General features: G+C 68.2%; 105 protein-coding genes, 2 pseudogenes and 1 riboswitch (1 of these 108 cut by a window edge). Of the genes and pseudogenes, 62 read left to right on the top strand and 45 right to left on the bottom strand.

Going from position 1 to position 100,591, the window contains the following annotated elements:
- Positions 1 to 224, bottom strand: a pseudogene (locus tag B5D37_RS14675) (IS110 family transposase); the annotation flags it as partial.
- A 163-nt stretch (positions 225 to 387) separates the two neighbouring features.
- Between B5D37_RS14675 and B5D37_RS08885 the strand changes: the two are divergent.
- The 9 genes from B5D37_RS08885 to B5D37_RS08845 all read left to right on the top strand — a co-directional run bounded on the left by B5D37_RS08885 (position 388) and on the right by B5D37_RS08845 (position 5,801).
- On the top strand, positions 388 to 744 hold the full coding sequence (locus B5D37_RS08885) for a transposase (RefSeq protein WP_143814227.1): 357 nt from the start codon (positions 388 to 390) through the stop codon (positions 742 to 744).
- A gap of 70 nt (positions 745 to 814) precedes the next feature.
- Complete coding sequence (locus B5D37_RS08880; RefSeq protein WP_143814226.1) at positions 815 to 1,546, top strand: IS3 family transposase; 732 nt, start codon at positions 815 to 817, stop codon at positions 1,544 to 1,546.
- A gap of 91 nt (positions 1,547 to 1,637) precedes the next feature.
- Positions 1,638 to 2,216, top strand: coding sequence for a hypothetical protein (locus tag B5D37_RS08875; RefSeq protein ID WP_078758356.1), 579 nt, complete (start codon positions 1,638 to 1,640; stop codon positions 2,214 to 2,216).
- Between the two features lie 598 nt (positions 2,217 to 2,814).
- The gene (locus B5D37_RS08870; protein ID WP_143814225.1) at positions 2,815 to 3,234 is read left to right on the top strand and encodes a hypothetical protein; all 420 of its coding nucleotides are present in this window, start codon (positions 2,815 to 2,817) and stop codon (positions 3,232 to 3,234) included.
- A gap of 123 nt (positions 3,235 to 3,357) precedes the next feature.
- The gene (locus tag B5D37_RS08865; RefSeq protein ID WP_078758354.1) at positions 3,358 to 3,747 is read left to right on the top strand and encodes a VOC family protein; all 390 of its coding nucleotides are present in this window, start codon (positions 3,358 to 3,360) and stop codon (positions 3,745 to 3,747) included.
- Between the two features lie 56 nt (positions 3,748 to 3,803).
- Positions 3,804 to 4,457, top strand: a complete 654-nt coding sequence (locus B5D37_RS08860; protein ID WP_159447372.1) for an alpha/beta fold hydrolase — start codon at positions 3,804 to 3,806, stop codon at positions 4,455 to 4,457.
- A gap of 128 nt (positions 4,458 to 4,585) precedes the next feature.
- Positions 4,586 to 4,993, top strand: a complete 408-nt coding sequence (locus tag B5D37_RS08855) for a GFA family protein (protein WP_078758352.1) — start codon at positions 4,586 to 4,588, stop codon at positions 4,991 to 4,993.
- Between the two features lie 40 nt (positions 4,994 to 5,033).
- A complete protein-coding gene (locus B5D37_RS08850) occupies positions 5,034 to 5,267 on the top strand; it encodes a hypothetical protein (RefSeq protein WP_078758351.1) in 234 nt (77 codons plus the stop codon).
- Positions 5,268 to 5,285: 18 nt separating this feature from the next.
- Positions 5,286 to 5,801, top strand: a complete 516-nt coding sequence (locus B5D37_RS08845; RefSeq protein WP_078758350.1) for a GNAT family N-acetyltransferase — start codon at positions 5,286 to 5,288, stop codon at positions 5,799 to 5,801.
- Between the two features lie 34 nt (positions 5,802 to 5,835).
- Here the strand turns inward: B5D37_RS08845 and B5D37_RS08840 are convergent, their stop codons facing one another.
- Positions 5,836 to 6,258 carry a PepSY domain-containing protein gene (locus B5D37_RS08840; protein WP_078758349.1) on the bottom strand — a complete coding sequence of 141 codons (423 nt, stop codon included), beginning with the start codon at positions 6,256 to 6,258 and terminating at the stop codon, positions 5,836 to 5,838.
- Positions 6,259 to 6,390: 132 nt separating this feature from the next.
- On the opposite strand from B5D37_RS08840, the gene B5D37_RS08835 reads away from it, so the two are divergent.
- The 5 genes from B5D37_RS08835 (at position 6,391) to B5D37_RS08815 (ending at position 8,860) form a co-directional block, all read left to right on the top strand.
- Positions 6,391 to 6,912 carry a GNAT family N-acetyltransferase gene (locus B5D37_RS08835; protein WP_078758348.1) on the top strand — a complete coding sequence of 174 codons (522 nt, stop codon included), beginning with the start codon at positions 6,391 to 6,393 and terminating at the stop codon, positions 6,910 to 6,912.
- Positions 6,913 to 6,935: 23 nt separating this feature from the next.
- Positions 6,936 to 7,298, top strand: a complete 363-nt coding sequence (locus B5D37_RS08830) for a DUF1801 domain-containing protein (protein ID WP_078758347.1) — start codon at positions 6,936 to 6,938, stop codon at positions 7,296 to 7,298.
- 24 nt (positions 7,299 to 7,322) lie between these two features.
- Positions 7,323 to 7,625, top strand: a complete 303-nt coding sequence (locus tag B5D37_RS08825; protein ID WP_143814223.1) for a hypothetical protein — start codon at positions 7,323 to 7,325, stop codon at positions 7,623 to 7,625.
- 45 nt (positions 7,626 to 7,670) lie between these two features.
- The gene (locus B5D37_RS08820; protein WP_234987767.1) at positions 7,671 to 8,291 is read left to right on the top strand and encodes a DUF1294 domain-containing protein; all 621 of its coding nucleotides are present in this window, start codon (positions 7,671 to 7,673) and stop codon (positions 8,289 to 8,291) included.
- An 80-nt stretch (positions 8,292 to 8,371) separates the two neighbouring features.
- Positions 8,372 to 8,860 carry a hypothetical protein gene (locus B5D37_RS08815; protein ID WP_143814222.1) on the top strand — a complete coding sequence of 163 codons (489 nt, stop codon included), beginning with the start codon at positions 8,372 to 8,374 and terminating at the stop codon, positions 8,858 to 8,860.
- Positions 8,861 to 8,894: 34 nt separating this feature from the next.
- Here B5D37_RS08815 and B5D37_RS08810 read toward each other — a convergent pair whose 3' ends face one another.
- On the bottom strand, positions 8,895 to 9,773 hold the full coding sequence (locus B5D37_RS08810; protein WP_078758344.1) for an ATP-grasp domain-containing protein: 879 nt from the start codon (positions 9,771 to 9,773) through the stop codon (positions 8,895 to 8,897).
- 115 nt (positions 9,774 to 9,888) lie between these two features.
- Between B5D37_RS08810 and B5D37_RS08805 the strand changes: the two genes are divergently transcribed.
- Positions 9,889 to 11,376: a hypothetical protein gene (locus B5D37_RS08805; protein WP_143814221.1), complete on the top strand. Its 1,488-nt coding sequence runs from the start codon at positions 9,889 to 9,891 to the stop codon at positions 11,374 to 11,376.
- Between the two features lie 17 nt (positions 11,377 to 11,393).
- Here B5D37_RS08805 and B5D37_RS08800 read toward each other — a convergent pair whose 3' ends face one another.
- Complete coding sequence (locus B5D37_RS08800) at positions 11,394 to 12,200, bottom strand: alpha/beta hydrolase (RefSeq protein ID WP_234987765.1); 807 nt, start codon at positions 12,198 to 12,200, stop codon at positions 11,394 to 11,396.
- A gap of 143 nt (positions 12,201 to 12,343) precedes the next feature.
- On the opposite strand from B5D37_RS08800, the gene B5D37_RS08795 reads away from it, so the two are divergent.
- Together B5D37_RS08795 and B5D37_RS08790 are read left to right on the top strand one after the other, a co-directional pair.
- The gene (locus tag B5D37_RS08795) at positions 12,344 to 12,988 is read left to right on the top strand and encodes a DUF5671 domain-containing protein (protein ID WP_200809212.1); all 645 of its coding nucleotides are present in this window, start codon (positions 12,344 to 12,346) and stop codon (positions 12,986 to 12,988) included.
- Positions 12,985 to 13,500 carry a hypothetical protein gene (locus B5D37_RS08790; protein ID WP_078758340.1) on the top strand — a complete coding sequence of 172 codons (516 nt, stop codon included), beginning with the start codon at positions 12,985 to 12,987 and terminating at the stop codon, positions 13,498 to 13,500. The genes B5D37_RS08795 and B5D37_RS08790 overlap by 4 nt, the downstream gene beginning before the upstream one ends.
- Here the strand turns inward: B5D37_RS08790 and B5D37_RS08785 are convergent.
- On the bottom strand, positions 13,460 to 14,725 hold the full coding sequence (locus B5D37_RS08785; protein WP_078758339.1) for a DUF2254 domain-containing protein: 1,266 nt from the start codon (positions 14,723 to 14,725) through the stop codon (positions 13,460 to 13,462). The two genes, B5D37_RS08790 and B5D37_RS08785, sit on opposite strands and share 41 nt — an antisense overlap.
- A gap of 231 nt (positions 14,726 to 14,956) precedes the next feature.
- Here B5D37_RS08785 and B5D37_RS08780 point away from each other — a divergent pair, with 231 nt between their 5' ends.
- Positions 14,957 to 15,268 carry an energy transducer TonB gene (locus B5D37_RS08780; protein ID WP_159447370.1) on the top strand — a complete coding sequence of 104 codons (312 nt, stop codon included), beginning with the start codon at positions 14,957 to 14,959 and terminating at the stop codon, positions 15,266 to 15,268.
- A 63-nt stretch (positions 15,269 to 15,331) separates the two neighbouring features.
- Here the strand turns inward: B5D37_RS08780 and B5D37_RS08775 are convergent, their stop codons facing one another.
- Both B5D37_RS08775 and B5D37_RS08770 read right to left on the bottom strand, forming a co-directional pair.
- Positions 15,332 to 18,676, bottom strand: coding sequence for a sensor domain-containing protein (locus B5D37_RS08775; protein WP_078758337.1), 3,345 nt, complete (start codon positions 18,674 to 18,676; stop codon positions 15,332 to 15,334).
- Between the two features lie 116 nt (positions 18,677 to 18,792).
- Positions 18,793 to 19,956: a PAS domain-containing sensor histidine kinase gene (locus B5D37_RS08770; protein WP_078758336.1), complete on the bottom strand. Its 1,164-nt coding sequence runs from the start codon at positions 19,954 to 19,956 to the stop codon at positions 18,793 to 18,795.
- Positions 19,957 to 20,138: 182 nt separating this feature from the next.
- Here B5D37_RS08770 and B5D37_RS08765 point away from each other — a divergent pair, with 182 nt between their 5' ends.
- From B5D37_RS08765 to B5D37_RS08745, 6 genes are all read left to right on the top strand, one after another.
- On the top strand, positions 20,139 to 20,678 hold the full coding sequence (locus tag B5D37_RS08765; RefSeq protein ID WP_078758335.1) for a hypothetical protein: 540 nt from the start codon (positions 20,139 to 20,141) through the stop codon (positions 20,676 to 20,678).
- Positions 20,679 to 20,742: 64 nt separating this feature from the next.
- Positions 20,743 to 21,414, top strand: a complete 672-nt coding sequence (locus tag B5D37_RS08760) for an SDR family oxidoreductase (RefSeq protein WP_078758334.1) — start codon at positions 20,743 to 20,745, stop codon at positions 21,412 to 21,414.
- Positions 21,415 to 21,480: 66 nt separating this feature from the next.
- Complete coding sequence (locus B5D37_RS08755; RefSeq protein ID WP_078758333.1) at positions 21,481 to 22,053, top strand: DUF6630 family protein; 573 nt, start codon at positions 21,481 to 21,483, stop codon at positions 22,051 to 22,053.
- Positions 22,054 to 22,171: 118 nt separating this feature from the next.
- Positions 22,172 to 22,441 carry a hypothetical protein gene (locus B5D37_RS14820; protein ID WP_159447369.1) on the top strand — a complete coding sequence of 90 codons (270 nt, stop codon included), beginning with the start codon at positions 22,172 to 22,174 and terminating at the stop codon, positions 22,439 to 22,441.
- Entirely contained in the window at positions 22,323 to 23,315 is a 993-nt protein-coding gene (locus B5D37_RS08750) for an efflux RND transporter periplasmic adaptor subunit (RefSeq protein ID WP_159447368.1), read from the top strand. Before B5D37_RS14820 ends, B5D37_RS08750 begins: the two co-directional genes overlap by 119 nt.
- On the top strand, positions 23,315 to 26,455 hold the full coding sequence (locus B5D37_RS08745; protein WP_078758331.1) for an efflux RND transporter permease subunit: 3,141 nt from the start codon (positions 23,315 to 23,317) through the stop codon (positions 26,453 to 26,455). The genes B5D37_RS08750 and B5D37_RS08745 overlap by 1 nt, the downstream gene beginning before the upstream one ends.
- 23 nt (positions 26,456 to 26,478) lie before the next feature.
- On the opposite strand, the gene B5D37_RS08740 is transcribed toward B5D37_RS08745, so the two are convergent.
- Entirely contained in the window at positions 26,479 to 27,183 is a 705-nt protein-coding gene (locus B5D37_RS08740; protein WP_078758330.1) for a glycosyltransferase, read from the bottom strand.
- Entirely contained in the window at positions 27,180 to 27,626 is a 447-nt protein-coding gene (soxR, locus tag B5D37_RS08735; RefSeq protein ID WP_078758382.1) for a redox-sensitive transcriptional activator SoxR, read from the bottom strand. The genes B5D37_RS08740 and soxR overlap by 4 nt, the downstream gene beginning before the upstream one ends.
- Before the next feature lie 84 nt (positions 27,627 to 27,710).
- On the opposite strand from soxR, the gene B5D37_RS08730 reads away from it, so the two are divergent.
- On the top strand, positions 27,711 to 29,084 hold the full coding sequence (locus B5D37_RS08730) for an MFS transporter (RefSeq protein ID WP_143814220.1): 1,374 nt from the start codon (positions 27,711 to 27,713) through the stop codon (positions 29,082 to 29,084).
- Between the two features lies 1 nt (position 29,085).
- Here the strand turns inward: B5D37_RS08730 and B5D37_RS08725 are convergent, their stop codons facing one another.
- The gene (locus B5D37_RS08725) at positions 29,086 to 29,460 is read right to left on the bottom strand and encodes a YciI family protein (protein ID WP_078758329.1); all 375 of its coding nucleotides are present in this window, start codon (positions 29,458 to 29,460) and stop codon (positions 29,086 to 29,088) included.
- 140 nt (positions 29,461 to 29,600) lie between these two features.
- On the opposite strand from B5D37_RS08725, the gene B5D37_RS08720 reads away from it, so the two are divergent.
- Genes B5D37_RS08720 through B5D37_RS08710 form a run of 3 tightly spaced genes read left to right on the top strand, consistent with a single transcriptional unit; the run spans position 29,601 to position 31,704 of the window.
- The gene (locus B5D37_RS08720) at positions 29,601 to 30,038 is read left to right on the top strand and encodes a YciI family protein (RefSeq protein WP_078758328.1); all 438 of its coding nucleotides are present in this window, start codon (positions 29,601 to 29,603) and stop codon (positions 30,036 to 30,038) included.
- Positions 30,039 to 30,094: 56 nt separating this feature from the next.
- On the top strand, positions 30,095 to 31,372 hold the full coding sequence (locus tag B5D37_RS08715) for an RNA polymerase sigma factor (protein WP_078758327.1): 1,278 nt from the start codon (positions 30,095 to 30,097) through the stop codon (positions 31,370 to 31,372).
- A 47-nt stretch (positions 31,373 to 31,419) separates the two neighbouring features.
- Positions 31,420 to 31,704: a hypothetical protein gene (locus tag B5D37_RS08710; RefSeq protein WP_078758326.1), complete on the top strand. Its 285-nt coding sequence runs from the start codon at positions 31,420 to 31,422 to the stop codon at positions 31,702 to 31,704.
- Positions 31,705 to 31,732: 28 nt separating this feature from the next.
- Here the strand turns inward: B5D37_RS08710 and B5D37_RS08705 are convergent, their stop codons facing one another.
- Complete coding sequence (locus B5D37_RS08705; protein ID WP_078758325.1) at positions 31,733 to 32,926, bottom strand: mechanosensitive ion channel family protein; 1,194 nt, start codon at positions 32,924 to 32,926, stop codon at positions 31,733 to 31,735.
- A 154-nt stretch (positions 32,927 to 33,080) separates the two neighbouring features.
- Here B5D37_RS08705 and B5D37_RS08700 point away from each other — a divergent pair, with 154 nt between their 5' ends.
- Positions 33,081 to 34,403 carry an HD-GYP domain-containing protein gene (locus B5D37_RS08700; RefSeq protein ID WP_159447367.1) on the top strand — a complete coding sequence of 441 codons (1,323 nt, stop codon included), beginning with the start codon at positions 33,081 to 33,083 and terminating at the stop codon, positions 34,401 to 34,403.
- 18 nt (positions 34,404 to 34,421) lie between these two features.
- On the opposite strand, the gene B5D37_RS08695 is transcribed toward B5D37_RS08700, so the two are convergent.
- Positions 34,422 to 34,655, bottom strand: coding sequence for a hypothetical protein (locus tag B5D37_RS08695; protein WP_078758323.1), 234 nt, complete (start codon positions 34,653 to 34,655; stop codon positions 34,422 to 34,424).
- 207 nt (positions 34,656 to 34,862) lie between these two features.
- On the opposite strand from B5D37_RS08695, the gene B5D37_RS08690 reads away from it, so the two are divergent.
- The 3 genes from B5D37_RS08690 (at position 34,863) to B5D37_RS08680 (ending at position 37,493) form a co-directional block, all read left to right on the top strand.
- Positions 34,863 to 35,837 carry an ABC transporter ATP-binding protein gene (locus tag B5D37_RS08690; protein WP_078758322.1) on the top strand — a complete coding sequence of 325 codons (975 nt, stop codon included), beginning with the start codon at positions 34,863 to 34,865 and terminating at the stop codon, positions 35,835 to 35,837.
- Entirely contained in the window at positions 35,834 to 36,595 is a 762-nt protein-coding gene (locus B5D37_RS08685) for an ABC transporter permease (protein ID WP_078758321.1), read from the top strand. Before B5D37_RS08690 ends, B5D37_RS08685 begins: the two co-directional genes overlap by 4 nt.
- 94 nt (positions 36,596 to 36,689) lie before the next feature.
- Entirely contained in the window at positions 36,690 to 37,493 is an 804-nt protein-coding gene (locus B5D37_RS08680; RefSeq protein WP_078758320.1) for a ZIP family metal transporter, read from the top strand.
- Between the two features lie 30 nt (positions 37,494 to 37,523).
- On the opposite strand, the gene B5D37_RS08675 is transcribed toward B5D37_RS08680, so the two are convergent.
- The 3 genes from B5D37_RS08675 to B5D37_RS08665 form a co-directional block, all read right to left on the bottom strand.
- Positions 37,524 to 38,423 carry a manganese catalase family protein gene (locus tag B5D37_RS08675; RefSeq protein WP_078758319.1) on the bottom strand — a complete coding sequence of 300 codons (900 nt, stop codon included), beginning with the start codon at positions 38,421 to 38,423 and terminating at the stop codon, positions 37,524 to 37,526.
- A 139-nt stretch (positions 38,424 to 38,562) separates the two neighbouring features.
- Entirely contained in the window at positions 38,563 to 40,167 is a 1,605-nt protein-coding gene (locus B5D37_RS08670; RefSeq protein WP_078758318.1) for an SDR family NAD(P)-dependent oxidoreductase, read from the bottom strand.
- A 67-nt stretch (positions 40,168 to 40,234) separates the two neighbouring features.
- Positions 40,235 to 40,486, bottom strand: coding sequence for a DUF3297 family protein (locus B5D37_RS08665; protein WP_078758317.1), 252 nt, complete (start codon positions 40,484 to 40,486; stop codon positions 40,235 to 40,237).
- A 270-nt stretch (positions 40,487 to 40,756) separates the two neighbouring features.
- Here B5D37_RS08665 and B5D37_RS08660 point away from each other — a divergent pair, with 270 nt between their 5' ends.
- Positions 40,757 to 40,966, top strand: a complete 210-nt coding sequence (locus B5D37_RS08660; RefSeq protein ID WP_036194962.1) for a cold-shock protein — start codon at positions 40,757 to 40,759, stop codon at positions 40,964 to 40,966.
- A gap of 107 nt (positions 40,967 to 41,073) precedes the next feature.
- Here B5D37_RS08660 and B5D37_RS14815 read toward each other — a convergent pair whose 3' ends face one another.
- On the bottom strand, positions 41,074 to 41,427 hold the full coding sequence (locus B5D37_RS14815) for a DUF3247 family protein (RefSeq protein WP_078758316.1): 354 nt from the start codon (positions 41,425 to 41,427) through the stop codon (positions 41,074 to 41,076).
- A 139-nt stretch (positions 41,428 to 41,566) separates the two neighbouring features.
- Here B5D37_RS14815 and ku point away from each other — a divergent pair, with 139 nt between their 5' ends.
- The 6 genes and pseudogenes from ku (at position 41,567) to B5D37_RS08625 (ending at position 46,806) form a co-directional block, all read left to right on the top strand.
- Positions 41,567 to 42,547, top strand: a complete 981-nt coding sequence (gene ku, locus B5D37_RS08650) for a non-homologous end joining protein Ku (RefSeq protein ID WP_078758315.1) — start codon at positions 41,567 to 41,569, stop codon at positions 42,545 to 42,547.
- A gap of 9 nt (positions 42,548 to 42,556) precedes the next feature.
- Positions 42,557 to 43,414: pseudogene (gene ligD / locus B5D37_RS08645) on the top strand (non-homologous end-joining DNA ligase); the annotation flags it as partial.
- A gap of 133 nt (positions 43,415 to 43,547) precedes the next feature.
- The gene (locus B5D37_RS08640; protein ID WP_143814218.1) at positions 43,548 to 44,561 is read left to right on the top strand and encodes a L,D-transpeptidase family protein; all 1,014 of its coding nucleotides are present in this window, start codon (positions 43,548 to 43,550) and stop codon (positions 44,559 to 44,561) included.
- 55 nt (positions 44,562 to 44,616) lie between these two features.
- A complete protein-coding gene (locus tag B5D37_RS08635) occupies positions 44,617 to 45,339 on the top strand; it encodes a M23 family metallopeptidase (protein ID WP_078758380.1) in 723 nt (240 codons plus the stop codon).
- Between the two features lie 226 nt (positions 45,340 to 45,565).
- Complete coding sequence (locus B5D37_RS08630; RefSeq protein ID WP_078758312.1) at positions 45,566 to 46,120, top strand: RNA polymerase sigma factor; 555 nt, start codon at positions 45,566 to 45,568, stop codon at positions 46,118 to 46,120.
- Positions 46,117 to 46,806, top strand: a complete 690-nt coding sequence (locus B5D37_RS08625) for a hypothetical protein (RefSeq protein WP_078758311.1) — start codon at positions 46,117 to 46,119, stop codon at positions 46,804 to 46,806. Before B5D37_RS08630 ends, B5D37_RS08625 begins: the two co-directional genes overlap by 4 nt.
- A 216-nt stretch (positions 46,807 to 47,022) precedes the next feature.
- On the opposite strand, the gene B5D37_RS08620 is transcribed toward B5D37_RS08625, so the two are convergent.
- A complete protein-coding gene (locus B5D37_RS08620) occupies positions 47,023 to 47,658 on the bottom strand; it encodes an arylesterase (protein ID WP_078758379.1) in 636 nt (211 codons plus the stop codon).
- A 126-nt stretch (positions 47,659 to 47,784) separates the two neighbouring features.
- Here B5D37_RS08620 and B5D37_RS08615 point away from each other — a divergent pair, with 126 nt between their 5' ends.
- Together B5D37_RS08615 and B5D37_RS08610 are read left to right on the top strand one after the other, a co-directional pair.
- Positions 47,785 to 48,519 (top strand): ABC transporter ATP-binding protein, encoded by a 735-nt coding sequence (locus tag B5D37_RS08615; RefSeq protein ID WP_078758378.1) that lies wholly within the window; start codon positions 47,785 to 47,787, stop codon positions 48,517 to 48,519.
- Positions 48,516 to 51,086: an ABC transporter permease gene (locus B5D37_RS08610; protein ID WP_078758310.1), complete on the top strand. Its 2,571-nt coding sequence runs from the start codon at positions 48,516 to 48,518 to the stop codon at positions 51,084 to 51,086. Before B5D37_RS08615 ends, B5D37_RS08610 begins: the two co-directional genes overlap by 4 nt.
- Before the next feature lie 44 nt (positions 51,087 to 51,130).
- On the opposite strand, the gene B5D37_RS08605 is transcribed toward B5D37_RS08610, so the two are convergent.
- Together B5D37_RS08605 and B5D37_RS08600 are read right to left on the bottom strand one after the other, a co-directional pair.
- On the bottom strand, positions 51,131 to 51,391 hold the full coding sequence (locus tag B5D37_RS08605; RefSeq protein WP_078758309.1) for a hypothetical protein: 261 nt from the start codon (positions 51,389 to 51,391) through the stop codon (positions 51,131 to 51,133).
- Positions 51,392 to 51,501: 110 nt separating this feature from the next.
- Positions 51,502 to 52,239 (bottom strand): DNA-formamidopyrimidine glycosylase family protein, encoded by a 738-nt coding sequence (locus B5D37_RS08600; RefSeq protein ID WP_078758308.1) that lies wholly within the window; start codon positions 52,237 to 52,239, stop codon positions 51,502 to 51,504.
- Between the two features lie 145 nt (positions 52,240 to 52,384).
- Between B5D37_RS08600 and B5D37_RS08595 the strand changes: the two genes are divergently transcribed.
- Positions 52,385 to 53,443: a class I SAM-dependent methyltransferase gene (locus B5D37_RS08595; protein WP_234987773.1), complete on the top strand. Its 1,059-nt coding sequence runs from the start codon at positions 52,385 to 52,387 to the stop codon at positions 53,441 to 53,443.
- The gene (locus tag B5D37_RS08590) at positions 53,440 to 54,165 is read left to right on the top strand and encodes a pseudouridine synthase (RefSeq protein ID WP_078758306.1); all 726 of its coding nucleotides are present in this window, start codon (positions 53,440 to 53,442) and stop codon (positions 54,163 to 54,165) included. Before B5D37_RS08595 ends, B5D37_RS08590 begins: the two co-directional genes overlap by 4 nt.
- A 184-nt stretch (positions 54,166 to 54,349) precedes the next feature.
- Here the strand turns inward: B5D37_RS08590 and B5D37_RS08585 are convergent, their stop codons facing one another.
- Together B5D37_RS08585 and B5D37_RS08580 are read right to left on the bottom strand one after the other, a co-directional pair.
- A complete protein-coding gene (locus B5D37_RS08585; protein ID WP_078758305.1) occupies positions 54,350 to 54,886 on the bottom strand; it encodes a DUF1415 domain-containing protein in 537 nt (178 codons plus the stop codon).
- 53 nt (positions 54,887 to 54,939) lie between these two features.
- Positions 54,940 to 55,422, bottom strand: a complete 483-nt coding sequence (locus B5D37_RS08580; protein ID WP_078758304.1) for a YajQ family cyclic di-GMP-binding protein — start codon at positions 55,420 to 55,422, stop codon at positions 54,940 to 54,942.
- 174 nt (positions 55,423 to 55,596) lie between these two features.
- Between B5D37_RS08580 and B5D37_RS08575 the strand changes: the two genes are divergently transcribed.
- Positions 55,597 to 56,439, top strand: a complete 843-nt coding sequence (locus tag B5D37_RS08575) for a DMT family transporter (RefSeq protein WP_078758377.1) — start codon at positions 55,597 to 55,599, stop codon at positions 56,437 to 56,439.
- Positions 56,440 to 56,448: 9 nt separating this feature from the next.
- Here B5D37_RS08575 and B5D37_RS08570 read toward each other — a convergent pair whose 3' ends face one another.
- Together B5D37_RS08570 and B5D37_RS08565 are read right to left on the bottom strand one after the other, a co-directional pair.
- Complete coding sequence (locus tag B5D37_RS08570) at positions 56,449 to 56,643, bottom strand: hypothetical protein (RefSeq protein ID WP_078758303.1); 195 nt, start codon at positions 56,641 to 56,643, stop codon at positions 56,449 to 56,451.
- A 103-nt stretch (positions 56,644 to 56,746) separates the two neighbouring features.
- Positions 56,747 to 57,385 (bottom strand): OmpW/AlkL family protein, encoded by a 639-nt coding sequence (locus B5D37_RS08565; RefSeq protein WP_078758302.1) that lies wholly within the window; start codon positions 57,383 to 57,385, stop codon positions 56,747 to 56,749.
- A 280-nt stretch (positions 57,386 to 57,665) separates the two neighbouring features.
- On the opposite strand from B5D37_RS08565, the gene B5D37_RS08560 reads away from it, so the two are divergent.
- From B5D37_RS08560 to B5D37_RS08505, 12 genes are all read left to right on the top strand, one after another.
- Complete coding sequence (locus B5D37_RS08560) at positions 57,666 to 59,141, top strand: dihydrolipoyllysine-residue acetyltransferase (protein ID WP_078758376.1); 1,476 nt, start codon at positions 57,666 to 57,668, stop codon at positions 59,139 to 59,141.
- Positions 59,142 to 59,185: 44 nt separating this feature from the next.
- Entirely contained in the window at positions 59,186 to 60,361 is a 1,176-nt protein-coding gene (locus B5D37_RS08555) for a mechanosensitive ion channel family protein (RefSeq protein ID WP_078758301.1), read from the top strand.
- Between the two features lie 29 nt (positions 60,362 to 60,390).
- Positions 60,391 to 62,262: a dihydrolipoyl dehydrogenase gene (gene lpdA / locus B5D37_RS08550; RefSeq protein ID WP_078758300.1), complete on the top strand. Its 1,872-nt coding sequence runs from the start codon at positions 60,391 to 60,393 to the stop codon at positions 62,260 to 62,262.
- A gap of 224 nt (positions 62,263 to 62,486) precedes the next feature.
- Entirely contained in the window at positions 62,487 to 62,885 is a 399-nt protein-coding gene (locus tag B5D37_RS08545; protein WP_234987763.1) for an ATP synthase subunit I, read from the top strand.
- Between the two features lie 27 nt (positions 62,886 to 62,912).
- Positions 62,913 to 63,710, top strand: a complete 798-nt coding sequence (gene atpB / locus B5D37_RS08540) for a F0F1 ATP synthase subunit A (RefSeq protein WP_078758299.1) — start codon at positions 62,913 to 62,915, stop codon at positions 63,708 to 63,710.
- A 72-nt stretch (positions 63,711 to 63,782) separates the two neighbouring features.
- On the top strand, positions 63,783 to 64,082 hold the full coding sequence (gene atpE, locus B5D37_RS08535; RefSeq protein WP_078758298.1) for a F0F1 ATP synthase subunit C: 300 nt from the start codon (positions 63,783 to 63,785) through the stop codon (positions 64,080 to 64,082).
- A gap of 92 nt (positions 64,083 to 64,174) precedes the next feature.
- Positions 64,175 to 64,645 carry a F0F1 ATP synthase subunit B gene (locus B5D37_RS08530; RefSeq protein WP_078758297.1) on the top strand — a complete coding sequence of 157 codons (471 nt, stop codon included), beginning with the start codon at positions 64,175 to 64,177 and terminating at the stop codon, positions 64,643 to 64,645.
- Position 64,646: 1 nt separating this feature from the next.
- Complete coding sequence (locus tag B5D37_RS08525; protein WP_078758296.1) at positions 64,647 to 65,174, top strand: F0F1 ATP synthase subunit delta; 528 nt, start codon at positions 64,647 to 64,649, stop codon at positions 65,172 to 65,174.
- 76 nt (positions 65,175 to 65,250) lie between these two features.
- On the top strand, positions 65,251 to 66,816 hold the full coding sequence (gene atpA / locus B5D37_RS08520; protein ID WP_078758295.1) for a F0F1 ATP synthase subunit alpha: 1,566 nt from the start codon (positions 65,251 to 65,253) through the stop codon (positions 66,814 to 66,816).
- A 13-nt stretch (positions 66,817 to 66,829) separates the two neighbouring features.
- Positions 66,830 to 67,693, top strand: coding sequence for a F0F1 ATP synthase subunit gamma (gene atpG / locus B5D37_RS08515; protein ID WP_078758294.1), 864 nt, complete (start codon positions 66,830 to 66,832; stop codon positions 67,691 to 67,693).
- A gap of 98 nt (positions 67,694 to 67,791) precedes the next feature.
- Positions 67,792 to 69,204 carry a F0F1 ATP synthase subunit beta gene (atpD, locus tag B5D37_RS08510; protein ID WP_078758293.1) on the top strand — a complete coding sequence of 471 codons (1,413 nt, stop codon included), beginning with the start codon at positions 67,792 to 67,794 and terminating at the stop codon, positions 69,202 to 69,204.
- A gap of 38 nt (positions 69,205 to 69,242) precedes the next feature.
- The gene (locus B5D37_RS08505; protein ID WP_078758292.1) at positions 69,243 to 69,668 is read left to right on the top strand and encodes a F0F1 ATP synthase subunit epsilon; all 426 of its coding nucleotides are present in this window, start codon (positions 69,243 to 69,245) and stop codon (positions 69,666 to 69,668) included.
- 74 nt (positions 69,669 to 69,742) lie between these two features.
- Here the strand turns inward: B5D37_RS08505 and B5D37_RS08500 are convergent, their stop codons facing one another.
- Positions 69,743 to 70,126 (bottom strand): GtrA family protein, encoded by a 384-nt coding sequence (locus B5D37_RS08500; protein ID WP_078758291.1) that lies wholly within the window; start codon positions 70,124 to 70,126, stop codon positions 69,743 to 69,745.
- Between the two features lie 101 nt (positions 70,127 to 70,227).
- On the opposite strand from B5D37_RS08500, the gene glmU reads away from it, so the two are divergent.
- A complete protein-coding gene (glmU, locus tag B5D37_RS08495; protein ID WP_078758290.1) occupies positions 70,228 to 71,592 on the top strand; it encodes a bifunctional UDP-N-acetylglucosamine diphosphorylase/glucosamine-1-phosphate N-acetyltransferase GlmU in 1,365 nt (454 codons plus the stop codon).
- Positions 71,593 to 71,799: 207 nt separating this feature from the next.
- Here the strand turns inward: glmU and B5D37_RS08490 are convergent, their stop codons facing one another.
- From B5D37_RS08490 to B5D37_RS08465, 6 genes are all read right to left on the bottom strand, one after another.
- Positions 71,800 to 73,107, bottom strand: coding sequence for a sensor histidine kinase (locus B5D37_RS08490; RefSeq protein WP_425478044.1), 1,308 nt, complete (start codon positions 73,105 to 73,107; stop codon positions 71,800 to 71,802).
- Between the two features lie 7 nt (positions 73,108 to 73,114).
- Complete coding sequence (locus B5D37_RS08485; protein WP_078758288.1) at positions 73,115 to 74,455, bottom strand: sigma-54-dependent transcriptional regulator; 1,341 nt, start codon at positions 74,453 to 74,455, stop codon at positions 73,115 to 73,117.
- A 10-nt stretch (positions 74,456 to 74,465) separates the two neighbouring features.
- Positions 74,466 to 75,683 carry an ABC transporter permease gene (locus tag B5D37_RS08480; RefSeq protein ID WP_078758287.1) on the bottom strand — a complete coding sequence of 406 codons (1,218 nt, stop codon included), beginning with the start codon at positions 75,681 to 75,683 and terminating at the stop codon, positions 74,466 to 74,468.
- Positions 75,684 to 75,703: 20 nt separating this feature from the next.
- Positions 75,704 to 77,023 carry an ABC transporter permease gene (locus tag B5D37_RS08475; RefSeq protein ID WP_078758286.1) on the bottom strand — a complete coding sequence of 440 codons (1,320 nt, stop codon included), beginning with the start codon at positions 77,021 to 77,023 and terminating at the stop codon, positions 75,704 to 75,706.
- A 101-nt stretch (positions 77,024 to 77,124) separates the two neighbouring features.
- Entirely contained in the window at positions 77,125 to 77,832 is a 708-nt protein-coding gene (locus B5D37_RS08470; protein WP_078758285.1) for an ABC transporter ATP-binding protein, read from the bottom strand.
- 30 nt (positions 77,833 to 77,862) lie between these two features.
- Positions 77,863 to 79,143: an efflux RND transporter periplasmic adaptor subunit gene (locus tag B5D37_RS08465; RefSeq protein WP_078758284.1), complete on the bottom strand. Its 1,281-nt coding sequence runs from the start codon at positions 79,141 to 79,143 to the stop codon at positions 77,863 to 77,865.
- A gap of 205 nt (positions 79,144 to 79,348) precedes the next feature.
- Between B5D37_RS08465 and glmS the strand changes: the two genes are divergently transcribed.
- Positions 79,349 to 81,181, top strand: coding sequence for a glutamine--fructose-6-phosphate transaminase (isomerizing) (gene glmS, locus B5D37_RS08460; RefSeq protein WP_078758283.1), 1,833 nt, complete (start codon positions 79,349 to 79,351; stop codon positions 81,179 to 81,181).
- Positions 81,182 to 81,468: 287 nt separating this feature from the next.
- Here the strand turns inward: glmS and btuB are convergent, their stop codons facing one another.
- The 3 genes from btuB to B5D37_RS08445 form a co-directional block, all read right to left on the bottom strand.
- Entirely contained in the window at positions 81,469 to 83,343 is a 1,875-nt protein-coding gene (btuB, locus tag B5D37_RS08455) for a TonB-dependent vitamin B12 receptor (protein WP_078758282.1), read from the bottom strand.
- 144 nt (positions 83,344 to 83,487) lie between these two features.
- A riboswitch (cobalamin riboswitch) is annotated at positions 83,488 to 83,713 on the bottom strand.
- 157 nt (positions 83,714 to 83,870) lie between these two features.
- Positions 83,871 to 84,227 carry a TfoX/Sxy family protein gene (locus B5D37_RS08450; RefSeq protein ID WP_078758281.1) on the bottom strand — a complete coding sequence of 119 codons (357 nt, stop codon included), beginning with the start codon at positions 84,225 to 84,227 and terminating at the stop codon, positions 83,871 to 83,873.
- Positions 84,224 to 84,706, bottom strand: a complete 483-nt coding sequence (locus B5D37_RS08445) for a GAF domain-containing protein (protein WP_078758280.1) — start codon at positions 84,704 to 84,706, stop codon at positions 84,224 to 84,226. Before B5D37_RS08445 ends, B5D37_RS08450 begins: the two co-directional genes overlap by 4 nt.
- 50 nt (positions 84,707 to 84,756) lie before the next feature.
- Between B5D37_RS08445 and bioD the strand changes: the two genes are divergently transcribed.
- From bioD to B5D37_RS08430, 3 genes are all read left to right on the top strand, one after another.
- On the top strand, positions 84,757 to 85,431 hold the full coding sequence (gene bioD / locus B5D37_RS08440; protein WP_078758279.1) for a dethiobiotin synthase: 675 nt from the start codon (positions 84,757 to 84,759) through the stop codon (positions 85,429 to 85,431).
- 158 nt (positions 85,432 to 85,589) lie between these two features.
- The gene (locus B5D37_RS08435; protein WP_078758278.1) at positions 85,590 to 86,783 is read left to right on the top strand and encodes an efflux RND transporter periplasmic adaptor subunit; all 1,194 of its coding nucleotides are present in this window, start codon (positions 85,590 to 85,592) and stop codon (positions 86,781 to 86,783) included.
- Positions 86,780 to 89,878, top strand: a complete 3,099-nt coding sequence (locus B5D37_RS08430; protein ID WP_078758277.1) for an efflux RND transporter permease subunit — start codon at positions 86,780 to 86,782, stop codon at positions 89,876 to 89,878. Before B5D37_RS08435 ends, B5D37_RS08430 begins: the two co-directional genes overlap by 4 nt.
- 78 nt (positions 89,879 to 89,956) lie before the next feature.
- On the opposite strand, the gene B5D37_RS08425 is transcribed toward B5D37_RS08430, so the two are convergent.
- Positions 89,957 to 90,403 (bottom strand): phasin family protein, encoded by a 447-nt coding sequence (locus B5D37_RS08425; protein ID WP_078758276.1) that lies wholly within the window; start codon positions 90,401 to 90,403, stop codon positions 89,957 to 89,959.
- Between the two features lie 116 nt (positions 90,404 to 90,519).
- Positions 90,520 to 90,873 carry a 6-carboxytetrahydropterin synthase QueD gene (gene queD, locus B5D37_RS08420; protein ID WP_078758275.1) on the bottom strand — a complete coding sequence of 118 codons (354 nt, stop codon included), beginning with the start codon at positions 90,871 to 90,873 and terminating at the stop codon, positions 90,520 to 90,522.
- Positions 90,874 to 90,956: 83 nt separating this feature from the next.
- Here queD and B5D37_RS08415 point away from each other — a divergent pair, with 83 nt between their 5' ends.
- On the top strand, positions 90,957 to 91,718 hold the full coding sequence (locus B5D37_RS08415) for a cyclic nucleotide-binding domain-containing protein (RefSeq protein WP_078758274.1): 762 nt from the start codon (positions 90,957 to 90,959) through the stop codon (positions 91,716 to 91,718).
- A 23-nt stretch (positions 91,719 to 91,741) separates the two neighbouring features.
- Here the strand turns inward: B5D37_RS08415 and B5D37_RS08410 are convergent, their stop codons facing one another.
- The 10 genes in view from B5D37_RS08410 to ccoN are tightly spaced (at most 25 nt apart) and all read right to left on the bottom strand, a layout consistent with a single transcriptional unit that may run on beyond the window.
- Positions 91,742 to 92,467: a sulfite exporter TauE/SafE family protein gene (locus B5D37_RS08410; protein WP_078758273.1), complete on the bottom strand. Its 726-nt coding sequence runs from the start codon at positions 92,465 to 92,467 to the stop codon at positions 91,742 to 91,744.
- A 1-nt stretch (position 92,468) separates the two neighbouring features.
- Entirely contained in the window at positions 92,469 to 92,738 is a 270-nt protein-coding gene (gene ccoS, locus B5D37_RS15195; protein WP_078758272.1) for a cbb3-type cytochrome oxidase assembly protein CcoS, read from the bottom strand.
- On the bottom strand, positions 92,735 to 95,152 hold the full coding sequence (locus B5D37_RS08400; RefSeq protein WP_078758271.1) for a heavy metal translocating P-type ATPase: 2,418 nt from the start codon (positions 95,150 to 95,152) through the stop codon (positions 92,735 to 92,737). Before B5D37_RS08400 ends, ccoS begins: the two co-directional genes overlap by 4 nt.
- Before the next feature lie 9 nt (positions 95,153 to 95,161).
- Positions 95,162 to 95,698 (bottom strand): FixH family protein, encoded by a 537-nt coding sequence (locus B5D37_RS08395; RefSeq protein ID WP_078758270.1) that lies wholly within the window; start codon positions 95,696 to 95,698, stop codon positions 95,162 to 95,164.
- Positions 95,698 to 97,245, bottom strand: coding sequence for a 4Fe-4S dicluster domain-containing protein (locus B5D37_RS08390; RefSeq protein ID WP_078758269.1), 1,548 nt, complete (start codon positions 97,243 to 97,245; stop codon positions 95,698 to 95,700). The genes B5D37_RS08395 and B5D37_RS08390 overlap by 1 nt, the downstream gene beginning before the upstream one ends.
- 25 nt (positions 97,246 to 97,270) lie before the next feature.
- Positions 97,271 to 97,555 (bottom strand): hypothetical protein, encoded by a 285-nt coding sequence (locus B5D37_RS08385; RefSeq protein WP_200809211.1) that lies wholly within the window; start codon positions 97,553 to 97,555, stop codon positions 97,271 to 97,273.
- A gap of 2 nt (positions 97,556 to 97,557) precedes the next feature.
- Positions 97,558 to 98,505 carry a cytochrome-c oxidase, cbb3-type subunit III gene (ccoP, locus tag B5D37_RS08380; protein ID WP_078758267.1) on the bottom strand — a complete coding sequence of 316 codons (948 nt, stop codon included), beginning with the start codon at positions 98,503 to 98,505 and terminating at the stop codon, positions 97,558 to 97,560.
- Positions 98,502 to 98,693, bottom strand: coding sequence for a cbb3-type cytochrome oxidase subunit 3 (locus tag B5D37_RS08375; RefSeq protein ID WP_078758266.1), 192 nt, complete (start codon positions 98,691 to 98,693; stop codon positions 98,502 to 98,504). The genes ccoP and B5D37_RS08375 overlap by 4 nt, the downstream gene beginning before the upstream one ends.
- A gap of 2 nt (positions 98,694 to 98,695) precedes the next feature.
- Positions 98,696 to 99,310: a cytochrome-c oxidase, cbb3-type subunit II gene (ccoO, locus tag B5D37_RS08370; RefSeq protein ID WP_078758265.1), complete on the bottom strand. Its 615-nt coding sequence runs from the start codon at positions 99,308 to 99,310 to the stop codon at positions 98,696 to 98,698.
- Positions 99,311 to 99,320: 10 nt separating this feature from the next.
- On the bottom strand, positions 99,321 to 100,591 hold the 3' portion of the coding sequence (gene ccoN / locus B5D37_RS08365; protein WP_078758264.1) for a cytochrome-c oxidase, cbb3-type subunit I. Its footprint extends 241 nt past the window's final position; only the last 1,271 of its 1,512 coding nucleotides appear in the window; its start codon lies off the right edge, out of view; the stop codon is at positions 99,321 to 99,323.

The raw sequence follows: 100,591 nt of genomic DNA, 5'->3' as shown, positions 1-100,591 counted from the left end.
ATCAGCCTGGGGTTGAGGCCATGTTCGCTGCAGCGCCGCGCCCAATGATGGGCACCGCTACAGGCTTCCATCGCCACGATCGCCCCCGCTGGACATTGCGCAAGCCAGGCGGCGAACGCATCGCGGCGCATCTCGCGACGCTGCATGACACGGCCGGAGCCGTCGAGCATGCAGGTGGAAAACACCTGCTTCGACAGATCGATACCAAGGGTTATAGTCGCCATGGAGACTTCTCCTCTGCGTTGATTGAGTCGCAACCCAATCATGGCCCTCGAGGCCGAACGGCGATGCCGTCGGAGGGGAAGTCTCCTTTTTACTCGTCCAAGCCGACGCGGTAGTTCCTTCGGTTCAGTGGACACCCTGATCTAACCATCAGGAGTGTCTTTCATGGCAAAGCCCGGCCCCAGAACCACCTACCGCTACAGCGATGCCTTCAAGGCCACCGCCGTCCGGCTGAGTCAGCTGCCGGGTGTGTCGGTGGGCGACGTCGCCACGTCGCTTTACATCCATCCTTTCATGCTGTCCCGTTGGCGCAGGCTTGCACGCGAGGGACTGATCGTGACCAAGGGCATCGAAGTGGACAAGGCCGTAGCGGCGGAGCTCAAGGCGCTGCGCGAAGTGCAGCGCAAGTACGAGCAACTGAAGCTGGAGCATGACCTTTTAAAAAAAGCCATCGCGTTCACTTCCACTCGAAAAGCGAAGTCTTTGCCTTCATCGAGCACCACCAGGAAACGTACCCGGTGAGGACGATGTGCCGCCTCCATGAGGTCAGCGCTTCGGGCTATTACGCCTGGGTGCGGCGCCCAGCCAGCGCATGCGTGATGACGGGCAACTGTTGCAGAAGATCCGCGCCGTCCATGGCGACAGCCACCAGACCTATGGCAGCCCCCGCATCCACGCGGCCTTGCGCCACCAGGGCGAGGTGGTGGGCCGTCGTCGGATCGAGCGGCTGATGCGGGAGCACAATGTCCGCGCGTGTTCGGCGCGGTTATACCGGCAGCGGCCCGGGTTGAAGCGCTTCCTGTCCAGCGTCGAGAGTCGCGCGCACGCGATCGAGCCCACGTGTCCGGACCAGCTGTGGGTCGCGGACGTGACGTACTTGAAGGTGCGTGGCCATTGGCGTTACCTGGCCACGGTAATGGATCGGCATTCGCGCCGGCTGCTGAGTTGGTCACTGGGAGCGGACCGGACGACGGCGTTGACCCGGCGCGCATTGGCTGCAGCCCTGCGTCTTCGCAAGCCCGGGCCGGGGACGGTGTTCCATACCGATCGCGGCATCGAGTTCCTGGCGGGCGACTTCAAGCGCAAGCTGCAACGAAACGGCCTGGTCCAGTCAGCCAACCGACCCCGTCGGATGACCGACAACGCGCACATGGAGTCATGGAACAAATCGATGAAGTCCGACATGTACCACCGGCACAGCTTCGACAGCGATCAGGCCCTGTGCCAGGCCATCCACCGCTACGTCGACTTCTATAACGACCGGCGTCTACACTCGGCGCTGGGGTATCAATCACCTGCGGACTTCGAGCGCAAATGCGCCTAACCGATGGGTGTCCACTTTTTCGAAGGAAGTCCCCGCCGCTTCGCGGCGCGGCTTAATTCAGGCGTTAGCCACCGCGGAAAGGTCGCCTTGTATGCCGAAATGGATTTTCGCTCTTATCCAGTTCCTGCCCTTGTCACTTTTCGCGACCTACGCGTTCTGGCAAGGCGCACCGGATGAGCTGCGGTGGCAGGATGCTTTTCAACTGGCCTCCGTCGCCGCAGTCATTCAGCTCGCCATCGTCCTGCCCCAGCCGCGTCCGGCCAGTCGGCTCGTGCTGTCGGCCAATCTGTATCTCCTCCTGGGTGGGCTCGCCTTCTTCTCGCACCAGTGGTGGTTCTTGCAGCTCTATGACGCGCTGCGAGAATCAGCCATCTTCATCATCATGCTCACGGTCGGGGTCATCACGACCCTGGGCTCGCGCGCGGGTTTCGTCGCGGCCTGGTCCGCTCCACGGGCTCCAGTATTCCGGGCCTCGCTCTGGCTCTTGGCGGCCACCGCTTTGGCTTTGGTCGTGTCCATCAGTTACCGTGGCGACCGGTACCTTGCGGCCGTGTATCCCATCATCGCGTTGGCTGTTCTCCACCGCGTATTGCTGTATCGGCTCGCACGGCAACACGGGGTGGCGGATAACAATTCGCCCAAGCCGACGCCACTTCGTGGCGCGGCCTAACTCCGGTGACAAGCCCTTCGGGAAGGAGGTCGATGCCCATGGCTCTTTTCAGGTTTTGGTTACGGCGTTTCACCGTGGTATTCGCGGTCGCGTGCGCAACATTGGTGCTTCTGGAGTGGCTTCGGCACGGAGACGATGCGTCGTATCTCGGTGCAGTTGCGTGGTCTGTTGCAGCCGGGCTATTGGCAGCTTCCATTGCCACCTACTGGGCCTACAAGCTCGGCTGTGCCATTCAGCGGATCTAGTGTCAGGCCACTGATCTCGAGCTCGGAACAGACATGGAACTCACCGTAAAGATTTCTAAGCGCACCCTCTGGCTGCTTACAGTCGCAGCGGTATTTCTGGCTCTCTGGTACGGGCGCGGGACCATCTATGGAGTCGGGCAGGAAGCAGCGGCAACAGACGCCGCACTAGATGCTGAGCATGTGGACTAAATGGTACGCTCTTGTCGTATGTTTCAAAGCGCTTGTGCACTCGGCAGCGCGCCAACAAAGACATGGATAGCAGCTAGACCGTCGGCGCTCGCAATTCATGTAAGCCGCAGCCGCCCCGCGGTTCGGCTTGACCTGGACCTCAAGTTGCTGGGGCAACTCGTATGATGAAAAAGCGAATCCTGCTCGGGCTGGCAGTCATGATCTTGATCCAGTTCTCTGCCGAAAAGCTGATGCTCACCTTCGGTGCCGGGCAATCGATATACGGGAATCCACCTTCCATCATTGCGGCGCTAGCTGCCGCCTTTGCCGGTGGGTGGGTAGCGCAGCGCGGGTTCGTGGTACCAGCGCTTCTGCTTTGGGCGGTGCTTTGGTGTACGGTCGTTTATCTTCTCTATCGCATTGCAGCGCCCGTTGATCCCGCCGCGCTGGCTTCGATCTTCCGACACAACGTTTTGGCAATCGCCTGCTCGGGCGCGGCAATTACTTTTGGTGCAGCTCTGGGACAGGTTCTGAGCCAGCGCCGCGCACGTCGAAATCTGGCGGCTTTGCAGGCGTACACCGGCTTTGTCGACCCATATCTTTGACGGGACAGTGCCCGGCTCCATCAGCGGGCTGGACGAAGCAGCCAGCTCCTAGCGTCTCTTGCAGTTGCCCCAGGTCGCAAAAAAGGCAATTGTTGCCAGCGGATCGAGAACCAAGGGGTCGTCGTGTCTGCACCAGCTCGCGCCGGCGTATTCATCTACGCCAAGAACCCTCAGCTTCTTGCTCGCTTTTATGAGTCCGTTCTGGGCGCGGCGGTTGTTCATCAAAACGATCATATGGTGGTGCTTCGTTCGCCGGACCTGCAGATCATCGTCCATGCAATGCCTCCGGAAGTGGCCCCCCGGGTCGTGATTAGCGTTCCGCCCGAGCTTCGCGACGACGCCGCGATCAAGTTCTTTTGCACCGTCCCCAGCCTTGCTGTCGCGGGAGAAGCCGCGTTTGCAATGGGCGGCGAGGTCATGAGCGAGCAATGGCAGGGGGCGGGGTTCGTCGTGCGCAACGCCTATGATCCGGAAGGCAACATTTTCCAAGTGCGCGAGACCTCGGCGAAATGAGCGTTTCCGGGCGGGCATCTTTGCTGGTGTTGCTGATACTGGCCTCGAGCGTACCCATGCTCTCAGCCCAGCAACAGGAGCATGACCGGGCCGTTGGCGTCGCCGATGCCGTGGGCAAGCCGCACGTCGTGTACCTCCACGGCAAGATCGTGCAGCAGCAGGGCAGGAACGCAGTCAGTCCCGAGTACGGCCCGTACGAGTTCGATGAGATCGTCGGGGCGCTGGGGGAAGGTGGTGCTCGGGTCCATGCACCCATTCGCACGGGAGAGTCCGACACCACGGTTGCCGCCGAAGAGGTCGCCGCCCTCGTCCGCGGGTTGTTGGGATCGGGCGTGGCGGCGGAAGACATCACCATCGTTGGCGCTTCGCTCGGATCGGTGATCGCGATGCGGGCATCGGCCGCGATGGAGAACCGCTCGCTCAGGTTCGTGCTTCTGGGGGCGTGCAATGACTGGGTCAAGGAAGAGCTCGATCCCGACCTCCACGGCCACGTGCTTTCGATCTACGAGGAAAGCGACGTGTATGGCCAGAGTTGCAAGTCGGTCGTAGCAGGCAAGCGCGGCATCAGCTCTTTCGACGAAGTGCGCTTGGCGACCGGGTTGGGGCACGGATTCCTGTACCGGCCGCTTCCGCAGTGGGTGGTCCCGGCATTGCGATGGTCAGCTGCGCATGGTCAACAACTGGAGACACCTGAAAGCCTGCAGCCCTGACTCTGCCGGCGTTGCGCGCCCATGCGTCCCGCGGGCGGGGTGTTGTCATCATCGGGTGTCATGGTCGAGAGTCCCTGTCGCAGGCGTTCGTTGGCAAGAACTGGCGAAACGAATCAAGGAGGAAGCCCGTGGAAGGCTCATGCTTGTGCAACTCAATCACCGTTTCGGCCCCCGCAGAGGCCGGGGTCGGTGTATGCCATTGCTCCATGTGCCGGCGTTGGGGCGGTGGTCCGATGCTGGCCGTTCACTGCCGGTCGGGTGTCACCTTTTCGGGGCAGGCGCCAGCCACGTACCGCTCTTCGGAGTGGGCCGAGCGGGGTTTCTGCCCCACCTGCGGCACCCACCTCTTCTATCACCTGCTGCCTTCGGACGAGTACGTCCTGCCGGCAGGGCTGTTCCAGGACCAGGACTTCGAGGTGACCAGCCAGATCTTCATTGACGAGAAGCCCGGCTACTACGCACTTGCCAATGAAACGGCCATTCTGACCGGAGAGCAGGTTTTTGCACAGTTCGCCGAGGAACAGGGTGGCGCCTGATGTCTGATCTGAATGCCTCGACCGGCTGGCGCTGGCTAGGATGACGCGCTCCAAGCGGAAAACACCGATCGCGGGAGCAGCTGCCGCCGGCTCGGAGAAGGACGACAAACAGGCGTCCCACCGCAAGCTGAGGCGGGCGGTCCGCCAGCTCATCCCTAGCGGCAAGGACGACACGTTGCCAGTCGAGCAGGAGCTCACCAATCCATGGTCCATGGCCAAGGATGGCAAGCTCTATTTCGATCCGGCGAACCACCCGCGCCTGATGCGCAAGTAGCACACGGAGTACCCGGGATTGATCACCATTCGGCCACTCGATGGCCAAGACAACAACGAACTGCTGCCGGACCTGTGCGGATTGCTGGCCGACAGCGTTGACGGTGGTGCGTCCGTGGGATTCCTCGCGCCGCTGGCACCTTCGGCGGCCGCCGAATACTGGCGCGACACGCTCGGGTCGATCGGGCCCGGGCTGGTGGTATGGGTCGCCGAAGAGCAGGGCAGGGTGGTCGGCTCGGTGCAGCTAGCCCTCTGCGGGAAGGAGAACGGGAAGCACCGGGCGGAGGTCCAGAAGCTGTTCGTGCTCGGTGACTGCCGGGGTAGGGGCATCGCCTCGCGCTTGATGGCGGCGCTCGAATCATTCGCCGTACATGCCGGGCGGACACTGCTGGTGCTCGACACCCAGAAGGGGTCGGCTGCGGAAACGGTCTACCGCAAGCTGGGGTGGAGCAGGGCGGGCGAGATCCCCGACTTCGCAGCCGCGCCCGACGGGCGGCTCCAGGCGACGGTGCTGTACTTCAAGCGACTTGGCTAGGGCCTTGGGGCGGCTGGGCCGCCCACCAGGGGCTTCAGTCGTCGGGGTGTTCCACCAGGACCGTCCCATCGTCCGGATCAACGGCCAGGTCGACTTCGGCCCCGTCCCGGGTACGTGCGTCGGCCGTCCAGACGCCGTCGTCGAAGTCGATGTCGCGCACATTGGTGTAGCCGGCCGCGGTGAGCTTGCGGCCAACAGCCTCGGCGTCGAGTTTTGCAGTAGTGTCCTCGGCGTAGACCTTGCCGCTGGCCGGGTGCACGCGTACGTCGATCCAGCGGCCGTCGGCGCGGCGGGCGTCCGCCTCCCAGAAGCCATCGTCCATCTTGAGGTCGCGGACGCTCTCATAGCCCGCCGCCGTCAGTTTGGCCTGGGCCTGATCCCGCGTCAGGTCGGGTGATTGTGCGGCGACAGTGCCTGCGGCGATCATGCCGGCGGAGAGAACAATGAGCTTGCGCATGAGGCGGACCTCGCAATTGTTGGGGAAAAAAGCATGCCTCCCCGGTTGCTAGGGCGCCGTGAACCGGGCGCCCGGGTCGCAGCAGGAAGCACCGCCACTCGATCCGGGGCGGTTCAATCAGATGGATGCGTCATGACGGCAGCGGTGGTTTTACCAGGCCCGGGGTACGAGGGCAGCTACCGCGACTACATTGCGGAGCTGGGGTCGGAAGAGCGCTATCCGTTTCAGATGGATCTTCCGCACGGGGACTTCAGCGCACTGCTGGAGCGTCTTCGCGACTTTGCAGCCGGACTCCGGGTGCCCAGCGGCTATGTGCGCACCTCGACCCATTGGTTGGTGGAGGGCGGCGAGCTGATCGGTGTCTCCAGCGTGCGGCACCATCTCAGCAAGGCACTCGCGGAGTGCGGGGGACACATCGGGCTCGGGATCCGCCCGTCTTACAGGGGGCGCGGCCTCGGGAAGACGTTGTTGGCCCTTACCCTCCGGGAGGCACGGAAGATCGGGTTGGACGACGTGCACATCCATTGCCACAAGGGCAACGAGGCGTCCGTGCGTATGATCCTGGCCAACGGCGGGGTATTGCATTCCGAGACCTCGGCCGGGGATGCCGGGGCGAGGGTTCAACGGTATGTGGTGCCGGCGCCTGGCCCGTGATGGATTGATGCCCGAGTGATTCCATGACCAACAAGTCCGTCGAAGCGCTGTTGGACGACATCCGCCTGCTTGGTGAGGAGCAGCTCACGCTGGTAGAGGCTGTTCGCGCACTCATGGGCAAGACCATTGGGCCGGTATCGGAAGAAGTGAAGTACGGCGGCATCATGTTTTCTTCGGGCGTGCCGTTCTGCGGGGTGTTTGCCTACACCGGGCATGTATCGGTGGAGTTCGGCAGTGGCGCGGACATGCCGGACGCTCTGGGCCATCTCGAAGGGGGCGGCAAACGCCGCAGGCATCTGAAGCTGCATGGTGTGAAAGACATTCAGGCAAAATGCCTGGCCGGCTACTTGCCAATGGCGCTGGAGGCGGCAAGGAACAGAGCGTGACTGTCGGCACGACGGGCCTCGGCCATGACGAGGCTGAATTTTCTGGAGCAGTGGATGCTGGATTTCCCTGATGAGTTCGCACGTCCAGTCGCACGGCTGGCGCTGACGGTGCTGCGCTTTATCTGGTGGCTGACGTGGGAGCTGTGGCTCGGCGTCGTCACCTGGTACGTCGGCTGGCCCGTGTGCCGGGCCGTCTCGCTTGGCCACTTCCCCGCCGCTGGCCTGCACGAAGGTGACGAGGTCGACGGTATGCCGGCGTTGGTGGTGCATGCCGCCGGTGTGCTGGTGCTTGTTGGCGCCATCTTCCTGCTCGGCAAGTATGTGTAGGAACCACGTGGTGAGGCTTACGCCTCCCGATCCATGTAGCCGTTGATGGGGACCACCATGCGTTTCGCCGGCCGGATTACCGATTGGAACGACGCCAAGGGCTTTGGCTTCGTCGTGCCCAATGGCGGGGGCGATCGGGCCTTCGTGCATATCAACGAATTCCAGCGAGGCTCACGGCGCCCCGTGGCCGGGGACCTGATCTCCTACTTGCCTTCCAGGGACCAGCGCGGGCGTATCAACGCCCGGCAGATCCGCCACGCGGGGCAGAAGATCGAAGTGCCGCGTAAGCCTTCCCGTGTTCCGCGGGCGGCGCTCGGTGGGACGGTGCTCGCGGTGGTCGCGGTACTGGCCGCCGCGGCGGTGATTCCGGTCCTGATCGCCGGCGCCATGATCGGGCTGAGCGTCGTTGCCTATGTCGTGTACTGGTTCGACAAATCAGCAGCCCTAAGGGGCGGCCAGCGCACTCCGGAGAGCACGCTGCATTTTGTCGGTCTCCTGGGCGGATGGCCCGGTGCGCTCGTCGCGCAGCAGCAGTTCCGCCACAAGACGATCAAGCAGCCGTTCCAAATGGTTTTCTGGGGTACGGTCGTGCTCAACCTGGTGCTGGTGGCATGGCTGGTGCTGTCTGGCACGGCGGCAGGTGTGGCGCGGTCACTCGGTTTTTGACGCTAGAGTCGTTTCACTGCGCGGGTGTACTTGGGGAGCGAGTTCCCGCACTTTTTCAAATGGAGCTACAGGGGAAGGATATGAGAAGGTCCATCATCAGGTTTTCCGAGAACGTCCAGCTTGCAATGGGACTGATTGCCGCCATCGCAATTGCCGTTCTCCCGCATTACACGCTCGAAGGAAGTCGGTTCGGCGGGATCTCCGCGGTTGCCGTGGGCCACGCTGTCGCTTGTCTGGTGGCGCTGTGGTCACTTCGGTCTTTCGGCGTTTCGATGACCCTGACGGCCACCTCGCTCACCCGGAAGAGCCCGTGGGGCGAGGTCCGGATCAAGTGGGACGAGATGGAGCGGCTCGAGATCGGGCCGGCTTGCATGTGGCTCGTATTCCACGGCGCGGGTAACCGTATCTGGATGCGGAAGCCAGTTAGCTCCCTGGCGTCCTGGTTCGACGACGAAAACGACGATGACCACGAAGATCCCGTGCTCGCATCGTTACTTGAGATGGCAGAGCATCACAGGGTTCCCGCCGAGAGCGGAATTCTGACCCCGTTCAAGACTTCGCGGGCGTGAATCGATGGCCGCGCGCACAGTTGCGGTCGCCGTCTCAACCCCCCTTGAGTTGCTCCAGTACCGCGGCGGCGAACCGTTCGCCACCGCGGGCATCGGCGCCGAGGTAGAAGTCCGGTTCGATCAGTTCCGCTTCCATCAGCAGCCAGCCGCCGTTGCCGTCGGGGACCATGTCGATGCGCGCGTAGAGCAGGGGTTCGTCGATGGCGGCCAGTGTCTGCTCGGCCAGCGCGAGGGCACCATGTGGTGGCGTGTCCAGCGCGGTGTAGAGGCCGCCGTACTGTTCCTGGATGCGGAATTCGCCCGGCACCGGGCGCTTGTTGACGACATGGCTGAGGCGGCCGCCGAAGAACAGCATCGAGGTTTCTCCGTCGGTCTCGATGGCCGTCAGGTAGGGCTGGATCATGGCGTGACCTTCGGGCCCCGCCTCCATTGCCTGCCCGCGCCCCAGCCGCAGGGTTTTCCATGCGCCACCGGAGACGGTCGGCTTGACGATGAGCTCCCGGGCGCCGGTGTTGTCGAATGCCTCTTGGATCTGCTCCGGGCGCAGGCGCTCGCTCCACAGCGTGGGCGGGATCGGCACCCCGCGTTCGGCCAGCCTGCCCAGGTAGCGCTTGTCGGAATTCCAGGCCAGTACGCTGGCGGGGTTCATGATCCGGATGCCGGCCCTGCCCCAGGTGTCGCAGGCGCGCAGCCAGCGGGGGTGGTCGTAGTGGTAGCCCCAGGCAAGCAATGGCAGGACGAGCTCGAAGCGCTCCAGCGCGGTGGCATCATCGACGGAGCCGGTCCACGGCACCGGCGTGGCGACGACGTCAGCTGATTGCAGCGCTACGCGCAGGCGGTCCAGCACCTTCGGCCACAGGTCGGTGTAAGTGGGATCGGCGGGGTCGGGGGTGAGGATCGCGATCTCGGTCATGCGGGCTGCTGTCGTGATGCGGCAGCCGAGTGTAAGCGGGCCCCGGCGGGCGATGCGACGGCAGGCCGATTCGGCGGTTAGACTCGCGCTGCCGGGGGGCGAAGGGGACGGATTGATGAAGCAGGGATGGCAAGCTTTTTCAGGGGTGCTGGTGCTCGGGGCGCTGGTGCTTGGCAGCGGGTGCGGGCGCATCGGAGCGACGGCCCAGGAACGGATCAACCTTGCGCTGCCGCCGCCGGCCGAGGTGGAGGCGAGCCGTGGGGCATTGGACCGGCTTGCAACCGAACTGGGGGAGGATGGGAAGGCGCTGGCCGCGAACTACCAGGCCCGGCTCGGTGAGCGCGCGCTGGAGTGCGCGGGCGACTTCCGGCCATCGATGTGGACCGGGGACGACGCCATCCGTGAGGCGATCGGGTCGACGCCATGCCTGGACGAAGCCGACCGCAAGCTGCACGACTGGGTCGGCCACCGGCGCATCGCCCTGCTGTTGGCGGCGCCGCCATTGCGCCCGGTGCCGGCGGTCGCCCGGCCGGTGCTGGAGGCGGCCGGGCCCGTCGAGGCGGTGGCATTCGCCGAGCGTGCGGGCGTGATGCTCGTGCAGACACACACGCACTACCAGCTGATCGATATCGGGAGTGGCGAGAGCATTGCCACCGGCCCGCACGGCGGTACTGCCGCGCAGCTTTCGCCCAACGGCCGCCTGTTCGTCAGTGGCGGGGCCGAGGCCGAAGTGCGCGAGGCCGCCACCGGTGACCTGCTCGCACGGTTCCCCGGCGTGCCCGCCAACCGCTTTTTCTGGGTCCACGGCGTTGGCGCCTATTACATGGGCGGGCAGCAGGACGCCCCGACCTTCATCGACTTCAGCACGGGCCAGTCCACCGCCCTGGCGGTCTCCATGGAATCGCTGGAACACGTATCGCCATTGGTGGGCGAACCGGTGCGGCATGTCCTTGGCGGTGGCAGCAAGCTGGCGGTGGTCGCGCTGTTGCAATCGGGGTCGGCGTGGCAGCCGACGCTGGCCGCGGAGATCAACCTGACCGGCGGGTCATGGGATGCGGCCACCACGGGTAGCACCGCTGACGGCAGCGCCGTGCACCTGGTCGGGCCGGACCTGAAACTGCTGGACACCCGCAGCACCCGCGTGTCCAGCCGGTCCTTCGAGCCGTTGCGCCTGCAGCAGGTGGTGGCCACGGGCAACCCCGACGAGCTGATCCTGTGTGGCTTCTACCGTGACGCGGAGGATGCCGGCACCGAGTGCCTGCTGCATTCGATCGTGGGGCGCACCGCGGCGCGGCTGAGCTCGCGCGAAGTGGTGGGGGCGACGCTGGCCTACGCGGGGCCGCTGCAACGCAACGCCATGATCGATGGCAACACGGTGCGGGTGCTGGACCGGGTCGAGACCGATCCGCCCGAGCCGGTCGGCGAATACCTGGCCCGCCGCGCGCTGGAGTTCGAAACGGTGGCGTCCGCACTGGAGGAGCAGCGCCACGTACTGGGCGGCAGGACCGACCGGGCGGCCTTGCGGGCGGCCGTGCTGGAGGATATCCGCGAACGCAACGGCGGCGTCATGCCGCCACTGCCGGCGGTGCCGGGCGAGCGCTGATCCGGGCCGCCTGTTCGTCAGTTGGCTTCGTCCGGATCGCCGAGGGCGAAAGCGAGCGCTTCGGCCATCGCCGCGGGGATGACGGTCTTGTGCCCGCCGCCCTCGATCAGGCGGAAGTGGGCATCGACCGCGTTGTCCCGGAGCAGCTCGGCGAAGGCCGCGGCGTTGTCGACCATGTGCGGCTCGCCCAGCAGCGCGGCGTCGTCCTCGCCTGCCACTTCCGGCGGTTTTTCCGGCCCGGCCACCTGCTCCTCCGATCCCACCGTCAGCAGCACGCGCGCCGCGCGGGCAGCGGCCCAGTCGGCCGCGCGGGCGTCGTCGAGCATGCGGGCGCCGTCCCACCAGATCGAAGGCGAGGAGGCGACGTAGCGGGTGAAGCGCTCTGGTTTGCACATCAGTGCGTGCAGCACGAACAGGCCGCTGAGCGAATGGCCGACCAGGCACTGGCGCCGGAGGTCGACCGGCAGCGTGTCGAGGTAGCGGGGTTGCAGGCGGTCGGTCAGGAAGCCGAGGAAGGCGTCGGCATCGCCGTCTTCTGTCCAGTCTTCCGCGCCGCGTGGCGGTGGTACCTCCCCCCGCGCCGGCAGGGTGAAATCGCGCCGGCGAAGACTGGGGTCCACGCTGCCTTCGACCGCCCAGTCGATGCCGACCACGACCACGCCGGGATCCCCCGCTTCGTGCAGGGCCTGTTGCATCGGTGCCCACGTCGTCGGCGCGTCGAGCAGCCACACCAGCGCATGACCACCCGGCGGCGCATCGCCCTGCGGCACGTGCAGCCGGATGTCGTAGGCGCGCTGTCGATCGAGTTGGACCGTGTCGTGCATGGCGTGGAGGGGCAAGGGCGAGTGCGCAGTTGAGCCGATGCTAGCGGCCGGGGCGTCGCTGGCATCTGAAGGATGGCGCCGGGCGATCCAGCGACAGCGGCAGCTGCTAGAGTCCGGGCGGGATCCATGCCTCTGGAGGCAACGTGGCCGCAGGTACTGCCGAGTTGGAGCTGTTCGTCCGTGAATCTCTCGGGCGTGGCATGTCGCGCGAAGCCACCGCCGCCGCGCTGGCATCCGCCGGCTGGTCGCCCGAGCAGGTGCGCGATGCGCTGTCGGCGTATGCAGAGGTCGACTTCCCGGTGCCGGTTCCGAAGCCTCGTCCTTACCTCTCCGCGCGCGAGGCCTTCCTGTACCTGGTGCTGTTCGCCACGCTGTACCTGACCGCCTGGCACCTGGGCAGCCTGTTGTTCGACCTGGTCAACCGGGCGTTCCCGGATCCGGCGGACCCGGCCTACATGTGGTCGGCGGGGGCGCGCTCGATGCGCTGGTCGGTGGCTTCGCTGGTCATCGCCTTCCCGGTTTTCGTGTTCGTGGCGCGCCACCTCTCGCACGAGCTGCAGCGCAACCCGGTCAAGCGGCTGTCGGCGGTGCGGCGCTGGCTGACCTACCTGACGCTGTTCCTGGCGGCGACGGTGCTGATCGGCGACCTGATCACCCTGGTCTACAACCTGCTGGGCGGTGAGCTGTCGGTCCGTTTCCTGTTGAAGGTGCTGGTGGTGGCCATCATCGCCGGCACGGTCTTCGGCTGGTACCTGGTCGACCTGCGCCGTGAGGAGAAGGAAGCATGAGCAGCGCATCCACGCAGTCGCAGGTGGGCCGCTGGCTGCTGGTCGTCGCGGCGGTGGTGATCGCGGCCACGGTGACCGCGGCCGTCATGGTGATGGGCACGCCGCCCGAGCAGCGGTTGACCCGGCTGGACCAGCGCCGGGTACAGGACCTGCAGCGCATCGTGCAGGCGGTGAACCACCATGCGCGGATCCACGGTGAGCTGCCGAGCGACCTGGCCGCGCTGGCGAGCCAGCCGGGCGCCACCCTCCCGACGCTGGACCCGATGGACGGGTCGGCCTACGAGTACGGGGTCACCGGCCAGTGGACATGGCGTGTGTGCGCGCACTTCTCCAGCAGTACCGCGGACCGTCGCGACCTCTCGTTGGGCCAGGCGGACACCTGGGCCCATGGCGCCGGACGGCACTGCTTCGAACAGCGGGTGCCGAAGGACAGCCGACCCGACGGCGAGGCGGACCCGGCGCCGGCCCCGGTCAGCCGCGATCCGAGCGGAGATCCGACGCGATCTCCCTGACCCGGCGCAGGTCGTCCTCCAGCGTGAGGGCCTTTTCCGCCCGTTCCAGTGCCATCGCCGAGTGCCGCAGGGCTGCTTCCCGGTAGTTCGGACCTCCCATGCGCGACAGGGTTCGCAGGGTCTTCTGCAGCCGCACGCCGACCTCGACCGTGCCCGCGCCATCGCGCGCGATCGGGATGAAGATGTCGTTGAACAGGTCGCCGATGTCGACCGGCGGCACGTGGATGCGGGGGTACTCGACTTCCACGGCATCGGGGGGGATGGGATCCGCCCACAGTGACAGCACCCGCGCCGCCCGGCCCAGCACGTCGATGGCGGTGCCGGCATCGTTCACTGCTGGTGACAGGGCGCGCGAGGCGATCTCGGCCATCACGGTGACGCCGAACCGCGGATCCTGGTCGAAGGAGCGCGTGTCCGCCACCGCGAATGCCTCCCTCACCGCGGCCCGCATGTCGTCGTCGCAGGTGCCGAAGACGCGGGCGAGCGGGCGGTCGGTATCCACGAAGGCACCCGGCAGCGCCTCGACATAGATCCGATGGGCTTCGCTGCCACAGGCGTGCTCCAGCGCACCCATGTCGATGTGCTCCACATAGCCCATGCGCCCGGAGTACACCGGCGTGCATCCTTCGGGCAGCGCGTCCACTTCGGTATGCGGGTGGCCGCCGAGGTACGGCGTCTTGTGGCGGTGGCGCATCGCGCGTTCGGTGACTTCCTCGACCCGCTCGGTGGTGGTGCCGACCCGCCCGATCTTGACGACGTGGTGGATCCACCGCAGCAGGGTGGCGACCATGATGGCGATCACCACCAGCGTCACCACGTACAGCACTACCCGGCCGGTGCTGCCGTACAGGCCGGTCTGCAGCGCGATGATGCCCACCAGGCTGTAGAGGAAGGTGCCGACGAAGATCGCCAGCGCGTTCTGGGCAGTGGTGTCCTCGCTCAGCAGCCGGGTGGCGCGGGGGGTGACGCTGTTGGTCGCCGATGCCAGCGCCGCCACCAGCGTGCTCAGCGAAAAGATCGTCACCGACAGCATGCTGGCGGCGATGATGTTGAGCAGGTTGTCGACGGCGTCGGCGCCGATCTTGGTCGGGATGTCGGGCGGGATGTAGCGCTTCACCAGGATGGCGACCAGCGCGGTGGCGACCGCGAGCACCGAGAAGGCGGTCGCGCGTACCCACAGCCGGCGGGTGAGCTGGAGCAGGTCCCACTGGAACTGGGAGGACATCGGTACCTCGGATGGTCTCGCCGACAGCGGCGTCAGCGGCAGCATAGTCACTGGCGCGTCCCCGGCGGTTGACGACCCTGTCACCGGGCCGGCACCAGCATGGGTGTCCTCCCCAGCGCAAGAAGGACACCACGGCAACGCACTGGAGGACTGAACGGGCTAAAGGTGTGGCGGAACCGGCCGATAGGAGGGGCGACACGTTCCCACTCTCCCCTGAAAAGAGGCTGTCCCATGCACCGTTCCATCCTTGCCACCGCCCTGGCCGCGCTCGCCCTGGTGTACTTCACCCCCGCCCACGCCGAGCTGGTGCCGATCAAGCGCGTCGACCCGGTCTACCCGGCCGAGGCCGCCCGCGCCGGTACCAAGGGTTTCGTGGAAGTCGAGTTCACCGTCGATGCCACCGGCAAGGTCGCCAGCGTCTCGGTGATCAACGCCCGCCCGGCCCGCACCTTCGAGAGCGCCGCCGTCAGCGCCGTGAAGAAGTGGCAGTTCGCCGCCGGCAACGATGGCCGCGGCAAGGTCCGGCTCGACTTCGCCCTCTGAGCCCGCCAGCTCCGGAAGAACGCGCCGCTTGCGGCGCGTTTTTTTTGGCACCCGGCCTGCCCGTCAGCCGGCAGCCAGTGCAGCCGCGTCACGGGCCAGCAGGTCGTCCAGCTGGCTGGCCGAACCGGCGGCGCCGAACATCAGCCCCTGCATGCCGGTGCAGCCGGCGGCGACCAGCGCCCGGTACTGGGCCTCGTTGGCGACGCCCTTGGCGACCACCCGCTGGCCCATCGCCTGGCCGATGCCCGCCACGGCACGCACCACCGCCGCGGCCGCAGGGTCGTCGTCGAGGGCATCGACGAAATCCCGGTCGATCTTCAGTGCGGCAAAGCCCATGCCGGCCAGCACGCCGAGGCTGGACTCGCCGCTGCCGAAATCATCCGCGGCCACGCCGACCCCCATCTCCCTGAGCGCGGCCACCAGCGCCTGGCCCCGCGCGCCCTGGGCGAACAGCTGGGCACTCCTGAACTCGATCTCGAGCCAGCGCGGCTCCAGGCCGGAAGCATCCAGAGCCGAGCGCACCTGGGCGAGCAGGCGGTCGGCATCGAAGCGGGCCAGCGACACGTTGACCGACACCGGGATCGGCGCAATGCCGCGCGCCTCCCAGTCCTGCTGCCATTGGCGGCATTGCCGGCACGCCTCGGTCAGCACCCACTCGTCGATCTGGCCGATCAGGCCGGTCTCCTCCGCCACCGGGATGAATTCCTCCGGCAGCACCACGTTGCCATCGAGCTGGCGCCAGCGCACCAGCGCCTCGACCCCGCCGATGCGGCGTTCGGGCAGGTGGAACTGCGGCTGCCAGGCCAGCAGGAAGTCGCCGTTGGACAGGGCAATGCGCAGGTCGTGCTCGGTGCGCATGCGCTCTTCGGCGCTCGCGCCGGTCCGGTCGGTGAAGTAGCGGTAGCGGCCGCGCCCGGCTTCCTTGGCGTGGTACAGCGCCGCGTCGGCCTGGCGGGTGATGGTGCGGATGTCGCGGCCATCCTGCGGGAACAGGGCGATGCCGATGCTGGCCGACACCGCCAGCTCGTGGCCGTCGACCATGATCGGCTGCTCCACGGCCTCGATGAGTTTTCCAGCCACGCGCGCGGCGTCGCGGGCGTCCGCCAGCCGCACCAGCAGCAGCACGAACTCGTCACCGCCCTGGCGGCTGACGGTGTCGTCCTCGCGCACGCAGGCGCGCAGGCGCGATGCCACTTCCTGCAGCACGCGGTCGCCCACCGGATGCCCGAGGCGATCGTTGATCGGCTTGAAGTGGTCCAGGTCCAGGTACAGCAGCGCGCCCTTGTAGCCGCGGTCCATCTGCGCCAGCGCCTGCGACAGCCGGTCCTGCAGCAGCACGCGGTTGGGCAGCCCGGTGAGGTGGTCGTGCAGCGCCTGGTGGGCCAGGCTCTGCACCTGGGCCTGCGACTGGCTGACATCGTGCAGCACCACCACGCCGCCGTTGGCCTGGCCGAAGCGGTCGCGGGTGGGTGCCGCGGCTTCGGACACCGCGATGCGCTCGCCGTCGCGGCGCAGCAGCAGCTTGTGGTCATCCTGGCGCATCGGGGTGTTGCGCTTGACCGCCATGCCGAGCAGCGAATGCAGGGGCGCGTCTTCGGCGTCGACGAAGCGCAATACCTCGTCGCAGGGTTTGCCCAGGACATCCTGCATGGGCCATCCGGTGAGCTGCACGGCGGCCGGATTGAAGACCGTGACCCGGCCGTGGAGGTCGCAGGCGACGATGGCATCGCCCACCGCCGCCAGCGTGGACTCGGCCTGGGTGCGGGCTTCGGCGGCCAGCTGCTCGATCGCCAGCTCCGGCTCCAGGTCATGCACCGCGACCAGTGCCTGGAAGCCGCGGGCGGCGCGCACCGGGGCGATGCGCAGGGTCACCGGAAAGCTGCTGCCGTCGGTCCTGCGCGCGTGCAGGCCGAGGTCGCGGCCGAGCACCTGGGGCTCGCCGCTGTCATGGGCACGGGTCAGCGCGGCACCCAGTGCCGCCTCGGCTTCCGGCTCCAGCCAGGCGGAGGGCGGCTTGCCCAGGAGGGACGCTTCGCGGGCCCCGAGCAGGGCGAGGATGCGGGGGCCGGTACGGATGGCGCCGCCGGCGGAGTCCAGCACGAGGCCCGGATCGGCCGAGGCCGAGAGCATGGCGTCCAGGCCGCGCTCGTGGTCGGCCTTCCAACTGGCGTCCTGGGCGAGCAGGTGCACGCCGTCAATCGGTCCGGCCTCGGAGAACCGTGGCTCGATCCGCGCGTCGAGGATGCGTCCGTCCGACAGCGTGATCTGCTGGCGTTGTGGCAGGCCCGCCATGACGTGTCGGATCGGTGCGGCAAAGCGGGCGGCATCTTCGCCGTAGACCTCGTGCAGGGAGCGCCCGATTACCTCGGCCGCGTCCCGGCCCAGCCAGCGCAGGTAGCTGTGGTTGGCGAAGCGGTGGCGGGTCTGGCCGTCGAGCGTCGCCACCAGGAAGGGGCTGTGTTCGGTGACGGCCCGCAGGTGCTCCCCGGTGCGGCGCAGGAGGCTGTCGGATGCACGGCGCTGTCCGGCCAGGAGGGCGAGCGGCAGGGTGGCGATGATCGCCAGCAGCGTCGGCAGTACCAGGCCCTCGGGCGGCAGCGACAGGTTGATGCCGGGGATCACGGCGACGACGGCCACCGTCACGGCGATGCCGGTCGCGAGCGCGGTGGCCGCGCGGGGCCCGAGGCGAGGCGCCAGCACCACCATCGGCAGCAGGGCCAGGACCAGCAGTTCCGGCCGCCATCCGAGCACCAGCGGCACCGGCAGCCAGGCCAGCACCGCCTGCGCGCTGCCGGCATACGCGGGTGGGTCCTGTCCCTCGCCTTCGTCGCCACACCAGGCCAGCACCATTGGAACCACCGGCAGCAGGCCGAGTGCAGCGCCCAGCCAGGTGGGCCACAACCCACCCTGCCAGTCGGTCGAGGGCGTCGCCCCCGGCAGCCACGCGAGGGTCGCCACCCAGTCCAGCAGCGCCAGGCCCAGCGGGACGACCACGCTGGCGGCAAGCAGGGTCCATGCAAGGGGTGCGACGTCACCCGCAGTGCGTGGATCGATCCTGCGGCCGCGCAGCAGCGCGAAGGTGGCGATCGCGCCGAGCGCGGGGCCGGCGCCCAGCAGCAGCGCGGGCGCGACCGAGGTGGGTATCAAGGCAGAGCCGGGATCGGGAAGCCAGCCGGCAGCGTGTGCGATCCAGGCGGCCGCCGTGGCGGCGACTGCCCAGCCAGTGCCAGCACGGCGCAACAGCAGGAGGGCCAGCAAGGCAGCCGCGCCGATGCCGGCCGCCATCGCCCCCACCCAGCCGCTATCCGCCCACTGCCGCAGCAGGCCCAGCGCGAACAGCAGCAGCGCGACGGCAACAATCGACGACAGGCGCCAGGCCATGCTGGTGGCAGCCCCCTCAGTCCTCATTGGCTCTCCTCCACGACCGTCAATTGTTAACGGCCGGGCGTTCAGGAACTGTGCGCGGGTCGGTAAAGCAGAGCACGGATAGCGCCATTCGCCACGGTTGCGGGGTTTCGGCGCGCTCAGCCGGCGCCGATCAGCGGCAGCCTCACAACGAACTGGCTGCCATGGCCGGCGCCGTCGCTGCGGGCCTCCACATTGCCGCCGTGCAGTTCGACGATGTCCTTGACCAGTGCCAGGCCAATGCCGAGCCCGGCGTGGGCCATCGGCGTGGAGACCTGGGTGAACATCTGGAAGATGCGCTCGCGCATGTCCGCGGCGATGCCGATGCCGTCATCGGCGACGCGCACCGCCAGCCAGGACCCCTGCACCGTTGCCTTGATCCAGATGTGGCCACCGTCGTGGGTGTACTTGATGGCGTTGCCCAGCAGGTTGACGAACACCTGCTGGAGCCGCAGCCGGTCTCCCAGCAGTTCGATCGGCTCGCCGGGAGGCAGCAGCAGGTTGAACTCGCGATCGGGATCGGCGGCGCGTTGGCGCGCGGCTTCCATCGCCTCCTGCAGCAGCGACCCGAGGTGCAGGCGCTCGGGTCGCAGCTCCAGCTTGCGGGCGCCGATGCGGCTGGCGTCCTGCAGGTCGTTCACCAGCCGCTCGGCGAACTCGACATTGCGCGACAGGATCGCCAGCGTCGGCGTGACCCCTGTATTTCCGCCGGCCTGACCTCCGCCCGGCTGATCGCCGCCGGCCTGCTTCTGCAGGAGGTGCGCGGCCATGCCGATCGACGCCAGCGGGTTGCGCAGCTCGTGGGCGATGGTGGCGATGGCGGTGGTCTTGTTTTCGTTCGCCTCGGCCATGGAGGCCGCCCGGTTGCCCAGCGTGTCCAGCAACATCTTCATGTCGGTCTGGTTGCGCAGGATCTTGGTGAAGCCGATCACTTCGCCGTGCTCGTCGCGCAACGCCAGCAGCAGCCCGGACGCCCAGAACCGGGCGCCATCCGCGCGCTGCATCCAGCGGTTGTCGTCGGCGACGCCGTGGCTGGTCGCCACGTTGATCTCGTGCTGGGGAATGCCCAGGTGGACGTCTTCGGGTACGAAGAAGCGGTCGGTGAGGCCGCCGACGATCGCGCCAGGCTCGGCGCCGAGGATCTTGGTGGCGCCGGGGCTTGCCCAGGTCACCCGGCGATCGCCATCCAGGTGGAGGATGGCGTGCTCCAGCGACTGCTGGGCGAACGCCCACAGCATGTCCCTGGCGGTTGCCTCGGCTGCCGGGTCCGGCGGCTTATTCATGATGCGCTACGGCAAACATGCGGCCCAGTCTGCGCACCGGCCCATGATCGTCGGATCAAGGCCTCCTGCAGCGGCTGGGCGTCTTCACAAAACGTTGACATACGCCGTACCCGACCGTACGCTCGCGGCCGGCCGGCGCGGGGGGAATGCGCCGGCCGAATCCATTCCACAGGGGGAAGGCAATGATCAGCTTCAAGATGAAGCCGGAGAACCACGCGATCCTGTCGCGCTGGTCGAAGAAGTTCTTTTTCATCGTGTTCGTGGTGGCCGCCGGCTACCTGATGTTCCTGGGCGTCGACGGCTACCGTCAGGCCAGTTCGATCCTCGGCGACCACACCGTCGTGACCGTCCCGGTCGAGCTGGTCGACATCACCGAAGAGCGCGGCCGCAAGGGGCGCACCAAGCTGATGTACCACTTCGGTTACAGCTTCGATGCCGCTGGCAGCACCCACGAAGGTGCCTTCACCACGTCCGAATCCAATGCCGATCCGTACATGGGCGAAGACGTCACGTTGGCGATCGCCTACTCCAATGCTGATCCGTCCCGGTTCGACCGGCTGGAGAAGCTGGAAGGGCAGGCCGGGCTGGGGAGCCTCGCCTTCCGCATGCTGGTCGCGCTGCTGGGTGCTGCCTTCCTGGCCGCCGTGATGCACCTGCTGCTGGTCGCCAAGCTGATCGTGCCGCGCCAGCCGGCAGCACCGGAAGCGGCGCCCGCCGCGTGATTGCACCTTGATCAGGGCGGTCTTCGTCGCCATGCCTGTTGTTCCCACGAACAAGGAGCATCCGATGAAGACCGTCCTGATCACCGGCGCCAACCGCGGCATAGGGCTGGCGCTGGCCCGCCGGTTCACCTCGCGCGGCGACACCGTCATCGGCGTGTGCCGCAACGCCAGCAAGGACCTCGAAGCGACCGGCGCCCGGGTGGAAGCCGGGATCGACGTGACCGATGGCCAGGCGCTGGCGAAGCTGGCCGGGCGCCTGGGTGATACCCGCATCGACGTGCTGGTCCTCAACGCCGGCATCCTCGGCCGCGAGAAACTGGGCGAGATCGACGAAGACGGTTTCGAGAGCATGCGCCGCCAGTTCGAGGTCAACGCGATCGGCCCGCTGCGGGTGGCGCAGGCGCTGCTCGGGCAGATGTCCGAGGGCGCGAAGATCGGCATCGTGACCAGCCGCATGGGCTCGGTGGCCGACAACGGCTCCGGTGGCGCCTATGGCTACCGGGCTTCCAAGGCCGCCGTGAACGCGGTCGGCAAGTCGCTGGCGCTGGACCTCAAGCCGCGCGGCATCGCGGTGTTCCTGCTGCACCCGGGCTACGTCGCCACCGACATGGTCGGCGGTACCGGCGACGTCTCGCCGGAACAGTCGGCCACGCAGCTGGTCGAGCGCCTGGATTCCCTGTCGCTGGAGCAGAGCGGCACCTTCTGGCACGCCAACGGCAGCGAACTGCCCTGGTGACCACGGCGCGGCGGCAAGCCGCCGCGTATCCTGCGCGCGTACCGTCCGCCCACCGAGGATGATCCGATGAGCCACTCCCGAGACGGCCATTCCGACGACGCATACGATCCCGACGACAACTTCGCCCACGCCGTCCACGACGGCGCCGAGGTCGACGAGGATGCCGACATGGATGCCGAGGCAGTGGTCTGGCAGGTGTTGCTGCTGGTCAACCCCGGCGATGAGGACGCGGCGCTGCAGCAGTTCGGCGTCTTCCAGGAGGCCTGGGCGGACGCCGGCGGTGGCGATGAAGGCCTGGAGCCGTTGCTGCTCGATGCGATCGAGTGGAAGGCCGGCTTCCGCGTCGGCCCCGACGACACCGCGGCGCTGGTCGACAGCATCAACGAACTCTCCGCGCGCTGGAACCTGCATGTCGAATGGGGCGTGGAAGACCCCACCGACGCGGAGTTCCTGGCGGCGGCTGAGGTGCCTTCGCTGCTCGGCGTCGCCTACGACCGCCTGCGCGAGCACGGCTACACCGTGTGGACGTGGGAGACGGCCGGCGGCGACCACGCCGGTTGGATCACGCAGGCACGCGATGACGAGGCCATGCGCATCCTTGCGCCGGCACTGGGCATCGACGCACAACCCGCGGGGTAGTGCTCACGTGACGGCCACGGTGGGGCCACGAAGCTGTCGCGCTTGACTGCGCCACGCCCGCGCTTGAGGCACCGTCTGCACGGTGCTCCAATGATCCGACCCAGCTCAGGGAGCCTCCATGCCGAGCAGCAAAGGACTGATCCGATTCGCAGCGCTCACGCTGGCGGCTTGCCTCGCCGCCTGCGGTGGAGAAGAGGCCGAGCCCGCACAACAGGCTGACGAGGCCCATCCGGTGGTGTTCGAACCGGCGGCCGAGGTGGTGCTGCCGCGTGTCGGGTCCGCGCCGGCCGAAGTACTCAGCTCCAACGAGAGCGAACTGTCGGCGGACATCTCCGCGCGGGTGGAAGCGGTGGTGGAGGACGTCGGCAGTACCCGTCGAGCAAGGTGAGCTGCTGCTCCGGCTGGACGACCGCGACTACCGCCTCGCCCTGGAGCAGGCGGGTGCCCGCGCCGCCGCGGCGCAGGCGCGCCTCGACCTGGCGAACTCGCGCCTGTCGCGCGCGCGCGAACTGCTGGCCGAACGCTTCGTCTCCGAGGACGAGGTGCAGGCCCTGCAGGCCGAGCGCGACAGCGCCGCGGCGGAACTGCGCGTGGCGCGGGCGGACCGGGCGGTGGCCGAGCGCAACGTCGCCAAGACCCGCATCACCGCGCCATTCGACGGTGCCGTGGTGGAGCGTTTCGCCCAGGTCGGTACGCTGGCCGCTGCGGGTACTCCGTTGCTGCGCATGGTCGCGTCCGAAGGGTTGGAGGTGGAAGCCTCGGTGCAGGCTGCCGACGCGGCAGGGTTCGCGGCGGCTTCCGGGCATGTCTTCGAACATGCCGGCGAGGAATATCCGGTCACCCTGTTGCGCATGGTCGGCGTCGTCGACCGGACGGCGCGTACCCAGGTCGCCCGGCTCGGCTTCGATGGGCTGGCCGCGCCCGTGGGCAGCGCCGGTACCTTGCGCTGGGAGGCGCCGGGCCAGCGTTTGCCGCCGGACCTGCTGGTGCTGCGCGAGGGCACGCATGGCTTCTTCGTCGTCGACGCCGATGTCGCGCGCTTCGTGCCGGTGCCGGAAGCCCAGCCCGGCCGCGCGTTCCAGGTGGAGCTCGCCCCCGATACCCGGGTGATCGTGCGGGGGCAGCAGGCGCTGGAGGACGGCGACCCGGTGCGCGAGGCGGCCCGCGACGAAGAGCCCGGCGTCGGCAGCGGCGATGCCCCGGCGGCGGATGCCGGTGAGACCCGCCCGGCAGATGCGACGGGTGGCGGAGCCGGCGACTGATGCGTTTCGCCCGCTCGCTGATCAGCAACCATCCGCTGGCGAACATCCTGTTCGTCACCGTGATCGTGCTGGGCGTCCTGGCCTACCTGCGGATGCCACGCGAGCAGGATCCGGAGATCAACTTCAACTGGATCAACATCAACACGGTGCTGCCGGGTGCCAGCGCCGAGGACGTCGAAGAGAAGGTCACCAACCCGCTGGAGGACGCCCTGCGCAACGTGCAGGACGTGCGCTGGGTCATCAGCTCCTCGCGCGAGAGCGCGTCCAACATCATCGTGCGCTTCCACGACATGCCCGAACGCGAGTTCGACAAGCGCATCAACGACGTGCGGCGCGAGGTGCAGAACAAGGCCAACGCCGAACTGCCGGCGGAAGTGGTGGATCCGGAGATCCTGGAGATCACCACCTCCAGCGGCTTCCCCACCGCGGTGGTGGTGCTGACCGGCCAGGCCGACGACGAGACCCTGCGCTACGCCGCCCGCCAGGTGCGCGACGACCTGGAGCAGATCACCGGCGTGGACCGGGTCATGGCGTTGGGCTTCCAGGAGCCGGAGATCCAGGTCGACTTCGACCCCGCCGCGCTGGCGGCACGCGGGCTGACCGCCACCGCGGTCTCCGATGGCCTGTCCTCCTGGTTCCGCGATGTGTTCGCCGGCACCCAGAAGGCGCGCGACGGCGAGTGGCTGGTACGCGTCAGCGGCACTTCGCCGGACCCGGAGCAGGTCGCGCGTTTCCGCGTACGCGCACCACCGGCGCCGGCCGGGACTGCGGGTGCCGGTGGCGCGGGGACCACGACATCGAGCGGAGCCAGCGGCGGCTCGGTGCCGATCGATGCGTTCGCCGAGGTGGTGCGCGGGCGCGAGAAGCCGCGCCAGCTCGCGGCGACGGGTGGACAGCCGGCGGTGTACCTCACGGTGTCCAAGGTCGGCTTCACCAATACGCTGGACCTGGTCGATTCGATCCGCGACTACATAGAGGAAGAGAACGTCGCGCTGGAGGGGCGGGGGCTGGAACTGCTGCTCGCCGACGACCAGACCATCGCCACCCGCGACGCGCTGGGCGTGATGCAGACCAACGGCCTCATCGGCCTGCTGCTGGTGCTGGTGGTGTGCTGGCTGTTCCTGGGCAGCCGCATCGCGGCGATGGTGGCGCTGGGCGTGGTGTTCTCGATCACCGGTACCTTCGCCATCCTGCAGGCCAGCGGCTCCTCACTTAACGTATCGGTGCTGCTGGGCATCGTCATCGTGCTGGGCATGCTGGTCGACGACGCGGTGGTGGTGGTCGAGGCGATCTACTACCGCATCCAGCGCGGCATGGACACGCTGGATGCGGCGCTGGAAGCGCTGTCGGAGGTCGGGCGGCCGGTGATCGCGGCGGTGGCGACCACCACTGCCGCGTTCCTGCCGTTGATGCTGCTGCCGGGCATCGTCGGCAAGTTCATGTTCATCATCCCCTTCGTGGTGACGGTGGGGCTGGCGGTGAGCCTGGTCGAGGCGATGTGGATGCTGCCCGCGCACGTGCACGCACTGGGCCGGCATTCCATCAGCCAGTCGCGCACGCAGGCGCTGCGCGAACGCTATACGCGGTGGGTGCGCCTGAACTACGCGCGCCTGCTGGTGCGGGTGATGCGCCGGCCGCTGCCCTGGCTGGGTGGCGTGGGCGCGCTGTTCCTTGCCGCGGTGCTGGCGATCGCGGCGGGCGCGGTGCGGGTGGAGTTCTTCGCCTTCGATCCGCTGCGCGTCTACTACGTCAACGTCGACATGCCGCCCAGCGCCAGCATCGAGGACACCATCGCCCAGACCCAGCGGGTGGAGGCACGGGTGCGACGCAACCTGCAGGAGGGCGAGGCACGCTCGGTGGTGTCGCTGGCCGGCACCAAGTTCACCGAGACCGAGCCGCTGTACGGCGACCGCTACGGGCAGATCACCGTCTCGCTCAATCCCGAAGACGAGGAGATGCGCAGCCTCGACGAGATCATCGACGGCATGCGCGAGGACGTGGCCGCGACCCCGGGCGAAGCCGAGATCTCTTTCCTGCGGCTGTCCGGCGGGCCACCAGGCGGGCGCGGGCTCAACGTCAAGGTGCGGGGTGACGACCTGGCCCAGCTGCGGGCGGCGGCCAACGAGGTCCGTCGCCTGGTGTCGGAGATCCCCGGCACCTTCGAGATCACCGACGACGATACCCCCGGGCGCGACGAGCTGGAGCTGGAGGTCGACGTCGACGCCGCGCACCGCGCCGGGCTGGACCCCGGGGCAGTGGCGCGACTGGTGCGCCTGCACCTGGATGGCGAGGTGGTGGCCGACCTGCGCGACCGTGGCGAAAAGGTCGAGTTGCGGGTGCGGGCCGAGCCGCGGCCGGCGCTGGAAGTATCGGACATCCTGTCCGACCCGATCGCGCTGCCCAACGGCGACACCACCACCCTCGGCGCGCTGGTGCATCCGGAGGCGCGCAAGAGCCCCGGCATGATCCGCCACTGGAACCTGCGACGGGCGATCACGGTGGAGGCCTCGCTGGACCCGGAGCAGGTCAACACCGTGCAGGCGACCGAGCAATTGCGCGCAGCGTGGGACGAAGTGCGCGCCGACTACCCCGGCATCGACCTCGACTTCTCCGGCGAGCTGGACGACATCTACGAGTCGCTCAACGCCATGGGGCCGCTCGCGCTGGTCGGCATCGGCCTGATCTACCTGATCCTGGCGGCGCAGTTCCGCAGCTATTTCCAGCCACTGCTGATCCTGGTCACCGTGCCGCTGGCCTTCATCGGCGTGACGCTGGGCCTGTTGATCACCCGCAACCCGTTGTCGCTGTACACGATGTACGGGGTGATCGCGCTGATCGGCATCGCGGTGAACGCCGCCATCGTGCTCATCAGCGCCGCCAACGACCGCCGCGAGGCAGGGATGCGCACGCTCCACGCCACCATCTTCGCTGCCCGCCGACGCGTGATCGCGGTGCTGATGACCACCGCGACCACCATCGCCGGGCTGTTCTCGCTGGCGTTCGGGATCGGCGGCAAATCGCTGCTGTGGGGGCCGGTGGCCTCCAGCATCGTGTGGGGGCTGGCGTTCTCCGCGTTGCTGACGCTGTTCGTGGTGCCGGTGCTGTACCGCTATTTCATGCGCCGGCGCCACGGCAACTGATCGGGTCCCCTCGCAGTTTCCGCTCAGTTCTCGTCGCGCCGCTCGCCGTACCAGAACTCCAGGTTGCGACGGGACCTGAGCAGGCCACGCCCGCCCAGCAGGAAGCGGGAAAAGAAACGCAGTTGCTCCCACCAGGAAAAGGTCCGCAGCTTGCGGGCGGAGGTGGTGACGTGCTCGCGGAGCACCACGAAGCGACCATGCCGGGCCAGTGCCCGGCTCATCGCGACATCTTCGCCGGCGAAATAGCCTTCGTCGAAACCCCCGGTGGCCTCGTACGCGGCGCGGGTGCAGAACACGAAGCAGCCCGGGGCGATGCGCACCATGCGGAACAGCAGGATCGACAGGTCCTGCAGCCAGCGCTCGTGGCGCTTGAGCCGTCCGCCCAGCCGCACCGCGGCGCCCCCGCCGGCGGCGCCGGCATCGAGCGCCGCCAGTGCGGCCAGGACGACCGGCGGCTCCAGCAGCGTGTCGGCATCGACGAAGAACAGGCGCTCACCCTTGGCTGCGGCGGCGTCTGCGTTGCGGGTGGCGGCGATGTGGCGGTGTCCCACCCGGAGGAGGCGGGCGCCGGCTTCGAGTGCCCGCTCACCGGTGCCGTCGGTGGAGGCGTCGTCCACCACGATCACCTCGCAGGGCTGCCCGAGCTGCTCGATCACGCAATCCAGCGCGGCCAGGGTCGCGCCAATCAGGCGGGCCTCGTTGTGGGCGGGAATGATGAAGGAGATCACCGCCCCGCATCCCGTGGCCAGCGCTGGGCGCCCTGTCCGCGCTCGGCAAGCGCATCGGCCGGATTGGCCAGCCGGCAGCGCTTCATCGATACGCATCCACAGCCGATGCAGTCGTCCAGGGTGTCGCGCAGCTTGATCATCTGCTCGATGCGCTGGTCCAGCTCGCCCCGCCAACGCCGCGACATCCGCGCCCAGTCGGCGCGGGTGGGGGTGCGGCCATCGGGCAGGGTCGCCAGTGCCTCGGCGAGGGTGGCCAGGGGAATGCCGACGCGCTGCGCGGCGCGTATCACCGCGACGCGGCGCAACGCATCACGCGGATAGCGCCGCTGGTTGCCCGGCGTGCGCCGGCTCTGGATCAGCCCGCTGGCTTCGTAGAAGTGCAGTGCCGACACTGCCACGCCGCTGCGCCGCGCCAGTTGTCCCACGCTGAGTTCGCTCGGCAGGGCCACGGGGCTTGACCTCAAGTTTGGTTGAGCTTCTATGCTCCTTCTCAACCGCGACAACGTCAATCAGCGACAGGGAGTTTCATGGACATGCAGGTTGCAGCGGCGGTGCCGACGGAAGGTCCCTTCGCCCGCCGCTACCGCGCGCTCAGCATCGGCGCGGTATCGCTGGTGGCGCTTTACGCGTTCGAATCGCTGGCCGTCACCACGGCGATGCCCACCGTGGCCGCGGCGCTGGACGGCCTGTCGCTGTATGCGATGGCGTTTGCCGGGACCCTCGTCTCCAGCGTGGTGGGCATGGTGGCGGCGGGACGCTGGGCCGACCGCAGCGGGCCGCGCGTGCCGCTGGCCCACGGCGTGGCCTGGTTCGCGTTCGGCCTGGTGGTGGCGGGGCTGGCGCCGGCGATGTGGGTGCTGCTGGTGGGCCGGATGGTGCAGGGCTTTGGCGGCGGCCTGATGTCGGTGGCGCTGTACGTGGTCGTCGGCCGGGTCTATCCGCCGGCGTTGCGGGCGCGGATCTTCGCCGCCTTCGCCGCGGCCTGGGTGGTGCCGGCGATCGTCGGCCCCGCGATCAGCGGGCTCATCGTCGAGCACCTGGGCTGGCGGTGGGTGTTCCTGCTCTTTCCACTGGTCGCCGGTGTGGCGGCGCTGATGGTGCTGCCCGCATTGTGCGGGCTCGGCCCGCTTCCGGAGCCGGACCCCGTCGCAGGCGACCGCCACCGCATGGTCTGGGCGGTGGTCGCGGCAGCCAGCGCGTTGCTTCTCCATCATGGCGGCCAGCAGCGTGGCTGGGTGGCAGCCGCGTTGCTGGCCTTCGCGGTGGCGGGCCTCCTGTTGAGCATGGTGCGCCTGCTTCCGCCGGGTACCCTGCGCGCCGCACGTGGCCTCCCGACCGTGATCGCGCTGAGGGGCATCGCAGCGGCGGCGTTCTTCGGCACCGAGGTCTTCCTGCCCCTGTTGCTGTCGCGCGAGCGCGGCCTGTCGCCCGCGTGGGCCGGCGCGGCATTGACCATCGGTGCGCTGGGCTGGTCACTGGGGTCGTGGAACCGCGGGCGCATGAAGGACCCGTCGCCGGCGCGGGTGCTCCAGGCGGGCATGGCCCTGCTCACGCTGGGGGTGGCCGGGGCCGCGCTCGCGGTGATCCCGGCGATGCCGCTGGCCGTGGCGATGGCGGCCTGGGTGGTCGCGGGGCTGGGCATGGGCACGGTGTTCCCGAGCCTGTCGGTGCTGACCCTGGAGCTGTCGCCGCCGGCCCGGCAGGGCGTCAACGCCTCGGCGCTGCAACTGTGCGATGCGCTGTTCACCGCCGCGATGCTGGCGGTGGCGGGCTCGATGTTCGCCGCACTGCTGGAGCGCGCGCCGCTGGCCGCCTACCTCTCCGGGTTTTCGATGACCGCGGCGCTGGGCCTGCTCGGCCTGCTGCTGGCCGGGCGTGTGCGGCCAGCGGATGCCGGGTGAGTCAGGCGCCGACGCGCTGGCGTACCGCAGCCATGTCGCGCACCGGCCGGACCTCGATGCAGCCGGTGCTCGCCCATGGAAACTCGGCGGCGATCCGGACTGCTTCGGCCATGTCTTCGGCTTCGATCAGGTTGAAGCCGGCCAGCACTTCCTTGGTCTCGGCGAACGGCCCGTCCACCACGGTGGTCCTGCCATTTCGGATGCGCACCGACTTTGCCTTGCGGGCGGATTCGAGCTGTTGCGACTGCACCAGGCAGCCTCCTTCGCGAAGCTCGTCGGCATGGACGAAGCACTGGTGCATGCGCTTGTCGAATTCACCTTCGGGCAGGGCATCCAGGGCTTCGTCGTCGTTGTAGACCAGCAGGAGGTACTGCATCGATCGGCTCCGGGAGGGACAGGGAGGCGAAACCATCGCGCCTGCGGCACCGCGATGCAAGCGTCTCGTCTGTCGACATTGTCGAATTGCGCTGCGCCCGCTCGTCGAGAAGACAGCAACCACAAGCAAGGAGGTGTGTGATGAGGGTGATGGTGATGGTGAAGGCGACCGAAGCCTCCGAGGCCGGTGCGATGCCGAGCGAAGCGCTGCTGACGGCGATGGGCCGCTTCAACGAGGAGCTGGCCAAGGCCGGGGTCCTGCTGGCGGGCGAGGGGCTGCATCCGAGCCGAAAGGGCGTGCGGGTGCGCTTCATCGGCAACTCGCGGACGGTGGTCGATGGCCCGTTCGCGGAGACCCGCGAGCTGGTGGCCGGCTACTGGCTCTGGCAGGTGCGTTCGCTCGACGAAGCCGTGGAGTGGGTCAAGCGCTGCCCGAAGCCGCACGAAGGCAATTGCGAGATCGAGATCCGGCCGGTGTTCGAAGCAGACGATTTCGGCGAAGCGATGACGCCCGAGCTGCGTGCGCAGGAGGAACTGCTGCGGTCGGCGGGGCTGGGCGCGGAAGCAGGCGCCCGCTAGGTGCCCGTGGCAAGGCGACTTGTTTCCGGTTCGCGCCGGTGCTGTGATCCGGGACCATGAGCCACGACGAAAAGGTCCACGACGCGCATGGAGCCATCGATGCGGTGTGGCGCATGGAAGCGCCACGGCTGATCGCCGGCCTCGCCCGCATGGTCCACGACGTGGGCCTGGCGGAGGAGCTCGCCCAGGATGCGCTGGTGGCCGCGCTCGAGCGGTGGCGTGCTGATGGCACCCCGGACAACCCGGGAGCCTGGCTCATGGCCACCGCCAAGCGTCGCGCCATCGACCGGCTGCGTCGCCACCAGTTGATGCAGCGCAAGCACGAGGAACTGCTGCATGAGCTCGAACGGCAGGAGGTCGACCGCCCCGACAGCGACCAGCGGCTGGGCGACGACATCGGCGACGACCTGCTGCGACTGGTCTTCACCGCCTGCCATCCGGTGCTGTCGACCGAAGCCCAGGTGGCCTTGACGCTGCGCCTGCTGGGCGGCCTTGCCACCGACGAAATCGCCCGCGCGTTCCTGTTGCCCGAGCCCACCGTGGCGCAGCGCATCGTCCGGGCCAAGCGCACGCTGGCGGAGAAGGAGGTGCCGTTCGAGGTGCCGCGCAAGGCCGAACTGCCCGAGCGCCTGTCTTCGGTGCTGGGCGTGGTCTACCTGATCTTCAACGAAGGCTATGCCGCGACCGCCGGCGAGGACCTGATGCGCCCCGCGCTATGCGAGGAAGCCTTGCGGCTGGGACGGGTGCTGGCCGGGCTGGTGCCCGGCGAGCCGGAGGTGCACGGGCTGGTGGCGCTGATGGAACTGCAGGCATCGCGGACCCGGGCACGGGTAGGGCCGGCGGGTGAACCGGTGCTGCTGATGGAGCAGGACCGTGGCACCTGGGACCGGCTGTTGATCACGCGCGGACTGGCATCGCTGGCCCGGGCGGAGGCACTGGGCGGCGGGCGAGGGGTGTACGCGCTGCAAGCCGCCATCGCCGCCTGCCACGCCCGCGCGCCCAGCGCCGACGAGACGGACTGGCGCCGCATCGCCGCGCTCTATGGCGTGCTTGCCGAAGTGACCGGGTCGCCGGTGGTGGAGCTCAACCGGGCGGTGGCACTGGGGATGGCCGAAGGCCCCATGGCAGGCCTTTCGCTGGTGGACGGGCTGGTGGACGAGCCGGCCCTGCGTCGTTACCACCTGCTCCCCGCGGTGCGCGCCGACCTGCTGGAGAAGCTCGGCCGGCTCGACGAGGCCCGGGAAGAGTTCGAGCGCGCCGCCGGGCTGACCCGCAACCAGCGTGAGCGCGAGCTCCTGCTGGCGCGCGCATCGAAAGTGATCGCGGAGCGCTAACGCCGGCCATGTGAGGCTGTCGCCGTGTTCCAAGCAAGGAGACCGGCATGACCAGCCAGCAGAATCGACAGGGCACCCCCACCGGCAACGCCGGCGGCGGCAACGAAGCCAGCGGCAAGCACCAGGGCCTGCGCCAACCGGCGGACGACACCCGCGACGAGGACGCCATCGACAACGTGGGGCTCAAGGATCCAGGCGCGGAGGTGGAGGACCACCTGCGGGACAAGCGCGGCAAGGGCGTGCGCGGTGGTTTCGACGATTCGATCGACCATGACGCCGATCGCGACCAGGTCAGCAACGAGCAGGTGGCCAACTCGCCACGCAAGACCTGACACCACGGCGAGCGGGCCCGGCGGCGCCTCAGTCCCGCCGCGCCTGCTCCTGTTCGGCCAGTGCCGCCGCCCGATCGGCGGCACTCACGTCTTCGGCGCCGGGGGAGCTGACACGGGCGGCATCGCGGCTCCCGCGGCTCCCGGTCTGCGGTGTCCCGGCAGCATCGTCGCCGGCGCCCGCGCGGGTCAGGTCCGCCCGGAAACGCGGCAGCGACTCGGGGTATTGAGCGGCGAGGTAGGCGATCATTTTCTCCCGCACCACGCAGCGCAGGTCGAACAGCTCGCCGGAGTTGCGGGCGCTGACCAGCAACCGCACCTGGATGGTGGTCTCGGCGGTCTCGGTGACCTGGGCCACGCAGACCCGGCCATCCCAGCGTTCGTCGTCGCGACAGATGCGCTCGAGCTCCTCGCGCACGCGCGCCATCGGCGTGCGGTAGTCCAGCCAGAGGAATGCGGTGCCGAGCAGTTCGGCGCTGGTGCGTGTCCAGTTCTGGAACGGGTTCTCGATGAACCACTGCAGCGGCACCACCAGCCGGCGCTCGTCCCAGATGCGCACCACCACGTAGGTGCTGGTGATCTGCTCGATGCGGCCCCACTCGCCCTCGACGATGACCACGTCGTCCATGCGGATCGGCTGGGCGATCGCGATCTGCAGGCCGGCAATGAGGTTGCCGAATACCGGCCGCGCGGCGATGCCCGCGACCAGGCCGATGATGCCGGCCGAGGCCAGCATGGCGGCACCGATCTCCCGGATGGCGGGGAAGGTCATCAGCGCGATGGCGACGCCGATCACCAGGATCGCGGTCTGGACCACGCGCGACACCACCCGGGTCTGGGTCTGCACCCGCCGGGCGGCAAGGTTGTCCTCCATGTCGACCGGGTTCTCGCGCAGGATCCGGCGCTCCACCGCCCCGGCCGCCCGTATCAGCAGCCAGGTGATGCACAGCAGCCCGCCCACGCCGAGCCAGTGCTGGATCCGCGCCACCCATTCCCCGGGCAGCGGGGTCAGGGTCACCGCGACGCTCAGGAACAACAGCGGCAGGGCTACCGATGCCGGCACCGCCACCACCTCGGCAATGCGGGCGCGCATATGGGTGGCCGCGCTTGCGCGTGCGCGCCGGGCGACGGCGAGCAGCGCACGCCGCACCACCCAGCCCAGCAAGAGGGCCACCAACAGGGGCCAGGCGACCGCGGCGATGTCCTGCCAGCCTCCTAACGACATGGATGCTTCCGTTCAGGCATGGCCGCCATGCTGACGGCGGCGGCGTAAACGATCTGTCTAGCGGCCGCGGGGGGGGGGGCGGGCCTCAAGGATGGGCCGGGCCCGCCGATACCGGATTCGAACCGTGGCCTTCCGTGGCTGCGTGGAGGGATTCGTGAGACCGGTCAAAGCTGACGAAGTCGAGCTCGGCGCGCCGCTGGCCTGGTCGGTCTATGACGGCGCGGGCAAGCTCCTGTTCGTCCAGGGCATGGTGGTGGCCTGCCAGGCCCACCTCGACATCCTGCTCGAGCGCGGCATGGTCGTGCCGGAAACCTCCACCAGCGGTGGCACGCTGCTGCCGGCTATCGGCAAGGGCGAAGGAATAGCGCCGTCCGGGGGTGTCGAGCCACCCGCCAGGGCCGAAACCGAGAACGCGGCGCCCGAGGCGGATGCCATAAGCGAGCCCGAAGACGCCGCGGATGGAGAAGAAGAACAGCTGGATGACGAGGCGGAGCCGGAAGCGCCCTTGGAGCCATTGCCATCCCATCCCCCGGTATTCCCGGCCATCCAGCAACTGCGGCGTGTGCTGCAGGCCCTCCATGCCGAGCTGCTGGATTGCCCGTTCCATGGCTTCGACGAGCGTGTGCGCGACCTGGCGATGCGCCTGCAGGTACTGGTGGCGAGGGACCAGGACGCCGCCCTGGCCGCCATGCAATTGGAGGTGGGGGAAGACGACCAGAGCGCGCGCCTGATGCACGCCGCCATCCTGTGCCAGGTGCTGCTGCAGGCCCGGCAATGGGACGAGGAGGAGAGCATCTCGGTGGTCGCCGCGGCCCTGACATTCGACGTGGCGCTTGGTCCCATCGTGGCGGAGTTGAACCAGCAGCCCGGTGGGCTGACGGTGGCGCAGCGCCTGGTGATCGATGGCCACCCCCAGGCGGGCGTCGAGCTGCTGCAGAACGCGGGGGTGGATGATCCGGTCTGGCTCGAGGCGGTGCTGCACCACCACGAGCGGTTGGATGGCAGTGGCTACCCCAACCGGTTGACCGCCGACGCCATCACCGCCGGTGCGCGGACGCTGGCGATCGTGGACATCTATTCGGCGATGGTGCGGCCGCGGGCCTATCGCGAGGCGATCCACGCGCGGCATGCCCTGCGCAACCTGTTCATGGAGCGTGGCAAAGCGGTGGACGAGGCACTCGCCACCCTCCTGATCCGCGAGATCGGCGTGTTCCCCCCGGGTACCCCGGTGCGCCTGGCCAATGGCGAGGTCGGGGTGGTCCTGCACCGTGGTCGCGATGCGGCAAAGCCGGTAGTGGCCCGGTTGATCAACGCCAACGGCACGCTGGCCGCGATCGCGGCGCAGCGGGATACCTCGACGCCCGCCTACGCGATTACCGAGACCGTGCCGCCCAACAAATACCAGGCACTGGTTTCCAGTGCGGGCGAATTGTGGGACAAACGCACCCCGCCGATGGCCCGGCCCAGGCGTACCTGAGCCGGCCGGAGTTCCGTTTCAGCGCTTGCGGGCAGGTGCTTTGGCGGCCTTGGCCGGCTTTTCGGCTTCGGGGTCGGGCGTGATCTTCTGCAGCACCCGGGTCACGCCCAGTTTCTCCACCTTGCCACCGGCTTTCTCGAAAGCGGCGATGTCGTCAGAGATGCGTTCGCTCTCGAAGTGTTTGTGGAGGTTGCCTCCACCGGCCGGCGTACCGCGGGCCTTTCCCTTTGCGCTTGTCTTCTTGACTGCCATGCATGTTCCCGTGAGGCGGCGTCACCCCGGTTGCGTCGGGCGTCGCCGGGCGGCGCGCCGCCCCCACTATGCGCGCTTGCGGCCAAAAACGGAAAAACGCGGCTGTCCCGCTTGCGGGACGGTGCTTCCCCGGCCCGGGGGCTTGGCCCCCTGCGGCGCCGCCTGCACTCTAGCGGGGTCGCGGGTCCACCGGCCAGGAGAAGTGCGTTGCAGCCCATCATCACCATCGAAGGCCTCACCAAGACCTATGCCTCCGGCTTCCAGGCCCTCAAGGGCATCGACCTGACCGTGAACCGGGGCGAGATCTTCGCCCTGCTGGGACCCAACGGCGCCGGCAAGACAACCTTGATCAGCATCATCTGCGGCATCGTCAACGCCAGTTCCGGCACGGTCGTCGCCGACGGCCACGACATCGTGCGCGACTACCGGGCAGCGCGCGGCAAGATCGGACTGGTGCCGCAGGAGCTGTCCACCGACGCCTTCGAGAGCGTCTGGGACACCGTACGCTTCAGCCGCGGACTGTTCGGCAAGGCGCCGGACCCGGCGTACCTCGAAAAGGTGCTGCGCGACCTGTCGCTGTGGGACAAGAAGGACTCGAAGATCATGGCGCTGTCGGGCGGGATGAAACGCCGCGTGCTGATCGCCAAGGCGCTGTCGCACGAGCCCAAGATCCTGTTCCTGGACGAGCCGACCGCGGGCGTGGACGTCGAGCTGCGGCACGACATGTGGCAGATGGTGCACGGGCTGCGCGAGGACGGGGTCACCATCCTGCTGACCACGCACTACATCGAGGAGGCCGAGCAGATGGCCGACCGCATCGGCGTGATCAACAAGGGCGAGCTGGTGCTGGTGGAGGAAAAGGCCACCCTGATGCGCAAGCTCGGCAAGAAGCAGCTCACCATCAGCCTGCAGGAGCCGCTGGAGGTGGTGCCGGCCGGGCTGGCCGACCTGCCGCTGGAGCTCTCCGGCGATGGCGCCTCGCTGGTCTACACCTTCGACGTACAGTCCGAGGAAACCGGCATCGCCGGCCTGCTGCGGCGGCTGGGCGAGCAGGGTGTCGACTTCAAGGACCTGCACACCAGCGAAAGTTCGCTGGAGGAGATCTTCGTCAGCCTGGTGCGGGCGCCGTCCGCACAGGACACTGCGCCAACCCCTGCACCGAAGCCGGAGGCCACGGCATGAACGTGCATGCGATCCGCGCCATCTACCGGTTCGAGATGGCCCGTACCTTCCGCACCATCACCCAGTCGATCGCCTCGCCGGTGCTGTCGACCTCGCTGTACTTCGTGGTGTTCGGCGCGGCGATCGGTTCGCGCATGGGCGACATCGACGGCGTCAGCTACGGCGCCTTCATCATCCCCGGCCTGATCATGCTGTCGCTGCTCAACGAGAGCATCTCCAACGCGTCCTTCGGCATCTACATGCCCAAGTGGGCCGGGACCATCTACGAGCTGCTGTCGGCGCCGGTGTCGTACCTGGAGGTGATCATCGGCTACGTCGGCGCGGCGGCGACCAAGTCGCTCATCCTGGGGCTGCTGATCCTGGTGACGGCGCGGGTGTTCGTGCCCTACGAGATCGCCCACCCGGTCTGGATGCTGTGCTTCCTGGTGCTGACCGCGGTCACCTTCAGCCTGTTCGGCTTCATCATCGGGCTGTGGGCGGACGACTTCCAGAAGCTGCAGGTGATCCCGCTGATGATCGTCACCCCGCTGACCTTCCTCGGCGGCGCGTTCTACTCGATCAACATGCTGCCGCCGGTGTGGCAGAAGATCACCCTGTTCAATCCGGTCGTGTACCTGATCAGCGGGTTCCGCTGGAGCTTCTACGGGGTCTCGGACGTCAATGTCGGGATCAGCCTGGCCGCGATCATCGGCTTCCTGCTGGCCTGCGTCGCGGCGGTGTGGTGGATCTTCAGGACGGGTTGGAAACTCAAGTCGTAATGACCGGCAGGCGCCGTTGACGCGCCCGGCACGCGTTCGCCAGCATGGTGGCGAGCGAACCTGCAGCGGAAGCCCCCGATGATGCCGAGCGACGATGGCCATACCCGCGGTTGATGCGCCGGCCGTGATGGGGCCGGTGCTGGCGGCCCTGATCGGCGGATCCGTCGCCGCCGCCGCGACGGCGGTGGGTACCATCCCCGCGTGGTTCGCGCGTGGCGTGGGCCCGCGCCTGCAGGATGCCCTGCTCGGGTTCGGCGCCGGCGTGATGCTGGCCGCCAGCGCGTTCTCGCTGATCCTGCCGGGGCTGGATGCCGCCCGTGAGCAGGGCGCCGGCAGCTGGGAGGCGGGCATCGTGGTCGGACTGGCGGTGCTGGTGGGCGGCGCGATGATCATGCTGCTCGATCGCGCGGTCCCGCACGAGCACTTCGTCAAGGGACCGGAAGGCGCGGTGCCCGGTCGCCTGCGTCGGACCTGGCTGTTCGTCTTCGCCATCGCCCTGCACAACCTGCCCGAGGGGCTGGCGATCGGCACCGCGTATGCGACCGACATCGGCCGGGGCCATGCGCTGGCAACCGGCATCGCCCTGCAGGACATCCCGGAAGGGCTGGTGGTGGCGATGGCACTGGTGGCGGCTGGCGTGCCCCGCCTGCGCGCCGTGCTGGTGGGCATGGCGTCGGGACTGGTCGAACCGGTCGGTGCGGTGGCGGGAGCGGGGCTCGTGGTCGCACTGCCGCTGCTGTTGCCGGTAGGGCTGGGGTTCGCGGCTGGCGCGATGCTGTTCGTGGTCAGCCACGAGATCATTCCCGAGTCGCATCGGCAGGGGCATGAGAAGTACGCCACCACCGGGCTGATGATCGGTTTCGTGCTGATGATGCTGCTGGATACGGCGCTGGCCTGATGGCCGGCGCCGCACCGGGACATCCATGGCTCAGTGCTTCTTTTTCTTCGCGGTGCCCGCGCCGGCGGCACCCAGATCGGCGCCGGTCGTCGGGTCCGCCTTCGGATCGGACTTCGTGCGCGCCGCCATCTGCTTGAGGGTTTCGACCTGGCCGGATGACAGCTTCACCGAGGAGAGGCCGTCGCCGCCGTCCATCGCCAGGTGCTGCTCGCGATCGGTGACGTACTTGAAGTTCTCGTCGCTGTTCCACGAGCCGCGCATGTCGCCGTCGCCCTGGGACGTGTTGACGTAGGTGTTGGCGAACTCCGGCTTGCCCGGCAGCTTGCCCGGCGGGAAGTTCGGCTCCATCGAGTACAGCGCCTTCTCGAAGGACTGCTGGTGGGCGATCTCGCGGGTCATCAGGAAACCCAGCGCATCCTTCACGCCGGGATCGTCGGTCAGGTTGATCAGGCGTTCGTAGACGATCTTGGCGCGTGCCTCGGCGGCGATGTTGGAGCGCAGGTCGGCAGTCGGCTCGCCGATGCTGTCGATGTAGCCCGCCGTCCAGAGCTGGCCGCCGGAGTTGGTTAGGCAGGGCCCGCCGCCGTACAGCACCTGGGTCACGTGGGAATCGTTGCCCGCGCCCTGCAGCTTGCGGAACAGCTCCGCCTCGCTCTCGACGGCCTCGGCCAGCTCGCCCTTGGCGCCCTTGTTGAGCATGCCAACGATGGTGCCGATCACCTCCAGGTGGCTCAACTCCTCGGTGGCGATGTCCAGCAGCATGTCCTTTCGCCCGGGGTCGTCCTCGGCCAGGGCCTGGGTGAAATAGCGCATCGCCGCGGCCAGCTCGCCCTGTGGACCCCCGAACTGCTCGAGCATGAGGTTGGCGAGCGCGGGGTTGGGGCCGGCGACGTGGACGGAATACTGCAGGCGCTTGTTGTGGGCGAACATGTGGGGGTCTCCTGGCTGCGATCGCAGATGCGAACACGCCCCACTATCCGCCGCGGCGGTTAAACCCCGGCGAATAAAAGATGGTCTCCGCGTGAGGAGGGAACGCCGGCGCCGCGATCGACGCCGTCGGTCGGGAGCATCACCAGTCCGTCGGCTTGTAGTCCTTGAGGAACTGGCCCCACACGTGCTCGCCGGTATTGATGCCGTCGATGATCGGATCGACGATCCGCGCAGCGCCGTCGACGATGTCCAGCGGCGGATGGAAACGCTCCTCCACCACCTTGCGCGCGGCCAGGCCGGCCGGATCCTCGTCGGTCACCCAGCCGGTGTCGACGCTGTTCATATGGATGCCGTCGCCGTGGTAATCGGCCGCCGCGGTGCGCGTCATCATGTTGAGCGCCGCCTTGGCCATGTTGGTGTGCGGGTGCCGGGTGGTCTTGAAGTTGCGGTAGAACTGGCCCTCCACCGCCGACACGTTGACGATGTGCTTGTCGCGGCCGGGCGTGCGCAGCATCAGCGGCTTCAGCCGGGCGTTGATGATGTACGGCGCGATCGCGTTGACCAGCTGCACCTCCAGCAACTCGACCGACGGCACCTCGGCCATCCGCAGGCGCCACGAGTTCTTCTCGCGCAGGTCGACTTGCTGCAGGTCCTGGTCGAGCCGGCCTTCGGGGAAAAGATGCCGCTGCGACAGCAACTCCTCGGGAAGCAATGGCATCTGCGACAGCTCGGCCGCGCGGGTGAGTCCGGGGGCGTGGCCGGTGCCTGTCGTGGCCAGCGCGTCGCCGTCGCCGGGCAGCATCGATGCATTGCGCAGGCCTTCGTAGTTGCCGAGCAGGCCACGCACCTGTGCCGGCATGTCGGCCAGCGCCGCGGTCTCGCCATCCATCATGTGGGCATAGAAATCCGGCGGGCGACGCACGGTCTGGCAGGCGTTGTTGATGATGAAGTCGAGCCGCGAACGGGTCTTCAGCAGCTCGCTGCAGAACGCCTCGACGCTCGGGGTGTGGCGCAGGTCGAGCCCGAACACCTCCAGCCTGTGGCCCCATTCGGCGAAATCCGGCTCGGCGGCGTAGCGCGCGGCGGAGTCGCGCGGGAAGCGGGTGGTGACGATCAGCTCGGCGCCGGCGCGCAACAGCTTCAGGCCAGCCTGGTAGCCGATCTTGACCCGACCGCCGGTCAAGAGCGCGGTCCGGCCACGCAGGTCGGCCAGTTCGGTGCGCTTGCGGAAGTTGAAGTCGGCGCACGCTGGGCACAACTGGTCGTAGAAGTGGTGGATCGAGGTGTACTTCTTCTTGCACACGTAGCAGTGCTGCGGCTCGATCACTTCGGCGTGCAGAGGCTGGTCGGCGTCCAGGTCGCGAGGCTTGAAGTCTTGCGGCGGGAAATAGTTGGGCGTGGTGAATACCGGCTTGCGCCGCAGCTCGCGGATCCCGGTCTGGTTCAGGCGTTCTTCCTCGCGGCTGACCCGCGCGGCGTGCTGTTCCTTCTTGGCCGCCTTCTGTCGGAGCCGCCGCGCCTGCCGGTCGGGATGGTAGGCGCCCGCGACGGCGCGCTGCAGGCGCTCACGGTCCGGCTTCGGCAGGGCGTCCAGCACTGAATGGTCGGCGCTGACCAGTTCAAGCAACTCCGCCGCCGCGCGCATGCGCGCCAACAACGCGGCGTCGTCGTCGGGCAGGGCGGCTGCGGGAGGCTGGGTGGTCGACGGGTTGGAGTGGTGGAGCGGTGGAGTTCTGGGAGTCATCGGTGTCGGCGCAGGAAGGCGCCGCCTGCGCGGAGCACTGGAGGGCGCGGGCAGCGGCCGGAGCCGGTTACCCGCGGTCGGCGGTATCGAGGAAGTACGGCTCGACCTTGCCCTTGACCTTCATGGTCATCGGGTTGCCGCGGCGGTCCAGGGCGCGGCCTACGGCGACTCTGACCCAGCCTTCGCTGACGCAGTACTCCTCCACGTTGGTGCGCTCCTCGCCGTTGAACCGGATGCCGATGCCACGTTCCAGCAGGGCCGGGTCGTGGTGGGGGCTGCGCGGATCGGTGGCGAGGCGGTCGGGTGGGGTGTCGGTCATCGTGCTGGTCCGGTGTCGGTCGCGGCGGGAAGCGGCAAGGATACCCGGCGTCCCCGGCTGAACGGGAGAGGCGCCGGGTGAAGCCGCTTGTTGCAATCCCGCCGGCATGGGGCTAGGGTTCGCCTTGCTGCTTGCCAAGGGTCACCGTGAATCGTGGCCCGATGACGTAGATCCCTGATCCGTGACATCGTTGCACCTCGCTTACTCCTTGCAAACAGCACATCGCCGCACATGCGGTATTTCAGATAACTAGTTCCAAGGAGCAAGAAAATGTCGAACCGTGAAACCGGTACCGTCAAGTGGTTCAACGATGCCAAGGGCTTCGGCTTCATTTCCCGCGAGAATGGCGAGGACGTGTTCGTTCACTTCCGCGCCATCCAGGGCCAGGGCTTCAAGTCCCTGCAGGAAGGCCAGAAGGTCAGCTTCACCGTCACCCAGGGCCAGAAGGGCCTGCAGGCTGACGCCGTCGAAGCGCTGTAAGGCATCGAACGTCGGCGCCGCTTCGGCGGTCGCAACGTGATCCAGAAAAGCCCGGCTCCGGCCGGGCTTTTCTTTTGCCTGTCGCTGGCGCTGCGGATCAGCGGCAACTAGTTTTTGGACGGGGCGCCGCCCGGTGCGGGTGCAGCCGCTTCCCCCAGCTGGCGGTCGGGATCCAGCCGTCGAACTGCCCGGATGTCGCCGACCCAGACTTCGCGCCAGCCGGCGCGCTCGGGCTGGTCCATCGCCGGATCCACCAGTCGCAGCACTGCATTGGTACCTTCGATCCCCTTCGGATCGATGAAGACCTGGGTCATCGGCCGTGCCGACACGATGCCGAGCACCTGCTCGCCGTTCTCCATCTCCAGCTCGACATGGGCATCGTTGGGCAGCAGCTCGATGGTGCGCTTGAGGCGTGCGATCCCTTCGGCATCCGTGTAGACACGGTTGGCATTGGCGGTCATGGCGTCTCCCTGCAACGGAACTGGGGCCGACGCTAGCCCCCATGGCGGCAAGTGGCGGTGAACGCCGCTCGACATGCGCGTCACGCGGGGCTTTCGATACTCGACGGCCCGCATGGCATCCCGCCGCAGGAGCCGCTGCATGGCACGCCCCATCTGGTCCGGAACCCTGTCGTTCGGCCTGCTCAACATCCCGGTGTCGCTGATGTCGGGAGAGCGCAAGACCGACATCTCCTTCCGCATGCTGGACTCGCGCAACAACCAGCCGATCCGCTACGAGCGGGTGAACTCCGAAACCGGCGAGGAAGTGGCCTGGAAGGACATCGTCAAGGCGTTCGAATACGACAAGGGCAGCTACGTCGTGCTCGATCCCGACGACATCAAGTCCGCCGCGCCGGAAAGCCATGACGCCATCGAGGTGGAAGCCTTCGTCGACGTCGAGGAGATCGACCCGCGCTACTTCGAGAAGCCCTACGTCCTGGTGCCGGCCAAGAAGGCGGAGAAGGGCTATGTGCTGCTGCGAGAGGCATTGGCGAAGACCGGCAGGATCGGAATCGCGCGGGTGGTCATTCGCACCCGGGAGAGCCTGTGCGCGGTCATGCCCAAGGACAACGCGCTGCTGCTGATGATGATGCGCTACCCGCAGGAGCTGGTGGACATCGAGGAGTACCGGATCCCCGAGGGCAAGAGCACCGACTACCGCATCACACCGAAAGAGCTCGAGTTCTCCGAGCAACTGATCCAGACCATGTCCGGGGAGTGGGATCCCTCGCAGTACCAGAACGAGTTCCGCCAGCGCCTGCAGGACGTCATCACCAAGCGCATGAAGGACACCGGCGTGGTCAGGCCGGGCGAAGAGGAGCCGGAGGTGCAGGACCACGCGGCGACCAACGTCGTCGACTTCATGGAGCTGCTGCAGCAGAGCATCGACAAGAAGAAGCGCACCCCCGCCAGGAAGGACGCCGCGGAACCGGACGAGGGATCCGGCGGCAAGAAGGGCAAGGCCAAGGCGGAGAAGGCCACGAAGAAGGCGGCCAAGAAGAGCAGCGCTTCCAAGGCGTCGAAGAAGACCGCCAAGAAGGCGACCAAGAAAGCCGCCAAGAAGCGGAGCAAGGCGGCCTAGTCCATGGCGGATGCCCGCCTCACCAGCCCCGGCAAGCTGCTGTACCGGGATGCGGGCATCACCAAGCAGCGGGTGGCCGAGTACTACCGCAACGTGGCGCCGCTGCTGTTGCCCGAAGTGGCCCGCCGCCCGCTGTCCCTGCTGCGCTGCCCCGGCGGGATCGACGGCCAGTGCTTCTTCCAGAAGCACCACGCCGACGCGCTCGGTGATGGGGTGCATGGCGTGCCCATCCGCGAGAAGGACGGCGACACCGAGGAGTACCTCTACATCGAGGATGTGGAAGGGCTGCTCGACCTGGTGCAGATGAACACCATCGAGCTGCACCCGTGGGGCGCACGCATCGATGACCTGGAGCATCCCGACCGGCTGGTGTTCGACCTGGACCCGGGCGAAGGCGTGGGCTGGAGCGACATGAGGGCTGCGGCGCGCGACGTGCGGGCGAGGCTGGAGCAGGCGGGACTTCGATCCTTCCTGCGGCTGTCTGGCGGCAAGGGCCTGCACGTGGTGGTTCCGATCCGACCGGGCCCGGGCTGGGACGAGGCCAAGGGATTCTGCGAAGCGTTCGCCGATGCCATGGCCATGCAGTCGCCGGACCGCTACGTCGCCACCGCGTCCAAGGCGAAGCGTCGTGGAGTGATCTTCATCGACTGGCTGCGCAACGGTCGCAGCGCCACCAGCGTGGCCAGCTGGTCATTGCGCGCCCGCGCGAGCGCCGGTGTCGCGGTGCCCTTGCGCTGGGACGAGCTCGGACGCGTCAACGGTGGCGACCACTACACGCTAGAGCGCGCCCTGCGACGCGCCGCCCGCCTGCGCACCGACCCATGGGACGGATGGGCTGAAGCCGCCGGCCAACAGCTGCCCACGTAACGGCCTTCTGTAGGAGCGACGTCAGTCGCGACCCGCGCATCCGCAACCCGACATGAAGCGAGCAGTCATGTTTCACGCTCCTGCGAACCGCACTCAAGCACGATCGAGCCCAGACACGCACATGGAAAACCCCATGACCCGAAGCCATTCCCGCCCCATGCGAACTCCGCTGGTCATCGCGCTGGCCGGTGCACTTGCCGTTGCCCCGTTCGCTGCGTTCTCCCAGGATGACGCCAAGGACACCGCGGCTGATCGCCCCCTCACCGCCGCGAACGAAGTGTCGAGCGACACCATCGTCGATGCCGACGCCTCGGCTGCCGGCGTGCTCCGGGCGCAGGTCCTGCTCGAGCGCGCGCACTTCTCCCCCGGCGAGATCGACGGCCGCTGGGGCAGTAACACGCGTCGGGCCATCGACGCGTTCCAGCGACGCCACGACCTCGACGTGACCGGCAAGGTGGACAAGGCCACCTGGGAGGCGCTGGGCGGCAACGGTGTCGAGGTGTTGACGGACTACACCATCACCGCCGCCGACCTCAAGGGACCCTTCAAGTCGATCCCGTCGGACATGGAAGCCAAGGCCAAGCTGGACCGTCTGGGCTTCACCTCCCCACTGGAGGCGCTCGGCGAGAAGTTCCACTCCCGCCCCCGGCTTCTCGAGCAGCTGAACCCGGACCGCAAGCTGGCCGAAGGCGAGACCTGGCGCGTGCCGAATGTCTCCGGCATCGAACTCCCGAAGGGTTCGAAGGTCGTCGTCGACAAGTCCGACGTCTCGGTGGCCCTGGTCGACGAGAGCGGGAAGATCGTCGGCCGCTGGCCGGCGACCATGGGCAGCCAGCACGATCCGCTGCCGATCGGGGAGTGGACCATCAAGGGCGTCGCGCCGGACCCGGTCTTCCACTACAACCCGGACCTGTTCTGGGATTCCAGCCCCGGCGATGAAAAGGCGAAGATCCCGCCCGGCCCCAACAACCCCGTCGGCGTGGTCTGGATCGACTTGTCCAAGGAGCACTACGGCATCCACGGCACGCCCGAGCCGACCAACATCGGCAAGACGCAGTCGCATGGCTGCATCCGGATGACCAACTGGAGCGCCAGGGCGCTGTCCGAGGCGGTGTCCCCGGGCACGACGGCGGTGCTGCAGGAGTGAGGTGCCGGCGGTGGACGCGGCGCGCTCCCGTCCCGGTCGAGGGAGCCGGCTGATGCTGCGGCTGGTACTGGTATTCCTGGTGGGCGTGCTGGTCGGGGCCAACCTCGTCTACTTCACGCTGACCCGCGACCGGGCCGATCCGGAGGCGGTGGTGGTGTTCGAGCGCGAGCGGACCCAGCATGCGTTGCCGGCCGACACCGCCGATGCGCCCGCCAACAGGGTCGATCCGGCCCCCGCCGATACGGCGCCCGAGCCCCGGGCCACGGCGCCGCGGCAAAACACGCCTGCGCCTGCCGGGACGCGGCGCGGCGTACCTGCGCCGGGAGCGGTGGCCTCGCCCTCGGGACTGGTGGTTCCGGTGCAGGGGGTCACGCCCGCGGAACTGTCGAACACCTTCGACGACGCGCGCGGGCAAGGCCGGGTCCACGAGGCGCTGGACATCATGGCCCCCCGCGGCACTCCGGTGCTTGCGGTTGCCGACGGCGCCATCGAGAAACTGTTCGCCAGCGAGCGCGGTGGCCTGACCATCTACCAGTTCGAACCCACCGGCCGCCACGCGTACTACTACGCCCACCTGGACCGCTACGCGCAGGGGCTGTCGGACGGCAACGAGGTGAAGCGGGGCCAGGTGATCGGCTACGTCGGCAGCACCGGCAACGCCAGCGACGACGCCCCGCACCTACATTTCGCGATCTTCGAGCTTGGCCCTGAGAAGAACTGGTGGGAGGGCACCGCGATCAACCCCTATCCCGTCCTCACCGGCGCCAGGCCCCTGTAGGAGCGGCTTCAGCCGCGATCGTGGAGTCGGCGCGGGCGGATGATCGGCGGATCGCGGCTGAAGCCGCTCCTACAGAAGCTGCAGCTGCGAAGGTGTTGTTGTAGGAGCGACGTGAGTCGCGACCGCGCATGTCCCAGGTGCCGCGGTCGCGACTTATGCCGCTCCTACATGGGGACGGGGGTGGCGGGCCGTGTGATATTCACGGTCACCGTGCGAATCACTTCGCATGGACAACGCCACTTCGGAACCCGCCACCATCGCCCGCCGGATCTCCGCCGCGGACTCGCCCCAGCAACGCTTCGCGGCGATGCTCGAACAGCATCGCGGCATCGTGTTGAGGATCGCCTACGGCTACTGCCGCCACCCCGAAGACCGGCGTGACCTGGTGCAGGACATTGGAGCGCAGGCGTGGCGTGCGTTCCCTTCGTTCGACGACACCCGCAGCCGGTTCTCGACCTGGCTCTACCGGGTGGCGCTCAACGTCGCGATCTCGCAGGTGCGTAACGCCGCACGGCACCAGCGCCATCACGCCGACCTTGATGACGAAGCCATTGCCGCCCTGCCGGATCCGACCGGCCACGGCCATGACGAAGGCGATGCGGCGATCCGCCAGCTGTATGCGGTCATCGACCGCCTCGAGCCGCTCGACCGGGCCCTGATGCTGCTTTACCTCGATGAGCGGAGCCAGCGCGAGATCGCCGAGATCCTCGGCATCAGCCCGAGCAACGTCGCCACCAGGATCCACCGGCTCAAGCAGCGCCTGCGCGGGGAACTGGCATGAATCCGACCCACGACCCGGAGCCTTCCATGGAACTCGACGACCTGAAATCGGCCTGGCAATCGCTCGACGCGCGGCTCGAGCGGCAGTACGTACTGGACCGGCAACTGCTCTGGGACCACCGGATCGAAGGGGCACGTCGCCACCTGCGCCCGCTGTGGTGGGGACAATTGGCGCAGATGCTGTTCGGCCTGGCCTGCGTCCTGTTGGGCGCGAGCTGCTGGAACATGCACGGCGACCAGTGGCCGTTCCTGCTGGCGGGCATCACCCTTCACGTGTATGGCGTGGCGACGATGATCGCGGGCGGGATCACGCTCGGCCTGATGAGCCGGATCGACTACGGCGCGCCCGTGCTGGGGATCCAGAAGCAGCTGGCGAAGCTGCGCCGGTTCTACGTGGGCAGTGGCGCGGCGGTGGGGCTGGCGTGGTGGGTGTTGTGGGTGCCCTTCGTGATCGCGCTGTCGGGCCTTGATGGCACGGCCGACGCCGGTGCATGGCGGCAGCCGTGGGTCTACTGGAGCCTCGGGTTCGGTGTGGCCGGGCTGCTGGCGACGCTGTGGTTCCACCGCTGGGCGCGCAGCCCCGAGCGGCCGCGGCTGGCCCGGATGATGGAAGAGTCCGTCACCGGCGGCAGCCTGCTGCGGGCCCGGGCGCGACTGGAGGAGATCGAGCGGTTCGAGCGCGGGTGAGGGCGCTCGCCGCCCTGCGGAGCCCGCCATGCTTTCGTAGGAGCGGCTTCAGCCGCGATCGTGGAGTCGGCGCGGGCGAACGATCGGCGGATCGCGGCTGAAGCCGCTCCTACAGAAGCGGCGGCCGGCGACGGTGTTGTTGTAGGAGCGACGTGAGTCCGACCGCGCATGTCCGAGGTGCCATGGTCGCGACTCACGTCGCTCCTACGGTGCTTGCTAGTCGAGCAGGGGCTCGAGGCTGGGCCAGACGTGGTCGAGCAGCCGCGGCTGCACTTCGGCGACGGGATGCAGGTTGTCGTCCTGGAACGCGTCGCGATCCAGTGCGATCGGCTCGAGCAGGAACGGCAGCAGGGCGACGTCGAACCGGTCGGCCAGGTTGCGGTAGTTCTGCTCGAATGCCCGGGTATAGGCGGCACCGAGATTGGGCGGCATCTGCATGCCCACCAGCAGGACCTCTGCGCCGGCGCCGTGGGCGGCGCCGATCATCCGGGCCAGGTTGATCGCGCTGTCGTGGGTGGGCAGTCCCCGCAGGCCATCATTGGCCCCCAGTGCGATCACCACCACGTCCGGGCGATGCCGGGCCAGCGCATCGACGATGCGGCTCGCACCGCCTGCCGTGGTCTCGCCGCTGATGCTGGCATTCACCACCCGCCATGCCGGTGCGCGTGACGCCAGCCGCTCGCCGAGCAGTGAAACCCAGCCTTCGTCGGCGGCCATGCCGTAGGCGGCGGAGAGCGAATCACCCATCACCAGCACCGTGCCCGCGGCTTGCTGTGGTGCGGGTGCCGGTCGCGCTGTCGCGGCCATCGCCGTGCCTGCAAGCGCGCTGGCCATCAGTACCCACGCCAGCATGATCAAGCCAATGGCACATTGAACCGGGCGCCGCCGTCCCGCATATGTGTTCTTCCACCCACCCATTCCGTCGTCTCCTGTCGATTGCGCTACGGCGCGGCAGGAGCGCGCCAGCAGGAACCCATCATGGCCGATCGTCCCGAAGCCCGCGCTGAAGCGCCTCCCGCAGCCGCTTCCGCCCCCGCGCTGGAGATCCGCGGCCTGGGCAAGCGCGTACCGCTGCCTTCGGGCGAACTGACCATCCTCGACGGCGTCGGCTTCAACATCGTGCCGGGCGACACCGTGGCGATCGTCGGCGCGTCCGGTTCCGGCAAGAGCACGCTGTTGTCGTTGATGGCGGGCCTGGACACGCCCAGCAGCGGGAGCGTGCTGCTGGACGGCAAGCCGCTGTCGACGCTGGACGAGGACGGCCGCGCCCGGGTGCGCGGCGAGAAGGTCGGCTTCGTCTTCCAGAACTTCCAGTTGCTGCCTTCGCTGACGGCACTGGAGAACGTGATGCTGCCGCTGGAGCTGCGTGGAGACGCCGAGGTCGAGGCGCCGGCCCGCGCCATCCTGCAGAAGGTCGGCCTCGGTGAGCGCCTGGGCCACTACCCGCGCCAGCTGTCGGGCGGCGAGCAGCAGCGGGTCGCCCTGGCGCGTGCCTTCGTGACCGAACCCTCGCTGCTGTTCGCCGACGAGCCCACCGGCAACCTCGACAGCCATACCGGCCAGGCGATCATCGAGCTGCTGTTCGCCCTGAATGCCGAGGCCGGTACCACCCTGGTGCTGGTGACCCACGATGACCACCTCGCCGTGCGCTGCGCCCACCGGTTGCGGCTGGATGGCGGCCGACTGGTCGCCGACGAGCGACTGGCTGCATGAGCGCCGCGCGATCGGGCATCGGCCCACGCAACATCGTTGGCATGGCCTGGCGGCAGATGCGCCGCGACCTGCGGGCCGGCGATGTGCGCATCCTGCTGGCGGCGCTGGTGCTGGCGGTGCTGGCGGTCACGGCGGTGGGGTTCGTCACCGACCGCGCCGAACGTGCGCTCGCCATCGAGGCGAACCGGCTGCTCGGCGGCGATGCGGTGATCCGGGGTGATACGCCAGTGGACGAGGCGATCATTGCCGCTGCCAGCGAGCAGAGGCTGCAATCGACCCGCACCACCGAACTCAACACGATGATCACCGTGGGGCAGGGGCCGGATGCGCGGCTGCGACTGGGAGACCTGCGCGCGCTGGGCGAAGGCTTTCCGTTGCGCGGTGCTTTCGTGGTGGCCGGCGCCGATGGCATCGAGGCCACGGCCGGGGCAGTGCCGGCGCCCGGCACCGCTTGGCTCAGCCGTGCGGGCGCGCAGGCACTGGATGCCGCGGTGGGCGACGAGGTCGGCATCGGCGATTCGCGGCTGACGCTGGCGGCGCTGGTGGTGAGCGAGCCGGATGCGGCACTGGATTACTTCAACGTCGCACCGAAAGTGTTCATCAACCTGGCCGACCTCCCTGCGACCGGACTGGTGCAGGAAGGCAGCCGGATCCGATACCGGTTCGTGGTGGCGGGCGAGGCCGGTGCGGTGGAGGGTTTCGTCGGCGCCGCCAAGCCGGCGCTGGCACGCGGACAGCGGCTGGAGACCGCCGGCGACGCCCGGCCCGAAATCCGCTCCGCACTTGACCGCGCCGGCCGCTTCCTCGGGCTGGCTGCATTGGTGTCGGTGGTGATGGCGGCGGTGGCGGTTGCGATGGCCGCGCGCCGGCACAGCGAGCGACACCTGTCCGGCACCGCGGTCATGCGGTGCCTCGGCGCCAGCCAGTCCACGCTGGCGGCGGTCCACATCGGCGAACTGCTGCTGTTGGGGCTGCTGGCCTGCACCATCGGCGTCGCCATCGCCTTCGTCCTGCAGTGGGGCATCGGTGCCTGGCTGGAGCCGGTGCTGGGGATGTCGATCCCGCCGGCCGGATGGCTGCCGGCGCTGCAGGGTTACGGTGTCGGGCTGGTCGTGCTGCTGGCGTTCGGAGCGCCGCCGGTACTGGCGCTGCGTCGGGTGCCGGCGCTGCGGGTGCTGCGCCGCGACCTCGATCCCACCGAACCCAGCTCGTGGATCGTCGCGGTGCTCGGCCTCGCCGGCCTGGGCGTGCTGCTGTGGTGGAAGGCGGGTTCGGCGGTGCTGGGCACTGCGTTGCTCGCCGGCATCGTCGCGACGTTCGCCGTCCTCGCCCTGCTCGCGTGGGGCCTGATCGTATTGCTGCGGCGCCTGCGCTCGCGGCTGCGGGGCAGCCTGCGCTACGGCCTGGCCAACGTCAGCCGCCGCCCGGCCACCAGCATCGCCCAGATCTCCTCGCTGGGCCTGGGGCTGATGGCGTTGCTGCTGCTGACCTTCGTGCGCACCGACCTGCTGGACCGCTGGCAACTGCAGCTCGCCGCGGAAGCGCCGAACCGTTTCATCATCAACGTGCAGGAGGACCAGGTCGAGCCGGTCCGGCAGTTCGTCGCCAGCCAGGGCATCGGCGAGCCGACGCTGTTCCCGATGGTCCGCGCGCGGCTGGTGGAGCACAACGGCGAGGCGGTCTCGGGTGAGGACTATGCCCGCGGGGCCGAAGGGGAGGGCGAAGCCGCCGACGAGCCGGACAGGGCCCGCAGGCGCGCCGACCGCGAATTCAACCTGTCGATGGCTTCGACCTTGCGTGACGACAACCGCGTGGTGGCCGGCGAGTTCTGGTCGTCTACCGGGACGGAAGGTCCCGAGCTGTCGGTGGAGCAGGGCTACGCGGAGTCGCTGGGGTGGAAGATCGGCGACGAGGTGGCATTCGACGTCGCCGGCCAGCGATTCGCCGCCACCATCACCAGCCTGCGCGAGGTCGACTGGGAGAGCTTCCGCCCGAACTTCTTCGTGGTCGCCTCGCCAGGTTCATTGGCCGGGTTCCCTGCCAGCCACATCACCGCGGTGACGGTGCCCGATGGCCAGGACCGCTTCACCGCGGACCTGGTCGGCAGGTTCCCCAACCTGACGGTGATCGACATCGACGCCGTGCTCGACCAGGTGCGCGCGACGGCCGACCAGGTCTCCACCGTGGTCGAGGTGGTCTTCTGGTTCTCGCTGGGGGCCGGGCTGCTGGTGCTGATGGCAGCGGTGACGGCCAGCCAGGATGAGCGCCTGCTCGAGGGCGGGGTGATGCGCACGCTGGGCGGCAGCCGACGCCAGCTCAGGCTGGCGCAGGCGTCGGAGTTCATCGCGATCGGACTGCTGGCGGGGCTGGTCGCGGCGATTGCCGCGTCCGTGCTGTCGGGCGTGGTCGCCACCCGGGTGTTCGACCTGCCGTGGGAGATGAACTGGGGCATGGCCGCGGCCGGTGCCGGTCTCGGAACGCTTGCCGCGTTGCTGGCGGGGCTCTTCGCCACCCGCAAGGTGCTGGATGCACCGCCTTCGGTGACGCTGCGGGAGCTGCAGGGCTGAAGTGGGCGGCCGCCGTGCGTCACGTGCGCGGCGGCCGCCGCTGGTCAGTGTTCGACTTCCACCGGGGTGGCGTTGAAGCGTCGCGCGTAGTCGCGCTCGTCGACGATCCGGGCCACCGCCTCGTCCGGCATCCCGGGCGCGGCATACACCGCGTAGGCGATCGCGTCCTCCTGCTTGCCGACCTGGTGCAGCCGGTAGCGCGGCGTCCCGCCGCCGGTGTTCTCGGGGTAGTGAACGGGCGGCTCGCCGCCGTCCAGGTCGAGTTCGCTGTTGTCGACCGTGCCGCCAACGAAGAGTGCGCGCATGGTTGTCTCCTGTGTTGCGGGTCCAGTGGCCAGCCTCGCCATCCGGGCGTTGCGGCCGGATGAAGCCGGTGTTGCCGGAGCGCGAAGGTGCCCGGCCTGTTACCGCGGCGTCAGCCGTGGCGCTTCTGGCAATGCCCGCAGAAGAACGCCCGCCGTTGCTTGGTCCCCAGCTTCGGCCGGAACTCCAGCCGCCTGCCGCAGCGCGGGCATTCGGTCCTGGTGTGGACCTGGTAGTGCTTCTTCAGGACGTAGTCCTTCTTCCAGCGGTAGAAGTCGAAGCTGTATTCGCGTGCCTGCTTGATCATCTCGCCGATCTTGCGTGACGACAGCGCTTCGACGGGGGTTTCGGGATGCACCCGGATCCTGAACAGCACCTCGTTCTTGATGATGTTGCCGACCCCGGCGAACACGTCCTGCTCCAGCAACGCATCGGCGACGATCATGTCCGGCGTGGCCTGCAGCTTGCGGCGTGCGGCACGCGGGTTCCAGGCGTCGGACATCACGTCGGCGCTCCAGTCATAGGCCTCGTCGATGTCGCCCTCGATGTACTTGAGCGAGGTCGAATACAGGTTCAGCTCGCCGTTGTCGAAGCGCAGCCCCAGCCGCAGCTTCCCGCCCTCGCGCCGCTCGTCGATGCGGTAGCTGCCCCACAGCAGGAAGTGCACGCGCAGGGTGAAGCCGTCGAAGCAGACCAGGAAGTGCTTGCCCCAGCTGCGCAGTTCCTGCACACGGAAGCCGACCATGCGCTGGATGTCCAGCCGGCTGTTGCCGTCGACCTCGCGCACGACCTGGCCGGCGAGATGGGCGGCCTGCTCGCGCAGGATGACGATGGAGGGACCTTCGGGCATGGGTCGAGCGTGCCGACCCGCGGGTCAGCGACGCGTGCAGGTACCGCTACCGCGGCGGGTCGCCGTTAAACTGGCCGGCCCCGCCTTCTGCCGAGCCACCGTGTCCCGCGACGATCCCGCCCTGGAAACCCTGTTCCTGCCCTTCATGCAGGACAAGCTTGCCTGGCCCGAAACGGGTGGGGCCCTGTTCCTGCGGGCGCGTGAAGGCTGGCCGCTGCACCAGCGCGCGTTCCCGGGGCTGGTCTGCGAGCAGAGCTTCAAGCCCGATGCCGAAGCGCTGGAGCGGGCGGGGCTGCAGGTCGTCGCCACCGAAGGTGAACGGCGCCATCCGCTGGTGCTGGTCCTCCCACCGCGCCAACGCGAAGAGGCGCGGGCGCTGTACGCCCGAGCGGTCGCGCATGCCGGACCGGGTGGCCGCGTGGTCGCGTGCGCCAGCAACAACGAGGGTGCGCGCTCGGCCGAGGAGGACCTGCGCAAGCTCGTGGGGCCGGTGGCGAGCCTGGTCAAGAACAAGTGCCGGGTGTTCTGGTCGGCGCCGCTGCATGGCGACGGCGGTGCGCGGATCGATGAAGAATTGCTGCGGCAGTGGAGCGCGCTGGATGCGCCGCGCAAGATCGAGGGCGGTCGCTTCACCAGCCGCCCGGGCGTGTTTGCGTGGGACCGCATCGATCCGGCCTCCGCATTGCTGGCCGCGCAACTGCCGCCCGGCCTGTCAGGCAGGGCCGCGGACCTTGGCGCCGGCTTCGGCTACCTGTCGATGGAGCTGCTCGAGCGCTGCCCGGGCATCACTGCGCTCGACCTTTATGAAGCCGAGGCTCGCGCGCTGGAGCTGGCGCGGGTCAATCTCACGGGCCATCCGTCCCCGGCGAAACTCGGGTTCCATTGGCACGACGTGACCGGCGGCCTGCCCGGGCGCTATGACGTCATCGTGACCAATCCGCCGTTCCACATCCAGGGCCGTGCCGACCGGCCCGACATCGGCCGCCGCTTCATTGCGGTTGCGGCCGAGGCGCTCAATCCGCGTGGCAGCCTGTGGCTGGTCGCCAACCGCCACCTGCCGTACGAAACGGTGCTCAGCGAAAGCTTCGGCACGGTGCGCACGGTGGCGCAGCAGGACGGTTTCAAGATCATCGAGGCGGTGAAGGCGGCGCCCGCCCGCCCGGCGCCAAAAGCCGAGCGACGCTGGAAGGACGAGCGCCGATGAAGCTGGTCAAACTGATCGCCAACCTCGGCTACGGCAGCCGCAAACAGGTGGCGCTGATGTTCCGCGAGGGCCGCATCACCGATCCGGACGGCGAGGTGCTGTACGCCGACGACAAGGTCGGGCACGACCAGGTCCGGCTCGATGGCGAGCCGCTGGACCCGCCGCCCGGTATGTTGCTGATGCTGCACAAGCCGGTCGGCTACACATGCTCGACCAAGGACCCCGGCCGGATCGTCTACGACCTGCTGCCGCCGCGCTATCGGCTGCGTTCGCCGCTGCTGTCGACGGTCGGGCGGCTGGACCGCGAGACCAGCGGGCTCCTGCTGCTGACCGATGACGGCCAGTTGCTGCACCGCATCGTCTCGCCCAAGTCGCGGCTGGGGAAGGTGTACGAAGCGACGCTGGCTTCCGACCTGCACGGCGGTGAGGCGGCCTTGTTCGCCAGCGGCGAGTTGATGCTCGAATCGGAGAAGAGCCCGTTGGCACCGGCGGCGATGGAGGTGGTGGGGCCGCGGCAGGCGCGGGTTACGTTGACCGAAGGCCGCTACCACCAGGTGCGACGCATGTTCGCCGCCGTCGGCAACCACGTCGAAGCGCTGCACCGCAGCCGCGTCGGCGGGCTGGAGCTGGGCGACCTGCCGGCCGGCGAGTGGCGCATGCTCGACGAGGCGGACGTCGAACGCCTGTTCGCCCGTCCGGAGCCTGAGCTGTCTTCCCCGTAACGGGTGTAGGAGCGGCTTCAGCCGCGATCCGGAGTCGGCGCGAGCGAAACGGTTATCCGATCGCGGCTGAAGCCGCTCCTACAATGCGCAAGCAACCGTAAACACCGGCAGGCATCTGCAACCAGCCGCGTGAGGTCTTGCGAGACACATGGAGCGCGGGCCTCTCTCTTGGGGCACCGACCTCTCACTCCAGCAGCTTCCGGAACCCCTCCGCGCCCAGCTTCTCCAGGGTGGCGATGTTGCGATCCACGATCGCGTCGGGATCCGGGAACGCTTCCACCGCCCGCTCGACGCTTTCCTCGCGCAGCAGGTGCAGCATCGGGTAGGGCGAGCGGTTGGTCAGGTTGCCTGGATCATCCGGATCCGTTCCGGCGAACCGGTAATCGGGATGGAAGCTGGCGACCTGGATCTCGCCCTCCAGCCCAAGCGCGTCCACCGCGGCGTCGGCCTGGTCGAGGAAGTCGTTGTAGTCGAGGAAGTCCTGCAGCACGCGGGGGTGGATCAACAGCGTGGTGTCGACCACTGCCGGATCGGTCTCGTTGAGCCAGTTGAGCTCCCCGGCCAGTTCTTCCAGCAGGGCTTCCGGCGTGGTGGCCTCGCTGAGCACGTAGCGGATCTGGTCCTTGGCCTGCACCGCTTTGGCGAACGGGCACAGGTTCAAACCGATCACCGCGCGCTGCAGCCAGCGGCGGGTGGCGGTGATCGGGTCCGGATTGTCCATGGTCTGTTGCCGCCCGGCGCGGTCAGGCGCGGCCGGCGCAGCCCGGGCTGCGCTCAGTCACGGAAGTTCTCGAACTGCAGCGGGCGCTCGAACTCGGTGCCCTTGAGCAGCGCGATCGCGCCCTGCAGGTCATCGCGCTTCTTGCCGTTCACGCGCAGCTTGTCGCTGTTGATCTGGCTGTCGACCTTGAGCTTGGCCTCCTTCAGCGTGGCCTGGATCTTCTTGGCCAGCTCGCGCTCGATGCCCTGCTTGACCGACACCTTCTGGCGGGCGCCGGCGAGGTTGGTCTCCACGTCCCCGAATTCCAGGCAGCGCACGTCGATGCCACGGGCGATCAGCCGGGCCCGCAGGATGTCGGTCATCTGCTTGAGCTGGAAGTCACTCGGCGCGGACTGCTGGATCACGCCATCCTCGAGCTCGAACTTCGCTTCCACGCCCTTGAAGTCGAAGCGGGTGTCGAGCTCGCGGTTGGCCTGGTCGACCGCATTGGTCAGCTCGTGGTTGTCGACTTCGGAGACGATGTCGAAGGAAGGCATGGGGGGCTCCTTGTGATCAAACGGGGCGATCAATCGGGGAAGGTTAGCGCAACCGGTGCCCCGGCTTCGATCAACGCGTGCCGCGACGGGCCGACGGCTCTATGCTGTCGCACCCCGACGGCCGGCCCCGCCATGACCCCCGTAGCGTCCCGCCAGATGCGCGCCTCCATCACCATGCTGCTGGCCGTGGCCTTCTTCGCCCTGATGGACGCGGGCCTGAAGGAGCTGGCCGGCAGCTATCCGCCGATGCAGGTGGCCGCGTTGCGTGGTGCGGCGTCATTGCCGTTCGTGCTGGCATGGGTGCTGGCCACCAGCGGGTTGCGGCCGCTCCTGAAGGTCCGCTGGTCCTTGCACCTGCTGCGTGGCGGCATCGGCATCGGAATGATGGCGACCTTCGCCTACGCGTTGCAGACGCTGCCGCTGACCACCGCGTATTCAGTCTTCTTCGTTGCGCCGCTGTTGATCACCGCGCTGTCTGTGCCGCTGCTGGGCGAGAAGGTGGGCCCGCGGCGCTGGACCGCTATCGGCATCGGCCTGCTGGGCGTGCTGGTGCTGTTGCGCCCGCGCGGCGACGGGCTGATGAGCTGGGCGGCGTTCGCGGTGCTGCTGGCTGCAGCCGGCTACGCGGTGAGCGCGATCACCGTGCGCATCCTGGCACGCACCGATTCGACCGCATCGATGATGGTGTGGCTGCTGGTGTTCCTCGCCACGGGCGCCGGCGCGCTGGCCTGGCCGTCGTGGGTGCCGATCGCGCCGGGCGACGGCTGGGTGATCATCGGCATCGGCCTGGCCGGGGCGCTGGGACAGTACGCGATCACGGAAGCCTTCCGTACCGGTGAAGCATCACTGCTGGCACCGCTCGAGTACACGGCGCTGGTATGGGGCGTGCTGCTGGACGTCAGCCTGTGGGGCGTGCTGCCCGATTCGATCACCTGGCTCGGCGCGGCGATCATCGTCGCCAGTGGCCTGTACCTGTTGCGGCGTGAACGGGTGCACCTGGAGTCGGAACACCCGTAGCCACGGGTGTCAGTCGCCGAGACTGCCCTGCAGGGCGGCCGCAATGGCCGCGTCGCCGTTCACCAGGTCCTTCCAGCGCAGTTCCTGGCCCTTGCGCCGGCCCTTTTCCACAAGCTTCAGGCCATCCGGATCGATGGTCAGGGTGTAGGCGCGGTCGTCAACGGTGATCTCGCGGCGTACGGGCTTGTCGAGCTTCGTCGTCATGGTGGGCCTCCGGCCTGGGAAGAGCGCACAACCGTAGCGGTGTGCGCCCCTCGGTTCCTGAACAGGGGTGGCAGGCACCTGCCACCCCACGTTGCCGCGGCTGTCAGAACCGGGCGCCCAGTCCGACGCCCAGCACCACCGGACTCTCGTCCATCTCGCCGACCGTCTCGCCGTCCAGCTTCAGGTCGGAATCGCCGTGCAGGTAACGCGCGTCGGCACGCGCGAACCAGCGCGGGCTCAGTTCGACATCGACACCGACGGTCGCCATCGCGCCACTTGCGGTTTCGACACCGACACGCTGGCCCTCGAGCGGGCCGCCGGCCTGGGCGGTTTCGCCGTCGTAGTTGTTCTCGTAGTAGCCCAGGCCCACGAACGGGCGCACCGTCTGCGCGCCGCTGCCGAAGTGGTACTGGCCGCTCAGTGCGTAGGGCTGCGAGTCCACGCTTGCCACCTTGCCGTCGGCGGTGAGGACGCGATGGCCGAACTTGTCTGCGGCACCCCAGGCTTCCACGGCGAAATTGTCGTTGATGTAGTAGCTGGCGCTCAGCGTCGGGGCGCCTTCGCCATCCAGTTCGGCCTCCTGCCCGGCGATGCTGGCGTCGCCGGTCGGCTCGCTGAGTGCATAGCCGCCTACGACGGCGAAGCGGTCGGAGCGGGCATCGCCGTCCTGCGCGGAAGCGACGGCCGGGGCAAGCGCAATGGCGCCCAGCAGGGCGATGTTCAATGGGGTGTGACGCTTCATGGTGTACCTCCAAGTTTCTGTCGACTTGTGTATGGCGCCGCCGGTGTCCGGCTGGCGAGGCACAACCTACGTGGGCCTGGATGAACTCCGATTGCCGTGCGGAACGGGCGTGGATGGAACCTTCACTTCGCTGCGTGATAGCCGCGCCCGGGATTTCGTTCGTACCCGTGCTTAACGCGCGCTGGACCTGCATCCGGAGGCTGTCCGCTGGCGCTGGCAGTTGGCGCGCCACGCCGGCAGCGGCCACAATAAGGGCCTTTCGCGCATGGCGGATCCGAGCATGGCTGAGTTGAAGGAAGCACGTGTCCCCGATATCGGCGGCTATGACGGCGTGCCGGTGATCGAGGTGCTGGTCGCGGTGGGCGATACAGTCACGGCCGACCAGGGGCTGGTCACGCTGGAGTCGGACAAGGCCACCATGGAGGTGCCGGCGCCGTTCGATGGCGTGGTGCGCGAGCTCAAGGTCAAGGTCGGCGACGAGATCGGCGAAGGTGCCGTGGTCGCCATGATCGAGCCTGCGGGCGATGCCGGCGGTGACGCTGCCGGGGACGCCGGCGACGGGGCGAAGCCAGCCAAGGACAATGCCCCGGAAGCATCGAAGAGCGGGTCCGCGCAGCCCGAGGCCCCCGACCGGAAGCAGAAGTCCTCCGAGGGCGCGACCGAGGTCGAGCCCACCAATGTGTCCGAACCCGACAACCTCGCCAAGCGCGAAGCAGCGGCGGCGCGCACCGGGGATGCCGACGCCGGCACCTCCGCCACCACCCAGCGTTCGCCTCCGGTGGCCTTCGATGCCGACGAGCTGCTGCCCGACAAGGTGCCGTACGCGAGTCCCGCGGTGCGCCTGTTCGCGCGGGAGCTCGGGGTCGACCTGCTTCAGGTCGAGGGCAGCCAGCGTGGCGGCCGGATCAGCCGCGAGGACGTGCAGAAGTTCGTCAAGGGTGCATTGCAGCAGGGTGGCGGGCGCGCCGGTGCTTCCTCCGGCGCTGGCGCTGGCGGTGGTGGCGGCCTGGACCTGCTCCCATGGCCGAAGGTCGATTTCGCCAAGTTCGGCCCGGTGGAGAAGCGCGAGCTCTCGCGCATCCAGAAGCTCTCAGGCGCCAACCTCGCCCGCAACTGGGCGATGATCCCGCACGTCACGCAGTTCGAGGATGCGGACATCACCGGCCTGGAGGAGCTGCGGGTGCAGCTCAACCGCGAGAACGAGAAGGCGATCGCCAAAGGCAAGGCGACCAAACTGACCATGCTCGCCTTCCTGATGAAGGCCAGCGTCAGCGCGCTCAAGCAGTTCCCCGATTTCAACGCGTCGTTGGACGCCGACGGGGCGCTGGTGCTCAAGCAGTACTTCCACATCGGTTTTGCCGCCGATACCCCCAATGGCCTGGTGGTGCCGGTGGTGCGCGACTGCGACCGCAAGGGTGTGATGGAGATCGCGGCCGAGACGGCCGAGCTGGCCGGCAAGGCGCGCGAAGGCAAGCTGGGTCCGGCGCAGATGAGTGGTGGCTGCTTCTCGATCAGCTCGCTGGGCGGCATCGGCGGCACCAAGTTCACGCCGATTGTGAACGCGCCGGAGGTGGCGATCCTCGGCGTCTCCCGCGCCGACATGAAGCCGGTGTGGGATGGCAAGAAGTTCCGGCCGCGACTCATCCTTCCGCTGTCGCTGAGCTACGACCACCGCGTGATCGACGGCGCGGCCGCGGCGCGCTTCACCACCTACCTGTCGCAGGCCCTGGCCGACATGCGGCGGGTACTGCTGTGAGCGCGCAGGCAGCCCGCAAGACGGCGTCCTGAGCGGCGGCCCCGATGGCCGGCACCCGAACAGGCGCAACGACACCCGATGGCGTCGCCGATCGGGTGGACGAGGTCGCCCAGCGCGGCTGGGACGGGCTGCAGCCACTGCTGGACCAGCGCATCATCGACATCTCCGGCCTGACCCTCACCGTGGGAGGGCTGGCTGCTGCCGCCATCGCCATATTGCTGGCGCTGGGCATCTCCATTCTCGTGAGGCGGGGGCTGGACCGCTACGGGCGGCGCGAAAACGTCAACCGCCCGGCGCTGTACACCGTGTCCCGGCTGGTCCACTACACGCTGCTGGCGCTGGGCGTGATGTTCGCGCTGGAGCTGGCGGGGGTGCCGATCAGCCGCTTCGCGGTGTTCGCCGGCGCGATCGGCCTCGGCCTCGGCTTTGGCCTGCAGGCCATCTTCAGCAACTTCATCTCCGGCCTGATCCTGCTGTTCGACAAGTCGCTGAAGGTGGGCGACTTCATCGAGCTGGAGGACGACGTGCGCGGCACCGTGCGCGACATCAACATCCGCGCCACCCGCATCACCACCAACGACAACATCGACATCCTGGTGCCGAACTCCGAGTTCGTCACCGGCCGGGTGGTGAACTGGACCCACCGCGACGTGAGGCGCCGGCTGCGCGTGCCGTTCGGCGTGGCCTATGGCGTCGACAAGGAACTGGTCAAGAAGGCGGCGCTGGAGGCGGCGCGGAACGTGCCGTTCACCCTCGCCAACGACGGCCCGTATCGGCCGCAGGTGTGGCTGGTCGGGTTCGGCGACAGCGCGGTGGAATACATCCTGGCGGTCTGGCTGACCGAGGATGCGACGCGACGGAACGCCGCGATCAAGGCGGCGTACCTGTGGGAGCTGGATACGCAGTTGAAGGCGCACTGCATCGAGATCCCGTTCCCGCAGCGCGACCTTCACCTGCGCAGCGTATTCGGCATGTCCGGCAGCGATGCGCTCGAGCTGTTGCGGGGTGGCCGGGGAGCCACCGGAGACACGCGACCGGGGGCGCGGCCTGACCTGGGGGACGCCCCCCGTCCGCCTGAGTTGAGCGCGGCGGAAAAACTCGAACTCAGCGACAACGATGCGAGCCGGGAGACCTCCGAGCCGCCGGTCGGGCAGGACCCCTCCGGCGGACCGGATGATCCGGCGGCGCCCGACACAGACGACCCCCCTGCCGCGCGATGAACGCGCGCGGCCCAAGAGGAGATACAGGCATGGCGAAGATCGAGGTGAAGGTCCCGGACATCGGCGGATACGACGATGTGCCGGTGATCGAGCTGCTGGTGGAGGTCGGCGACACCGTCGCCGTCGACCAGGGGCTGGCCACGCTGGAGTCGGACAAGGCCACGATGGAGGTGCCGTCCAGCACCGCCGGCGTGGTGCGCGAGATCCGGGTCAAGGTCGACGACAAGGTGTCGGAAGGCACCGTCGTCGCGGTCATCGAAGCCGATGGCGGGAAGACCGACGGTGACGACGCGGCCGGCGGGCAAGACAGCGGCGGCAAAGACAAAGCCGGCGCCTCGGGCGACGGCCAAGCCGGCAAGGAGGCGGCATCCAGGTCCGAGGCTGCAGATGGGGCCGCCAAGGGTGAAGAATCTCCCGCCCAGGCGCCGGCCAGGGACGCACCCAAGGCCGCGGCGGCATCGGGCCGCAAGGCCGACGTCGAATGTGCGGTGCTGGTGCTGGGCGCAGGCCCCGGCGGCTACACCGCCGCCTTCCGCGCCGCCGACCTCGGCATGGATACGGTGCTGGTGGAGCGCTATCCCTCGTTGGGCGGCGTGTGCCTCAACGTCGGCTGCATCCCGTCCAAGGCGCTGCTGCATGCGGCGGCAGTGATCGGGGAGGCCAGCCACGCCGGCGATTTCGGTATCGATTTCGGCACACCGAAAATCGACCTCGACAAGCTGCGCGACTACAAGGACAAGGTGGTGGGCCAGCTGACCAAGGGGCTGGTCGGGATGGCCAAGCAGCGCAAGGTCAGGGTCGTCGCCGGTGTCGGCCGTTTCGTTTCGGCCTACGAGCTGCAGGTGGATGACGGCGAGGGCAAGAGCCAACTGGTGCGCTTCGAGCAGTGCATCATCGCCGCCGGTTCGCAGGCGGTGAAGCTCCCCGGCTTCCCGTGGGACGATCCGCGGGTGATGGACTCCACCGATGCGCTGGAATTGGCCGACGTGCCCTCGAAGTTGCTGGTGGTGGGCGGCGGCATCATCGGTCTGGAAATGGCCACGGTGTACCGCGCGCTGGGCAGCGAGGTGACCGTGGTCGAGTTCATGGACCAGCTGATGCCGGGTGCGGACCGTGACCTGGTCAAGCCGCTGGCCGACCGGCTGAAGAAGCAGGGCGTGGCGGTGCACCTGAAGACGAAGGCGGCGAAGGTCGAGGCCCAGAAGAAGGGGCTGAAGGTCGGATTCGAGCCGGCGGAAGAGGGCGGCGAGGCGCCGGAGGCGCAGCTGTACGACCGCGTGCTGGTGGCCGTGGGCCGCTCGCCCAACGGCGGCAAGCTGGATGCCGGCAAGGCGGGCGTCGAAGTCAACGAGCGCGGCTTCATCCCGGTCGACCGTCAGATGCGCACCAGTGCCCGCCACATCTTCGCAATCGGCGACCTGGTGGGTAACCCGATGCTCGCACACAAGGCGACGCACGAGGGCAAGCTGGCCGCCGAGGTCGCCGCGGGAGAGAAGAAGGAATGGGTGGCGCGGGTGATCCCGTCGGTCGCCTACACCGACCCCGAGATCGCCTGGGTCGGCGTCACCGAGGCCGAAGCCAAGGAGAAGGGCCTGGATGTCGGCGTGGGCAAGTTCCCGTGGGCCGCGTCGGGACGCGCGATCGGGATCGGGCGGACGGAGGGCTTCACCAAGCTCCTGTTCGACCGCGCGACGCAGCGCATCATCGGCGGCGGCATCGTCGGCGTGCATGCGGGCGACCTGATCGCCGAAGTCGCACTCGCGATCGAGATGGGCTGCGAGGTCGGCGACATCGGCCATACCATCCATCCGCATCCGACCCTCAGCGAATCGGTGGCGATGGCGGCGGAGGTGTTCGACGGCACCATCACCGATCTCTACATCCCGCGCAGGAAGTCCTGAGGCGGACAAGAAGAAGCCCCGGCTGATCAAGCCGGGGCTCCGATCCCGCCGCCCAAGTGCCTTGACGAGGAGAGAGTGGCGGCGGGGCGCTGCATATGGATTGACCGCGTAGCCGCCACGGGGTTCCCGCATCCGGGACTTCCCTCGGTTGCCGTTCAGCTGCGCGCGCGGTTGCCGTTCCCCGGCACTGCATCTATAATTCCGCGGCTTCATCGGGCGCTTGCATGGCGCCAACCCCCCGGACCGACGAGCTTAGCGTGCACAATCCCTTGTCCGCAGGCCGCCGGCTGGCGTCGCGCGCGGTTGCCTGGCAGGCGGGCGCGACAGCGCTGGTCGCGCTGGCCCTCCTCGCCTTCGGCGTGCCGCATGCGCTCGGGGCATTGGTGGGTGGTGGCGCGGTCGCCGCGGGAGGTTGGCTGTCACGGGCGATCTCGCTCGGCGGTGGCATCGCTCCGGCAGGCGGCGCGCTGGCGCGGCTGCTGGCAGGCGCCATGCTGAAGTGGGTGCTGGTGTTCGGCGTACTCGCGCTGGGCATCGGTCTCGGCGGCTTCCCGCCGCTGGCGGTGCTGGCGGGCGTGCTGGTCGCGCTCGTGGTCCAGGTGCTGGCGATGGCCAGCCAGTAGCTTTCACGCAGGCAGGATTTCATAGAAATGGCGGACGCGGAACTCACTCCCACCGGCTACATCCAGCACCACCTGCAGAACCTGACCGTGCAGGTCGGCGAAGGCGGCGGTTTCTGGACGCTCAACCTCGACACGTTGCTCACCGCGGTGCTGATGGGCCTGTTGATGGTGGTGCTGTTCTGGCTGGCAACGCGCAACGCGACCGCGGGCGTTCCCGGCAAGTGGCAGGCGTTCGTGGAGATCTGCCTGGAGTTCGTCGACCAGCAGGCACGCGACACCTATCGCGGCCCCAGCAAGCTGGTGACGCCGATCGCGATCACCCTGTTTTTCTGGATCCTCCTGATGAACCTCATCAAGATGATCCCGGCCGATTTCATCGCCAAGCCGCTCGAACTGCTGGGCGTGCACTACTGGAAGCCGGTGCCCACCGCGGACGTGAACGCGACCCTGGGCATGTCGATCAGCGTGTTCTTCCTGATGCTGTTCTTCGCGATCAAGTCGCAGGGGCTCGGCGGCTTCAGCAAGGGCTTCCTGACCGCCCCGTTCGGCAAGTGGATGATGCCGTTCAACCTCATCCTCAACATCGTCGAGTGGGTCAGCAAGCCGGTTTCGCTGGCCATGCGACTGTTCGGCAACATGTTCGGCGGCGAGATCGTGTTCCTGCTGATCTGGGTGCTTGGTGGTGCCGGCATCCTCGGCATGCTGGGTGGCGCGGCGTTCGGCTTCGGCTGGATGATCTTCCACCTCCTGGTGATTCCGCTGCAGGCCTTCATCTTCATGATGCTGTCGATCGTCTACCTGAGCCTGTCGGAAGACGCGCACTGATTTTCCGCTTCACCCTTTGATCCAACCCTTCACCCTTCGTACAACCCTCAAGCACACCGCTCGGAGAAAACCATGGAAACCATCCTCGCCACCCTCGCCCAGGTCCAGGCATCGACCGCTCTCGGTATCGGCATCATGATCGGCCTGGCCGCACTCGGCGCGGGCCTCGGCCTGGCCCTGATGTCCGGCAAGTTCCTCGAGTCGGCTGCCCGCCAGCCGGAGCTGATCCCGGTGCTGCAGGTCCGCATGTTCATCACCGCCGGCCTGATCGACGCCGCGTTCATCATCTCGGTCGCCGTCGGCCTGCTGTTCGCGTTCGCCAGCCCGTTCATCGGTCCGTGGACCGAGCAGCTGGCCCGCCTCGCCGGCTGATTGCGCGTGCACTCCGGCCGGGCCCCCGGGTCCCGGCCGGTGATGTCCGGGGCATCCTTGTCCATCTCACGCGAAAGGCATAGCGAAAGCCGATGAACATCAATTTGACTCTTATCGCCCAGGCGTTGGCGTTCGCAGCGCTGATCTGGCTGATCGCCACCTATATCTGGCCGCCGTTGCTGCGCGCCATCGAGGAGCGCCAGCAGAAGATCGCCGAGGGCCTGGCCGCCGCCGAGCGCAGCCAGATGGACCTCGCCAAGGCGCAGGACCAGGTCGACGCAGCGATGCGCGAGGCGCGGTCGAAGGCCAACGAAGTGATCGACCAGGCGCACCACCGTGCCAACCAGATCATCGAGCAGGCCAAGAACGACGCGGTCGCCGAAGCCAACCGGCAGAAGGAAATCGCCCAGGCCGAGATCGACGCCGCAGCCAACCGCGCACGCGAGGACCTGCGTCGCCAGGTCTCCACGCTCGCCGTGGCCGGTGCCGAGAAGCTGCTGAAGCGCGAGATCGACGCGAACGCCCACAAGGCGCTGCTGGACGAACTGGCGGCCGAGATCTGACATGAGCGAAGCCCTGACCCTCGCCCGCCCGTACGCCCGTGCCGCCTTCGCCGTTGCGCGCGACAGCGGCAACGGTGCTGCCTGGTCGCAGGCGCTGGCATTCGCCGCGCGCCTGGCGGCCGATCCGCAGGTGCATGCGGTGATGTCCAACCCGCGCCTGCGCGAGCAGGACGCGGTGACCCTGCTGGTCGCCGACGGTGCCAGCGAGGAGTTCAAGCGCTTCATCGCCATGCTGGCCGAGAACGGCCGGCTGGTGCTGCTGCCGGAGATCACCGCTCTGTACGAGCAGTTGCGTGCCGAATCCGAGCAGGTCGTGATGGCCCGGATCACGTCGGCGAGCGCACTGCCTGCCGATGAACTCGAGAACCTGGTGGCGGCGCTGAGGAAGCGTTTCGGCCGCGAGGTGAAGGTCGAGACGGCGGTGGACGAATCCTTGATCGGTGGCGCGGTGATCGACGCCGGCGATGTCGTGATCGATGGCTCGCTGCGCAGCAAGCTCCAACGCCTGCAGTCGGTGCTCGCAAACTAACTGGTACTCACAGGGTGGGCTTCGGCCCGCCGAACGTGATTGGCAGGCCCAGGCCCGCCCAACATTGGAAACGAAGATGGCAACCACGCAGCTCAATCCGTCCGAAATCAGCGAACTGATCAAGACCCGCATCGAGAAGGTCGGCCTCTCGGCCGAAGCCCGCAACGAGGGCACGGTGACATCGGTCGCCGATGGCATCGTGCGCATCCACGGCGTTGCCGACGTGATGCAGGGCGAAATGATCGAGCTGCCGACCGCACCCAACGGCATGCCGACCTACGCGCTGGCGCTGAACCTGGAGCGTGACTCCGTCGGCGCCGTGGTCCTGGGTGACTACGAGCACCTGCGCGAGGGCGACGTCGCCCGCACCACCGGCCGCATTCTGGAAGTGCCGATCGGCCCCGAGCTGCTCGGTCGCGTCGTCAACGCGCTGGGCGAGCCGATCGACGGCAAGGGCCCGATCGAGACCAAGCTCACCGCGCCGGTCGAGCGCGTGGCCCCGGGCGTGATCTGGCGCAAGTCGGTCGACCAGCCGGTGCAGACCGGCTACAAGACCGTCGACTCGATGATTCCGATCGGCCGCGGCCAGCGCGAGCTGGTCATCGGCGACCGCCAGACCGGCAAGACCGCGCTGGCCATCGATGCGGTGATCAACCAGAAGGGCAGCGGCATCAAGTGCGTCTACGTGGCGATCGGCCAGAAGGCCTCGACCGTCGCCAACATCGTGCGCAAGCTCGAGCAGAATGGCGCGATGGCGCACACCATCGTGGTCGCCGCGACCGCTTCCGAGTCGGCCGCGATGCAGTACATCAGCGCCTACTCCGGCTGCACCATGGGCGAGTACTTCATGGATCGCGGCCAGGACGCGCTGATCGTGTACGACGACCTGTCCAAGCAGGCCGTGGCGTACCGCCAGATCTCGCTGTTGCTCAAGCGCCCGCCGGGCCGCGAAGCCTACCCGGGCGACGTGTTCTACCTGCACAGCCGCCTGCTCGAGCGCGCCGCGCGCGTGTCCGAGGACTACGTCGAGAAGTTCACCAACGGCGAGGTCAAGGGCCAGACCGGTTCGCTGACCGCGCTGCCGATCATCGAGACCCAGGCCGGCGACGTGTCCGCGTTCGTGCCGACCAACGTGATCTCGATCACCGACGGCCAGATCTTCCTGGAAACCGACCTGTTCAACGCCGGCATCCGCCCGGCCGTGAACGCCGGCATCTCGGTGTCGCGCGTCGGTGGCTCGGCCCAGACCAAGATCATCAAGAAGCTGTCGGGCGGCATCCGTATCTCGCTCGCCCAGTACCGCGAGCTGGCTGCGTTCGCGCAGTTCGCCTCCGACCTGGACGAAGCCACCCGCAAGCAGCTCGAGCGCGGCCAGCGCGTCACCGAGCTGATGAAGCAGAAGCAGTACGCCCCGATGTCCATCGCCGACCAGGCGCTGTCGATCTACGCGGTCAACGAGGGTTACCTCGACGACGTCGCGGTCAGCAAGATCGGCGCGTTCGAGGAGGGCCTGCACGCCCACTTCGCCAACACGCAGGGCGAGCTGATCGGCAAGATCAACGCCAGCGGCGCGTGGAACGACGAGATCGAGGCCGCGTTCAAGAAGGGCATCGAAGAGTTCAAGCAGACCGGCACCTGGTAAGGCGGGAAAGACGATGGCAGGCGGACGTGAAATCAAAACCAAGATCAAGAGCGTGCAGAACACCCGCAAGGTGACGCGCGCGCTCGAGATGGTCTCGGCCTCCAAGATCCGCAAGGCACAGGAGCGGATGAAGGTTTCGCGCCCGTATGCGCGGGTGATGAAGCAGGTGATCGGGCACCTGGCCCAGGCCAACACCGATTACCAGCACCCGTACATGACCGAGCGCAAGGATCCGAAGCGGGTCGCCTACGTCATCGTCTCATCCGACCGCGGCCTGGCCGGCGGGCTGAACAACAACATGTTCCGCAAGCTGCTCGGCGAGATCCGCAACTGGAACGACCAGGGCGTCGAGGTCGACGTGGTCACCATCGGCCAGAAGGCCTCGGTGTTCTTCCGCCGGATCAAGGTCAACATGCTGGCCTCGGTGAGCCACCTCGGTGACCAGCCGAAGCTGGAGCAGCTGATCGGCGTGATCAAGGTGGTGCTGGACGGGTACACCGACGGCAACATCGACCGCGTCTTCATCTGCTACAACGACTTCGTCAACACGATGACGCAGCGGGCTACCTTCGACCAGCTGCTGCCGTTGCCGCCGGCCGACGCGCCGATGTCGCGGCACGACTGGGACTACATCTACGAACCCGATGCCGAGACGGTGCTGGACCACATCCTGACCCGCTACATCGAGTCGCTGGTGTACCAGGCGGTGCTGGAGAACGTGGCTTCCGAACATGCCGCGCGCATGGTGGCGATGAAGTCCGCGTCCGACAATGCCAACAAGCTGATCGACACCCTGCAGCTGGTCTACAACAAGGCCCGGCAGGCGGCGATCACGCAGGAAATCTCCGAGATCGTCGGCGGCGCCGCGGCGGTCTGACCCCTATCCCTGTAGGAGCGACGTTGGTCGCGACCCTACCGTCGCGACTCACGTCGCTCCTACAAAAAAGCAGCATTCAAGAGTCCGAGGAAACAACGATGAGCAACCAGGGCAAGATCGTCCAGATCATCGGCGCCGTCGTCGACGTGGAGTTCGACCGCGAGTCGGTGCCCCGCGTCTATGACGCACTGAAGGTCGACAACACCGAGATCACGCTGGAAGTGCAGCAGCAGCTGGGCGACGGCGTGGTCCGGGCCATCGCCCTGGGTTCCACCGATGGCCTGAAGCGCAACCTGGTGGCGACCAACACTGGCAAGGGCATCTCGGTGCCGGTCGGCATGGGCACGCTGGGCCGCATCATGGACGTGCTGGGCCGCCCGATCGACGAGGCCGGCACGGTCGACGCCAGCGCCGAGTGGGAGATCCACCGCGACGCCCCGAGCTACGAAGAGCAGGCCGCTACGAGCGAGCTGCTGGAAACCGGCATCAAGGTCATCGACCTGATGTGCCCGTTCGCCAAGGGCGGCAAGGTCGGCCTGTTCGGCGGCGCCGGCGTCGGCAAGACCGTCAACATGATGGAGCTCATCAACAACATCGCCAAGGCGCACGAAGGCCTGTCGGTGTTCGCCGGCGTCGGTGAGCGTACCCGCGAGGGCAACGACTTCTACCACGAGATGAAGGACTCCAACGTCCTCGACAAGGTGGCGATGGTCTACGGCCAGATGAATGAGCCGCCGGGCAACCGCCTGCGCGTCGCCCTGACCGGCCTGACCATGGCCGAGTACTTCCGCGACGAGAAGGACGAGCAGGGCAAGGGCCGCGACGTGCTGTTCTTCGTAGACAACATCTACCGCTACACCCTGGCCGGTACCGAGGTGTCCGCGCTGCTCGGCCGCATGCCGTCGGCGGTGGGCTACCAGCCGACCCTGGCCGAGGAAATGGGCGTCCTGCAGGAGCGCATCACCTCCACCAAGACCGGCTCGATCACCTCGATCCAGGCCGTCTACGTGCCCGCGGACGACCTGACCGACCCATCGCCGGCGACCACCTTCGCCCACCTCGACGCCACCGTCGTGCTGTCGCGAAACATCGCCTCGCTGGGTATCTACCCGGCCGTGGATCCGCTGGATTCGACCTCGCGCCAGCTCGACCCGAACGTGATCGGCAACGAGCACTACGACGTCGCGCGCAAGGTGCAGTCGACCCTGCAGAAGTACAAGGAGCTCAAGGACATCATCGCCATCCTGGGCATGGACGAGCTGTCGGAAGAGGACAAGCAGGCCGTGTCGCGCGCCCGCAAGATCGAGCGCTTCTTCAGCCAGCCGTTCCACGTCGCCGAGGTGTTCACCGGCTCGCCGGGCAAGTACGTCTCGCTGAAGGACACCATCCGCGGCTTCAAGGGCATCGTGGAAGGCGAGTACGACCACCTGCCGGAGCAGGCCTTCTACATGGTCGGCACCATCGACGAGGCGGTCGAGAAGGGCAAGAAGATCACCGGCGAGACCGCCTGATCCTCTCCTGACGGCCCGGCTTCAAGGAAACCATATCCATGGCTAGCACTTTCCGTTGCGACATCGTCAGTGCCGAGGAAGAGATCTTCCACGGCGACGCCGAACTGCTGGTCGCCACCGGCGAGATCGGCGAACTCGGCATCGCGCCGAAGCACGCACCGCTGATCACACGCCTCAAGCCGGGCAAGGTCGTGGTGACCCTGCCGGGCGGCGAAACGCTCGACTTCGCCGTCAGCGGCGGCATCCTGGAGGTGCAGCCGCAGGTGGTGACGGTGCTGGCCGACACCGCGATCCGCGCACAGGACATCGACGAGGCCGCCGTGCGTGCCGCCAAGGAAGAGGCCGAGCGCGTGCTGGCGCGGCGCTCGGAGCCGATGGAGATTGCCGAGGCGCAGGCCCGGATGGCCGAGGTCATGGCGCAGCTGCAGGCGCTCGAGCGTTTGCGCAAGAACGTCAAGCACTGACTACGGGGATCATCCGGTCCCAGCGAAAACGCCGGCCCAGTGCCGGCGTTTTTCTTTGGGTTCCTGCGCCACCTTCAGCGGCGGTAGATCCAGTGTCGCGACACCAGGAAGCCCAGGAGCCCCAGCCCGACCTCGACCAGTGGTTTGGCCAGCCATGCCCACTTCAACCCGAGGTAGTCGTCGATGCCACCTACCAGCACCGTGCTCAGGAAGGTGGTGGTCAGCCACAGCACGAGGAAGCGCATGAACTGGACGCGGCCCACGGCCGTGTCACTCCCGGCGAAGGTGATCCGGCCGTTGAGCCAGAAACCCAGCACGGCACCGCAGATCCGCCCGACCACGTTGGCCTGTCGCACCGGCAGCCCGAGATGGCTCAACCCCACCATCACGCCCCAGTCGAGCAGCCACTGGATCGCGCCAAACAGCAGGTAGTGCCGGCCCTGCCGGGTCAGGCTCACCGATGGCCCCGCATGGTGGGTCGTCTATTCAGCACCGCGGCATCCTAACAGGCGCGGCGCCGCTAGAATCACCTCTGCAAATCCACAGGTACGGAGCATCCATGGTCGCCCCCCTGCACGTCATCATCCTGGCCGCCGGCGAGGGCAAGCGCATGAAGTCCTCGATCCCGAAGGTGCTTCAGAAGATCGCCGGCAGGCCGATGCTCGCCCACGTCATCGCCACCGCCCGCGCCCTGGATCCCGGTGGCATCCACGTGGTCTATGGCCATGGCGGCGACGAAGTCCGCGACGCGTTGGCGGGTGAGGCCGACCTGCACTGGTCGGAACAGACAGTGCGCCTCGGCACCGGCCATGCCGTACAGCAGGCAATGCCGGAAGTGCCGCAGGACGCACGCGTGCTGATCCTCTACGGCGATGTCCCGTTGATCACCGCCACGACCTTGCGCCGGCTGCTGGACGCGCCGGGCCGCCTGGCGGTGCTGGTCGCCGACCTAGACAACCCCACAGGCTACGGCCGCATCGTGCGTGATGCCGAGGGCAACGTCGCACGGGTCGTCGAGCAGAAGGACGCCTCCGAGGAAGAGCTGGAGATCCGCACCGTCAACACCGGCATCCTCGTCGCCGATGGCGAACCGCTGCGCCGCTGGCTCAACCACCTCGGCAACGACAACGCCCAGGGCGAGTATTACCTCACCGACGTGTTCGCTTCGGCCGCGGCGGAGTTCAGCGCCGCCGAAATGGTGCATGTGCATGACGCGCTGGAAGTGGAGGGTGCGAACGATCCGTGGCAGCTCGCGCAACTGGAGCGCGGGTTCCAGCGTCGTGCGGCACGCACGCTGTGCACTGCAGGTGCCCGTCTGGCGGATCCGGCGCGCGTCGACGTACGCGGTGAAGTGACGGTGGGACAGGATGTCGAGATCGACGTCGACGTGGTATTCGAGGGCCGGGTGGAGCTGGCCGACGGCGTCCGTATCGGGCCTTTCTGCCGGATCCGCGACGCGAAGCTGGGCCCCGGCACCGAAGTACGCGCGCACTGCGACCTCGATGGAGTCGTGGTGGAAGGTGCGGCGACGATCGGGCCGTTCGCGCGCGTGCGTCCGGGTACGGTGCTGGCCGACGGCGCCCACATCGGCAACTTCGTGGAAACCAAGAATGCCAAGATCGGCGTCAGCAGCAAGGCCAACCACCTCACCTACCTCGGCGACGCGATGGTCGGCGTCGGGGTGAATATCGGTGCCGGCACCATCACCTGCAACTACGACGGCGCCAACAAGTCGACCACGCGGATCGAGGATGGCGCGTTCATCGGCTCCAACAGCTCGCTGGTGGCGCCGGTGACGATCGGCAAGGGCGCGACCATCGCCGCCGGCTCGGTCATCACCCGCGATGCGCCGGACGACCGGCTGAGCATGGCGCGCTCGCGCCAGACGGTGATCGAAGGCTGGCAGCGGCCCACGAAGAAGTAGGGCGGGTCACCGTTCCGGCTGCGACGCTGGCGACCCTGTAGGAGCGGCTTCAGCCGCGATCGTGGAATAGGCACGGGCGATCGCCATCCGATCGCGGCTGAAGCCGCTCCTACAAAAGCGCCATTGACGGCACGTGGTCATCGAAGGCGCCAATCAAGCGCCCATCAAGTGTCCGGTCGAGGCGCGGCCATCGCGGCCAACCCCGACCTAATCTGGCAATACCAGTGACACGCACAGGCCGCCGCCCTCGCGGTTGAGCAGGGCGATGCGGCCGCCATGGGCCTCGGCGATCTCGCGTGCCAGTGCCAGGCCCAGGCCGGTGCCGTGGCGCTTGGTCGAGTAGAACGGCAGCAGCGCGTTCGACAGGACCGATTCGTTCATGCCGCCGCCGCGGTCCAGCACATCGACTCGCCATCCTTCCGGCATGCGCCGCAGCGCCAGGGCCACCTCGTCGTGTGCAGATCCGGATTCGTGCGCATTCTTGAGCAGGTTGAGCAGGCATTGCTCGAGCTGAGCAACATCGAAGCGGCCGCTGCGATCGCCAGGCTTCCCTTCCAGCCGGAACTGGACCTGGCTGTGCAACTGGCCCAGGAAGTGCTCCCACTGCACGTTCTCCCGTCTCGGAGCCGGCAGTTTGGCGAACTGTGCGTAGTCGCGGATGAAGCCTTCCAGGTGGCGCGCGCGATCTTCGATCGTCGCCAGGGCGGCGGGCAGCCGATCATGCTGTCCGCGGCGCAACAGCTCGGCCCCCGAATGCGCAAGGGATGCGATGGGCGCCAGCGAGTTGTTGAGCTCGTGGCTGATCACCCGGATCACCTTCTTCCAGGTCTGTACCTCCTGGCGGCGCAGTTCGGCCGTCAACAGGCGAAGCAGGATCAGCTCGTGGCGGCGGCCGTTGAGGCGGAACTGGCGGCGCGCCAGGTGGTAGATGTCCTCGTTGTCTTCATCGCCCACGGTGAACATGCCGTCGCCGCCGCGGGCGAATGCCTCCTGGAACGCATCGGACGTCGTCGACAACAGTGCATCCAGGTCCTGCCCCTCCAGGCGGCGTCCTTCCCCCAGCAGCTTGCGGGCGGCGAGGTTGGCGTGGACCACGCGGCGGGACGGGTCGACCAGCAGCATCGCGACCGGCGTGTTCTGCACCATGGTGTCGAGCAGCAGTTCGCGCTGCACCAGCGCAAGGCGTTGCTCCCGCAAAGCGTCGCCAAGGCGGTTGTGGCTGGCGACCAGCTCCCCGAGTTCGCCTTGCCCGCGCCAGGTGAGGCCGAAGCTGAAATCGCCGTCGCGGTAGCTGTCGACGGTACCGGCCAGCGCCCGGAACAGTGACGCCATCGGCGCGAAGGCGCGGCGCACGTGGTAGGCCAGCAATGGCAGGTCCAGGGCGATCGCCACGGCTGCTGCGAGCCACTGCTCCAGCCATCGCGAAAGCACCAGCGCCAGCGTTGCGACGAGGGCGGCATGCAGCACCGCCACCACGGTGAACACCATGCTCAGCGGCAGGCGGGCCAGTCGCACCATCGGTTCAGTCGCGCTTGATGCCGAGGCGGTCGAGCCGCCGGTACAGCGCCTGCCGCGACAGGCCCAGCTCGGTGGCCGCCTGCGACAGTACGCCGCCGTTGCGCTCCAGTGCGGCCTCGATCTCGTTCCGGCCGGGCTCCTCGCAAGCCGCGATCGCGGCCGAGGGGGCGGCAGGGAGGCCCAGGTCCAGGGCGCCGACCGTGTCGCCACGGGCGAGCAGGGCAGCGCGTTGCAGCGAATTGCGCAGCTCGCGCACGTTGCCGGGCCATGCGTGCCGGAGCAGCGCACGTTCCGCGGCGGGATCGAGGGTCTTCCCACGCGGCAGGAAGTGCCGTGCCAGCGGGAGGATGTCGGCGGGGCGCTCGGCCAGCGGGGCCAGCTTCAACTCGATCGTATTGAGCCGGTAGTAGAGGTCCTCGCGGAACCGGCCATCGGCAATCAACGCGCCGAGGTCGGCATTGGTCGCGCTGATGATGCGGACCTTCACCGAGCGCTCCCGGTTACCGCCCAGGCGTTCGAAGCGGCCGGTCTCCAGCACGCGCAACAGCTTCACCTGGCCCGCAGGCGGGAGGGTGCCGATCTCGTCGAGGAACAGCGTGCCGCCATCGGCAGCCTCGAACTTGCCCTCGCGGGCACGGTTGGCCCCGGTGTAGGCACCGGCTTCTGCGCCAAACAGTTCGGCTTCGATCAGTTCACCGGGAAGCGCGCCGCAATTGAGGGCGACGAAGGGACCATCACGCACGGCGGAATTGGCATGCACGATCTCGGCGAACTTCTCCTTGCCGGTGCCATTCGGCCCCGTGATCAGTACCGGCAGGTCCGAGCGCGCCACCTGGCAGGCCAACGACAGGACGCGTTCACTGGCGGGGTCGGCATAGACCAGTCCGCGCAGGTCGAACTCCTTAGCCAGCGCATCGCGGCGGCGGCGGGCATCGCCGTGGTGTCGCGCCAGTTCGCGACGCGCTTCCGACAGCTCCAGCAGGTTGTTGACCGTCGCCATCAGCTTGCGGTCGTCCCACGGCTTGCCGAGGTAGTCGGCGGCGCCAGCCTTGACCAGGTCGACCGCCGTCTCCAGGTGCGTCCAGGCGGTCAGCAGGATCACCGGCAGGTCGGGGTGGCGGTCGCGGATCCGTGCGAACAGCGCCATCCCCTCCTCGCCGGAGGTGGTGTCGGCATCGAAGTTCATGTCCTGCACCACCAGGTCGATGTCGTTCGCGCTAGCCAGCATCTCCAGTCCCTCGCCGGGGGAGGTCGCCGAGCACGTATCGATGTCGTGCAGGGAGAGCAGTGTTTCCAGCGCGGTGGCGACCGCGGGATTGTCGTCGATGATCAGGACGGTCGGCATGGACGCGACTTTAGACGCTCCGGGTCGCCACTGCAGGTGGCACCGCCGCCGCGCGGCGCGCCGGCCCGAAGACCGCCACCTGCCCGAGCAGCCAGAGCGCCACCGCGCCCAGCGGCAGGTAGATCGCCGGCAGCCGCTCCATTTCGTACTGGCCCATCAGGAACTGGTTCAACCCGTAGGCACCCAGCATGCCGAGCACGATCCCGAAGCTCGCCAGCAGGAAGTTCTCGGTCTGGAAGTAACGCAGGACCTGTCCACGCGTGGCTCCGAGGGCGCGGCGCACGCCAATCTGCTTGGTGCGCTGGGCGACCCAGAAGCTGGCCAGCCCGACGATCCCGAGCGCGGTGACCACCAGCAGCGCGATGATCATCGCCAACAGCATGCCGGCCATGGCGCGGTCCTGGCGGTAGTAGTCGGACGCCATCTCGGCAAACGTCCGGTCCCAGATTACGATGCGGCGGGGGTTGACCTGACCGAGTGCCTCGATCGCGGCTTCTAGCACCTCCGCACGCCGCTCCGGTGCGGTCCGCAATCCGTAGGTGCCGAAGGTGGGACGGATCGGCAGGATGAAGGAGAACTGGTTCTCCGCCGGTCCGCCGATGTCGTTGGGCCGCATGAGGTATTCGACCACCCCGACCACCCGCGTCGGTGCTTCGCCCCAGCTGTAGATGGATTTTCCGATGGCGCTCTCGCCAGGAAAGAGCCGCTCGGCGAGGCTGCGGGTGAGGACCGTTGCCGATATCGGAGTCTCCGGCCCGGGATCGTCCAGCACTCCGTAGTCGAGGAACTCGTCGCTGTTGAACCAGCGTCCTTCCACCAGCTTGAGCCCAAATGTGTCGAGCAGCCCCTCATCGGCGAGATAGACGGACGCGTTGGCCGTCGGATTGAGCTGGTCGGGCTCGAGGCTGATCGAGCTGTTCGAGGAGGAGCCACCGAACGGCACCTGGTTGGTGCTGGTGGCCGCCTTGACGCCGGGAATGGCACGCAAAGCGGCGAGGTCGCGCTTGACCAGGGCGTCGGGATCGTCACTGCGGCCGATGCCGGCCATCTGGATCGAGACCAGCTCCGTCTCGGCGAGCCCGGTGGGGCGCTCCCCGCGCTCCAGCCGTGTCGTGATCAGGAAGATCGCATTGCAGATGATCGCGCACGACAGCGCGATCTCGAGCACGATCAGGGTCGCCGCGGTCTTGTGCCGCAGCAGCGTGGAGAGGATGGGGCGGATGTCCATGGTGAATCTCCGGAGACGCGCTATTGCGACTTGAGCTGGATGGCCGGGGCCACCTGGCACGCCCGCCATGCCGGCAGCAGCCCGGCCAGCAGGCTGGCCAGGATGGCCAGGACGAACGTGACGAGCAGCATCGGCAGGTCGATGTGGGCCAGCGGCGCGAAGTCCGCCGGTTGCTGGCGAACCGCCCACAGGCCGAGCAGCGCGAAGCCAAGCCCGCCGATGCCGCCGGCAAGTCCGATCGTTCCCGCTTCCACCAGGCACTGGGCGAAGATGGCCCGCCGTGATGCACCCAGCGCGCGCCGCACACCGATCTCGGTGGAGCGGCGCATGAACTTGGCAAGCAGCAGGCCGACCGTGTTGAGCAGGCACACCAGCAGGAATCCGAATGCCAGCCACATCTGCAGCCGCACGTCGCCCGGAACCATGCCGGCGTTGTCCAGCCATCCCATGACGTCGAACAGGCGGACGTTGGTCGGGCGTTCGAAGCGGCCCGCGACGCGCTGTTGTTCGGAATAGTTCACCAGGTACTGGCGGTAGTCGTCGGCCCGGGAAGGATCCATTTCGACCCAGTACTGCAGCCACGCGCAAGCGGCATTCAGGCCATAGTTGCCCTCGGGATCCGGCTCCTCGTCATCGTCCGGCCCATCCCAGCAGTCCATGTTCCCGGCGAAACCCATCTGCAGATCGCGGGACGTCCAGAACGGCACGTACACCTGCTCGGGCTCGTTGTAGCGTCCCCGGGTGATGTCGAAGAACATCGGCTGCGGCGCCCAGTCCTCGACCACGCCGATGATCTCGAAGGTGTGCCCGTCGATCCGGATCGCCCGGCCGACGCTGTTGGCGCCGTCGAACAACTGCTCGTCGAGGGCCTGGCTGATCACGACGACCCGCGCCCGTGCTTCGTCCTGCGCCTTGCTCCAGCCCTGGCCGTGCAGGAAGGGCACCTCGAACATGTCGAAGAACTCGGCGGTGGCGTAGCGGGCCTGATGGCTCATCGGGTCCAGGTCGGAGCGCTCCGGTTCGATCGCCACGTTGCCGCCGGCCATGATCGCCTGTCGGTCACCGCGCGCGTCACGCAACAGCGCCTCCGCATCAAAGCGCGTCATCTGGTCCGAAGGGTCGTCGCCCGGCGTGAATCCGGACATCGAACGCGGCTCCAGCTGCGGATAGAACAGGCGTTCGCTCTTGCTCGGAATCGGGTCGCCGGACAGGACGTGGAACACCGTCAGCGTGGTCATGCTGGCGCCGATGCCCAGGGCGATGGCCAGCACCATCAGGGCCGTCAGCACCCTGTTCCGTTTGAAGCTGCGCAGGGCGAGGTCGAAGTAGTAGGTGAACATGGCAGTCCTTCGAAGGGTTTCCGTAGGAGCGGCTTCAGCCGCGACCGGTGGCCAGATGCACCAACGACCGGATCGCGGCTGAAGCCGCTCCTACATTGATGTCAGGCCGTTGCTTCCGCGGGCGCACGCAGGCTGGGGCCGGACACCACGTCCGTCGCCATGCCGTCGACGATGTGCACGTTGCGCTGGGCACGTGCGGCGAGTTCGGGGTCGTGGGTGACCATGACGATGGTGGTGCCGCTGGCGTTGATCTCCTCGAGCATCTCCATCACCGCCCGCGCCATCTGCGAATCCAGGTTGCCCGTGGGCTCGTCGGCCAGCAGCAGTCGAGGACTGCCGGCCAGTGCGCGCGCGATCGCTGCGCGCTGCTGCTGGCCGCCCGACAGCTCGGCCGGGAAGTGCTTCATGCGCGAACCGAGTCCCACCCGCGAAAGCGCCTCCTTGATGCGGTCGCCACGCTCGGATGCGGACATGCCGCGGTAGCGAAGCGGCACGTCGACGTTGTCGAACAGGTTGAGGTCGGGGATCAGGTTGAAGCTCTGGAAGATGAAGCCGATCTTGCGGTTGCGCAGTTTGCTGCGGGCGTCGTCGGACAGGCCGCTGACGTCTTCGCCATCCAGCTTGTAGGTGCCGCCGGTGAAGGTCTCCAGCAGCCCGGCGATGTTGAGGAAGGTGGTCTTGCCCGAACCCGAAGGCCCGGTGACGGCGACGAACTCGCCTTCGCGGACGTGCAGGTCGAGCGAGCGCAGCGCGTGCGTCTCGACCAGTTCGGTGCGGTAGACCTTGGTGACCTGGCGCATGTCGAGCATCGGAATGTTCCTGTCTTCGGTGATTGGATGTCAGTTGATCGAAACGCGTTCGGCGTCGCCGAACTGGTCGCTGCCGGACACCACGATCCGGTCGCCGACCTCGACGCCCTCGAGGATCTCGACCGCGCCGAGGCTGCTGGTACCGGTGCGTACAGGCCGCAACACGGCGACGTCGCCTTCCATGACATAGGCTCGGCTGCCACCGCCCTGGTCGAGGAAGGGGCCGCGCTCGACCATCAGCACGTCTTCGCGGGTATCGAGCACGATGCGCGCGCGCATGCGCTGGTTCTGCCGCAGGCCGGGGGGCTGGTCGCCGGTGAAGCGCAGCCGGCTGGTGACTTCGCCATTGACCACTTCGGGCGAAACGGCCGCGACCTTGGCCGCATGGGTCGAGCCGCCGCCACCGCCGGAGAGCTCGGCCGGCATGCCGATGGCGAGGTCGCGGGCGAAGCTCTCGGGCACGCGGACCTCGACCTCGAACCGGGTCAGGTCGACCACGCTGAGCACCGGGGCGTTGGCCGCGACGTTCGCGCGCTGCTCCACCAGCACCTGCCCGACCTGTCCGTTGAACGGTGCGCGCAGGGTGAGCGCATCGACCTGGCGCTGGAGTTCGCCCACCACCGCCTGTTGCCGGTCGGCCAGCAGCTTCTTGTTGCGGCTGTCCAGCCCGGATCCCTGGCCTTGCAGGTCGTACTCGCGCCGGGCGTGGCCGAGGCCTATCTCGGCCTTGCGCAGGTTGTCCTCGGCACGTGCGACGTCGATGCTGGCCACTGCTCCACCCTCGAAGGCGCGACGGTTGCGCTCCAGATCGCGCTCGGCCGCCTGCCGGTCGATCTCCGCCTGGTCGACGGCCTGCCGCGCGGCCGAGCGGGCGATCCGGGCATCCAGGCCGGCGCGTCCGGCCTCGGCTTCCAGACTGGCCAGCGTCGCCTGCTCCTGGGCAAGCCTGCTGCGCAGTTCCGGGCTGTCGATGGTCGCCAGTGCATCGCCCTCGGCCACCTCGTCGCCCGCGACCACCTCGAGGCTGACCGTGCCGCCTGCGATGGCATAGAGGGTCGGGCTGTTGGCGGCGATGATGCGGCCGTCGGCGGAGATGTCGCGGACCAGGTCACCGCGGGTGACTTCGGCGATGCGCACGCGCGAGGCATCGTAGGAGCGGGTGCCCGAGCTCCAGCCGGTCGCCAGCCAAGCGACGGCCGCGACCAGGGCCACGGCGAGCCCGCCGCCGAGCAGCCAGCGGCGGCGCTTGCGGTCGGATGAAACTTGGGCGGCGCGTGGAAGGTCCTGCCCGGAGGTGTCGCGGATGCTCATGCTTCGGATGTCCCCAATGTCCCGTGGTGGTCTACGCCGTGCTTCCCTCTGTGAAGCACGTCCCGTGCCAACTTCCAAGGCATTGATTGCAAATGAAATGCGCCGCCGCGGACAGTGTCCGCGTACAGCGCCGGTGTCCGTGCGGACACCCCTCCGGCGCCCTCACCGGCTAAACTGCGCGCCTGTTTCCAGGAGGCCCCGGGCCATGTGCGGAATTGTGGGTGCGATCGCCGATCGCGACGTGGTACCGGCCCTGATCGAGGGTCTGAAGCGACTGGAATATCGCGGCTACGATTCGGCCGGCATTGCCGTGTTCGACGGTCAGTCAATGCGCCGGGTGCGCCGGACCGGCCGCGTCTCGGAGATGGAGGCGGCGGCGCAGGCCGAAGGCTTCAGCGCCCGCCTGGGCATCGGCCATACGCGCTGGGCCACCCATGGCGGAGTCACCGAGAACAACGCCCACCCGCACGTCAGCTTCGGCGAGCTGGCGGTGGTGCACAACGGCATCATCGAGAACCACGACGAACAGCGCGACCGCCTGCGCGCGGCCGGCTACACCTTCGAGTCCGACACCGATACCGAGGTCATCGCCCACCTGGTGCACTTCCACCAGCAACAGGGCCTGGACCTGCTGGCCGCGGTGCAGACCGCGGTGCGCGAGCTGACCGGCGCCTATGCGATCGCGCTGGTCAGCAAGTCCGAACCCGAGCGCATGATCGCCGCGCGCATGGGCTGCCCGCTGCTGGTCGGCTTGGGCGAGGGCGAGAACTTCGTCGCCAGCGACGTTTCCGCGATCATCCAGGCCACGCGCCGGGTGATCTTCCTGGAAGAGGGCGACACCGCCGAGGTCACCCGCGCCGGCGTTCGCGTGTTCGACGACGCCAACGCCGTGGTCGAGCGCGACGTGCACCTGTCAGATGTGTCACTGGCATCGCTGGAGCTGGGTCCGTACAGCCACTTCATGCAGAAGGAGATCCACGAGCAACCGCGCGCGATCGCCGACACCATCGAGGCGCTGATCGACGATGGCGTGTTCTCCGCCGAGCTGTTCGGCGACAAGGCGGCCGATGTGCTCGCGGGCGTGGAAGGCATCCAGATCCTGGCCTGCGGCACCAGCTACTACGCCGGCCTGACCGCTCGCTACTGGATCGAGGAGATCGCCGGCCTGCCGTGCACGGTCGAGATCGCCAGCGAGTACCGCTACCGCACCGCAGTGGCGAACCCGAAGTACCTGATCGTGACGATCTCGCAGTCGGGCGAAACGCTCGACACCATGGAGGCGCTGAAGTACGCCAAATCGCTCGGGCACCCGCACACGCTGTCGATCTGCAACGTGCCCGAGAGCGCCATCCCGCGCGCCAGCGAGCTGGTCTACTACACCCGCGCCGGCGCCGAGATCGGCGTGGCTTCGACCAAGGCCTTCACCACCCAGCTGGTGGCGCTGTTCACCCTGGCGGTGACCCTGGCCAAGCTGCACGGGCGACTGGACGAGGCCACCGAGGCCGAACACCTGGACGCGCTGCGCCACCTGCCGGGCAGCGTGCAGCACGCGCTGAACCTGGAGCCGCAGGTCAAGGCCTGGGCGGACCGCTTCGCGCCGAAGGACCACGCGCTGTTCCTGGGCCGTGGCGTGCACTATCCGATCGCGATGGAAGGCGCGCTCAAGCTCAAGGAGATCTCCTACATCCACGCCGAGGCGTACCCGGCCGGCGAGCTCAAGCACGGCCCGCTGGCGCTGGTGGACGCGCAGATGCCGGTGGTGGTGATCGCCCCCAACGACCGCCTGCTGGAGAAGGTGAAGTCGAACATGCAGGAGGTGCGCGCGCGCGGTGGCGAGCTGTTCGTATTCACCGACGAGGACAGCCACTTCGGCCCGTCCGAGGGCGTGCACGTGATCCGCGCCCCGCGCCACGTCGGCGTGCTGTCACCGGTGGTGCACACCATCCCGGTGCAGATGCTGGCCTACCACGTGGCCCTGGCCCGTGGCACCGACGTCGACAAGCCCCGGAACCTGGCCAAATCGGTGACGGTGGAGTAGCCCGGCAGGCGGAACCATGCCCTTGTAGGAGCGGCTTCAGCCGCGATCGTGAGACGGCACGCACGATCGGCCATCCAATCGCGGCTGAAGCCGCTCCTACAGGGGGCAGCGGAGATGGTGGGTCGCGACTCACGTCGCTCCTACAGCGGACGGCACGGTGTAGGAGCGACGTCAGTCGCGATCCGGAGCCCGGACGGGCGGCGATGTACAGGTCGCGACTCACGTCGCTCCTACAGATGGCAAATACAGATCGCGGAGGGGGCCATGTGCCCCCTCCGCCGTTACTGCTAGTTCTGCGGCGCCCAGCGCAGGGTCACGAACCACTCGCGGCCGGGCTGGTTGTAGAACGCGGCGGTCTCGTAGTCGCGGTCGAACAGGTTGGCCAGCCGGCCCTGCAGCACCAACGCCTCGGTCAGTGCGTATTCCAGGCGCAGGTCGAGGGTGGCGTAGCCGGGCAGTCGCATCGTGTTGGCGACATCGTCATAGCGTGCGCCTTCGGCGATGCCGGTGAATCCGATCCTCAGGTCGCCGAATGCGCGGTCCAGCTCGATCCGGGCGCCATGCTTCGCACGCCGGGGCAACTCGTTACCGGCGTTGAAGCCGCTGCGGTTCTCGGTGTCGAGCACGCTCACGCTTGCCGCCAGGTCCCAGCCTGCCCAGCCGGCGCCGACGCCCAGTTCCGCACCGCGCATCCGTGCGCGCTCGATGTTGTTGGGCAGGCCAATGGCGGCATCGAAAGCGATCAGGTCATCGACCTGCGTGTCGAACAGGTCCAGCCGCGCCGATGCGCCGGTGCCGGTCCAGGTGATCCCCAGTTCCGCGGTTTCCGACTCTTCCGGCCCGAGCTCCGGGTTGCCGAAGAACGGGTAGTACAACTCGTTGAACGTCGGCGCCTTGAAGGCGGTGCCGTAGCCGGCATTGATCCGCCAGCCGTCCACGATTTCCATGCCCCAGGCCACGCCGCCGGTGGTGTGGCCGCCGAACTGGTCGTTGTCGTCCCGGCGCAGGCTGGCCTGGAACGCATGGCGCCCGAAGTCGCCCTGGTATTGCGCGAACGCGGCGCGGTTGGCACGGTCGTCCTCGTCGTAGATCGTGCTGCCGTCGACATGGTCGCGCAGCCAGTCGGCGCCGAGGCTGAGCAGGTGCCCATCGGCCAGTCCGATGTCGGCCTGCAGGGTGGCGCTGTCGCGATCGGTGCTGAAGTGGCCGACAGTGGCCTGGCCCAGGAACTGGTCGGACGCGTCGGTGTTGCGGCCGCCGGTCAGCTTGAACTGCAGGGCATCGCTGACCTGCCAGCCGATGCTGCCGCCGACCACCTGTTGCACGGTGTCGGAGCGGTTGCTGTAGTCACCGTCGTATTCGTTCTCGCCCTCGCTGCGCAGCGCATGCGCGGAGACCTGCCAGGCGTCGTTGATGTCGATGCCGCCGCGCACGGACAGGGAGTGCTCCAGGTAGCCATCGAGGTCCGGCTCCGGCTCGCTGATGAAGCAGCCGCCAGAGAACGGTGTCGGCTGGGCGACATCGCAACTGTTGAATCCTTCGGTGCGTTTGAAGGCGTAGTCCGCCCCCATCCAGGCGCGTCCCTGGCGCCCCCCCAGGCCGATGCCGTAATCATGGGCGCCGTGGCTGCCGCCTCCCACGTGCACGCGCGGGGCGAAGCCGGCCGTGTCGCGCCGGGTGAAGATGTGGATGACGCCGCCGATCGCGTCGGCGCCATACAGGCTGGAGCGCGGCCCACGGACGATCTCGATGCGGTCGATCTGCGCCACCGGCAGGTTCTGCCAGGAGGCCAGCCCGGAGGTCGAGGAGCCGATGCGCACGCCATCGACCAGCACCACGGTCTGGTCGGATTCAGCGCCGCGCAGGAACAGCGTCGTGAGCTTTCCGGCGCCGCCCTGGTTGGACAGCGAGATGCCGGCGCGGCCGCGCAGCAGGTCCGGCACCGACCGTGCCTGGCTGCGCTCGATCGCATCGCGGTCGATGACTTCCACCGGCTGCAGCGCAGTGGCGGCCTGGTGGGGCGTGCGGGTGGCGGTGACGACGATCTCGTCGAGGTCCATGGCCTGTCCGGAGAACGCGGCGGCCTCGGCAAGGGCAACGGAGGGCAGGCTCGACAACGCAAGGACGGTGGCGACGGTGAGCGGGGCGGGACGGAATGGCATCGGTGGTTCTCCTGCGCGCGCGGCGTGCCGTCCCCGGCATCACCGTGCTGGTGCTTGGGAAGTCGCGTGCAGGAGGCAGGGGAGCAGGCTGCGAGATGGGCGCGCGCAGGCGCCGACGTCGCCGCCGCCATGCCCTCCGCATCGCAACCAGTCAGCTCCGGGGCCGGTCTCCGGACTCGCGAGTGGTACCGGATGACCGGTACCTGCCGCGGCGCCTTCCCATGCGTGTGCACAGTGGCGGTGAGCCGTGGCATGGCTCGCTTACCGTTGCGGGGGCAGTGCCGGGCTGACCGCGTCCGCGGCGTCACCGGCTTCCCGTTTCAACCCGCCGGCAGGACGCCGCCGGGTCACCTCGAAGCGGGCGCAGTGTACGGCATCCGGTGGGCTTGGCGCGCGGCTCGCGGAAACGTGTTGTCGTGTAGGAGCGGCTTCAGCCGCGATCGGATGCCTGGTCGATCGTCCGGTTGCAGATCGCGGCTGAAGCCGCTCCTACAGCACAGCAGGTCGCTTCGGGGGATCAGGCAGCGCTAGTCGCTGTCGGAAGCGGGCCGCTCGGCCACGGTGTCGGCGGTGAGTACGGTGGTCCGCACCGGGCCGGCCGGGGGCTTGTGGCGTGGTGCCGGCAGCCCGGCGATGGCGGCCTCGGCGGCCTCGACCAGTTCGGCCCGCCGTTCGGGCGCGACGTCCTGCCAGTGGCAATCGTGCAACGCGCCTTCGATCGAATAGAGCAGGTTGAGCGTCGGTTTGAATCCGGCACGCTTGATGCGCATGAAGGCCTCCACCGGCCCCGCTTCAGCCAGGTCCTCCCGCGTGCGCAGGCCGACCTGTCGCAACCACGCCGAAGACTTCGGCCCGATGTTGCGAAGCTTGGCGGCCTCGTTCACGCCAGTGCTTCCACGAAGACGGCGGCGATCGCCTCCAGGCCGGCCTGGTCGTCGGCATCGAAGCGGCCCTTCTCCGGGCTGTCGATGTCGAACACGCCGACCAGGCGCTCGCCCTGCACCAGCGGTACCACGACCTCGGAACGCGACGCCGAATCGCAGGCGATGTGGCCGGGGAACGCCTCCACGTCCTCCACCCGCTGGGTCCGGCGCTCGCTGGCGGCCGCGCCGCACACGCCCTTGTCGAGCGGGATGCGCACGCACGCCGGGAGCCCCTGGAACGGCCCCACCACCAGTTCGCGGCCATCGAAGAAGTAGAAACCCACCCAGTTGACCGACGGCAACGCGTGGTAGACCAGTGCCGAAAGGTTGGCGGCGTTGGCGGTACGATCGCGCTCGCCATGCAGCAGGGCGCGGGCCTGGGCGGCCAGTTCGGCGTATTGCTCCGGCTTGCTGCCGGTCAGGGCGGTGGCGGTGAACATGTCGCGAGTCTAGCAGCGACGACCCCTGCGCCGCGCCTTACCATGGCGCCATGGATACATGCGGTTTCTACGTCACCGGGACCGATACCGGCATCGGCAAATCGGTCGTTTCAGCGGCCCTGCTGCATGCGCTGCGGGCGCGCGGCCTGCGAGCGGTCGGGATGAAGCCGGTCGCCAGCGGCTGCGAGCGCATCGACGGGCACTGGCGCAACGAGGACGCACTTCTGCTGCAGACGGCAAGCGATCCCCGGCCGGACTACGCCGACGTGAATCCCTGTGCGCTCCCGCAGCCGCTCGCGCCGGAGATTGCCCTGCGCGAGGCGGGCGTGGAGCTCGAGCTGGAGACGATCCAGGCCGCGCACGCGAGGCTGGCGGCGATGGCCGACGTAGTGGTGGTGGAAGGCGTGGGTGGATGGGCCGCTCCCCTGTCCGCCCAACTGGACCAGCTGGACCTGGTGCGGGCGCTGCGGCTGCCGGTGGTGATGGTGGTCGGCCTGCGCCTGGGATGCATCAACCACGCCCGCCTCACCGCCGACGCCATTCTCGCTTCCGGCGCGCGCCTGGACGGCTGGGTCGCCAATGGCATCGACCCGTCGATGGCCCGGGCCGACGAGAACTTCGAGATCCTCCTGCATCGCCTGCCGGTCCCGTGCTGGGGCAGGCTTCCGCATGCGCGCCAGCCGGATCCGGCCAGTCTGTCCGCTGCCATCCGCTTGCCCCGTTGAGGCTTCTACGGGGTGCCGCGCAGCCTCCGCGGCAGTCCCGGAGCGAGCGCTTTCCGGGACGGTGAATCCCAATCCGGCAGGCTGACTTCCGGCACGGCGACAGCCCCGCGGTCGCTCCCTAGACTGCGCACCTCACGCAAGGAAAGACGAGGCCCCCGATGCGCCGCGAAACGTGGTTGAACCTGTTGCTTGTCGCGGCCCTGCTGGGTCTTTCCGGTTGCGGAGAAGACGCCGGCGACCCAGCGGCCGCTGCCGGCGGCGCGCCCGGGGAAATGCAGTTGCCCGTGGAGGCCGTCACCCTGGAACCGGAACCCCTGGCGCGTGGCCTGCAGACGGTGGGCAGCCTGCGCGCCGACGAGTCGGTGGTGGTGCGCCCCGAAGTGGCCGGTCGCATCGACCGCATCCATTTCGAAGAGGGCGGCCGGGTCGAAGCCGGGCAGCCGCTGTTCACCCTGGACCCCAGCACCGCCCGCGCCGCCCTCAGCGAAGCCGAAGCGAACCTGCGTAACAGCCGGAGCGCCAGCGAGCGGGCGAAGCAACTCGTCGACCAGCAACTGATCGCCCGCTCCGACTATGACACTGCGCAAGCGGCGTACGGGGTCGATCGTGCGCGCGTGGAGACCGCTCGTGCCGCGCTGTCCAAGATGACCCTTCGCGCGCCGTTTTCGGGCCGTATCGGCCTGCGGGAAGTCAGCGTCGGGGATTTCGTCACGGCGGGTCAGGACCTGGTGACGCTGGTGCGTAGCGACCCCATCGAGGTCGACTTCAGCGTGCCGGAAGGCGCGTTGGCCCAGGTGGGTGAAGGACAACCGATCGAGGTGACGGTCGATGCCTTCCCGGGCGAGCGCTTCTCCGGCCGTGTCGTGGCGGTGGCGCCCAGCGTGGACGCGGCCAGCCGCAGCGTGCAGTTGCGCGCCCAGGTGCCCAATCCCGACCTGAGGCTGCGCCCGGGGCAATTCGCCCGGCTTTCGCTGGACACCAGCGTGGCCGGCGAGGCGTTGCTGGTGCCCGAGCAGGCCCTGATGCAGGAGGGCGACACGCGCTTCGTGTACACCGTGGTGGATGGCAAGGCGACCCGTGTCGAGGTCAGCACCGGTCGCCGCGTACCCGGGAAGGTCGAAGTCACCGAAGGCCTGCAGGCCGGCGACGTGGTGATCACCGCCGGGCAGGCCAAGCCGATGATGCACGAGGGCATGGGCGTGATGGTGCTGCCCGCTGGCGCGGCCGATGGCGCGGGCGGCCCGGCAGGGCAGCCGGAGATGCCTGCCGGCGAAGCGCCGGCCGAAGCATCGCCCTCGGATGAAGCGCCGGCCGGCGCGCAGGCGGACGAGGCGGCGGGGACCAACCCATGATCCTCTCGGACGTCTCGATCCGGAGGCCGGTCTTCGCGACGGTGATCAACCTGGTGGTCCTGCTCGTCGGGATCATCGCCTACGACCGTCTTGCGGTGCGCCAGATCCCCAACGTCGACACCCCGGTGGTAACGGTCAACACCACGTATCCGGGTGCCAGCGCCCAGGTGATCGAGTCGCAGGTCACCCAGCCGATCGAAGATGCACTGTCCGGCGTGGAAGGCATCGAGTACATGCAGTCGGTGAGCCGCGAGCAGTCCAGCCAGGTGACGCTGCGGTTCAAGCTCGACCGCGATCCCGACGGCGCCGCCTCGGACGTGCGCGACCGTGTCGGCCAGGCCCAGCAGTTCCTGCCCGACGAGGTCGACCCGCCGATCATCCAGAAGCAGGAAGCCGATCAGCAGCCGATCATCTACCTGGCGTTTACCTCCGACCGCCATCCGCAGGTGGAGATCGCCGACTATGCCGAACGGCTGGTCAAGGACCGGATCCAGACCATTCCCGGCGTGGCCCAGGCGCAGGTCTTCTCAAGCACCTATGCGATGCGCGTATGGCTGCAACCGCAGCGCCTGGCCGGTTTCGGGTTGACCCCGGCCGATGTCGAACGTGCGCTGCGGGCGCAGAACGTGGAGATCCCGGCCGGTCGGGTCGAGGGCTCCGACCGCGAGTTCACCGTGCTGTCGGAAACGGACCTGCGCACCGCCGAGGAGTTCGGCGAGATCATCGTGGGCAACGCAACGGACGGCGGCGTGGTCGAGAGTGGTTACCTGGTGCGGCTCAAGGATGTCGCCCGGGTCGAGCTGGGCGCGCAGGAGGAACGCTTCCGCGCCCGCTTCAACGGCGTCAACGCGGTGCCACTCGCGGTGGTGAAGCAGGCGGTGGCCAACCCGCTGGACATCTCCCAGGCGCTGGAAGAGATGCTGCCGAGGATCCAGGAGACCCTGCCGGAGGGCATGAAGATCCAGGTGGCGTTCGACAGCACGGTGTTCATCGAGAAGTCGATCGAGGAGGTCTACAAGACCGTCGCCGAGGCGGTGGTGCTGGTGATCGTGGTGATCTTCCTGTTCCTGCGCAGCTGGCGCGCCACGCTGGTGCCGCTGGCGACCATCCCGTTGTCGCTGGTGGGTGCATTCGCGCTCATGTATGCCTTCGGCTTCACCATCAACACCCTGACGCTGCTGGCGATGGTGCTGGCGATCGGGCTGGTGGTGGACGATGCGATCGTGATGCTGGAGAACATCTACCGGCACATCGAGGAAGGCATGCCACCGTTCCAGGCAGCCTTGAAGGGGAGCAAGGAGATCGGTTTCGCCATCGTGGCGATGACCTTGACGCTGGTGGCGGTGTACGTGCCGCTGGCGTTCTCCACCGGGCGTACCGGCAAGCTGTTCGTGGAATTCGCACTGACCCTGGCGGGCGCCGTGCTGGTGTCGGGTTTCGTCGCACTGACGCTGTCGCCGATGATGTCCTCGCTGCTGCTGAAACAGGAGACGAAACACGGCCGCTTCTACGCGGCCGGCGAGCGCGTGCTGGGGGCCATCGACCGCGGCTACCGCCGGCTGCTCACGGCCGCGCTGCGCCTGAAGGTCGTCGTTGCCGGTGTCGGCGTCGTGCTGCTCGGGCTGGCCCTGCTGCTGTTCACGCAACTGCCGCGCGAGCTGGCACCGCAGGAGGACCAGGGCTTCATCATCGGCTTCGGCATGGGGCCGGAAGGCGCGACGGTCGAATACACCGACCGCTACGCACGGATGATGGAGGGCATGTTCGCGCAGATCCCGCAGGTCGAACGCTACTTCCAGATCGTCGGCTTCCCCTCGGTCACCAACACCATCGGCTTCGTGATGCTCAAGGACTGGGAGGAGCGTGATGTCTCGACCGCCGAGGTCCAGGGCCAGCTGTTCCCGCAGTTCATGGGCATCCCCGGCATCATGGCGTTCCCGACGCTGCCGCCGCCGCTCGGGCAGGAGGGTTTCGGCCAGCCGGTGAGCTTCGTGGTGCAGAGCACCGGCACCTGGGAGGAACTGGGCCAGACCGTTCAGCAGATGATGGCGAAGATGCGGGAGAACCCGCAGCTCACCAACCCCGACGCCGACCTCAAGCTCGACAAGCCGCAACTGAGGATCGAGCTGGACCGCGACAAGGTGGCGGCGGTGGGCAGCGACGTGGCCACGGTCGGCCGCACGCTGGAAACCCTGCTGGGCGGCCGCAACGTCACCCGCTTCAAGAAGGGCTCGGAGCAGTACGACGTGATCGTTCAGGTCGAGGATGCCGACCGCCGGGTGCCCGGGGACCTCTCGAACATCTTCGTGCGCGGTGGCGATGGCCAGATGATCCAGCTCTCCAACCTGGTGACGGTGGAGGAGACGGTCGCCGCCAAGGAGCTGAACCACTTCAACAAGCTGCGCTCGGCCACCATCAGTGCCGGCCTTGCCCCGGGGTATTCGATGGGCGAGGCGCTGGAATGGATGGAGGCCACGCTGGCCGAGGTGGCGCCCGGGACCAGCTACGATCTTTCCGGGCAGAGCCGTGAATTCAGGGAGTCGGCCAGCGACTTCGCGCTGATATTCGGGCTCGCGCTCGTGTTCATTTTCCTGGTGCTGGCGGCGCAGTTCGAAAGCTGGGTCGATCCGCTGGTGATCCTGCTGGCGGTGCCACTGGCGGCGTTCGGCGCGCTGCTGGCGCTCACCCTGGCCGGGGGCAGCTGGAACATCTATTCGCAGATCGGCATGGTCACCCTGGTCGGCCTGATCGCCAAGCACGGCATCCTGATCGTGGAGTTCTCCAACCAGTTGCAGGAGCAGGGCCACGGCAAGCTGGAGGCGGTCATCGAGGGTGCGGCGCTGCGCCTGCGTCCGATCCTGATGACGACCGGCGCGATGGTGCTGGGTTCGCTGCCGCTGGCGATCGCCAGTGGTGCGGGTGCGGAGGCGCGCAACCAGATCGGCTGGGTGATCGTCGGCGGTGTCGGCATCGGCACCCTGTTCACGCTGTTCGTGGTGCCGGTGGTCTACCTGCTGATCGGTCGCAACCACCAGAAGGCGGCACGGGAACGCGCGCGGCTCGAGACCGAACGCGTCGAAGACGGGCACGGCTGACCGGTTCGCGGACACAAAAAACCCGGCAGCCTGCGCTGCCGGGTTTCGTGTTCCTGCCGAAGCTGGAGAGAGAGCCGGTTACTTGGACTTGTCGGCCTTGTCGGCCTTGGTCGAACCACGGGTGTAGGACTCGGCCTTGTCGGTAGCGGCCTTGGTGGCCTGCTCGACGTTGGCGCGGGTGGTGTCGGCGGCGGCTTCGACCTGGGTCTTGGCGATCTGCGCGATCTGCTCGGTGGTCTTGACGGTACGGCCGATGACTTCCTGGCTGGTGGCCAGGCCGCGCTCGGCGTTCTCGCGCACGACCTGCACGCCCTTGGGCAGCAGGTCCTTCATGCCTTCGGCGTCACGGACGTTGGTGGCCTCGCCCAGGAAGGCGAAGGTGGCGGTGGCGCGGTCTTCCATGGCGGCCATCTGCAGGCCGAACACGGCTTGGGCGTTCTCGAGGGCGATGCGGTTGACCTGTGCCGCGGTATCGGCGAACTGACGCGTCGCGGCGGCGAACTGTTCGTTGAACTGCTGGTACATGGTGGACTCCTGCTTGCGCCGACAGGGAATGCCGGTTTGTGCGTTGCAGCATAACCGCCTCTGTGTTGCGATGCAACATCAGGCGGAAAGGTCCGTCCAAGTATTGTTCAGCGAGTTCAGCCCCGGTAGCGGCAGCCGGAGGTGCAGGTTTCGTGGACCACGACTTCGGCCAGCAGGGGAAGCTCAGGCTTCAGCCGGTCCCAGATCCAGATGGCGATGCGCTCGCTGGTGGGGTTCTCCAGGCCCGGCACGTCGTTGAGGTAGTGGTGGTCGAGCTGGTCGTACAGGGGCTGGAAAGCGGCCTTGATGTCGCCGAAGTCCATCACCCACCCGGAGTCGGCGCCAACCTCGCCCTGCAGGTGGAGCTCCACCCGGAACGAATGGCCGTGTACGCGTGCGCATTTGTGCCCCTCGGGCACGTTGGGCAGCCGGTGCGCCGCCTCCAGGGTAAAGATCTTGAAGATGTCCATTGCCGCCATTGTATCGCCGGGTCTCCCGGCCATGGCCGCGGCCGTTGGTCGTGGGTTGGGGCGCCACGTGGCACGATGGCGGCATGAGCAATCCCCCGATCGACCTCGCCACCCTGCGCAAGGGGTGTGCGCACTGTTCCGTCCGCGACCTGTGCCTGCCTGCCGGCATCGGTCACGGCGACCTGCTGCGGCTGGACGAGATCGTCAAGCGCAAACGCCCGGTGGCGCGGGGCGAGCGGCTGTTCCATGGGGGCGACCCGCTGGCTTCGGTGTTCGTCGCCCGCGACGGCTCGTTCAAGACCGTCAGCGTCACCGAGGACGGCGACGAGCAGGTGGTCGGGTTCCACCTGCCGGGGGAACTGGTCGGGCTGGACGCGTTGGGCACCGGCGTCCATCGCTGCGAGGCGGTGGCACTGACGGAGGCCAACGTCTGCGAGATCCCGATGGATCAGCTGGAGCAGGTGGCGGCCCAGTTGCCGACGCTGCAGAAGCAGTTGTTGAAGGTGATCGGCCAGAGCGTCGGCCGCGACCAGGACCACATGCAGATGCTGGTCCGCAAGCAGGCCAACGAGCGCATCGCGCTGTTCCTGCATGGCCTGAGCGAGCGGCTGGTGAACATCGGCCAGTCCGGCAGCGCACTGGTGCTGCCGATGAGCCGGGAGGACATCGCCCGCTTCCTCGGGCTGGCGCTGGAAACGGTCAGCCGCGGCTTCACCCGACTGCAGGAGGACGGGGTGATCGAAGTGAGCGGCCGCAGGGTCCTGATCGCCAACCGCGCCGAGCTGGATCGGCTGGCCCACGGAGCACCAGCCGCCGAGCAGCGCAGGCGCGGCACCCACGGCTGAGTGCCGCCCGGGTCACCACCCGGTCAGACCTCCCGCGGCAGGCAGCCCAGCGCCGCCAGTACGCCATGAAGGGCGGGGACCTGCATCAGCCAGGGCGAGGCGATGGTGAGCAGGCCCGCCGCCAGCACCAGCACACCCGCGCCGGTGCGCCACGGCCCGCGCTGCAGGCGCTGCCCGATGCGCATGCCCGACCAGGTCAGCGGCAGCATCACCGGCAGCGTGCCCAGCCCGAAGGCCGCCATGGTCAGGGCGCCGTTGCGGGCATCGGCTTGCAACCAGGCGGCCGCCAGCAACGTGGTGCTCAGGCCGCACGGCATCCATCCCCACAACATGCCCAGCCCCAACCGCTTGGGCGTGGTGTTGGCGGGCAGCAGGCGCCGCTGCAACGGGCGCAACCGCTGCCACAGTCCACCGCCGGGACGCGGCAGGAACGACAGCCGGCCGCGCCGGTCCAGCAGGCGCAGCGCGGCGATTACCAGCACCAGCCCTACGCCCGCGCGCAGGCCGATCGCGAGCCAATCCAGGTTCGCCACTTCGACGATGCCGTGGCCGAGCCCACCGGCGATCGCCCCTGCGGCCACGTAGCCCAGCACCCGGCCCAGGTTGGGCTCCAGCGCGATCCGCCAGCCGCCCAGTGGCGACATCGCCGAGAAACCGGTGGCGATGCCGCCGCACATGGCGACGCAGTGCAGGCCGCCCAGCAGCCCGGCGACCAGCGCGGCACCGATGGTGAGCCAGTCGATCGGCATGTCAGTCGACCCGACCGACGCTGCGGCCGGCATCCGGGCCGGATCCGGCGTCGCCGCCGGCGGTGTCCACGCGCGCGCCTTCGTCTTCTCGTTCTTCGGCCACCACCTCGACCGGCCGCACCGGGCGTTCGTGCTCGTCATCGCGCAGGATGTCGAGCGCCGGCGTGTCCAGGTCTTCGAACTGGTTGCCGCGCACCGCCCAGATGAAGGCCCAGATCGCCGCGGCCAGCAGCAGCAGGCTGAGTGGGATCAACAGCAGGAGGATGTTCATGGCGTGGGACCCCGCGTGAGCCGTAGCGCGTTACCGGTGACGACCAGCGAAGACAGCGCCATGCCCAGCGCCGCGAGCCACGGCGTCACCAGTCCCGCCGCCGCCAATGGCAGGGCGACGACGTTGTAGGCCATCGCCCAGCCCAGGTTCTGCCGGACGACCCGGCGTGTGCGGCGGGCGATCGCGATGGCGGCGGGTATCCGTGCCAGCGAGCTGCCCGTCAGCACCAGGTCCGCCGCGCGCTGCGCGAGCGCCGCACCGCCACCAATGGCCAGTGAGACGTCCGCGCCCGCAAGCACCGGTGCATCGTTGAGGCCGTCCCCGACCATGGCAACGATTCGTCCTTCCTGCTGCAGGCGGCGGGCGAACGCGAGCTTGTCCTCGGGGCTCTGGCGTGCGTGCGAGGCATCGATGCCGACGGTGCGGGCGAACCGCTGCACCGGGGCCTCGGCGTCTCCGCTCGACAGGTGGACGCGCATGTCCAGCCCGGCCAGCGTGCGCACCGCCAGCGCCGCATCGGTGCGTTCGCTCTCCTCGATACGGAAGATCGCCAACGCGCCGGCATCGTCGGCCAGCCACAGTGCATCGTCGTCATCCGCGCCTGGAATGGCGAAACCCGCGCGTCCCAGGCGCCAGCGCCGTCCCTCCACCACGCCCTCGATACCCTGCCCGGGCACCGCGCGCACGCCGCTGGCCCGCGGCGCGTCGGCGACTTGGGAGAAGGCGGCAGCCAAGGGGTGCCCACTGTCGCGCTCGAGCGCGGCGGCGATTCGCAGCGCCTGAGGTTCATCGAGTCCCTGGCGAACCTCGACGCCAGCCAGTACCGGGCGGCCATCGCTCAGGGTGCCTGTCTTGTCGAACACGATGTCGGTGGCGGAGGCGAGCCGGTCCAGCGCATCCTCGCGCACGGCCAGCACCCCGAGACGCGCCAGCGCACCGTTGGCAGCGGCCAGCGCGGTGGGCACCGCCAGCGACAGCGCGCATGGGCAACTGATCACGAGCAGAGCCAGGGTGACCTCGAACGCACGAGACGGGTCGTAGATGCGCCAGCCGACGTAGACCAGCACGGTCGAGACCAGCAATCCGGAGACGAAGCGGTGCGCGATACGGTTGGCAGCGACGGCGATCGCCGGCCGCCGCGACTGTGCCTCGTCCACGAGGCGGGCAAGCTGCGACAGCCGCGTGGTGCTGCCGGTGGCGGTGACGCGCAGCCGGGTGGGGCGCTCGCGGCATACGGTGCCGGCGTAGACGCGGTCGCCGACCTCGCGTTCCACCGGATGGGACTCTCCGGTCAGCAGCGCTTCCTCGAACCGTGCGCCTTCCAGCAGTTCGCCATCGGCCGGCACCACCTCTCCCACGGCGACGCAGGCGGTGTCGCCGACCGATAGCGCGGCCAGCGGCACCGACTCACGGCCGCCATTCGCGGTTTCGCGGGTGGCGAAGGCGGGGCGCGCACGGGCCAGTGCATCCACCTGCGCGCTGGCGATGCCGCGGGCGCGCTGTTCCAGCATCCTCGCGCCCAGCAGCAGGAATACGAACATCACCGCGGCGTCGTACCAGACGTGTGGACCGCCACGCAGGGTCTCGAAGATGCTGGCGAAGTAGGCCAGCAGGGTGGAGCCGGCGATCAGCACGTCCATGCCGAGCTGGCGATGCCGCAGCTCCCGCCAGGCACCCGCCAGGAACGGCCAGCCCGAGTAGAACACCACCGGGGTCGACACCAGCAGCGTGATCCAGCGGAAGAAATCGCGCGTGGGCAACGCCATGGTCCCGGAGAAGTCCAGGTACAACGCTTCGGCGAACATCATCGCCTGCATCGAGCCGAGGCCGGCGATGCCGATGCGGGCCAGGTTGCGGTTGCGCTCCTCGCGGCGGGCCCGCTCGCGGGCCTCGCCACCGGCCAGGTAGGGCCGGTAGCCGAGCCGGGCCAGGCGCTGCAACGGCCGCGACAGCGGCGTCACCGCGGGGTCCCAGCGCAGCCGGATGCGGCCGGTGACGGCGTTCGCGCTGGCCTCCTGCACCCCCGGCTCGGATGCGAGCACGCGGTCGATCAGCCAGGCGCAGGCAGCGCAGCGCATGCCGTCGGTCAGCAGGGTCAGCTCACGGCCGCCCTCGACCGGGTGCGCGTGTTCGGCCAGCACTTCCTCGCGGTCCCAGACACGCAGGTCGACCGGATCGGTCCCGACCCGTCCGGCATGTTCGCTGCGCAGGCGGTAGTAGTCGCCCAGGTCCGCGTCCCGGATCCATTGCGCGGCGGCCGCGCAGCCGTCACAGCAGAAATCACGCTCGACGCCCTCCAGACACACCCGCGCGGGGTCGGCTGGAAGCGGCTCACCGCAGTGGTGGCACCCCGTCCCCGGGGCGAGCAGGTGCTCGTGGCGGGCCGGCGCCTGCTGGCTCAGTGCGACATCCATCGCATGCAGCTACTGCGCCTGCAGTCGTGGCCGCAGGTGCGCCGCCAGCTGGTCCCTGGGCATGCGGCCCTGCAGGCGCCAGCGTGGCTGCTCGTCGTCGGCGACCGGCGCCAGGCGAATGTTCCAGTCGTGGTCGCCTTCAAGCGTGGCGGCGACCTGCCACCCCAGTTCGGTCGGCTGCAGCAGCAGCTGTACGTCCAGGTTCTCGCGCGACGGATGCACCAGGTCAAGCTGCAGGGGAGCGCCCCGGTCGAAGCGTCCGCTCACCGGGAGCACCTCGACGATGCCCGCCTCGGGATCCCTGCGCACGATCGCGCTGAGCCGCTCGGCCCGGGCGATCTCGTCGGGGCCCAGGTCGGTGGTCTGGATCTGGGCGGTGCGCCGCACTTCCTCGGGGACTGAATCGACCCCGCCATCGCCGCTGGCGATCACGATCATCCAGATCCCGGCCGCCACCACGGCGACCGGCAGGCCGATCACCAGCCACATCACCGGCTGGCGCCAGGGCGAGGAGCGCTTGTCGGGTTGTGGGGTCCTGTCGTCCATCAGCGGGGTCCGAAGAAGTGGCTGTCGACCGTCTCGCGCACGCTGCCGTCGGTGGCCTCGATCACGAAAGTGACGTCGTGCTTGCCGCCGACCCCTTCGGGTGCGGTGACTGTCACCGGGACCGAAAGCACCTGTTCCGCGCGGGCGGATACCGATACCGGAGCGTCGCGCAAGGCGATGCCGGCGGTATCGGCTTCCACGGTAACGCGGTATTGCTGCACGGCATCTGTCTTGTTGATCAGCTTGAGGGTGTAGCCGTTGTCGACGCCATCCTCGACCACGCGGTACAGCGCATTGCGGTCGCGCAGCACCTCGGCGATCAACGGGCTGCGCGCGCTGATGCCCCAGCCCCACGCGATGATCAGCGCCAGCAGCAATCCGCCGTAGACGAAGATCCGCGGGCGGGCGACGCGCGAAGGCTTGCCGTCGATCGCATTCTGGGACGAATAGCGGATCAGGCCCTTCGGGTAGCCCATCTTGAGCATGACGTCGTCGCAGGCATCCACGCACAGGCCGCAGGCGATGCACTCGTACTGCAGCCCGTTGCGGATGTCGATGCCGACCGGGCAGACCTGCACGCACATGGTGCAGTCGATGCAGTCGCCCAGTTGCTCGGGCTCGAACTTCGGCAGCGGCGCGGCCTCCACTCCGGCGCCGGCGAAGCTGATCGTGCCCCGGGCCTGCGCACGTGCGTCGGCCGCACTGGGATGGCGGCTGGCGCGGAACACGTAGTCGTAGGCGGTCACCTGGTCGAGCAGCCCGCGCGCGCGCTCCAGCACGCTCGCCAGGCCGCGGCGGCGGGGCCCGCGCGGCTCGCCGCGCATCGGGTCGTAGGCGATGATCAGGGTGTTGCGGTCGAACATCGCGCTCTGGAACCGCGCGTACGGGCACATGTACTTGCAGACTTGCTCGCGCAGGAAGCCGGCGTTGCCCCAGGTCGCCAGCGAATAGAACAGCACCCAGAAGATCTCCCACCCGTTCCACGCGAACGGCCACAGGCGCGCGGCCAGGCCGGTGATCGGGGTGAAGAAACCGACGAAGGTGAAGCCGGTCCACAGCGCGAATACCAGCCACAGCGCGTGCTTGGCCCCCTTGCGCAGCACCTTGTCGCGGGTCCAGGGACCGGCATCGAGCTTCATGCGCTTGGAGCGGTCGCCCTCGGTCCAGCGCTCCATCCACAGGAAGACTTCGGTCCATACCGTTTGCGGACACGCATAGCCGCACCACAGCCGTCCGGCCAGTGCGGTGAAGAAGAACAGCATCAGCGCCAGGATCACCAGCAGCAGCGCCAGGAAGGTGAAGTCCTGCGGCCAGAAGGTCAGGCCGAACACGTGGAATTTGCGCGCCGGCAGGTCGAACAGCACCGCCTGGCGGCCGTCCCACTGCAGCCACGGGAACACGTAGTACATGCCCAGCAGCCAGGCCACGGCGAGCTTGCGCAGGCGGTCGATGCGGCCGGAGATGTCGCGTGGATAGACCTTGCGCTCCTTGACGTACAGCGAGTCGCCGCCGTCGTCGAGGAGGTCGATGTCGATTTTCTTGCTCAATGTCCTTTGTCCTGCGCCGCCGGGATCACTCCGGCGGCAGCGGTCGGTTGAAGCGGCTTGCCGGGCGTAGCAGCAGCCAGGTGAACAGACACGAAGAAGCGGTGCACAGCCAGAACATGAAGAAACCGATCGTGTAGCCCATCGATCGGGTCATCTCCAGGCCGGGGAAGGTCAGGTCGCGCAGGGCCAACGGGTCGACGAAGGCGAAGAACACCATCGTGGCCACGCCCGCCGCGAAGAAGCTGGGCCAGAGGATGGCCCCCAGCCGCTGTGCCAGCGGCCGGGGCGGGTGGTCCGGGGGCGCCTGCACGCTCACTCCGCGGCCGCTCCGCTTCCGGTAGCGCCCCCGGCCGGACTGTTGGACAGCGACCACACGTAGGCGGCCACCAGCCGGCCACGGGTTTCGCCCAGCACGCCCCGGTGCGGCGGCATCACGCCGTGCCGTCCATTGATGATGGTCTCGCGCAGGCTTTCCCGGCTGCTGCCGTACATCCAGTAGTCGTCATTCAGGGCCGGCGCCCCCATGGCGACATTGCCTTCCCCCTCCACGCCATGGCAGGCCACGCAGACGCCGTCGTAGAGCTTCTTGCCGCGCGCGGCCATGTAGTCATTCTGCAGGGACCGGTCTTCATTGCCGAGGGTACGCGTGTAGGCGATCACGTAGTCCACAGCGTTCTCACCGCCCATGCCGGTCAGCACCGTGCCCCACTCGGGCATGATGCCCTCGCGACCGTCCAGGACGCTCTGCAGCACCTGTTCCGGCGCGCCGCCCCAGTGCCAGATGTCGTCGGTGAGGTTGGGGTAGCCGATCGCGCCCTGGGCCGAGGAACCGTGGCAGGTGGCGCAGGTGTTGGCGAAGATGGAGCGGCCGAGCTCCCGCGCCTCCGGGTTGGCGGCAAGCTGGTCGATCGGCTGGCCCTCGTAGGGTGCGAACGTCTCCGACAGCCTCGCATCCCACGAGGATTTGTCGGCCTGGTGCTCGGCGCGCGAGCTCCAGCCGCTGACGCCGTCGTAGCCGCCAAACCCGCCGTACCAGACCAGGTAGGCCACGCCCCAGACGATGGTCAGGTAGAAACCGATGATCCACCAGCGCGGCATCGGCTTGTTGTACTCGGTGATGTCGCCGTCCCAGTAATGGCTGGTGTCCTCGGGCTTGGGGTCGCCGGGGCGACGGCGGGCGGTGAACCACAGCAGCCAGGTCACGCCGACGATGTTCAGCGCGGCCAGCACCAGGATGTACCACGACCAGCCAGCATTCATTGGCGGTCTCCTTCTTTCGAATGGTTGACTTCATCGCGCCTGAGCGCGTCGCCCTTGTTGCGCCCGGACTCCTCGACCGCCAGTCGCGCGGCCTCGTCGAAGTCCTTCTTCCGTGCCGGCCGCCAGGCCCAGATCCACATGGCGACGAACAGCACCATCAATACGACCGTGATGATCCCGGAGAGCATCTTCAGCCTCCCTTGGGTGCGTGGATGCCGAGCCCCTGCAGGTAGGCGACCACCGCGTCGAGCTCGGTGCGGCCGTCGACCTCCGCCGCCGCCTGCTCGATTTCGGCGTCGGTGTAGGGATCGCCCATGGACTGCAGCGTGCGCATCTTCGCCGCGACCTTGCTTCCGTCCACGGTCTGGTCCGCCAGCCACGGGAATGCCGGCATGTTCGATTCCGGTACCACCGCGCGGGGATCGATCAGGTGGACCTCGTGCCAGTCATCGGGATAACGCCCGCCCACGCGCGCCAGGTCCGGCCCGGTGCGTTTCGAGCCCCACAGGAACGGCCGGTCGTAGACCGACTCGCCGGCCAGGGAGTAGTGGCCGTAGCGCTCGGTCTCGAAGCGCAGGGTCCGCACCATCTGCGAATGGCAGTTGCCGCAGCCCTCGCGGATGTAGACGTCGCGGCCTGCAAGCGCAAGCGGCGCATAGGGCTTGACGCCCGGCAGCGGCGTGATCGCCTCGGCCTGGCGCATCAGCGGGATGATCTCCGCCAATCCGCCCAGCGACAGCGCAACCGCCACCAGCACGGCCAGCAGGCCAACGTTCTTCTCGAGTTTTTCGTGTCCGAATGCCATGTCCGCGTCCTCAGCCGTGCACGTCGTCGCGCGGGGCGAGCACCGGTTGCGGCGCCGCGTCGCGGCCCGCCTGCCAGGTGCGCCAGAAGTTGTAGGCCATCACCAGCATGCCGGCGAACACCATCAGCCCGCCCAGCAGGCGTCCCAGGTAATAGGGATAGGTGGCGTTGAGCGACTCGACGAACGAGTAGGTCAGCGTGCCGTCGCCATTGGTGGCGCGCCACATCAGGCCCTGGGTGATGCCGGCGATCCACATCGCCGAGATGTAGAAGACGACGCCGATGGTGTGCACCCAGAAGTGCACGTCGATCAGCTTGACCGAATACATCGACGGCAGCCCGAGGATGCGCGGGTACATCGAGTACAGCGAGCCAATGGTGATCATCGCCACCCAGCCCAGTGCGCCGGCGTGCACATGGCCGACGGTCCAGTCGGTGTAGTGGCTCAGCGAGTTGACCGTCTTGATCGAGAGCAGCGGGCCCTCGAAGGTGGCGATCATGTAGAAGCTGAGCGCGACGATCAGGAACTTCAGGATCGGATCGGTGCGCAGCTTATGCCACACCCCCGACAGGGTCATGATGCCGTTGATCGCGCCACCCCAGGACGGCGCCAGCAGGATCAGCGAGAACACCATGCCGACCGACTGCACCCAGTCCGGCAGGGCGGTGTAGTGCAGGTGGTGCGGGCCGGCCCACATGTAGACCGAAATCAGCGCCCAGAAGTGCACGATCGACAGGCGGTAGGAGTAGATCGGCCGCCCGGCCTGCTTGGGCACGAAGTAATACATCATGCCCAGGTAGCTGGTGGTCAGCATGAAGCCGACCGCGTTGTGGCCGTACCACCACTGCGCCATCGCATCGACCGCGCCGGTGTAGACCGAGTAGGACTTGGTCCAATCCACCGGGATGGCGAGGTTGTTGACGATGTGCAGCAGCGCGATGGCGATGATGTAGGCGCCGAAGAACCAGTTCGCCACGTAGATGTGCGGCACCTTGCGCCTGGTGATGGTGCCGAAGAACAGCCAGCCGTACGCCACCCAGACCACCGCGATCAGCAGGTCCACGTGCCATTCCATCTCGGCGTATTCCTTCGCCTGGGTCTGCCCCGCGGCCATGGTCACCACCGCCGCGACCAGCGCCAGCTGCCAGCCCCAGAACACGAACGAGGCGAGCCGGTCCGAGATCAACCGGACATGGCAGGTGCGCTGGACGATGTAGAGGCTGGTGGCGAACAGCGCCGAACCACCGAAGGCGAAGATCACGCCGTTGGTGTGGATCGGGC

Source organism: Lysobacter spongiicola DSM 21749 (genome assembly GCF_900167055.1).
Classification (GTDB): domain Bacteria; phylum Pseudomonadota; class Gammaproteobacteria; order Xanthomonadales; family Xanthomonadaceae; genus Novilysobacter; species Novilysobacter spongiicola.
Note: the sequence above shows the minus strand (reverse complement) of the source record. Positions and strands in the feature narration are given on the sequence as shown.

Bases quoted from the DNA above. Each gene is read 5' to 3' on its own strand.
- B5D37_RS08885 (WP_143814227.1), top strand. From the start codon at position 388: ATGGCAAAGCCCGGCCCCAGAACCACCTACCGCTACAGCGATGCCTTC.
- B5D37_RS08880 (WP_143814226.1), top strand. From the start codon at position 815: ATGCGTGATGACGGGCAACTGTTGCAGAAGATCCGCGCCGTCCATGGC.
- B5D37_RS08875 (WP_078758356.1), top strand. From the start codon at position 1,638: ATGCCGAAATGGATTTTCGCTCTTATCCAGTTCCTGCCCTTGTCACTT.
- B5D37_RS08870 (WP_143814225.1), top strand. From the start codon at position 2,815: ATGAAAAAGCGAATCCTGCTCGGGCTGGCAGTCATGATCTTGATCCAG.
- B5D37_RS08860 (WP_159447372.1), top strand. From the start codon at position 3,804: ATGCTCTCAGCCCAGCAACAGGAGCATGACCGGGCCGTTGGCGTCGCC.
- B5D37_RS08850 (WP_078758351.1), top strand. From the start codon at position 5,034: ATGACGCGCTCCAAGCGGAAAACACCGATCGCGGGAGCAGCTGCCGCC.
- B5D37_RS08840 (WP_078758349.1), bottom strand. From the start codon at position 6,258: ATGCGCAAGCTCATTGTTCTCTCCGCCGGCATGATCGCCGCAGGCACT.
- B5D37_RS08835 (WP_078758348.1), top strand. From the start codon at position 6,391: ATGACGGCAGCGGTGGTTTTACCAGGCCCGGGGTACGAGGGCAGCTAC.
- B5D37_RS08830 (WP_078758347.1), top strand. From the start codon at position 6,936: ATGACCAACAAGTCCGTCGAAGCGCTGTTGGACGACATCCGCCTGCTT.
- B5D37_RS08825 (WP_143814223.1), top strand. From the start codon at position 7,323: ATGACGAGGCTGAATTTTCTGGAGCAGTGGATGCTGGATTTCCCTGAT.
- B5D37_RS08820 (WP_234987767.1), top strand. From the start codon at position 7,671: ATGGGGACCACCATGCGTTTCGCCGGCCGGATTACCGATTGGAACGAC.
- B5D37_RS08815 (WP_143814222.1), top strand. From the start codon at position 8,372: ATGAGAAGGTCCATCATCAGGTTTTCCGAGAACGTCCAGCTTGCAATG.
- B5D37_RS08810 (WP_078758344.1), bottom strand. From the start codon at position 9,773: ATGACCGAGATCGCGATCCTCACCCCCGACCCCGCCGATCCCACTTAC.
- B5D37_RS08805 (WP_143814221.1), top strand. From the start codon at position 9,889: ATGAAGCAGGGATGGCAAGCTTTTTCAGGGGTGCTGGTGCTCGGGGCG.
- B5D37_RS08800 (WP_234987765.1), bottom strand. From the start codon at position 12,200: ATGCACGACACGGTCCAACTCGATCGACAGCGCGCCTACGACATCCGG.
- B5D37_RS08790 (WP_078758340.1), top strand. From the start codon at position 12,985: ATGAGCAGCGCATCCACGCAGTCGCAGGTGGGCCGCTGGCTGCTGGTC.
- B5D37_RS08785 (WP_078758339.1), bottom strand. From the start codon at position 14,725: ATGTCCTCCCAGTTCCAGTGGGACCTGCTCCAGCTCACCCGCCGGCTG.
- B5D37_RS08780 (WP_159447370.1), top strand. From the start codon at position 14,957: ATGCACCGTTCCATCCTTGCCACCGCCCTGGCCGCGCTCGCCCTGGTG.
- B5D37_RS08775 (WP_078758337.1), bottom strand. From the start codon at position 18,676: ATGAGGACTGAGGGGGCTGCCACCAGCATGGCCTGGCGCCTGTCGTCG.
- B5D37_RS08770 (WP_078758336.1), bottom strand. From the start codon at position 19,956: ATGAATAAGCCGCCGGACCCGGCAGCCGAGGCAACCGCCAGGGACATG.
- B5D37_RS08765 (WP_078758335.1), top strand. From the start codon at position 20,139: ATGATCAGCTTCAAGATGAAGCCGGAGAACCACGCGATCCTGTCGCGC.
- B5D37_RS08760 (WP_078758334.1), top strand. From the start codon at position 20,743: ATGAAGACCGTCCTGATCACCGGCGCCAACCGCGGCATAGGGCTGGCG.
- B5D37_RS08755 (WP_078758333.1), top strand. From the start codon at position 21,481: ATGAGCCACTCCCGAGACGGCCATTCCGACGACGCATACGATCCCGAC.
- B5D37_RS14820 (WP_159447369.1), top strand. From the start codon at position 22,172: ATGCCGAGCAGCAAAGGACTGATCCGATTCGCAGCGCTCACGCTGGCG.
- B5D37_RS08745 (WP_078758331.1), top strand. From the start codon at position 23,315: ATGCGTTTCGCCCGCTCGCTGATCAGCAACCATCCGCTGGCGAACATC.
- B5D37_RS08730 (WP_143814220.1), top strand. From the start codon at position 27,711: ATGGACATGCAGGTTGCAGCGGCGGTGCCGACGGAAGGTCCCTTCGCC.
- B5D37_RS08725 (WP_078758329.1), bottom strand. From the start codon at position 29,460: ATGCAGTACCTCCTGCTGGTCTACAACGACGACGAAGCCCTGGATGCC.
- B5D37_RS08720 (WP_078758328.1), top strand. From the start codon at position 29,601: ATGAGGGTGATGGTGATGGTGAAGGCGACCGAAGCCTCCGAGGCCGGT.
- B5D37_RS08715 (WP_078758327.1), top strand. From the start codon at position 30,095: ATGAGCCACGACGAAAAGGTCCACGACGCGCATGGAGCCATCGATGCG.
- B5D37_RS08710 (WP_078758326.1), top strand. From the start codon at position 31,420: ATGACCAGCCAGCAGAATCGACAGGGCACCCCCACCGGCAACGCCGGC.
- B5D37_RS08705 (WP_078758325.1), bottom strand. From the start codon at position 32,926: ATGTCGTTAGGAGGCTGGCAGGACATCGCCGCGGTCGCCTGGCCCCTG.
- B5D37_RS08695 (WP_078758323.1), bottom strand. From the start codon at position 34,655: ATGGCAGTCAAGAAGACAAGCGCAAAGGGAAAGGCCCGCGGTACGCCG.
- B5D37_RS08685 (WP_078758321.1), top strand. From the start codon at position 35,834: ATGAACGTGCATGCGATCCGCGCCATCTACCGGTTCGAGATGGCCCGT.
- B5D37_RS08680 (WP_078758320.1), top strand. From the start codon at position 36,690: ATGGCCATACCCGCGGTTGATGCGCCGGCCGTGATGGGGCCGGTGCTG.
- B5D37_RS08675 (WP_078758319.1), bottom strand. From the start codon at position 38,423: ATGTTCGCCCACAACAAGCGCCTGCAGTATTCCGTCCACGTCGCCGGC.
- B5D37_RS08670 (WP_078758318.1), bottom strand. From the start codon at position 40,167: ATGACTCCCAGAACTCCACCGCTCCACCACTCCAACCCGTCGACCACC.
- B5D37_RS08665 (WP_078758317.1), bottom strand. From the start codon at position 40,486: ATGACCGACACCCCACCCGACCGCCTCGCCACCGATCCGCGCAGCCCC.
- B5D37_RS08660 (WP_036194962.1), top strand. From the start codon at position 40,757: ATGTCGAACCGTGAAACCGGTACCGTCAAGTGGTTCAACGATGCCAAG.
- B5D37_RS14815 (WP_078758316.1), bottom strand. From the start codon at position 41,427: ATGACCGCCAATGCCAACCGTGTCTACACGGATGCCGAAGGGATCGCA.
- ku (WP_078758315.1), top strand. From the start codon at position 41,567: ATGGCACGCCCCATCTGGTCCGGAACCCTGTCGTTCGGCCTGCTCAAC.
- B5D37_RS08640 (WP_143814218.1), top strand. From the start codon at position 43,548: ATGACCCGAAGCCATTCCCGCCCCATGCGAACTCCGCTGGTCATCGCG.
- B5D37_RS08630 (WP_078758312.1), top strand. From the start codon at position 45,566: ATGGACAACGCCACTTCGGAACCCGCCACCATCGCCCGCCGGATCTCC.
- B5D37_RS08625 (WP_078758311.1), top strand. From the start codon at position 46,117: ATGAATCCGACCCACGACCCGGAGCCTTCCATGGAACTCGACGACCTG.
- B5D37_RS08620 (WP_078758379.1), bottom strand. From the start codon at position 47,658: ATGCTGGCGTGGGTACTGATGGCCAGCGCGCTTGCAGGCACGGCGATG.
- B5D37_RS08615 (WP_078758378.1), top strand. From the start codon at position 47,785: ATGGCCGATCGTCCCGAAGCCCGCGCTGAAGCGCCTCCCGCAGCCGCT.
- B5D37_RS08610 (WP_078758310.1), top strand. From the start codon at position 48,516: ATGAGCGCCGCGCGATCGGGCATCGGCCCACGCAACATCGTTGGCATG.
- B5D37_RS08605 (WP_078758309.1), bottom strand. From the start codon at position 51,391: ATGCGCGCACTCTTCGTTGGCGGCACGGTCGACAACAGCGAACTCGAC.
- B5D37_RS08600 (WP_078758308.1), bottom strand. From the start codon at position 52,239: ATGCCCGAAGGTCCCTCCATCGTCATCCTGCGCGAGCAGGCCGCCCAT.
- B5D37_RS08595 (WP_234987773.1), top strand. From the start codon at position 52,385: ATGCAGGACAAGCTTGCCTGGCCCGAAACGGGTGGGGCCCTGTTCCTG.
- B5D37_RS08590 (WP_078758306.1), top strand. From the start codon at position 53,440: ATGAAGCTGGTCAAACTGATCGCCAACCTCGGCTACGGCAGCCGCAAA.
- B5D37_RS08585 (WP_078758305.1), bottom strand. From the start codon at position 54,886: ATGGACAATCCGGACCCGATCACCGCCACCCGCCGCTGGCTGCAGCGC.
- B5D37_RS08580 (WP_078758304.1), bottom strand. From the start codon at position 55,422: ATGCCTTCCTTCGACATCGTCTCCGAAGTCGACAACCACGAGCTGACC.
- B5D37_RS08575 (WP_078758377.1), top strand. From the start codon at position 55,597: ATGCTGCTGGCCGTGGCCTTCTTCGCCCTGATGGACGCGGGCCTGAAG.
- B5D37_RS08570 (WP_078758303.1), bottom strand. From the start codon at position 56,643: ATGACGACGAAGCTCGACAAGCCCGTACGCCGCGAGATCACCGTTGAC.
- B5D37_RS08565 (WP_078758302.1), bottom strand. From the start codon at position 57,385: ATGAAGCGTCACACCCCATTGAACATCGCCCTGCTGGGCGCCATTGCG.
- B5D37_RS08560 (WP_078758376.1), top strand. From the start codon at position 57,666: ATGGCTGAGTTGAAGGAAGCACGTGTCCCCGATATCGGCGGCTATGAC.
- B5D37_RS08555 (WP_078758301.1), top strand. From the start codon at position 59,186: ATGGCCGGCACCCGAACAGGCGCAACGACACCCGATGGCGTCGCCGAT.
- lpdA (WP_078758300.1), top strand. From the start codon at position 60,391: ATGGCGAAGATCGAGGTGAAGGTCCCGGACATCGGCGGATACGACGAT.
- B5D37_RS08545 (WP_234987763.1), top strand. From the start codon at position 62,487: ATGGCGCCAACCCCCCGGACCGACGAGCTTAGCGTGCACAATCCCTTG.
- atpB (WP_078758299.1), top strand. From the start codon at position 62,913: ATGGCGGACGCGGAACTCACTCCCACCGGCTACATCCAGCACCACCTG.
- atpE (WP_078758298.1), top strand. From the start codon at position 63,783: ATGGAAACCATCCTCGCCACCCTCGCCCAGGTCCAGGCATCGACCGCT.
- B5D37_RS08530 (WP_078758297.1), top strand. From the start codon at position 64,175: ATGAACATCAATTTGACTCTTATCGCCCAGGCGTTGGCGTTCGCAGCG.
- B5D37_RS08525 (WP_078758296.1), top strand. From the start codon at position 64,647: ATGAGCGAAGCCCTGACCCTCGCCCGCCCGTACGCCCGTGCCGCCTTC.
- atpA (WP_078758295.1), top strand. From the start codon at position 65,251: ATGGCAACCACGCAGCTCAATCCGTCCGAAATCAGCGAACTGATCAAG.
- atpG (WP_078758294.1), top strand. From the start codon at position 66,830: ATGGCAGGCGGACGTGAAATCAAAACCAAGATCAAGAGCGTGCAGAAC.
- atpD (WP_078758293.1), top strand. From the start codon at position 67,792: ATGAGCAACCAGGGCAAGATCGTCCAGATCATCGGCGCCGTCGTCGAC.
- B5D37_RS08505 (WP_078758292.1), top strand. From the start codon at position 69,243: ATGGCTAGCACTTTCCGTTGCGACATCGTCAGTGCCGAGGAAGAGATC.
- glmU (WP_078758290.1), top strand. From the start codon at position 70,228: ATGGTCGCCCCCCTGCACGTCATCATCCTGGCCGCCGGCGAGGGCAAG.
- B5D37_RS08485 (WP_078758288.1), bottom strand. From the start codon at position 74,455: ATGCCGACCGTCCTGATCATCGACGACAATCCCGCGGTCGCCACCGCG.
- B5D37_RS08480 (WP_078758287.1), bottom strand. From the start codon at position 75,683: ATGGACATCCGCCCCATCCTCTCCACGCTGCTGCGGCACAAGACCGCG.
- B5D37_RS08475 (WP_078758286.1), bottom strand. From the start codon at position 77,023: ATGTTCACCTACTACTTCGACCTCGCCCTGCGCAGCTTCAAACGGAAC.
- B5D37_RS08470 (WP_078758285.1), bottom strand. From the start codon at position 77,832: ATGCTCGACATGCGCCAGGTCACCAAGGTCTACCGCACCGAACTGGTC.
- B5D37_RS08465 (WP_078758284.1), bottom strand. From the start codon at position 79,143: ATGAGCATCCGCGACACCTCCGGGCAGGACCTTCCACGCGCCGCCCAA.
- glmS (WP_078758283.1), top strand. From the start codon at position 79,349: ATGTGCGGAATTGTGGGTGCGATCGCCGATCGCGACGTGGTACCGGCC.
- btuB (WP_078758282.1), bottom strand. From the start codon at position 83,343: ATGCCATTCCGTCCCGCCCCGCTCACCGTCGCCACCGTCCTTGCGTTG.
- B5D37_RS08445 (WP_078758280.1), bottom strand. From the start codon at position 84,706: ATGTTCACCGCCACCGCCCTGACCGGCAGCAAGCCGGAGCAATACGCC.
- bioD (WP_078758279.1), top strand. From the start codon at position 84,757: ATGGATACATGCGGTTTCTACGTCACCGGGACCGATACCGGCATCGGC.
- B5D37_RS08435 (WP_078758278.1), top strand. From the start codon at position 85,590: ATGCGCCGCGAAACGTGGTTGAACCTGTTGCTTGTCGCGGCCCTGCTG.
- B5D37_RS08430 (WP_078758277.1), top strand. From the start codon at position 86,780: ATGATCCTCTCGGACGTCTCGATCCGGAGGCCGGTCTTCGCGACGGTG.
- B5D37_RS08425 (WP_078758276.1), bottom strand. From the start codon at position 90,403: ATGTACCAGCAGTTCAACGAACAGTTCGCCGCCGCGACGCGTCAGTTC.
- queD (WP_078758275.1), bottom strand. From the start codon at position 90,873: ATGGACATCTTCAAGATCTTTACCCTGGAGGCGGCGCACCGGCTGCCC.
- B5D37_RS08415 (WP_078758274.1), top strand. From the start codon at position 90,957: ATGAGCAATCCCCCGATCGACCTCGCCACCCTGCGCAAGGGGTGTGCG.
- B5D37_RS08410 (WP_078758273.1), bottom strand. From the start codon at position 92,467: ATGCCGATCGACTGGCTCACCATCGGTGCCGCGCTGGTCGCCGGGCTG.
- ccoS (WP_078758272.1), bottom strand. From the start codon at position 92,738: ATGAACATCCTCCTGCTGTTGATCCCACTCAGCCTGCTGCTGCTGGCC.
- B5D37_RS08400 (WP_078758271.1), bottom strand. From the start codon at position 95,152: ATGGATGTCGCACTGAGCCAGCAGGCGCCGGCCCGCCACGAGCACCTG.
- B5D37_RS08395 (WP_078758270.1), bottom strand. From the start codon at position 95,698: ATGGACGACAGGACCCCACAACCCGACAAGCGCTCCTCGCCCTGGCGC.
- ccoP (WP_078758267.1), bottom strand. From the start codon at position 98,505: ATGAATGCTGGCTGGTCGTGGTACATCCTGGTGCTGGCCGCGCTGAAC.
- B5D37_RS08375 (WP_078758266.1), bottom strand. From the start codon at position 98,693: ATGCTCTCCGGGATCATCACGGTCGTATTGATGGTGCTGTTCGTCGCC.
- ccoO (WP_078758265.1), bottom strand. From the start codon at position 99,310: ATGGCATTCGGACACGAAAAACTCGAGAAGAACGTTGGCCTGCTGGCC.